Consider the following 88,489-nt stretch of genomic DNA (forward strand, 5'->3'; position numbering starts at 1 on the left):
TGAAATATTTGAGGGCGAATTAGATTTGATGCGGGTTGAGGGTTTGCCAGAGTAGCAAATAGAGACAAGGGGACAAAGAGAATAATTCATAACCAATGCCCTATGCCCCATGCCCCATGCCCAATTATGCTGGTTCGTGACAAACAGCTTCTATACGATATCCGTCAGGATCGATCGCAAAAGCGGCATAATAATTGGGGTGATAATTTAAACGCAATCCTGGTTTACCATCGTCTTTAGCTCCTGATGCGATCGCTTGTTCGTAAAAAGCATCAACAGCAGCACGATTATTAGCCACAAATGCCAAATGAAAACCCCTTGATACCTCATGGGTAAACTTTTGGCGGCTGACAAGCCAAAACCTTGGGAAACTATCACTGCCATAACCAGCAATGTCAGTCAAATTAAACAGCCGCTTGATGCCTAACGGCATAAGCACTGCATCATAGAAAGCTAGACTGCGTTCTAAATTACTGACGCCAAACGATAGATGGTCAAACATCAGCTTTGACTTTGAGATTAAGTACTTACAATATTTTTCAACAAAACGGTATCTCAGAACCAATTAAGTTATTTATCTAGCGGTTAATATGAAAACTGCTGGAGAATAGACTTCTTGCAGAAGTCGGGAAAAGGGGAAGGGCAAAGGGGGAAAGGTTTGGTATTTTCCCTTTCCCCTTTAACCTTTTCCCACAAAAGTGCGAAAAGCACTTTTGCAAGAGGTCTAATGTATTAAATGATTTGAGCATTCCGATTCGCTTTAATTTTGGTATAATGATTCGCTGAATGCTTTTAGTAATAGGATAGAGGATGTTGTAGTTTACCCAATAAGGTTAAACTTACAAACTAATTACTTGGATATTTGTCGATAAAAATTAGCAACTAAACCAGTTTTAACGATTACAGCAGTGCATTTATGAGTCCCATAATCTTTGATATCATTCCGGAAATATCAATTATTCTTTGTACTTACAACAGAGCCAAATATCTCAATCAGTGTATTGATAGTGTTATTAATCAGACTTTTCAGGATTGGGAACTAATTATAGTTGATGATGGTAGCCAAGACAATACTTTTGAAAGTGTTAATTCTTATATTGAAAAATATAATAAAATCCGCTATTTAAAACATCAAAACAAGAAGCAGTGTTATGCAAAAAACGCTGGAATTCAGGCATCTTTTGGTAGATATATTACATTCATCGACAGCGACGACACATACAAACCATATCATTTAGAGTCGCGTATTGAATACATGAAAGCTCATCCAGAAATTGACTTGATTGAAGGGGGATTCGCAACTGAAGAAGAGATTTGGCTAGCAGATTATTATAATCCCGGTCAAAAAATTAATCTCCGAGAATGTATTTTGGGCCCAACATTCTTTGGGCCAAGACATGTCTTTTTTGAGTTACAAGGATTTAAGCATTTTCTTTATGGAGAAGATACGGACTTTTGGGCACGTGCAGAAAAAATCTTCCGAACTCAGAAAATAACCGAACCAGAAACCTATCTTTATACAAGAGCAGAAACTAGCGTTACTAAGAATTTTTCAGAGTTGAACCAAGAGGTTGTTTGAAAAGTGTTTTGCTGTAATTTTAGGCACTTTTAGATCCCTCTTAAACTCCTGCCTTCTGCCTCCTAACTCCTGCCTTTCTTGGTAACTCTACCTTTAACCATGCATATTTGTCATATTATTCTGAATAATATTGGGGGGGCAGCGAGAACTGCTGATTCTCTAATATCCTCCCAAGTAAAGGCTGGTTATAAAGTTTCTACTGTGGTGCTGACATATTTAGATTCATTATGGACAGTAGACTTTAAAGCTGCCGAACAAGTAACGATTATGAGAGTTGCAGGCTCTCAATTTCATATTGGGGGAACGATACACCAAATATCAATAGCCAAACAACTCAGTAAAGTTATTACTAGCCACAAACCCGATTTGATTATTTGTCACACTGCATTTGTTACCAAACTGTATTATATTTCTAAATTCTTCCTTGGAAGTTTATCTATTCCATACATCAGCTACATTCACACTGATTACATTGCTGAATCACTGGTTAAAGTCAAAAAAGACTCCATTAAAGCAGCGATTCAAAATTTATCTATCAGTCTTGATAGTTGGGTTAATCTCAGTGCCATTAAGCAAGCTAGTGGACTGGTTTTTGTTTGCAAAACTCTTTATGAAAGATTTTTAAACATTGGATTGAATCATCCTCGAATAGCAATATCTTACAATCCAGCAATCCCCGATCTAAATAACCAGCCTCTGAATTCTACAGCTAAGTCTTGGTTAAACAATTCTCAGTTAATTACCTTTGTATGTGCGGCTAGATTTCATCATCAAAAAGACCATAAAACTTTAATCAAGGCATTTGCTAAAGCTAGTGAAACTTACTCAAATATCCGGCTGATTTTGCTAGGAGACGGTGATTTAGAGGCAGAAATTCAAGCTTTAGTAAATTCTTTAGGCATTGCTGATATTGTTCTGTTTGCAGGATCTGTCCCCAATCCTAGAGCTTACTTTTCACTGTCGAGAGCAGTTATACTTGCCTCTCATTATGAAGGATTTGGCATGGTGATTGTAGAAGCGGTAGCCAGTGGCGTAACTTTTATTGCCAGTGACTGTCCAGTTGGGCCTCGCGAGCTTTCTGAAGTACTTAAATGTGGAACCCTAGTACCACCAAAAGATGTAAATGCATTAGCAGCAGCAATTATTGACCATGCGAAAATTCCTCAGGAAAAAATCGATCGCTCTGAAAAAATTGAACGATTTTTTAGCGAATCTAGCTGTGCAAAAAATTTAGAACTTTTGATTCAGCAAATTATTTGTTAATTGTTATGCATCCCAGTTTGTTAACATCCCAAATCAGAAAATTTACTTGGCAAGTTTCACTTATAGGAATTGCTTTTGTTTTTTGTTTAATATTTTTATCTGGTTGTCAGGGAATAAGACAAAAAGATGACGGAGTAATTCATCTGACGCTTTGGCAAGCACTTAATCCCCCGGCACATCGAGAAATTTTTCAAAAGCTAGTAGATAGATTTAATCAGACTCATTCTGATATTCAGGTGGAATCTATCTTTCAGCCCGATCCTCAATTGCCAAAAATATTAACATCTGTTGTAGCTAATGTGCCTCCAGATATCTTATCAATGCAGCCGGAATATACAGGTCAATTTGTGGAACTAGGAGCAATTCAACCTTTAGAAGAATGGTTGGAAAAATCGCCACTGAAGTCAGATATTAGACCTAATCTTTTGGAAGGAATGGAGTTAAATGGTCATATTTGGTCAGTGCCAATGCAGACTAGTAATGTTGGCATTTTCTATCGTCCTAAGCTTTTTGAAGCTGCGGGAATCACAGAATTACCCAAGACTTGGGAACAATTGAGGCAAGTGGCTAAAAAATTAACTATAGACCGGAATGGCGATCGCCGCCCCGAACAGTATGGCATTTTACTGCCTTTAGGAAAAGGAGGATGGACTGTCTTTAGTTGGTTTCCCTTTTTATTTGGTGCTGAGGGAGAGATTGTTAGCAATAATCGCCCAAACTTAATGAATCCGGGAGCGATCGCTGCCTTACAATTATGGGAAGATCTACTCAAAGATGGTTCAGCAATGCTTTCTGCCCCAGAACGAGGTTATGAAGAGGACGCTTTTATTGCTGGTCGTGTTGCGATGCAGATTACAGGCCCTTGGACATTAATCATGAAATCTAACGTGGATCATCAAGTATTGCCAATACCAGCAGGTGTGAGACCTGCTACGGCCACCGGTACTGGAAATTTATATGTGATGAAAACCACACCAGCAAGAGAACAAGCAGCACTGAAATTTTTAGAGTACATTTTAAGTGAAGAATTCCAAACAGAATGGAGTATTAAAACGGGCTTTTTACCAGTTACTTTGACATCGGCTAAAAGCAAAGCTTATCAACAATTTATCAATCAAAAACCACAGTTAAAAGTATTTTTCGATCAAATGCCTGTAGCATACACTCAACCGGGTATTGCTGGATATAGTCGTCTGGCTGACAGTCTTGGTCGAGCTATTGAAGCCACATTGCTCGGTGAGTCTGCGAAAACAGCACTTGAAAAAGCCCAAGCAAACCTCGATTCAATTTGGGATTCCATACAACCTCAATGAAATCTAAAATCCTGCCAGCACCCTTAAAACCTGGTGATTTGCTTCGAGTCATTGCTCCTAGTGGTGCTTTACGAGAATTTGAGGCATTTGAGCGGAGTATCGAAATATGGCGATCGCGTGGCTACCAAGTTGAAATCAGCCCCAAGATAGATGACAAATGGGGATATTTAGCAAGTACCGATGAAAACCGCCGCAACCAGCTAGCAGCAGCATGGCAAGACCCAGATTGTCGCGGTATCCTCTGCGCCAGGGGTGGTTTCGGTAGCACCCGCATCTTAGAAAATTGGCATTGGCAACAAAAATCAGAACTTCCCAAGTGGTTGATTGGCTTTTCTGACATCACTGCGCTGTTGTGGAGCCTTTATAACGCAGGCATTTCCGGCGTTCACGGCCCTGTACTGACAACCCTTGGTGATGAGCCAGATTGGTCAATCGAGCGATTGTTTGATTTGGTGGAAGGTCGTTGTGTTGCTTCTATTAAAGGTTGTGGTTGGGGTGGTGGGATTGCAACTGGCGTTTTGTTACCAGGAAACTTGACAGTAGCAACTCATCTTTTAAGTACACCAATCCAGCCAAATTTTGATGGCGCGATCTTGGCACTGGAGGATGTTACAGAAGCGCCTTATCGTATCGACAGAATGCTTACGCAGTGGCGTTTAAGTGGTGCTTTAGCCAAACTTCGCGGCATTGCTTTGGGCAGTTTTACTCGTTGTGAAGCGCCGCCAAATGTGCCTAGTTTTAGCGTTGAAGAAGTATTGCGCGATCGCTTGAGCGATCTGGGGATTCCTGTAGTCTCTGATTTGCCTTTTGGTCACGGTAATCCCAATGCAGCCTTACCAGTGGGCGTGAAAGCAACTTTAGACGGAGATGCGGGGACATTGGCGATCGACGAGTGATAAATCCTAGAGCATAGCAATTTTTAATTAAAAAAATAAGGAGTTTATGGACAAAAATTTAATAATTGATGTTGGCGTTCACACAGGTCAAGATACAGAATTTTACTTGAAAAAAGGCTTTCGAGTTATTGGTATAGAAGCCGATCCTCAGATTTACAAATCAGTCAAAGAACGACTAAATTACTACATTGAAAATGGTCAACTTACCCTCCTAAATATTGCTGTATCAACCAAAGACGAATCAGTCACATTTTATACTAATTCAGACAGAACTTTTTGGGGTACAACTTCACTAGATAGAGTTAAAAAGACCGAACTTTCCTTTAATACGCCTTTCGTTGAGATGACTGTAGAAGGATGCCGATTTGAAAAAATCCTGGAACAGTTTGGCATTCCCTATTATCTCAAAGTCGATATTGAAGGTACTGAAATATTGTGTGTAGAAGCATTAAGGCAGTTTGAAAGTAAACCAAAATTTATATCTATAGAATCCACAAAAACTTCTTGGAATGCTTTGCTCAATGAGTTCGCAGTATTTAAAGAACTTGGTTATCAAAAATTCAAAGCCATCAATCAAGCAGAAGTACCAAAACAAGTCTGTCCTTCACCAGCACGAGAAGGACAGTATATCCCTTACGAATTTGAATATGGCGCTAGCGGACTTTTTGGAGAAGAAACACCAGGAAATTGGCTTTCACAGAAAGAAATAATCAACGTCTATAAAGGCATTTTTTTGAACTCTAGAATACTTGGAGTAAATGGGATTGTTTCCAAATTACTTGGAGGAAAAATGCTGCTAGATAAACTCAACATCAAGGAACCGTGGTATGATACTCATGCTAGTTTGTAGTTGAATAATTCAGAATTAATCCTGAATTTTATAAGGCATTAGCAGTGGTAAAATCCCCGACGTTTTAGAAATATTGGGGATTTCGCAGATCTTAAACAGGACTATGCAAAAGATAACGAAAGTAGCGGTAATACCCTGCGGGTTCGCTCTTAGCGTTCTCGCAGAGTAGCCGCTGTGCGTCTACATGAATTACCGCTACGCTTGAATAAGGTTTTCAGTCACATATTGCGTAAGTCCTGTTAAAGATTAATTAATGTAATAGATCGCTAGATTTATTTGTTTCCAGAGAAACAGAGAGAAATCTAATTGGTGTCTAGATTAATCAAATATTTGATTAGTTATTCTGAATTCGGAATTCTGACTTCTTCCAATAAAACTTATTGAGAAAGTTCAGTTTGGCGAGGTAAATTTCTCTTCAAAGTACACAAGCCAATTGCTGGTATAGCTCCGAGAATAATTGCTGTAAATCCTTGTCCGCTCCAATACAAGATAAAATTACGGTTTGCTTCTGGAATTAAATTTTGCACAAGAAAAAGTAACCAAATCAAAATAGTAATTAACAAAAAAGAGATTGAAGGTATAAAATTCCACCGCCAAGCACTTGCTGTATATTTTCTTAATACCAGCCATTGACAAATGCCTAGCCAAATACCAGAAATCACATAAGCGATCGCTCCTAGAAATCCCAAAAGAAAAGTTTGTTCGGGGGATAAAGCTTCATTGAACGATGAGGCAATGGATGAAATATAGTTAATCCAGGCTGTAGAAACGCCGTTGGCAATTAACCAACCAACACTAGTAGCAAATATCCATTGCCAACCAGACAAATATCGATAAATGACAAGAGCTTGATCGGCAGCAAAAATCAGCGCAAACACCACATTGCTCAGACATCTAACCACAATGCTCCACGTTTGCGAGTCTAGCGATACATTTTCGAGAATCAGTTTTTCTAAAGCGATGCTGGCAACGCCACCGACAACCCATCCGATGAGGGTCATTGAGGTAAACTGAAAAAAGAATTTCTGTCGCTGCGATCGCGGAATCAAAAATTTTCCTGGGTTAGGCTCGTTATTAGCAGATGTAAAGCGATCGGGACTGTTAGAGTCAGATTGCATAAGAGATTAGGGAGTAGGGAGTGGGGATTGGGGGATGGGGGATGGGGAGCAGGGGAGCAGGGGAGCAGAGGAGATGGGGAGCAGGGGAGCAGGGGAGAAGTGACAATAGTATTTCCCCTCTGCCCCTCTGCCCCTCCGCCCCTCCGCCTCTTCCCATGCCCAATGCCCAATGCCCAATTCCCAATTCAATATTGATTCCTGTTTTATCCTATTTCCCAGTTCCCAGTCCCTAGTCCCCAACCCCCAGTCCCTTTTATTCTGAAAAAGCGTAATCCCAGAGTGATAAGCTAAACAGTGGCATAAAAAAAGTGACTTAGGATGAAGTGATAAATGGGTGTTTCGTTAACAACTCCTCATCTCTTACGGGCTGCTCGTGGTGAAGTAGTAGATCGTCCCCCTGTATGGATGATGCGACAAGCGGGACGATATATGAAAGCATATCGAGACTTAAGAGATAAGTATCCTTCGTTTCGCGATCGCTCGGAAATTCCAGAAGTCGCAATTGAAGTTTCCTTGCAACCGTGGAAAGCTTTCCAGCCAGATGGAGTAATTTTATTTTCTGATATTGTCACCCCATTACCTGGTTTGGGCATTGATATGGATATTGCCGAAGGTAAAGGGCCAATCATTCATTCGCCTCTCCGCACTCAAGAACAAATTGATAACCTGCGTCCCCTAGAACCAGAAGCAGATCTACCATTCATCAAAACAATTTTGCAGGCGCTACGCTCGGAAGTAGGCGATAAATCAACGGTGTTGGGCTTTGTGGGTGCGCCGTGGACATTAGCTGCTTATGCGGTGGAAGGAAAAGGTTCTAAAACCTATTCCATTATCAAAAACATGGCATTTTCTGACGCAACGATATTGCATCAATTGTTAACAAAATTAGCAGATGCGATCGCCGTCTATGCCCGCTACCAAATTGACTCTGGCGCTCAAGTTGTGCAAATGTTCGATTCTTGGGCGGGTCAATTAAGCCCCCAAGATTATGACACCTTTGCTCTGCCTTATCAGCAGAGAGTTTTCCAGCAAATCAAACAAACCCACCCCGATACACCGTTGATTTTGCTAGTTAGCGGTAGTGCAGGCGTGTTGGAAAGAATGGGCAAATCTGGCGCAGATATCGTCACTGTAGACTGGGCAGTGGATATGGCAGATGCACGGGCAAGATTGGGCAAACAAATCAAAGTCCAAGGAAATCTTGACCCAGGCGTGCTATTTGGCTCGAAAGAATTTATCCGCGATCGCATTTATGATACCGTTCGCAAAGCCGGCAATTGGGGTCACATTCTCAATCTCGGCCACGGTGTCTTGCCAGAAACTCCAGAAGAAAATGTCGCTTTCTTCTTTGAAACCGCAAAGCAACTGAATTTGGCAGCAGTTACGGCTTAGGAGTTATGAGTTAGGAGTTAGGAGTTATAAGTTATAAGTTATAAACTATTAACTTATCAGTTGCGAGGTGTAAAGTTATTTTTTATTCTTAACTCCTCACTCTTCATTCCTAACTTTATTTTTAACTCCTAACTTCACTTTTGACTCTTGATTCGGAACTTTTAACTTTATTCTTAAATCTTGATTTTTAACTCCTAACTTTTTAGAAATTATTTTATGAGCCAGAAACGGATTTTAGTGACTGGTGCAAGTGGTTGTGTAGGTCATTATATAACAGAAGCCTTAATTCAAGAAACAGATTACGAACTGTTTCTGCTAGTTAGAAACCCTACTAAACTGCAAATTGATACTCAGGCACGTCCAGGAATAAATGTTTTGCAAGGCGATATGCAAAATATTAGCCAATTTGCTGATTTGCTATCAACAATTGATACGGCAGTACTCACTGCCACAGCTTGGGGTGGCGAGCAGACATTTGATATTAATGTCAACAAAACTATAGAGTTGATGAAGCTGTTAAATCCAAATAAATGCCAACAGTTAATTTATTTTTCCACAGCTAGCGTTTTGGATAACCACAATCAACCATTAAAAGAAGCTGGGGAAATCGGTACAGATTATATCCGTTCTAAATATGAATGCTTACATCAAAAAGAAAAATTAGAAATAGCACCCAAAATCACCACAGTTTTTCCAACTATAGTTTTGGGTGGTGATGCTAATAAACCCTATTCTGCTGTCACATCAGGTATTAAAGAAGTTACAAAATATATTAATTTGATTCGCTTTCTGAATGCAGATGGTAGTTTTCATTTTATCCACGGGCGAGATATTGCTACTGTAGTGCGATATTTAATCGAACATCCTCCTGGCAACAATCAACCACGTCAATTTGTTTTAGGTCAAGCGAAATTAACTGCTAACCAAGCAGTGGAACAAGTTTGTGCTTATTTTGGCAAAAAGATTTACTTTCGCATTCCCGTATCTATAGCCTTAGCAAATTTGATTATTGTTTTGTTTCGCATTCGCATGGCTGCTTGGGATAGGTTTTGCATGAATTATCGACATTTTACTTATGAAAATGCGGTTAATCCTAGTAGTTTTGGCTTGTCAAATTATTGTGCAACCATGAGTGATGTTTTGAAATTAAGTTGAAGCTAGGATAACAAAAGCCTCTATATAATGTCGTGATTTCTAAAGCCTTTATTCAGGAACAGGGCAATGGACGACTCCGGGAAGAAGAACAGCGGGTTGTTGAGGAGCTTAACCGACGTAGAATTCCAGTTACCTTTTACACAGAAAAGCGTATTCGTCGCAAGCAGCTTTGCCTTGATGATGAATCTTTAGTTGTTGGAGATATGCCCTGCATTTCTGGAGCATTAAAACAGCTTTCGATTCCCGAACCCGAACCGAATGATTATCCGGCTTCATTAAGTGAGTTTTTACATCGTCGCGTCTGGCGCTCGACGCTTGGAGAATTAGAATTAGGGCTACGAAATGGCAATTATCCAGCGACATTTGCCAAACCAGCCAAACGCCGCAAGCGTTTTACAGGATGCGTGTTTGAGTCTGAGTACGATCTGTCTCAGGTTTATGGCGTCTCACGCCAAGAAAAGTTGCTGTGTTCCGAGGTTGTCACTTGGCTTAGTGAGTACCGAGTTTATGTTGTCGATTCAGAAATTAGAAGTGTGGATTACTACGCTGGCAACATAGAGGTTCCGGTTGATATTGAAGAGATACGCCGAGGCATCCAAGCATTAGATAAAGCAGGTGAGTCGTATGCTGGTTATGCAATCGACTTTGGAGTGTTGGCTTCTGGTCAAACTGCTTTGGTAGAAATGAATGACGGCTTCGCGATCGGTGCTTACACTATTGATAGCACAAATTATACTGACATGATTTTGGCAAGATGGGAGGAACTTCTGGCACAGCGCAAAGGCTAATACTTCAGTTATTTGTTCAATACTAATTAGAGCTAATTCTAGAATTTCTAGAGCCTATAAATGTAGCGTTTGAGTTGATAGCCCAGTTTACCCAAGCTTATCGAGAAGTTGCTCCAGAGATTAGTAGAATTCTGACGAAAAAGTTGCCATTCTGGATTTACTATGCGATCGCTAACGAGCATTTAACTGTTTTTTAGCCGTAGCCTTGAAACTTGGCAAGAAAGTCTATGTCGCAAAACAGAAAATGTGCGATCGCGCTAGAGCGAGAAAAGTTGATAACATCAAGGTATAACTATAGTTATACCGACCTATGAAAACAGCGATTTCGATTCCTGACCCTCTTTTTGAGGCTGCTGAACAATTTGCAAAACGGATGGGTTTGTCTCGTAGTGAGCTTTACGCTGTAGCACTCCAAGAATATTTGCAAACGCATAAACGAGAGCAAGTCACCAAGCAGTTAGATGCTGTATACGCTGATGAAGATAGCAGTCTAGACCCGTTTTTTGTACAATTACAAGCCGATACATTGTCAGAGGAAACTTGGTGATGCAGCGAGGTGAAATCTGGTGGGCAAATCTGCCAACACCTGTTGCTTCCGAGCCAGGATATCGTAGACCCGTTTTGATCGTTCAGTCCGATGAGTTTAATCGCAGTCGAATTCGGACTGTAATTGCTGTTGTACTAACGACTAATCTTCGGTTGGCTGATGCTCCAGGCAATATTTTGGTAACAACGGATGAAACTGGTTTACCCCAAAATTCTGTTGTGAATGTTTCCCAAGTTATTACTGTGGACAAGTCATTTTTAACCGAGCAGGTCAGTCAAGTAAGCGATCGCACGATCTTGCTTGTTGATGAAGGTCTTCGTCTAGTTCTCGGACTATAGATCTATCGTTTCCTCGCTAATAAACAGAGATTATTTACGTGTTTCAAGAAGGATCTCACAAAGCAATTGTTGTGACATTATCTGAATTTTCATTAAATGGAAAAGTTGCCCTAGTAACGGGAGCAGGACGAGGGTTAGGGCTGGAAATTGCCAAACTACTTGCCAAAGCTGGCGCGTGCGTCATCGTTAATGGGCGAAACCTCGATCGCCTCAATCAAGCAGTTGCAATTATTGAATCAATCGGTGGTTCAGCCTCTTCATTATCGTTTGATGTGACCGATGAAGTTGCGGTTCAAAATGCATTTGCTGAAATTCAAGAAAAGCATGGCTGTTTGGATATTCTCGTCAATAACGTTGGAATGCGCGATCGCCGCAAGTTTTTCGAGTTTGAAATGGATGCAGTGCGTCGGTTGATTAACGCCGATTTGATTGCGCCGTTCAATTTGTCACGGGAAGCCGCGCGGTTGATGATTCCCAAAGGTGAGGGACGAATCATCAATATTACATCGATCGCGGGACAAATTGCAGATGCGGGAGATGCAGTCTATACGACAGCAAAAGGAGGGCTTGAAGCCCTAACGCGCACTCTCGCCGCGGAACTTGGGGCATTTGGCATCACTGTTAATGCAGTTGCTCCAGGTTTCTTTGCGACACAGAGTAATGCAGATGCAGTTACCAATCCAGAAGTTGCCCAATGGTTGAAAAATCGAACTTCTCTTGGTCGTTGGGGAAATCCACAAGAAATTGCGGGTGCAGTTGTGTTCCTCGCTTCTCCAGCTGCATCCTACATTACGGGTCAGGTTTTAGCAGTTGATGGTGGTTATCTTGCCCATTTTTGATGCTTTCGAGGTCTATCCTTTGCTAGGTTTGAGAGCAATTTTAGATAGCGATCTTTGATTTTAAAAGTATCACTATTAAGTGCAATAGTTTAGGCAGGTTACACCAATAAACAGAGATTTTTCTCTTCTTTTTGCCGCAGTGATAATTTTCAAAAGACGATATTTAGGACTAAATTTTAAACGCAAATTAACTTCATATTCATCTATCGTTAAACTAGCTTTAACCACTAGAAATTTAGCTTATTTAAGGTTGTGATTACAGCAGTTAAATATTCCTTGAATCAGAGGTAATATGATTTTTTCGGCCGCCATATTGAATCGTGTCGTTGCTACTTCATTGGTGACAACTTCTGTTGCACTAAGCCCAATGTTTGGTGCGATCGCACAAGCTCAAACCCTCAATGGTGCAGGAGCAACTTTTCCGGCTCCACTTTACGAACGGTATGCTCGTGAAGTTAAGAAGAAATATCCAGACTTGAAAATTAACTACCAAGCAATTGGTAGTGGCGGCGGTATTCGTCAAGTCACTGCTGGAACCGTTGACTTTGGTGGTAGTGATGCTGCAATGAAAGATGATGAAATCGCTAAAGTCAAGAACGGTGTAATCTTAGTACCCACAGCAGGCGGCGCCGTTTCTGTGGTTTATAACATTCCAGGTGTTAGCAATCTTAAATTATCTCGCGCTACACTCCCAGCTATTTTTGCAGGCCAAATTAGCAATTGGAATGATCCAAAAATTAAAGCTGATAATCCTGGTGTAAATCTTCCAAATCAACCAATTAAATTTGTTGTTCGCGCCGATGGTAGCGGCACAACTTTCATTTTTACTAACCATCTGAGTGCAATCAATGGTTATTTTAAAGGCAGAGTCGGAGCTAGTACTACACCAAAATGGACTCTACCAAACGTCCTCAAAGGCAAAGGCAATCCCGGCGTTGCAGCTTTGGTAGCTCGCACTCCTGGTTCTATTGGTTATGTTGAATATGCATACGCTCTCAAAAATAACCTGAAATCAGCACAAATTCAAAATAAGCAAGGAGAATTTGTTGCTCCTTCTTTGCAATCTGCAAATGCAGCTTTAGCTACTGTGAATTTTCCAAACAACTACCGCGTTTTTGTAGGAGATCCAGCACAAGGTTATCCGATTGTTGGTCTTACTTGGATAATGGTTTATAAACAGTATGCTGATGCTAGTAAATCTGATGCAATCAAGAAATGGGTAAATTGGGTTTTGAAAGACGGTCAACAGTATAATGATGACCTCAACTACACCAAGATTCCATCCGATGTTGCAAATCGCGTACTTCAGACAGTGAATAGCACTGTCAAACCTTAATCGCTAATCTCTCCTAAGAATTCAAAAGTCAGAATAGTTAAAAAATCAAGATAAAAATTAATGGATGAATCTACTCATCATAATATACTCTTGATAAATCATGACTTCTGACTTTCGTGAATCTTGTTAGTAAATCTCGTTTCCAGGTTTTACCTGGAAATGCTTTTTATTATAACTATGCAGGTTGAAAGAGAGTTTTAAAATTCATTGTGAAACAACATATTAAAACTTGATTTGGCCTAGTAAAATATTGTTGAAATAAATCTATTATGTGAAACGAACTACAAAAATAGACTTATTTCTATTGCCTATTGCCTTGTTTCACTCTACCCACATACAAAAATCTATTTTTTTATTTGTCATGGCAAATTCATCAGAACCAGCCGACAAAAATTCATCATATGAATCTAATTTAGATGATGAAAATATCGATTTGACAGCTATCAGTGGTAAAAATTTCTGGTTCGATCGAGGATTTACACGGCTAGTGTACTTTTTTGCAGCGGTTACTTTTGCTGTGTTATTTTTAATGAGTTGGGTAATTTACCAAGAAGCTCTACCAGCGATTAAACAGTTTGGAGTCGGGTTTTTATGGGGTCAAGATTGGGATACAGGCAATCAAATTTTTGGTGCATTACCTTATGTTTATGGAACTTTAGTAAGTAGTGCGATCGCTATTTTATTAGCTGTACCAGTGGGAATAGCAGTCGCCTTAGTAACAAGTGAAAATTTCTTACCCACATCAGTACGAACAACCTTAGCATTTGTTGTGGAATTAATCGCAGCAATTCCCAGTGTAATTATTGGTTTATGGGCTATTTTTAGCTTTATTCCAGTTTTAGAACCTTTTGAAAAATGGCTAGGTAGCACTTTAAAAGTGATACCGCTATTTAATACACAAGACCCTGTGGGCACAAATATGTTGACTGCTGGAATTATTCTAGCAATCATGATTTTGCCAACAATGGCAGCAATAACTCGTGATGTATTACTCTCTATACCTAAAGAATTACGTAGCGCATCTATGGCTTTAGGTGGTACTCGTTGGGAAACAATTTTTCGAGTATTGCTACCAGCTGGATTTTCAGGAATAGTTAGTGCCGCAATGCTCGCCTTAGGACGTGCTTTGGGTGAAACAATGGCTGTCACTATGGTAATTGGTAATTCTGCTCAAATTAGCGCATCTTTACTCGATCCAGCTTATACAATTCCCTCTGTATTAGCGAATGAATTTGCTGAAGCCGAGCCAGGATTACATATTGGTGCTTTAAGCTATTTGGGATTAATTTTATTTGGTTTAACTCTAGCGGTAAATATTGGCGCTGTATTATTAGTCAGGTGGTTTGGTAGAAAAAATAATTGAAGAAAAATTCAGAATTAATTGCGATGGGTAATTGGTAATTGCTATAAAGCAGGGATTTTGTTTATTGATTATAAATTGGGAAAAATATGAGCGATCGCATCGAGCTTGAAAATGATGAATCTATAACAAAAGAATTATGCAGTCCGCTACCAAAAGAGCGAGTTATATTTACCTATTTAATGAATGCGATCGCCTTTGGTTTCACAGGTCTAGCGCTGATTCCTTTATTATCAATTTTATGGGAAATTTTTATCCGAGGAATATCTGGAGTTAAAGGGGAAGTTTTCGTCAAAGCAGTAATTGATAATGGGTTCGGCAATGCCATTTGGGGAACCATAGTTATGGTAGCCATTGGCGCTTTTTTAAGCATTCCCACAGGCGTAATGACAGGAATTTTCTTGGCAGAATTTGGTCAAAATCCAATTGCTAATATCGTTCGTTTTATCGCTAATATTCTCACAGGTGTGCCTTCAATCGTTGTAGGAATATTTGCTTACGGTATCATCGTTTTGACAATTAAAGGATTTAGTGCGATCGCAGGTGGTTTTGCCTTAGCTGTAATTATGCTACCAGTGATTATATTAACAACAGAAGAATCTTTAAAACTTATTCCTACATCTCAACGTCTCGCCTCTGCTGCTTTAGGCGGAACTCGCTTTCAAACTACCTTTCGCATCGTTGTCACTGCGGCAATTCCTGGAATTACTACAGGCGTTTTATTAGCGGTAGCTCGTGCTGCTGGTGAAACAGCACCTTTACTTTTTACTGCATTATTTAGTCTAGATTGGTCAGAAGGTTTGTTAAGTCCAACAGCTTCCTTGCCAGTATTAATTTTTAACCTCTACAACGACCCCGATCCAGAAAAAAATCAATTAGTATGGACTACTTCGATAATTCTATTAGGCTTAATTTTATGTGTCAGTATTATTTCTCGCTTAGTTATTAGTCAGAGAAAAATCAAATAAACAGAATTCTATTTTGATAAATTTTTATTCCGCACGCGAGCAATTTATGAATAAACTAATTCCAGCTATTAAAGTAAAAAATATTAGTTTTTACTATGGCACATTCAAAGCGATCGAAAAGATATCAATAGATATTTATCGAAACCAAGTAACAGCAATTATCGGCCCTAGTGGTTGTGGCAAATCTACCTTCATCAAAATTCTGAATCGCATTAGTGAATTAGAAGGCCCTGTAAAAGTTGAAGGCGAGGTGGAATTTTTTGGACAAAATATTTATGCTCCTCGTGTCAACATCAATAGATTACGCCGCCAAATTGGTATGGTTTTCCAAAAACCAAATCCTTTTCCTATTAGCATTTATGAAAATGTTGCCTACGGAATGAGAATAGCAGGTAGGTATTCAAAAATAGAACTAGATGAAATTGTCGAGTCTGCCCTCAAAAGTGCTGCTCTTTGGGATGAAGTTAAAGATAAGCTAGATAAATCGGCTTTAGGGCTTTCTGGCGGTCAACAACAAAGATTATGTATTGCTCGTGCTTTAGCAGTCAAACCGAAAGTTCTGTTGATGGATGAGCCTTGTTCGGCTCTTGACCCCATCGCCACTATGAAAGTTGAAGAACTAATTCATAGTTTGCGGTCTCAGTTGACGATCGCGATCGTTACCCATAACATGCAGCAAGCTGCTCGCGTCTCTGATTTTACCGCTTTCTTCAGCACCGATGAAAGCCGGATTGGTCAAATGATTGAATTTGGCGCCACAGAGCAAATCTTTAACAACCCACTCGACCCCCGCACCCGCGACTACATTTCAGGACGTTTTGGATAAAAAGTCATTAGTCATTAGTCATTAATTATTAAAGTATTCTCCTTGTCCCCCTTGTCTCCCCACCCCCCCACCTCCCCATCTCCCCATCTCCCCATCTCCCTCATTTTCTCAACAATGATTTTTGCGACATAATTTAATATAAACATTTACTAACGGTATATTTGCTATATATCTACTATATACTTACGTATTTTCCATGAAGTTCTCCTTTTAGGAGTAACATAGTGAAACAGCACTGCTGATTTGTAATACCTTACTTAGTCAAGTATTGTTTCACACGTTTTGGGAATATGAGTAAACTAATTCCAGCCATCAGAGTCAAAAACTTCAGCTTCTATTACGAGACTCAAAAGATAGTTGAAGGCGTGTCAATGGATATTTACCAAAACCAAATCACGGCAATTATTGGTTCTAGTGGTTGTGGCAAGTCTACTTTTCTTAAATCGTTAAATCGGATGAATGAATTAGAAGCAGAAGTGAATGTTGAAGGGAGAGTAGAATTTTTTGGACAGAATATTTATGAGCGCCGTGTCAATTTAAGCAGATTGCGCCGCCAAATTAGTATGGTTTTTCCCAAGCCAAATCTTTTCCCCATGAGCGTTTATGACAATGTTGCCTATGGTGTGAAATTAGTTGGATGGCATCCGAAAGTAGAATTAGATGCAATTGTTGAATCTGCCATTAAAGCTGCCGAACTTTGGGACGAACTGAAAAATAAGCTGCACAAATCTGCTTTAGAACTTTCTGGCGGACAACAACAAAGACTATGTATTGCCCGCGCTTTAGCAGTTAAACCAAAAGTTTTACTGATGGATGAACCTTGTTCGGGACTCGATCCTATTGGTAGTATGCAAATTGAAAATCTGATTCAAAACTTGCGCTCAGAATTGACAATTGTGATTGTTAGTCATAACTTGCAGCAAGTTACTCGGCTATCTGATTTTACGGCTTTCTTTCACAGTAATGAAAATCGCATTACTCAAATGGTTGAATTTGCTACTACAAATAAAATTTTTACTAATCCCCTTGATTCTCGTACCCGCGATTACATTTTTGCCCGCATCGGTTAAAATCTTACTGAAATTTTGGCTCTTGAGAAAGCTGCGAGTATGAATTATATCACTCAGTACAAGTCAAAAAGTCTGACTCTTTACTCCCCAGCTAGGCAAATAAGTTATACCAATTTGAAAAAAGAATGCGACAGATGGGTAGGGGCATAACATTGTTGTGCCCTTACGGATAATTGATGTGTCGCAAATATTATTTGAATTGGTATTAAAAATCAAAATAGATGAGTGTAATTTAATTTGCAGAACCTTTGAGTTTTCTTGTGTTGGGCAATACGAATCTAAGTTGACACAATTTTTTATACTATAAACTTAAGAAGAGTATCTGCTTTAGACCACCTGAATAAAAAATGAAATGTCCCCGGTGCGAGTCTACTTCATATCGTAAAAATGGTCGTCGGAATGGCAAGCAGAATTACCTGTGCAAAAACTGTGGTAAACAATTTCTTGAGCCGACATCCCCGTTGCTGGAAACTGACTTAATTGCCAATAGCAACGGGTACAGTAAACAAACTATGGCTGAAGCTACAGATATTGCTTTAGCAAAAAAACTACCAGTAGAAGAATTTACTGAAATAAGTCTAAGCTCTTTTAGTTCTATCCTAGCTGAAGAACTACGAAAAATTTTATTATCGTCTGATTGGCTAGAATCTGATATTTTCAATCAATTTATTCAAAAAGTTCAGCAAAAACAGCGAATTCAAAATCAGTTAGAAACAAAAACTTCTCTTTTACTTTTAGATGCAGAAAATCTAAAATTAGATATTAATTGCGAATTATTTTTAGCAAGTGTATGTGAGTACCCTCTGCAAGTTAAATTAGCTTTTGCTAACTGGAGAAATCCCAGTACTGGTAAGCAGGATATTGAACTTTATAAGCGTGGCTATCAACTTATTCATGTACCCGGAGGTAAGGATAGTGCTGATGCCAAAATGATTGGATTTGGTGCTTCTGTATTACGGTCTTATCCCACAGTTAAAGAAATTTTAGTCTGTTCTGGCGATGGAATTTTAATCCACCTCTGCAACGAACTCCAAAATCAAGGATTGATTGTCTATTGGGTGCGTAGACAAGGACAAACTTTGCAGGTAGAAAACAGAAATACTGGTAACTTAACTCATTATTCCATAACAATGGACAGAGAAATTCCATCTTTGGAACGAGTAGTTGAAGAAATTCAAGATTTAATTAAAAATGAACAAAATTCAATCAATACTAAATTACAAAGTTTAGCGACTATTGCCACTTTATTTGAAGAAAGACGCAACCTCAATACCAATATTTATCAAAATCGCCCAGAAATCGAAGAAGGAGTTTCTCCTACAGATGAGTCATCTACACAATCTATTAAACAGGAAGAAAAAGAAAACTTTGTCCAAATTGGCGATCGCGAAACATTAGATAAATTTTTATTAAAAATAATTCGAGATTTTCAAATAAATTCTCCTCCAACTAAATTATCTGTATCTAAACTAGGTACAGAGATACAGAAAATAACCGGACAATCTCCTACTTCAATTGTCAAAAAATTAAAGTTAGGTTCGACTTTGACCAAATATTTAGAATCATCTCCCACATTTATATTAAAACTAAGCGGCAAGGAATATGAAGTAATGCCGCGATCGCTGGAGTAGATACTTTCTCAACATCTACCTATGACTTAAGTCCATAATTCAGTATTATGTAAAAAGATGTGAAGAAATGTAAATATAAAAATGCAGGATAAAGTTGTTGTTATTGTCGGTGCTACCGGCGGTATTGGTTCAGCCTTAACACGTAAACTTGTGCCTACCGGAGTGAAGTTTGTATTGGCGGCCAGAGATGCGGTGCGTTTAACCACACTAGCTGCTGATTTACCAGGAGAAGTTTTGACCGTTCCCACCGATATTACCGATCCTCAACAGGTAAAGACTTTGATCGAAAAAACTGTTGCTGAGTTTGGTCAACTCGATATTTTGGTGAATGCTGCTGGTGCTGGTATACTCAAGCCTTACAATAGCTTGGAACCCGATGATTTAGACAAGATGTTAGATGTCAACTTAAAAGGCAGCTTTTACACTACTCAGGCAGCTGCCGAAGAGATGCAAAAACGCAAGTCTGGTCACATTTGTAACGTGGTAGGAATTCTCGGCAAGCATTCGATGGGGATGGCAGCGGCTTATTCTGCTTCAAAGTTTGGTGTTGTCGGTTTCAGCAAGTGCATGGCAGAGGAACTCAAGCGCTTTGGTATCAAGTTCACGCTATTCTACTTTGGTGGGGTAGATTCTCCATTTTGGGATAACGTCAACTTAAAAGTAGACCGGAAAAAAATGCTCAGTGCTGAAACTGCGGCCAATGCGATTTTCTTTGCTCTTTCTGCCGAACCGCAAGCTGTACCAATGGAAATTAACATTCAACCTGATAGCCATTTGTTTTTTTAAGTCTGGGGACGTTGTAGTTCGCCTACATAATTCTTGCTTGGGAAAGACGTGAAAATTTAGCAAAAAAAGCAAAATTTAGAGATATATAAGCTGTTATGCTGGATTTTCGGTAACTATGAAAATTGATAGCGTTCATTTCTATGTAGAAAACGCCAAAACGTGGCGGGATTGGTTTGTACACCATCTTGGTTTTCAAGCAGTAGCCCGCACTAGTTCATTTCATACTTGCACAGAAGTAGTCAAAAGTGGTAGCGTCTGCTTTTTGCTATCTTCACCACTGTTACCCACAAGTCCGGTGGCTGAATTTCTGCGTCAATATCCCCCTGGTGTCGCCGATGTTGCCTTTGCTGTGGAAGATGTAGAAGCAGCGATCGCACATGCTAAAATGCACGGTGCCACAGTTTTACAACCCATTCAGGAACACAATGTAGGCGCAACATCCATCAAGTGCAGCAAAATTGCCGCTTGGGGTGGACTGACTCATACGTTGATAGAAAGGTCATCAGTCAGCAGTCATCCGTCATTGGTTTTTGACAAAGCGCAAAGTCTGAGTCAAGGCTTTCTTGGATCGGAACTTTGTAACAAAGGACAAATGACAGATGACAACATTTTTACTGCCATAGATCACATCGTACTCAACGTAGAAATTGGCGATTTAGAACGTGCTGTTGCTTGGTACGAAAATATTCTTGATTTTCAACCCCAGCAGGTATTTAAAATTAAAACCGATCGCTCTGCTTTACACAGTCAAGTGATGGTTTCGCATAATGGCGACGTACAATTGCCAATTAACGAACCAGCTACCAGCAATTCCCAAATTCAAGAATTTTTAGATGTCAATCGGGGGCCCGGAATTCAGCATATTGCTTTGCGGACAACAAATCTCGTGAGTGCGATCGCTAAATTTCGTGCCAGTGGTTTATCGTTACTCTCAGTTCCTCAAACCTATTACACGCAACTAAAACAGCGTTCGGGATTTCCATTATCAGATTTAGAAATTGAAGCGATCGCCAAGCAAGAAATTCTTGTAGACTGGCAAGAATATACTCCTTTAGAAGGACGAAATACTGCACCCTTATTACTACAAATTTTTACTCAGCCAATATTTGAACAGCCGACATTTTTCTTTGAATTTATTGAACGCCGTTTCCAAGCTCAAGGTTTTGGCGAAGGTAACTTTCGCGCCTTATTTGAAGCTATTGAAAGCGAACAAATCAAACGCGGTACTTTGCAATGATACCTGAGTACAAAATATCAATTGAAAGTCAGCCAGACTCAAAAGAAGTTGACTTTGTAGACAAGCAACTTCACGAATTTAATGTTAGCAAGATTGGCGATTATCAATATAGGTCGTTGTTTTTGGTGCTTCGTGATTCACAGCAAAAGGTAATGGGCGGCTTAGAGGGTTTTATCGGCTTGGGATGGTTCCACATCGGTACTCTCTGGGTTGCACAAGAGTTAAGAGGTGATGGATATGGAAAAGCACTACTTTTAGCCGCAGAACAAGAGGCTGTTAATCGTGGTTGCTTACACGCCTATGTTTTTACTTATAGCTTCCAAGCTCCTGAATTTTATCACCACTTGGGTTATGAAGTGTTTGGAGAGTTGGAAGATTTTCCTCCAGGTCATTGTCGATATTTTCTGAAAAAGTCTTTACAAAAAACACTTAGTTAAATTCAACCGTGCAGATTGGCGATCGCAAAACAGCCACACAACTGCGATAATTTTAATAAAAATTAACATTTTGCAGCGATGCTAAGACTAATTACTGACTTCGACGGCCCGATTATCGATGTTTCCGAACGGTACTACCAAGTTTATAAATTTTGCCTGGAAAAAACCCGCCGTCCAGGTCAACCAGTAAAAGAACTTCCCAAACCAGAATTTTGGGAGTTAAAGCGCAAGCGCGTTCCTGAAAAACAAATCGCCTTAAACTCTGGCTTAGATGAAGCTCAAGCACAAGAATTCGCTCAGTTGCGGCGAAAAACAGTACATACAGAACCTTACTTTGAGTATGACACCCTAGCACCGGGCGCTGTAGATGCACTATCAAAGATTCAACAAGCCGGAATTGATTTAGCTGTTATGACTATGCGCCGAGTCAGAGAACTAGATTATGCCTTCCAAAAATACGATTTAGGCAGATTTTTTCCCGAAAATCGTTGTTATTGCCTGAGTAACGACTATGTTAAAACTCGTGACATCGAAGATAAACCCTTGTTGATGGCTAGGGCTTTGAAAGAATTACCTCCCGTCGCTGATACCTGGATGGTGGGAGATACAGAAGCCGACATCACGGCTGCGAAAAATCACGGTGTAAAAGCGATCGCTGTGGAATGTGGCATTCGCGATCGTACTCAATTAGAACTTTACCATCCCGACTTAATCGTTAAAGACTTAAGCACTGCTGTAGATGTAATCTTAGAGCGTAAAAGTTTTATCTAGATTCGTCGCAATCGCTCAAAACCTGAGCGTGAAAACTGAATTAACTAAATATTTATATTGAGGCTTAAATGTATAAATTGAGTTAAGTTAGTCCGTTAATACCAAACTGACTCGGTGATTTTGTGTCCGCGAAAACCTCAGACAGTAAGTTTATAACTTTTAATATATCCTCTCAAGATAAGTCCCAACTTAGTCAAAATGTACTTAGCTTAACTAATGTTGCGCCTATAGGTAAAACTTGGGACAAGCACCGAGCCAATGCTGATAAAGTCTTTCACTATTACGCCAAAGCAGATGAACATTGCTTTCAGCAGTATGCTCGCCGAGTGAGAACATGTTCTGAGTTGCTGGAGTTTCAATTAGTGCCAGAGGAATCGGAAGGTATTCTCAGCTTAAAACTATCAGATGCCCAATTTTGTAGAGTTCGTCACTGTCCAGTTTGTCAGTGGCGGCGATCGCTGATGTGGAAAGCAAGGGCTTACAAAATTCTCCCACAGGTTGTTACTGACTACCCCAAGTACCGTTGGCTGTTTGTCACCTTGACTGTAAAGAATTGCCAAATTGAAGAACTTAGGGAAAACTTAGATTCGATAAATAAAGCTTTTAAGCGATTAACTGAATTAAAAGTATGGCCTGCGAAAGGTTGGGTGAAGTCCATAGAAGTGACTAAAGGTAAAAATGGAATATCGTCACATCCGCATTTACATATTTTGGCAATGGTATCGCCTTCGTATTTCAGTCATGGTTATTTATCTCATGCCAAATGGGTAGCGTTATGGCAGCAATGCTTACGGATTGATTACCAGCCAGTTATTCATATTAGCGCGATCGCTAAACATCATAACCCTTCACTACTCATTCCAGAAATTCTCAAGTATCAAGTCAAAGAGTCAGATTTGTTAGGTGATAGAGAATGGTTTTTAGAGTTAACCCGTCAGCTACATAAAACCAGAGCGATCGCTGTTGGGGGCACACTCAGACACTATATGCGCGAATTAGAGGAGAAAAACCAAGACCTCATTAATGAAAGTGAAGAGACAGATGAGGTGAACGGGGAAAGTTTATTTTTTAGATGGGAGCGCAAGTTACAAAGATTTAATATAGAGTGACATCAGCGATACAAGAACAGCCTCAGAATCCTGACATGAAAAGGACTATATAAGTTTATAACCGTAGAGACTGTGGCTTAATCTGGCGAAAGGACAAAGACCACCGATCAGATACAACCGGAAGTAGTTCATGGTGAAGATTAGAATAAAACTTGATAACTTGACCATGTTCAAGGTGATATTCGTTACTATACCCTTGAGTATCAATGCGGAAAGTAGCACGTCCAATATTGACTAATGCTACTAGAGGTTCAAAAACGCGGTGGTCACGGTGTCGTTTCATGCCAACACCTGGAGGATAATGGCAGAGTAAGGCAGAATTCCATCCTGGAAAAATGCGATCGCCAAGTCGATTAACCGTCTCATCCCAATGTCCTTTCTTAATTACGGCAGGGTGTACTAGTATTACCTCATCTCCAAACGGTTTGTGAGTTCGACCAAAAGCAATCTTACTAGAAGGCATTGACTTCATATTATTAGATTGATGTTTAGACAAGTCTTCAAGACTTTTAAGATCGAAACCATAGTCTTCAATAGTTTCAATTTTAGCTAAATCCATTATTAACTCCTGAAAATTTCAAATCTGCAAATCAAACTAATTACACCTACCCTCAGCGCGAAGCGTTCAGGAAAAAATATTTAAAGTCTATTTCACTCCACGACTATTGGAGTAAAACTCTTTATTTATTTTTTTCATATACTTTTAGGCATTCGCCTATTCTTTATTTCTTCAGCGCGAAGGGTTCAAGAAAAAAGATTTAAAGTCTATTCCACTCCACGACTATTGAAGTAAAACTCTTTAATTCTTTTCTCATTCCCTTTAGGTGTTAGCCTATTCTTTCTCTAACTCCAAAAGCACAAAAAATAAATACCAGTCATCCGAAAAACAGATTGCTGGTATTTATAAATCACCTTTACTTGAAACTAGGAAATAGCCTCGATGATAAAGATGAAGAGTAAAGTAATAAATTAGACTTTCCAAACATTGTCTTAAATGACAGCTTCCAAAATTAGGCAACAAAAAACCAGACAAACAACTAGTGAATGACTGGGATATAAAAATTAGTTTTTATCGAAATTAAGAAATAACTTAAATTGGGGTTTTTTAGAGTTATTAAAACAAATAATTAAATTTTAACTAGCCAGAGAAAAGCTTCTACAACCGCTTTTGGTAATTCAATCAATACGAAATAATTGCTAGGATATAAATAGTCTTCACCTGATTCATCAATAACTCTAATCATTCGGTGCTTAACAGCATCAGAATCAGGAACAGTCTGGTAAATTTTCCGAATTTCTAAAGAAGCAGGATAATCTTTGTTGCTAATGCAAACAACATATTGAGTTTCTGTGTTCGCTGACTGCATAACGACTCCTATAGAAAGCGTTTTATTTTGATTTATTTCTTACCAATTCCGTGGGCTTCATACCAGTGTAACTCAGCTTCATAAATGCTTCTGTCGTCTAAGCTAATGGTTGCAAAGCCTTTAAGTTTTCGCCATCGTCCTGAACCATAAGTTTTACGCAAGCGTTCTATTTCACGAATGGAGTTACCAACAGCAATTATTTCAATATTGGTGATGTCTCCGATAATTTCAAAATTCAAGTAAGCATTACTCCTAGTAAATATTGCAATAAAAAACTTTTAACCACAACCCGCTGCCAACCTTTGACTAACCAACTCAGCCGCTAAATCTATCGCCGCCTTCATACTCGTAGCATCAGCAATTCCCTTACCTGCAATATCAAACGCTGTTCCATGATCGGGTGAAGTCCGCACAAAAGGCAGACCAATAGAAGTATTAACTGCTCGATCGAATGCCATCAACTTGACAGGAATTAAGCCTTGGTCGTGGTAAAGTGCCAAGTAGGCATCAGCAGGATTTGAAAGGTGAGAATTTCCGTACCAAGCTTGACCGGGCTTAACCCACATCGTATCTGGCGGTATCGGCCCGTCTAATTGCAATTGCGGTCTATTTTGCCGTTCTTGCTCCAACCAGGGAATTAACCAATCTTGTTCTTCACGTCCCAATTGTCCCTGTTCGCCACTGTGGGGATTTAAACCTGCGATCGCAATTCTCGCTTTTTCTATCCCAAAGTCTTGCTTTAAACACTCCACCAATAAATCCAGTTTCTCTGTCAACAACTGCGGTGTCAATCTCTCAGGAACTTGACACAGAGGAATATGTGTGGTGGCTAGTAAAGCTCGGAGCGTCCAATTAGTATGAGGCGATCGCGCTACAAATAACATCCCAAACCGCTTCACATCAGACTTTTCTGCTAAAAGTTCCGTTTGTCCTGGGTAATTATACCCTGCGGCTTTCCAAGCAGATTTAGCGATCGGTCCGGTGACTATACCATCAAAATTACCAGCAAGCGTTTCGGCGATCGCATATTCCATATAAGCAAAACTAGCCGCACCGCTAGCCGCATTACCTATTCCTGGAATAATTTCATTTTTAACTTCCTCCTTTAACTGCACATTGATTACTGACAACAGATCTGGATTGAGCAAAGGTACTAAATTTTGAGTTAAATTGAGTTTTTCATAAGTCTGCGCCAGCAAATCTCGGTTACCCACCACATTAATGTCATATTTTTGACTTATTGCCGGATCTGCTAAAGCTTTCAAAATCACCTCTGGCCCAATTCCTGCGGGATCTCCCATCGTCAGCGCCAAACGTGGGCGATTCAATTTCCCAAAATTTTGTAAACTACCTTGATTATTCTGATACATAAGACTTCTTGATAATTAATGTCAGATTCTCTCTCGTCTTCCATTCTGCGGCAAGCTAAAGCTAAATCCCCCTAATCCCCTCTCTATAGTAGAGATTGCCTCCAAAACCAGTAGGGATTACCTGCTAAACTAGTTTAGAATTATTTACACAGGTCTAATACCGCAGCAACTATCAAAAAGCTTTTGGTAGACCTACTTTTTTACACAGAACAACTCACAGGCCAACTTATTATTAAGGAGAATCACACCAATGGGCGCCGAAATTTTGAATGCAGCTCTATTGTCCTTCGGTTTAATCTTCGTCGGCTGGGGCTTAGGCGCGTTGCTACTAAAAATACAAGGCGGAGAAGAATAGTTGACTGTTGACTGAGGAGTTAGGAGTACACGCGATTAACCCAAGTCTTGCCAAAAGTTAAGAATTATTCTCCTTGTCCACCTTGTCCCCTTGTCCCTTCATCTCTCCCACTCCCTTTTCCACCGCTATCCGAGAAAAAGCTTGTCCGCTAACCGGACAGCTATTTTCTCATAAGCCTCTTTTATTTAATTGATTTTCTGAAAAAGATGTAAATTTTTGTTTACATTAGGTTATTCTGATAACATTCTTTTCATAAAACATTAAGATATATTACAACCCTCATGACATTATTAATCGTCGGTGCCACTGGCACCTTAGGAAGACAAGTGGCTCGTCGTGCTATCGATGAGGGATATAAAGTACGCTGTCTAGTCCGCAGCAGTAAAAAAGCAGCTTTTCTTAAAGAATGGGGTGCAGAACTTGTATCGGGAAGTTTCCGTTACCCGGATACCCTAGCAGCAGCCTTAGAAGGAGTAACCCAAGTCATTGATGCCTCAACATCTCGCCCTACAGATTCACTAAGCATCAAACAAGTGGACTGGGACGGTAAAGTAGCATTAATTCAAGCTGCAAAGGCAGCGGGTGTAGAGCGTTTTATTTTCTTTTCGATTTTAGATGCCGATAAATACCCAGAAGTGCCGCTAATGGAAATTAAGCGGTGTACAGAACTCTTCTTGGCTGAGTCTGGTTTGAATTACACCATCTTGCGGCTAGCTGGCTTTATGCAAGGGTTAATCGGTCAATATGGGATTCCCATTTTGGAAGGACAACCAGTTTGGGTAACTGGTGAATCTTCTCCCATCGCCTACATGGATACCCAGGACGTTGCGAAATTTGCTATCCGCGCCTTGAGTGTGCCAGAAACAGAAAACCAAGCTTTTCCCGTAGTAGGTACTCGTGCATGGAGCGCAGAAGAAATCATTAGCTTGTGCGAACGCCTATCTGGAAAAGAAGCCAGGGTAACACGGATGCCCATAAATTTACTGCGTGCTGTGCGCGGTTTTCTGCGCTTCTTTCAGTGGGGATGGAACGTCGCAGACAGGCTGGCATTTACAGAAGTCTTGGCTAGTGGTAAACAGTTAAATGCTCCAATGGATGAAGTCTACAGAGTATTTGGCTTAGATCGAGAACAAACCACAACTCTAGAAAGTTATCTGCAAGAGTACTTCAGCAGAATTATGAAGAAGCTTAAAGAGTTAGACTACGAAAAAAATAAGACTAAAAAGCAGAAATCTAAAAAAACTCCTTTTAAACAATCTTCAAAAGCCAATAGCCAATAGCCATTAAGCTCCGGAATGTAGAAATTTAACCGCGAACTATCCAGCGCTGACCGCTTGTGGTAGAGCGCAGTCTTTTCCCGGATTTAGCTAAATTAATGACTACATGGTCAAAAATGTGTAACGATTACATAATACAGAGCATTGCCTAAACTTGGATATTTGAGTGTGCCGAAAGCAGGCATTATCTACAACGACGTTAAACCGATAGCGGGTCGTGTCGCTATCGAGTTAAAAGACAAGCTAACCGCAGCCGGTTGGGATGTGTGTGTCACATCGAGCATCGGTGGCATATTGGGCTACTCTAACCCTGAGAGTCCTGTATGCCATACCCCCTTAGACGGTCTAACCCCGCCTGGTTTTGACTCAGATATGAAATTTGCGGTGGTGTTAGGAGGAGATGGCACTGTTTTAGCAGCATCTCGCCAAGTAGCGCCCTGTGGTATTCCACTGTTAACAGTGAATACCGGTCATATGGGATTTTTGACGGAAACTTTCCTCAATCAATTACCCCAAGCACTAGAGCAGGCGATGGCGGGTGAGTATGAAATTGAAGAACGAGCCATGCTCAGCGTCAAAGTGTTTCGCTCGGATTCAGTACTGTGGGAAGCTCTCTGCTTGAATGAAATGGTGCTGCATCGCGAACCGTTAACCTCTATGTGCCATTTTGAAATTGCCATCGGGCGTCACGCGCCAGTAGATATTGCAGCCGATGGTGTGATTGTTTCTACGCCAACTGGTTCCACAGCTTACTCATTAAGTGCTGGCGGGCCAGTGGTGACTCCTGGCGTACCTGCCCTACAGTTAGTGCCCATTTGTCCACATTCCCTAGCTTCTAGAGCATTGGTATTTCCAGACACAGAATCGGTCAATATTTACCCAGTCAATATTCCTCGGCTGGTGATGGTGGTAGATGGGAATGGGGGGTGCTACGTACTACCAGAGGATCGAGTATATATAGAGCGATCGCAATATAGTGTCCGATTTATTCGCCTCCAACCACCAGAGTTTTTCCGAATTTTGCGAGAAAAATTAGGTTGGGGTTTGCCACATATCGCCAAACCAACTTCTGTAGAATTACCATAATCATGGGACATAGGGCATAGGGCATAGAGGAGATGGGGAGATAAGGGGATAGGGAGATGGGGGAAAGAACAATTACTTTTTCCCTCCAAAACCCTACCTCCCCACCTCCCTACCTCCCCATCTCCTCTATGCCCCATGCGCCATGCCCCTATCGTAAATTCTTATGACAGTTGCTCAAAGTCCGTGTGTTTTGGTGATTGAAACCGATGAAAACTTAGCAAATCAGCTTGCTTGTGATTTGCTAGAAGCAGGCTATGAATCAATTTTGGCTCATGATGCAACTAGTGGGTTGCAACACTGTCGCGATCGCCAGCCTGCTTTAATTGTTTTAGACCGGATGCTAGCAGGAGAATCAGGACTCTCATTGTGCAAAAATCTGAGAAGCATTGGTACGCGATCGCCTGTATTGATTTTAATGGCAAGGGATACAGTTGACGATCGCGTAGCTTGTCTAGAAGCTGGAGCTGATGATTACATCCTCAAGCCTTACCGTTCAGAAGACTTTTTGAAGTTAATTCGGCTCTACTTAAAACCCGATGTGGATACCACGGAGCAATTACGCTTTGGGGATTTAATTTTAGACATAGCAACTCGCCGTGCGATACACAACGGACGAACAATTGACTTGACAATGAAGGAATTTGAACTTTTAAAATTCTTAATGGAACATCCCCGCGAGGTGTTAACCCGCGAACAAATTCTCGAAAATGTTTGGGGTTACGACTTTCTGGGTGAATCGAATGTAATTGAAGTCTACATTCGCTACTTGCGCCTCAAAATTGAAGATGAAGGTCAAAAGCGGCTCATACAAACGGTGCGAGGCGTCGGCTACGTTTTAAGAGAATCGTAGTACTTACTTTTATGAGTGCTAATTCATGAGTCTGTACAGATGTTTCATCAAAACTCTCTAAAATATGCCCTAATAAAATCCAAATTGCTATAAATTCTGTAAAATTGAAATCTAAATTACAGAATCAAAAAACTATATGACTCGTTGGCTAAGCTTGCTCTCGATGTTGCTAGGTATTTTGCTGATGGGTTGTTCTGCGCCAACAACAGCTATACCTTCTACCCCCACATCTGGTTCTCCAACTCCAGCACCAGAGAGTTTAGGTCAAAAACTACCAATTTCTGCTAAAGCCACTGTTCCTAATGGCACAACTATTCAGCTAGAGGTGGCAAAGACGCCACAACAGCAAGCGATGGGCTTGATGTATCGACCAGCTTTGCCAGATGACCGAGGAATGCTATTTCCCTTCCCTTCAGCACAACCAGTCAGCTTTTGGATGAAGAATGTACCCGTGTCATTGGATATGGTATTTTTACATAAAGGTGTAGTTAAATATATACAGACTTCTGCACCTCCTTGTGCTAACGAGCCTTGCCCCACCTATGGCCCGAATACACTAATCGACAAAGTAATTGAACTTCGGTCTGGACGAGCTGCGGAATTAAATTTAAAAGTTGGCGATGTTATCAAAATTCAGTTTTGAGGCTCTGGCGCTTTCTTTTGAGCTAAAACTATCAAAATCTATGTTTTTTTTGTAAAAAATGTCACTTTATATGGTAAAACAGTCAGTTGTGAGGCTACTATTTAAAAACTGTGGTAATAATGTAAAATCCTACCGTCTTTAAGCTGAAATCGCAATTTTCAGGTTTGGTCGCAAAAATATTCCCTTAGGCGTAAGTGTAAATAGTCGTCAATAGGGGACTATAGGCTATGGAATCTTTGTTACTACATGTGTAATTAACTTAAAGCACACAGTAGACAAGATGGAGTCAATTTAACTAAGCAAAAATACTGCTTGAAATTCAAGCAGATGATTTGTAGAAAAACTTTTATTTTCCAGACCCTCTATGAGAAGCCTGTTTTAAGGTAGAGCAAGAAAATTGGGTCTAGATACATTGTCGATAGCGGCACAGTGACAGATCAAATATTGGCTACTAGCTAGCAAGTAATGGTGAACTCATATATGACAATACACTCTGCACAAGGAGGTGAGATACAAATGTCACCATCGAAATATTCTCGACTTATTCATTTTTTGCAAGAAGATTTGGCAATTTCTACAGCTTCACTAGCGGTGGCGCTTCGTCATCGAGAGCAAGACCCAGGCCCTTTGCCAATGATTCTTTGGCAGTATGGGTTGATTACTCTAGAACAACTAGAGCAAATTTATGATTGGCTAGAGACTGCATAATTAGGAAATTTAAAATTCAAAAGGAGGAAAGGCGATCGTGTTAACTTGCTGCTTATTAAATGGATGTCAATTAAAGTCAGGGTAGTTTATGAATAGCTTATTCAAAAGAATTGAGGCATATCATATCCACTCTAACTTATGCAAAGGTTAATATATGGAGAAATTGTCTCTAGCGGTTTTTACTCATTTGCATACAAATCAAAAGAGCGAGCTGATGATTCTACTCGCTCTTTTGATTTGTTATTAGTTATTAGTCATTAGTCATTAGTCATTAGTGATTTATTTAGACTGATGCCCAATACCTAATAATTATTCCGTAAACACTTTAGCTGCTGCTGCTACACCAGATCCTGGGGTGAAGTCTTCGTAACCAAGTTCTCTTAAGGTAACTTCTAAGGATGCTACACAGCTGAGGATATCGCGATCGCTCACAAAACCCAAGTGACCAATACGGAAAATTTTATTGCTCAGATGGTCTTGGCCGCCTGCTAAAGCAATATCAAAGCGCTTTTTCATAAAAGACCGAATCTTATCCGATTCAATTCCTTGTGGCGCTACAGCTGTAATTGCCGGACTAGCGTAACTATCTGCTGCAAATAAGGGCAAGTTCAGTCCTTTGATGGCGGCGCGGGTAGCATTTTTCAGGCGTTCGTGTCTACCAAATATTGACTCTAAACCTTCTTCTTTCATGATTCGTAACGTCGCGTGCAGCGCTACAATCATGTTCACAGGAGGAGTAAATGGGGTTGTATTTTTGGCTGCGGATTTCCGATATTTGCCTAAATCCAAATAATACTTCGGTAATTTCGCGGTTTTGTAAGCTTCCCAAGCTTTAGGGCTAACAGAGACAAAACCCAATCCTGGTGGAATCATATAACCTTTTTGGGAACCAGAGGCGACTATATCCAAGCCCCAAGCATCTACAGGTAAATTGAACGCACCCAAGCTAGTTACAGCATCAACGATAATTAAAGCTTCACCGTGTTCTTTGACATGGCGGTTGATGGTTTCTAAGTCATTTAGCACACCGGTTGAGGTTTCGCTGTGGGTAATGATGACAGCCTTGATTTCCTTTTGAGTATCTGCTTGGAGTTTTTGGGCAAAAACTTCTGGATCTAAAGGTTTTCCCCATTCAACCTTCACTTCTTCTACATTTAAACCGTAGGCTTGACCGATTTCTACCCAACGTTCGCCAAATTTACCATTAGAGCCAACTAAAATGCGATCGCCTGGAGAAAGAAAATTAATTATACCGGCTTCTACTGCACCCGTACCGCTGACATTCAGCATCAGCACATCGCTTTGAGTTTGGTGCAGCCACTTGAGGTTTTCCGTCACCTCTGCCAAGATGTTGCTAAATTCACTTGTGCGGTGTCCAATCGGATGCTTGGCTAATGCAAGTAAGGCAGCTTCTGGCACTGGGGTAGGGCCAGGAATCATCAGCATCAGCTTATCGTTCATGTGTCTATCCTAAAGTCAAATAAAAGTCAAAATTGAGGGAAGTTAGTTAAGCCTGGTAGCAAATTCTAGATATTTCTCTACAAAATACACTCAGTTCGTCACCAGTCTTGCTGTGTATTTTCCAAGTTTATAGTCAAACTATCGTCGCAGTTAATCAAGGGTCAGCTTAACCTTTGCAATTTCTTTGCAATTTATTTATACGAGACTTTAACTCAGATAATACCTCTGTTCCAGGAAATCAATCTTACCACATACTTAGAACGTCGATTCAGTATTCAAAAATTGTCTGTACTGGTTATTGGGATTGACTGTTGACTAAAAACCCTTTGTCTCTCCACACTTCCCACACCCCCATCCTAAGTAATGATTTCCTACCGATGGTTTAAACTACATTTTTTCCATAAGTTGAGGTAGTTTATTTGCACTCGGACTGAGGCGATCGCCAATAAACGATCGGGTTTTATAATATATTCATCAATTCGTTACATTATTAATCGGTATTTTTAGCTACTCTTCACAGTGAGTCGTTTTTAACTAGTGTCAGTTGAAAAACTGTCACTCATTAGAACCTTGCTTTGATTACAGAAGAGATATTCTTAGTTAGTGCAAGGAGTGATACCATTTCACCACATGTTTGTCACAAGTTATCCCCGCAATCCTCCTTCCTAAGGGGGTATTGCAGGTTACAGATGTTGCATCAAACTAGTGAGTTGGTACAAAGTTATACGGGGAAGCGCTTGGGCGAGGAAAACTCTCAAGTGCTTTTTCGTGTATAAATAGAATATTAGAATTAACCGTACAGTAATATAAAAGTTTTTCAGCACGTATATTTAGTAAGATAAGTTAATACTATAAAACTTTATTTGATTGCCTGAAAAAACTCGCCCCCAACTGTAAACTTAGTGGGGGCTTTTTACTAGAAAATTTATATTTGTTGATATTAGTAGCGATCGCAGTAGCCTAAATTGTATCTAGATCGAGATTTTACTACCAAAGTTTTGCTTTTTCAGCTTACATGTTGTGCTTTTTGTTCTAAGCATTCTAGCGTTTATTCTTACCATATTACTCAACTACTCCTGACTCTGGTTCTGGGACTACTAAATCAGACACTAAATCCGGCAAAAATGGTTGTTGCTCGTCTTTTGATGTCTGAATATTGTCTTCAGCAGCGGGTAACCAACTGATAAACGGTAGAGGTAACAGCCTACTGAGATTAGTAATTAGCACCAACAACCAAAGCAAATCGAAGTTTGTTGCTGTGATTCCCAACCAATGAGTGATTAATGCTCCAAATGCCTGGGAAAAGCTGCCTCCTAAATTCAACACAGACATTATCAAGGCAAATAATGTTGCTTCTACGCCAAAAGGACAAAGCCTTGCTGCTAGCACCATCACTTGCATAAAGGCAATTTTTCCCATCACAGAGAGAATAAGACTATCACCCAAACTAAACCAGCGATCGTCTATACCCAACAGCCGATTAGTATGAGTTACCAATAAAATCATTGTCATCCCCAAAATTGAGGAAAGGACAGCACTCCAAGCAAAAACTACACGAAAAGGTATGCCTTTAAGAAAACGTTGAAAAATCCAAACACCAGCCAAAGAAGCAAAACTTGTCACCAAATGCACCCGTCCCAAGAATTCTGGTTCAAAGTGTAGTTCGTTGGTGGTGAAGTAGAAAAAGGCTGAGTCAGCACTTGGGGTAGCTTGCCAGATGAAGATAAATGCTGTTGGTAGCCAAATGTTTTTTTGGCTGAGGACTTGCCGTAGCTGCTCCAGTTGCTCTTTGATTGTTAAGGAGTGAGTGCGATCGCTATCTTTACCTTCTTTGCTAATAGGAGACTCAGCAATCAACCAAGCTGCTGCGGAAACAATCAGAGGAAATAAGGCGGTAATCCAAAAGAGAGTATGGGTACTAAAGTATTGCAGCAGCAGGCCGCTCAAGTATGCTGTTATCAAACCTCCGATGGCAGAACTACCCCAACACAGTGATTGTAGCGAACCTGCTTTCGCTTGCGACTCGCCTCTGGCTCGTTCCACAACCAATGAGTCAACTATGACATCGCTCATGGCAACGGAGAGAGAACTAAGAGCGATCGCGATCGCCGCTGCCCAGCTAGTATGAACTATGGTTGCCATACTCACCCAGGAAACAGTCCCCAGTATCCCCGATAAAATCAAATAAGGACGCCTACGATAGCCAAATATCGGCAAGCCATCGGAGATAAAACCAAACACTGGCTTAATCATCCAAGGTAGAAAGGCAGCTCCCAATAAGGCCGACACCTGGACTGGACTTAATAGCAATTCATCTTTAAGGAAAAAGCTGACAGCTAAACGCGATAGCCCTAAGATTCCTTGGACAAAGTAAACTGCGAGAATTGCTATCAACTCGGCATTTGGTTGATTGCCCAAAAAGATTTTTTCTGTGACTGAATCTTTTACCTTGGACAAGCCAGATGATTGAATCAGCATTTGATAAATATTTTTGAAGTTTTATCTACTTTTCTATCATATCGACTTCTCCCCATGAAGCCGATCGCTTTTTCATAAAAACCACCAGATAAATAGCAAATAAAAGGTTGAAATCATCATAAAAGACAGATAATATCTGAATGCGATGAACATTTCAGCTTTCTATTCTCTTGGAGATGCTATCAGTGGCCTGAACACTAAGTAGAAGGACTAAATTAAACCTAACTTGAGATTACCGGGTTTCGACTTCGCGGAAGTTGAGCGTAGTCGAAACTCAACCCTCGTCTTCTCAAAGGTCGAGCATTGAGCGCAGCGATGCCCTGAGCTTGCCGTTGGCGAAGCCTCTCGTAGAGAAGGGTCGAAATGCGTCTTCTAAATAATTGTGTCCACTTACTTAGTAACTCTTAACTGTTAAACTACCGTTAATAATCTAAAACAGAATATTTGTCAATGCATCCGAATGAAAAAACTGCTATCTCTACTCGTGTTATTGGTTTAATTAGTGGCACATCTGTAGATGGCATAGACGCAGCGTTGGTAGAGATTTCCGGTCAAGAATTGGATCTCAAAATCGAGCTGCTAGCTGGAGAAACATACCCGTATCCGGCTGAACTTAGAGAAAGAATATTAGCCCTTTGTGCAGGTGCGGCCATATCAATGGCAGAATTGGCTCTAATAGATGATGCGATCGCCTTTAGCTTTGCCCAAGCTGCCCAAAATATTCAAAATGGTCACCAGGCGGCTAATTTGATTGGCTCCCACGGTCAGACCGTTTATCATCGACCACCGAAAAAGGACGCAGGCACGGGAGGATATGGAGAAAAAAATCTCCGCGTCTCCGACTCGCCACTGGGCTACAGCCTGCAACTAGGGCGCGGTGCCTTAATTGCCTATCTTACAGGCATTACAACTGTGAGTAATTTTCGTGTTGCTGATATCGCTATTGGCGGTCATGGTGCGCCTCTAGTTCCTAGAGTAGATGCTTATTTACTCAGCCATCCCGAAGAAGGACGTTGTATTCAAAACATAGGTGGTATTGGTAATGTTGCCTATATTCCACCTCGGTATGGGGACTGGCTCTCAAAAATTCGCGGTTGGGATACTGGCCCTGGAAATAGTCTGTTGGATTTGGCGGTGCAGCATTTAAGCGCTGGTGCTAAAACTTACGACGAAAATGGCAATTGGGCAGCGAGTGGTACTCCTTGCTATCCATTGGTAGAGCAATGGCTCAGGCAAGAATACTTTCATCTGCCGCCGCCTAAATCCACTGGTAGAGAGTTATTCGGTGTGACATATTTGGAACAGTGTTTAAAAGATGCCCAAGCCTACCAACTCAATTCTGCTGACATATTGGCAACTCTCACAGAACTGACAGCTGCTTCAATTGCTCATAGTTACCAAACTTTTTTACCAGAAATGCCACAACGGGTAATGTTATGCGGTGGCGGTAGCCGTAATCTTTATTTGAAGCAAAGATTACAGTTATTATTAGCATCAATACCAGTCTTAACTACAGATGAAGTCGGCTTAAGTGCAGATTTTAAAGAAGCGATCGCCTTTGCAGTTTTAGCCTACTGGCGACATTTGGGTATTCCTGGCAATCTACCTACTGCCACTGGGGCACCTGGTGAAGTTCTTTTAGGAGAAATTCATCAATGCTGAGTAGTGAGTAGGGAGTGGGGAGATAGGGAGGCAGGGGAAAAGGTTAAAGGGAAAAGGGAAAAGGAATAAATTTAATCTTTCCCCTTTTCCCCGGTTGGTGAGCTTGTCGAACCATACCCCTTTCCCTTTCCCAATGCCTAATGCCCCACTCAGCACTGCTATAACTGTAGTCTTGGCGACACTCGATCGAGACAGGAAATATAGAAGGTGGCTCATACTTTTTTATTGGAAGCAGGACGCTGGACAATACAAGGGAATTGGCTAGAACGAAATGGTATGCCAATCAGTGTCAAGGGTATGACCTTGGTAGCTTGGAATCGAGATAACTGGTTTACTATGGCCACAAAGCTGATATTCCCAGGCAGCGATCGCTCGGAAATTTCTCTACAATACAAAGGACGCTTGCACGAAGGAGAGCGTCAGTATACTTTTTTACTACAACATAATATTTTGGGGCAGATTGAAGGCGAGGGTTGGATTGGTTTAGATACCATTGTGCAGCGTTACTGGGTGCTGGGCGATCGTCAACGTCGTAGTGGCTTTGAAACCCTACACAGGATTTCGGAAAATACATACTACCTAACTAGCGGGATCTTGACTGGTCATTTTTTAACTAACACAATGGAAGCTAGCCTAGAACGCCAGGTAATTTAAGGTATTAAGAAGCTATTTATAGTATTTGAAACATATTTGTAGTACGCGGGATTGTAAAAACGCAACAGCAAGAGACTTTCTTTTTCTTTGCCTGTTGCCTGCTATATAAAGTGAAAATAAAATTTCTGTAGGGTGTGTTAAGCGCATATTTCGATGTGATTTGTTACAAAAAATCCGATTAAAACGCTTAACACTCCTTCAGCACAATAGCTTGAGCCTAACTCAGTAGCAGTTTTGAGCGGTGGCTTTTGCAGCAGATCTTGTCTTTCTACTTAAGATTTACTTTATAAATGGTCTCTAAGTAACTAGTTACAAACAAAACAAATTATATTAAATAATGTAAACTGCTGATTTTCTACATGAGTCACTACAAATCTCTGAGGCTGATATTACCTGCTGCAACCAAGGGAGGCTACTTGTGAGTTAGCTATTCTCCTCTACAAAAGGAAATAGGATGAATACTCAGTATAAAAACGGACAGCTTGACAACTCCTTTAGGTTTTCCACCTCGCTTACAGTTATGAAATGATAACAGTGTAGTAGCTAGAAATGTCCAAAATTCTAGGCTTGACCTGAAAAATTTACGTTTAATTTAATTAGCATATTGTAACGTGCATAGTAAAAAAGAAATAATTTAGTTATCCTCAGGACTTTAGTATTTTTACGTAACGGTGTCGTTAGGAGATAAATATTCGTGAATCCCAGAGTATCTGTCATTATTCCTGCTTACAATACTGAGGCTTATATTGAGAAAGCAATAAAGTCAGCCTTAGAGCAAACACTCAATGATATTGAAGTGATTGTCGTCGATGATGCTTCAAGCGATAAAACTGTAGAAGTCGCTAAAAGTTTTGTTGACGAACGTCTCAAAGTGATAGTTAATCAACAAAACCTTGGGGCTGCTGCTGCGCGTAATCGCGCTCTCAGAGCAGCCCAAGGCGAATGGATTGCTGTGCTAGATTCAGATGATTGGTATGCTCTTGAAAGATTAGAAAAGCTTGTATCGTTGGCAAATGAAAAAAATGCAGATATGATTGCTGACGATATTTATTTTATCAATGACAATGAAACATCTCCTTGGAGTACATTGATTCAAGAAAGCGGAGAAAGTATAGATAAAATTTTCCAAGTTGATATCGTTTATTTTGTGGAGACTGATATTTTTGGAGAACAAGGTTTGCATCTTGGCTTAAGTAAGCCTTTATTTAAGCGAGAATTTCTACTTCAGCACGGTATCGAGTACGATGAAGATATCAGGATGGGTCAAGATTATTGGCTTGATATGAAATGCCTAATCAAAGGCGCTCGCTTTTTTCTTGAGCCAAAACCCTATTATTTTTACCGCTCACGCCCTGGCTCGCTTGTACATCAAAGCAGATTACCACGTCTAAATCAAAGCTGCAAAGCTACTAATTCTTTCATGCAACAAGAAGCTGTGAAAAAAAATACAGCTTTAATGCGTGCTTTATCTCGTAATCTTGCAATCTATAAAAAAAATCTAGCTTACTTTCAAGTTGTAGAGCCTCTCAAGCAAGGTAAATGGTTAACAGCATTGACACAGATGGTCAAAAATCCTGATTTTTTTTCTCATTTTATTTCGCGGCTTAATAATATAATTGGACGCAGAATTCAATATTATATGACCGGAGATAAATCGGCTTTTCACATGTCCTATAACATAGATAAAAAACGAAAGATTACTAATTAATCCTTTGGTAAAACTAAATTAGTTATGATAAAAATATCCCTGGCTTTTCAAATAAGTCGGGGATATATATTTTTAAATTTTGATAAATCATACCATTTTAAATTTAAGATTTTAAATTTGGTGAAAAGTCTGTAGCCTACTTTACCAAGGTGCATTGGTTTCTTTTAGTCAAAACTAGACGCAAAGGCAAGGCAGCGCAAAAGAAGTTTCCCTTATGAGCCACTGCCCTGCACAGAAGATGGCGAAAGTAAGGACTTTTGCAAGAAATCTAATGAATAAAGCTCTCAGCCATCAGAATTAGGCAAAAGTTAAACGAGTGGTTAGACAATCTGGTCTTTAGGTTTCCCCAAAAGTTTGAATATCTGTTGATTTACGGTTGCCATATCCCCGTTCTTTAAGCTTGCTAGATGCGTTTCCCCAAAAAAGAGAAGTTCTATCTTAGGAACCTACAAGCTTCCATTTTTGCAATCACGGTTTTTGGCATATCTGAGAGTTATTTATTTACTCAAAATTGGGCAAACTAAAACTACATCATAATCAAAATCTGGAATAGTATAAAACGTCAGTATACATTTACCTTTTTTTTTGTTTGGTCTAGCATGTTACGCCAGTTGTAATAACTGTCTTAGTTGCCAACTTCCAGAATATAGTTTCAGCGCTATTTGAGAAGACTGAAAAAAGCTAGTCCACTGATGGACTTTAACTACTAGCCTGGAAAGTGATTTCTAGGCACAACAATCAGATACAGCAGTTTGTAACTGAGTCAGGTTGAGAATTTAGGTTTGACAGCCAGAAATGAAGGCTGTTTAACTTCTGAATTGTCTGTTCTGAGTTCAGCAATTCTGCTGTAGAAGTTTGAACGCACTTTTGAACCCACATACTTACAACTTGCTTTTAGAGTCGAATTTTCTATGTCAGACCCCAACATTGGTCGCTTACTCAGCAAACGCTACCAACTCCAAGAGTTAATCGGTACTGGAGCGATGGGTCGAGTTTATCGTGCTAAGGATATTTTGTTGGGTGGTGTACCTGTTGCTGTGAAGTTCCTCGCTTTATCAATCCAAAATGAAAAGATGCGACTGCAAGACCGTTTTGAGCGAGAAGCGAAAACTTGTGCTTTACTAGGGCAAAAAAGCATCCATATAGTCCGAGTCATGGACTATGGCGTAGATGACAATAATACTCCGTTCTACGTCATGGAATACTTACAAGGACAAAGTTTAAACAATATTATTCGCAAGCAACGCCTCCCTTTGCCAAGATTTCTGAGCATGGCGCGTCAACTCAGCTTGGGTTTACAGTGCGCTCATGATGGTATCCCAGTTGAGGGTACAATTTGCCCAATTATCCATCGTGATGTCAAGCCAAGCAATATGCTGGTGATTCAAGATCCGAGTTTCGGAGAATTGGTCAAGGTTTTGGATTTTGGGATTGCTAAGTTATTACAGTCAGACGGCGACCATACAAAATTTTATTTGGGAACATTGGCTTATTCTTCTCCCGAACAGATGGAGGGAAAGGAATTAGACAACCGTTCTGATATTTATAGTTTGGGCGTAATGATGTTTGAGATGCTCACAGGCAAAATGCCATTGGTAGCACCGACTCATTCTTTTGGAGCATGGTATAAAACACATCATTATCAAAAACCGCGTTCTTTTACTGAGGTTTCGCCGGGGTTAGAACTACCAAGAGAAATAGAAGATTTGGTGATGAGTTGTCTAGCTAAAGTACCACGCGATCGCCCCCAAAGTATCAGCGAAATTCTGAAAGTTTTAGCATCAGTAGAACAGCCAGACCACACGCGCAAAATTAAACAGAATAATTATGCCCTAGTTCCTACTACATTGACCGTTAGCGCTGAGGTTGAGCAAAAAACGAAAGCCGATTTGCGGATATCCTCGTCAAATGATGAAATTGCTAACACCATTTCCTGGCCTCAAAATAAACCGATTGCTGATATTGTCTTTCCTCAACCCGTACATACAAATGGAGAGGTTTTACCAGCGTTGTGGGTAATGCTACCCCAACTGGAAATTCAAAAGCGGTTAGTTTGTACGCGCTACAATCAATTTCTTTTCATCTCGGTTCCCCACCCGATGCTGTTGTGGATTACCGTCATTTACAACCGCAAACACGGTGCTAAATGGTTACATTACTACCTCGACCTCAAAACCAGTCTCGGTCAAGAAATTGCCCGCTTGCTACACCAAACAGGTTATTACCGTCTGTTATTTTTCGCACGAGAAACACCAAGTCGCTGTACTCATATCCTGCTTTCAAGTGTCGCCTCTGCCCAACGTCAACGACTGCAAGAGTGGGTCAAAATCAGCAATACGTTTACCTCTTCTGCCGATCCGCAAATTAGTAAAAATTTACTCAAAAGCGAATACGAAAAGATTAAGCCCCAAATCCTGGTAAAACTCGAAAGCATTGATACAGACTCTCCATACGATCTTTCCAACTAAAAATAATTTATTAATGTTACATCTTTACTGTGTAACAAAGAGTATCCAATCAAAAATTGTAAATTTTTATAAACAAAGTATATATAATGTTCTAACTTCTAGTTATATGTATAAATAGTGAAAGTACTAGCTGCAAAAGTTAGGCTGTTTAATTGCTCTGTAGGTATTTCTGTGTACATTATGTAGTTTGGTATAAATTTACGCAGGTGTGATTATCACACTATCTAAGATACGAGAAGAAGTTTGGCTAAAGTACACACTAGATTTGAATCAAAATCTGAACTTAACTTTAGAACCTAGCAACTCAGCCTTAAAATAGTTCGATCGTTGATTCTTGATTAATTTATTGAGTTTGTTTTTTGCTACAGCCTTGTAGAGTTTTTTATCGGAGTTGACGCCCCGGCATCCCCAGCTCTTTTCCTCCGTGGGAACCAAGCAAGAGAAGGAGGTCGCCCACTGCGACATCAGAAGGATTCTATGCCATAGTGGAACCCGAATCTAAGCCCCACTGGTGCTTCAGAAGTTCTTGATAGGTTGCTTCGCGCACTACCATTTGTTCGTACAGCTTGACCAAAAAGTCTTTAGCCTGTTCGTGGCTCATATGCTGCACCTGAGTGGCAAATGAGCAAATACTGAACTGCTGTTCTAAGGATAATTTCATTGGTTCGTTCATAAGTAACTCCGAAAAAACAACGCGTAAATGGTGATATGGTGATATCGTTTGCAGAAGTCCAAATGGGATAATACTTGGACTTGTATCTGTCCCGCATTTGTTCCTCCGTATTAAGAAAGATAACAAGTGTTTGACAGATTGCCCACATCCTAAGTGTAGAATTTTTCTGCTCTGATATCTTGCACCTAATCCCACTGATATACCACCCAAGTCGGCCGAGTCATATTCCAGAAAATATGCTCTGCTTTGTACTAGAAAAGTACATTGACCTTCTTTACTCCTTTCTCCTTGGATAATCTAGGCGTTATGCCTAATCATCGATAGTTTTCCTAGTTAAGAAAAACTTCAGATGGCTCTTCCCATGTATGGAAAAACTTTCCAAGCTGGGAAGTTGGAGGAGGTCGGGGAATAAATGGTAATAAGCGTGAATTATAGTCGCTTTACCTCATTACGTGCAAGATGTCAATTTACTAATTTATGGAAATTTAGCCTCTTTAGGTAACTTTGGAGGCTAAGAGTATTAGTATCAAATTGTTAAAAGCAAAAATGCTCAGGCTGAACAAATTGATGGGTATATTTACCGGATTTGTGATTGGTCATTAGTCATTAGTCATTGGGCAAACAGGGCATGGGGAAAGGGAAAGGGGTAAGGGGGAAAGATTAAATTTATTCCTTTTCCCTTTTCCCTTTAACCTTTCCCCTACTTCGCCTGCTCCCAATGCCCCATACCTCATGTCCAATGAATGATTAGGGATTATTTTCTTCGAGTGAGACGATGACAACAGTAATGTTATCGTGCCCTCCTTGCTCCTTGGCAGCCTCAACTAGAGAGATGGCGGCTTTATCTAGCCAAGGAGTGTCTTGGAGGCAGCTAGCAATCTTTTGCTCTACAAGTTCTTCTGTGAGACCATCACTACATAGAAGTAAGCGATCGCCAATTTTAACATCGAGTGGTTGCACGTCAATCTGATGCAGGTCTTCCCGCCCCAAACAGCGCGATAATACATGACGAAAAGGATGTAATCGTGCTTCATCTGGGGTGATGTCACCGATTTTGATTGCTCGTGCTACCCAAGTGTGGTCTTCAGTGACTTGTTCTAATTGTGATTCTCGGAGGCGATATAGCCGGGAATCGCCAACATGAGCGCACCAAGGCGGTTCTGGAGAGCGAAAAATTACCGCTACAACCGTTGTACCCATATCGGCGCGTTCGGGATGATTTTGCTGATCTTGCAAAATCGCTTGATTGGCATCCCATAAAGCTTGTTCTAGCAATTCTTGAGAAGACTTTGGAGATTCCCAATTTGCTATTAAATACCGTTGAATTTCCGTAGTGGCAATGCGACTTGCTTCTTCTCCTCCCGCATGACCACCCATACCATCAGCAACTACAAAAAATCGTCCTTGTGGATCGACATAGTAAGCATCCTGATTATTAGAACGAATAAGTCCCGGATCGCTAAGACCGGTGAAATTAATTTTCATAAATTTTTTCAACAATTAATACATACGGTCATAACGGTCGAGGCGTAGAAGTAGTCTGATCAGAATCACTGAAATTCCTGCTGCGATAAAAGTAGGCAGCAGTGCTAACCATACAAAATTCTTGACTACTAAAATAGTAGCTGAAAGCGTGAAACCACTGATTAACAGAGCATAGCTCATTGAAAGCTGAATATTACTCTGGCGCCGCAGCAAACGTTCTGTTTCTATAGACCGAACGCGCAGGCGCATGTCTCCCCGTTCTAACTTTTCTAGGGTATCCTCTAACCTACGTGGTAGACCTAACGCAGTACTACTTACTTGAGCTGCTTGACGACTCAATTCGTTAAGAAAGCTATTACCCTCAGAACCATTCATATCGGTCATAAGCTGCATTGCATAGGGTTTGGCAACTTCCATAAAGTTAAACTCTGGATCTAGACCCTTGCCTACCCCCTCTAGGGTAGAAAAGGCTCGCATCACAAAAGTGAAAGTTGCTGGAAATCTAAATGGTTGATTATAAGCTATTTCGTAAAGATCGTCGCTAATTGCGGCTACTGATTGGTTTTCAAAGGGTTTATCCATGAAATTGTCCAGCATATATTGGACAGAACGCCGCACTGGGCCCATGTCATCTACTGGGGCGATCGCACCTAAATCGATCAGAGATTGTACTACGCGATCGCCGTCTTTTTGGGCAATGCCAAACAGGGTTTGCATCAGTCCTTCACGAATGTTGGACTTTATTTGCCCCATCATCCCAAAATCGTAGAATATCAAAGCACCATCGGGACTGATGGCAATATTGCCTGGGTGGGGGTCGGCGTGGAAAAAGCCACTATTGAGTAACTGTAGCAAATAGGCTTGAGCGCCTTGACGAGCGATGGTTTTTCGATCTAAACCGGCTGCTTCCAAAGCTTCGTATTGGCTAATTTTAATTCCAGGGACATATTCCAATGTCAGCACGCGAGAAGTAGTGAAGCGCCAGTAAACTTTTGGAACTTTTACCCAATCGTAGCCGCGAAAGTTACGGCGAAAAGTATCAGCGTTACGACCTTCATTGAGATAATCAATTTCTTCCCAAAGAATGCGGCAACATTCTTCATAAATACCAAGCCAATCTCGTCCCTTCCCCCATTTGGGATGGTTTTGAAAGTAGCGGGTAATTCCTTTAAGAATTTGTAAATCTATTTCAAATAACTTTTTTAATCCCGGACGTTGCACCTTAACTACCACTGCTTCGCCACTGTGCAACACAGCTTTGTGTACTTGCCCCAAGCTAGCAGCGGCTAAAGGAATCGGTTCAAAATTTTGAAAAAGTTCAGGAATTTTCTTGCCTAGTTCTTGCTCAATAATCGATTCTACTTGTTCATAGCTAAATGCTGGTACTTTGTCTTGTAACTTTGCTAGTTCTTCTACATATTCAACAGGGAATATATCAGCACGAGTAGAAAACAATTGCCCAACTTTGATGAAGGTTGGGCCTAAGTCTAGCAGGGTATTACGAATCCAAACTGCTTGGGTTTTGCGTCTTGCAGTTTGCTTGGCTTCAGTCACACCACCTGGATAACTCCAAGATTTGTTGTATAGCCAAAGTCTGAACAATAAGGTCAATACAAAAGACCAAATGTCCACAAAACGCCGTCTGCTGGAGTATTTTTCCCTATTCCAACGGTATGCCTTATCTGAATAACCTTGTTCCATATACTCCATTTACCGTTGGTTTCCAACCGAATTATCTGCAAGAAAAGACACTCTGATTCCTAAACTGTTTTTATATGTCCTTTGTCATTTGTCCTTTGTCAGTTGTCCTTTGTCTTTTGGATAAAACTAATGACCGATGACTAATGACTAATGACCAAATTACGCAGAAGTTCTGCGATGATGTTGCAATTCTGTTCGCAATAGGGCAATTTCGGCTCGCAATTCATCAATCTCTGCTTGCACGTCTACTGGCCCTGAACCGGGTTGCCTAGTGGTTGTGCTACCTTGAGTAGTATTAGCGGCTTCGGCTGCTCGATTTGCCCGCTCTAGGACTTCTTCTGTAAATTGGCGCAACTGCTCTCTAGCTTCAGCATCAAATTTGCCCAGTTCGCTCAAAGCATCGGTCAAGGCGACCTCTAAACGCTCGTTCACTACTTCAGCTACCGCTCTGCCTACAAAAAAGGCTTGTACAAGGGGGTTACTCATAAATTTTTGTTACGTTCATCCGCAAAAGAATTATAACTTGACTGTATGCTTTGCGGCTTCTGTTCGAGAGTTAGAGATTTGCCGAACAGGCGATCGCTAGACTAGTTTGTTTGCGTAGCGATCGGAGTTCTAACAAGTTTCCGTCCCCTGGGTTATACCATTTCACCCTAAGATTGATACATTTAGGCAACCAGGGGAAGCTCTTGAGGCAATGTTATATTAACAGTCGAGTCGATTATTAGACTATATCCATCGAAGGCAATACTTTGCTCAAAGCTCTTGGGAAGTATTGCGATCGCCCTATTTTTTCTGTTCTCTAACTATCTCTGACATTCCAGTAACTCTTGATAATATTGCTCAAGTGTACTTGGTAAATAGGTTGTCATTTGTAAAACTTGTTCTTTCAATTTAAAACCTTGAGTAATATTAATCCGACTGAGAAAATCTAAATCGTGGGAAATTACCCAAATAGCTCCTTGATAGTCGTTGATACCTATTACCATTTGTTCGACGGTTTCAATATCCAAGTTATTAGTTGGTTCGTCGAGAATCAGTAGGTCAATTTCAGAGATACTAATCATAGCGATCGCCAATCTTGCCAGTTCGCCACCACTGAGTACAGATGCACTTTTATTAATATCATCGTATTTAAACAGAAAATGTCCGAGTTGTTGCCGTAAAAGCTGATAGCTGAGATTTGGATTGGCTGCTTGCATATTTTCCAGAATTGTGTATTGGTGATTGACCAATTGATATGTTTGATCGAGATATATAGCTTTCATCGTTGGTGCAAGCAAAACTTCGCCTGATTCCAAAACTGCAACTTGGTTTTCCATTCCCAAAATCGCCTTTACCAAACTTGATTTACCGGAACCATTGGCGCCGACAATGGCAAGGCGATCGCCAGAAGAAACATGCAACTGAATGTTGTGTAAAAGTACCCGTTCTGATACCCGCAGATTCGCGCCTTGAATATCAATTAAATTTTTACGCTTTTGGCTTTTCTCTTCTAGTTGGATACTGGTTACTTTTGTTGTTTTCACTTTCGTATCGACAACTTTTTGATTAGCTTTAGCTACTGCTGCTTCATGTTTTCTTTTGGCATTTCCGACTGATGTTTCCGCTTTAGTTTTAATCAGTCCGGCTGCCATTCTGTCGATACTACCATTGAGAAACTTACCACGACCGTTGCGCTGAGCTTGGGCTGCACGCTGTTGTTCCTGCATAGCCGAAGTCTGAGCGCGTTTGAGTTCCTTTCTGGCGACTTCGTGCGATCGCAATGCTGCTTCTAACTCAATTTCTTTCTGTTCTCGATAATGAGAAAAATTGCCTCCATACACTTTCAAACCAATAGGTGTAAGTTCCCAGGTAATATCTGTCACCTGGTCTAAGAAAAATGGCTTGTGGGAGACAATTACAAACGCGCCATTGAAATTACCAAGAAACTCTTTTAAACTTTCCAACGCTTGCAAATCCATGTGATTAGTTGGCTCGTCCAGCAATAACAAATTTGGTTCTTGAGCCAAACCAATTGCTAAAAATAATTTTGTCAATTCTCCACCACTCAAGTTATCTATAGGTAGATAAACGTCAAGATTTGTATTGAACTGTGCTTGCAAAATTTCCTCAATCTTCCACCATTCATCCGAGATATAAATCAAAAAACTTAGTACTGAATCTGACTTAATTTCTTGCCTAATAGTACTGATTTGGGGCAAATAATAAACAACGCCATGATGCCAAACTGAACCTGCGCTGGGTGTAATTTGACCTGCAATAATCTTGAGTAGGGTTGATTTACCTACACCATTGTTACCGACTAAAGCAATAGAATCGCCTGCCTCAATACTGACCTGAACTTTTTGAAACAAAGTTCTTTCTAAGCTGAGTTTATAGGTTAAATTCTCAGCTAATAATATTGATTTTTTCTGCATTCTTTTCAAACCTCAATTCCCAAACTTCTACCCGCGCATTCGCAAAGATTTCGGGTAGATGAGACATAAAACAAACTCAGCCGCAGAGACTTGCCCAGCGGTTTGATGTAGATAGTAGTGATGACAATATCTTTAGTGCATGACTATGTGAAGTAACCCTGTCAAACTAGTTGCCTTTATTCTTTGTTGACATTTGTTGCTTTGGCGCAACAGGTGTTTGGTACTACTTCATTTGTGCTATCTCGTTAGAGTTGTGATGAGGTTTGATATTGACTACAGTGTAGCATAAAGGAATTCCGCAAAAAGAGCGATCGCTTTTTTCTTCTCTGTGACCTCTGTGTCTCTGTGGTGAATAAAGATTTTGGCGTTGCTGATTGAAAATATGAATTTAGCTCACGCAGAGGAGCCACTGCGTTGGGCGGGTTCCCCGACTTGAAGCAAGTGGCATCGCGCAGAGAACGCAGAGAAAAGAGTTTTAGGAGACGTTAATTTAGTGCGATCGCTTTCACAAAATGATTGCTATGTATATAAATAAATATTAAGTTGAATCTATGTCTACCAAACAAATTACAGAGTATTTCAACTTCCTGTCTTCTGAAGACATTAGACTTAAAGATTCAAGAATTGGGATTGAAATAATTCTTTACTAGCCTCAAACTTTTACCAACTGTTGACTAAAATAAAGACGATATAATTCACACATGACAAAAGCTTGATTGCCATTTAGTAGCACTAAACCCATGCTTTCCAGTTTATAAGCAGCGATCGAATCTAATTCTACTTTCTCATTGCTGGCTATTACCTGTTGCATCGCAGACATTAATTCTGGTTCTTTTTGTAGCAAGTTCAACAATTCTCGCAAATGCTGGGTGTAAATTCCCATCGGTGTCGATGCTGTTTCTAATAATATTTCTAAGGTCATTTTTTCCCCAGATAAATGATATAGTGCAAGGCTTACCAAATAAGGATGTCCCCCCACCATTTCTTGTAGAGGTTCGAGGCGTTTCGACCCTTGGGAATCTCGCGCCCACTCTAACCCGTAACGCAATGCTAAATCCTGCACCTGGTTCTTCGTAAATGGTGGCAGAGTTATTGTAATTCCTACATTAAAAGGCGATTGGTTGAGCTTTAAAGGAACATAAATTTCTGTGGTGTGAACTACCACCATTCGGAGTTTTTGCCATGTTTGGTCTTGCTTTGCTTGTTCGTGCCAAAATCGCAGCATCGGCAAAAAGTCTTGGGCAATCTTTGGGTGTTCAAAAACTCGTTGAACTTCATTCAAAGCTAAAACCACAGGATTTTCAGCAATGTATTGTAATATATATGCTTCAAAATAAATTTTGCAGCTGACTTTGCTGCCCATGTCTGTATCCCAAAAATCATCTAGACACGGAAGCAGGTTTAACTGCCTGCTGACATAGATACAGAACCATCGTAAAAATTTATCCAAGGAAGAAAAAACTTCTTCGTCAGCTTCTCGAAAGTCCAAATAGACAATTTGATAATCCTGTTCTTTAGCATAAGCAATCATTCGGTTGAGTAAGGAACTTTTTCCCATTTTCTTGGGTGCTTTAATTCTGATTAAGCAACCAGGATGTATCAATTCGCTACAAATAAGCTCTTCTAATGGAGGGCGATTAATGTATAAAGGAGAACCTACTGGCAAAGGGCCGCTAGGAAATTCCATTTTGCCAGGTGAAAATAAGTTTGGATAAAGCTTTGTGAATCTGAATTTTTTGTTGACAGGTTCTTTTTGTGGTTGATTTTGCTGTTTAGTTATCCCTTGCAGGTATTTGCTCAACACTAGATGCAAATTTTTTTTTGTTATTCTCTCTCCAGATGCCTGGGACAAGTCTTGCCACAGCTGAGAGCCAACTTGCTTTATGTAGTTGCTACCATAACCTGTTCCCTCTGCCATCTCATCGTAAGTTTTACCCAACCACGACTGATACAGCACAAACCACTGAATGGAATCGAGAGGCCTGCTTTGTAGAATTCTTTCAACAGCGTCTAGCAATTCTTCCACGGTTATTAAAAGTTAAACATTTAGTAAAATTACAGATTTCCTTTGGCTTAGTAATAATATACAACCGAAAAAATACTTGAATAAAGAAAAATCTATGATTTTCATTATGTTATTAAAATCAACAGTATTAAAATACTTCTTAAGTATATTTGATTACATAGTATGATATATTGACTTGTGCGATCGCACTCTAATTATTACGATAGCCTCATGTTATCAGTGCCGTCACGAACTAGATAAGTATTTTTACTTTAAAAAGCATGTAAAATCTTGATTGCGAATACTTCTTTGGAGCAAAGTATATGTGTTACTTAGTAAGTTATGTAAGCTAACGCACTATCAATAGCTTAATGATGCGGTACTTTCGGCGATCGCACATCGTACAATTTAATCAATAAAACGTTTGTTGAGATAGCAATTACGAATTAGAAATTTATGCCAGAAAACCAAGAATTTTCATCCGAAAAAAGTTCTTCCATTAAAAACATTTTAATCTTAGGTGCAACCGGCTATATTGGCGGAGCGCTGTGCCGTAAGTTTTCCCAGACACCAGATTTCGCCGTATTTGCACTTGTGCGTCCAAGTAGTGATGTTGAGGCGATAAAGCCTTTCTGTAAGGAAATAATCCGTTCTCAAGAAGTAAACTTTTCTACCAACGATGTTACCCAAGCAATTCGCAAGCATAATATCACAACAGTAATTAATGTAGCTTGGCACATGCCCCCAGAACCAACTAAAGAAGCTCAATTTGCCAAAGACAGTATGGCATTAGAAGCCGCTTTACAGGGTGCTAAGGCAGTTTCACCAGATATTCATGTAATTACAACCAGTGGAAATTTCTCTTTGGTTACTGCCGATGGCGGACGAATCACCGAAACACCTCCACCAAAAGGTTATACACTGCCGGAATATTTAGTATGTATTGATTTATTAGTAGGTGTAAATGTGTTGAAAGATAGGCTAGTAGAAGAATATATCAGCAATGGAGGTAATGCTTCCATTTTGTATCCTTCATCAGTCTATGGTAGTGCCCCGACTCGTGGCAGTTTCTGGGATTTTGCAATTCAACAGTTCATTACAGGTAAACCACACCAAGGCTATCAACCATTTCCACCAGATTTTATGACGGCGTGGGTTCATGTCGATGATTTGGCAGACTGCTACATTGCGGCTGCGCGAAAAGGCACAAAAGGAGGACATTACCTAGCTGCGCCGGAAAATTTGAGTATTAGTCAGATGTCTACTTTGTTTGCTCAGGCTGCTGGGGTAGAATTCGTTGCACCAGTCTTTGAAAACAAAGACAAAGTTATATTTGATGATTCTTATACAAGAGAAGTACTTCAACTTCAATGGAAGTATAAAGTCGCTGATGAAGTCAAAGATTGGGTAGAGAGAATAAAAGAGTTAGGAACTTATTTTTTAGAGTAAACAGGCATTAGGCGCAAAAACTCAAGCAAAGACTAGATGGAAAATTTTGTTGTGCCGGTGGAAGTGTCAAAATATATATGTAAACTTTATTTACAAAATCAGTTATGCCGAAAGCAATTTGGAATGGTGCAGTTTTAGCCGAGAGCGATGATACCGTAGTTGTGGAAGGCAACCATTATTTTCCATCTGACACAATAAACAAAGAGTACTTCACTGAAAGTAACACTCACACTACTTGTCCTTGGAAAGGTGTTGCCAGCTACTATAGTATCGAAGTTGATGGACAAGTCAACAAAGATGCTGCTTGGTATTATCCCAGCGCCAAGGAGAAGGCTAAGAATATTGAAGGCTATGTCGCGTTCTGGAGAGGCGTAAAAGTCGAGGCTTAATAAAAGTTTCTGGAAATATTTTATTTCCGGAGAATTGATTGAGTATTTGCGGCAATCATCAAAGTAACTTTTCTTTTGTGGAGGTTGGCTTGTGTTAACCTCCACAATATTAAACTATTTAGCGATGGCTACGCCCGCCGCAGACATCGCAGCCAGTTTTTCAAATCCAACCACTCACCACAGAACAAGCGAATGAACGCTGACGATCTGACACTATGCTTTATTCATTGATAAGTTTTGCTTAATTTTTGGTGAAATTCACATAAGCTTTATCACAAATAGAGAAGCATTCTGAACCAAACAACTTGTGTTGGTAAGCAACAAACAAACTGTGGTGACGACAACAACTTTATTGTTAACGTCCGCTTCTGTATAGCTCTCTAGTCCGCACGGACAGGCGAGACGCCCATCCCACAAGAATAAAACTAATGCACTAAATTAGCTGTGTCAGTCCACTACGAAAATTTATGGCGTTGCTGATTGAAAATATGAATTTAGCTCACGCAGAGGCGCAGAGTCCCAGAGAGTAAGAGTTGAGAAGAGTTGATTTTTTAATTTCATATTCAAATTCAGCAACGCCAAATTTCTGAACGGTATTAGCCCATAATTGTCCCAGTCCCTAATCCCCAGTCCCCAGTCCCCGGCTCAATTAGATGCTGCCTTTTGTGCAACATTATGAATTATTTCTTCCAAAGTTTGGAGTAATTCTTGTTCGTTGTAAGGTTTAGAAAAGTAAGCTCTAGCACCTAATTGCATAGCCAATTGCCGATGTTTATTACTGCTACGAGAAGTTAGCATTGCCACTGGAATATTTTTTGTATCAACGTCCGAATTTACCTTACCTAAAAAGGCATAACCATCAAGACGAGGCATTTCAATATCACAAATTACTGCTTCAACTCTCAATCCATTTTGGAGTTTTTCTAAAGCGTCTTGACCGTCTTTGGCTTGCTCTACTTGATACCCTCCTTTTTCCAGGGTTAAAGCTAAGAAGCGGCGAACATTAATTGAGTCATCTACAATCAAAATTGTGCCTTTGAATTTATTAGATGCTGCTGAGATTTTTTCTTCATCAAATATCAGGAACGGTGTCTTTAATCTTGCTGATGGTAATTGAGTGCCTCTAGGAGTCCGCTGATTGCTAGCAATCCAATACAGCAATTCATTGATATTAACTAATGGTACTACTCGACCATCTCCAAGAATTGTACAGTTGGTAAAGCCTTGAGGTAGAGGTATATTTCCTTCGATTTGACGAATAGCAACTTCTTGTTCGCCCCAACAACGGTCTATTTGTATTGCTACTGGTTGATTGTTACCTTTAACTACTAACACGCTGTTAACATTAATTGCTGCTGGAGTTTCTAATTCTGCGCTATCGTAACGCAGGCAATTAAATTGTAAGTAGCGACTCAAGCGAATTAGTGGTAACATTGTTCCTTGCCAATTGAGAACTTCGCTACCCGCCATTTGGAAGACTCGCTCGTTTTGGAGTAGGGATATTTCGGAAATAACATCTGTGGGAAATGCCAATAGCATTTTGTTAATTTCTACTAGCAAAACTCGTCCTACAGAAAGTGTAAATGGCACTGACAGGGTAAAGGTGGTACCAACTCCCGGTTCGGTATCAACTTTGATATCTCCTCGAACCAATTTAAGGTTGTTGCGAACTACATCCATACCAACACCGCGACCAGATAATGTTGTCACTTGGTCGGAAGTGCTAAAACCTGGTTCAAAAATTAGTGATAACAGTTCTTCATCGCTAGCATTAGTAATAAGAGAAGCATCTAATCCCATAGCTAAGGCGCGGGTGCGAATTTTCTCTAGAGAAATGCCCCAACCATCATCACGTATACTAATATGTGTGCGATTGCTATGGTGAGATGCTTTAATTTCAATTAATCCTTGTTCTGGTTTACCAAGGAGGCGACGAGTAGCAGCATCTTCGATACCATGATCGAAGGCGTTTCTTAATAGGTGCATTAAAGGCTCGTTCAATGCTTCTAAAATGCTGCGTTCAATTAAAGTATTACCGCCTTCAATTTTTAGGTGTACATTCTTTCCATACTCTACATTTAAGTCGCGTAAAGCTCTTGGAAAACGCTCGACTAAATCCGACAGCGGTCGCATCCGGATATGATTGAGTTTTGTTTGTAATTGTTTTGATGTTTTGTTGAGTTTGCGAGCAATTTGATCTGTATCGTCTACACTTAATTGCACGTCAGTTGTGACTTCTTGCAGTTGAACAATGGTTTCCATAACTTCCTGCGATCGCAGGTTTAAATCGTTATGGCGATCCATCCCTAAATTGTCTGCGTCTGGTATATAATTTTCATTTTCCAGTGGCAATTGCCCACCACTAGCCACGGCGAATTGAGTTGAAACTTTCGCGTAAGCTGTACGTAATTCTTGGTTCTCTCTATCGAGAACTTGCACTCGCTGGTTGAGATTGCGGACGAGTTTGCGTAATCTTTCTAGTTGGGCATTTAAACCATTCCGCTGAACAATCAGTTCTCCAAATAAATCATTGATTTGTTCGAGTTGTTTGCTGGGAACTCGAACGTTATTTTCTTGAATTTCCCGTTCCTTACCAACAGTTAATTTGCCATCTGGAGCATGACTTTCTCTAGCAAATATTGTATTTTGCTCTGTAATATTTACAGCATTAACATCATCGGTAAATTCTGCATCTAAAAATGTAAAATTGGCAGCGACTGTTTCATCTTTATTCTCATTTTCTGTAGATGTTGACACGATTTCTGTCTCTAGGATATCTGTGTCAGTTGCATCTGTAGCAATAAACTGTGGTATTACTTCTGTTTTTAATATTGGCTGGGATTGCGTAGAATTCCCAAATTGAATCTCTGTAGGTAAATTATCTAATTGATTTGTCAGTACCAAAGCTTGCGATCGCCGCCATGCTTGCAATGCTAACTGAGCAATTTCATAAATGCTATCGCTGCTTGCAGTGGCCAATTGCTGGGTTACTGACTCACAAAGTTTGCTAAAAGCTGCCAGTTGCAGCATTTCTCCCAAGCCGCCTAATTCCGCTGCCATGACGGCGAATTCTTCTTGTAAATTAGACTGCTGGCTATTTGCCAACGCAGATTCTAAGCGCTGCAAACATTCCTCTACTTCTGTTTCAAATAGCAAAGGAATAACATCTTGCCCATCTTCTGGAGATAACATGGTTGTCGCATCTTCAGGGCTGGGGTCGCCCAAACGTTCGTGCAACTCATCAAAAATTGGGTAACAAAAAGTTGCTAACCACTGTTCTTCAACCAGATTTCCTTGTGCCAGCAAGTCAACAATTTGACGCAACCAATCAACACCAGAAAGCAATAAACTTTGTAACTGAGTATCAATTTCTAAAGAATTTTTGCGAGTTTTTAAAACTTTAAAAGAATCTTCTAAACGATGAGATAAATCGCTGAGGGATTTAAATCCCATCATCCCCGCGCCGCCTTTAATAGAATGAGCAGCGCGGAGTGCAGCATTAATTTTATCTAAATCGATGCGGTTACTAGTATCGATTTCCAGCAATACCCCTTCCAAGGTATTCAAGTAATCAGTTGCTTCTTCCAGAAACTGCATCTGGATTTCTAATTCTTTGTCATTTAGCATTATTTTTGTCCTTAGTCATTGGTCATTGGTCGTTAGTCATTAGTCATTGGTCATTAGTCATTAGTCATTGGTCATTAGTTATCGATCGTTGGTCATTAGTTTTATGCAAAGGACAAAGGAAAACTGACAAAAGACGAAGGACAACTGACAAAAGACAAATGACAAATGACCAATAACTAATGACCAATACTTAACTAACTTTGAAAGTTCCGACAGTCTCTTGCAATTGCTGGGAAATCTCCACAGTTTCTTGCAGAGATTGGGAAATTTGCACAGAAGAGTCGCTGGTGCGTTGTGATACGGCAGCGATGTCTTTCATCAATTGGCTGACACTTTGTGATGTTTCTACTTGAGATGCAGTTGCATTAGAAATTGACTGCACTAAGAAGTCAATTTGGCGCGATACATCCAAAATCTGACTTAGACTTTCTTTTGCCTCCTCTACAATTCGAGTACCTTCCGCCACTTGGGTAGTGCCGATTTCCATCGCCTGCACCACTTCGCTAGTTTCTCGTTGAATATTCCCGACAATTTCTTCAATTTCCTGGGTTGCAGCGGCACTCCGAATCGCTAGTTCGCCGACTTCTTCTGCAACTACAGCAAAACCCTGACCTTCTTCACCCGCGCGGGCTGCTTCAATACCAGCGTTAATGGCAAGCAAGTTAGTTTGAATAGCGATTTGATTAATTAACGAAACCACGCGAGAAATTTGTTGTGAAGATTCGCCAAGACGCTTAACTTTTTTGGCAGTTTCACCAACTGTTTCTCGCATAGACAAGATATTTTGTACTGTCAAATCCATCGCGTGCCCGCTCTGAGTGGCGTTGTGAGCAGCATGATTGGCAACAAAAGCTGCTTTTTGGGCACTTTCGGCTACGGCTTGCATAGATTGGGTCATTTGGTCAACAGCATCGAGAGTGCAGCTAATTTGAGAAGCTTGGGTGAGTGCTTGCTCTGCTAATTGGCGGATGGCTCCTTCGTTAGAGCCGATGGCAGTATTTACTTGAGTAGCGGCTTGTTTGACTTGGGTAACAATATCACGCAGACTTTCCACTATGGAGTTGAAAAAGTCGGCAACAGTACCTATTTCTCCAGCAGTCACGTCTGCACGCACTGTCAAGTCGCCTGTGGCTGCACCTTCGATGTCATCGAGTAGTTCTAAAAGTTGTTGTTGCAGTACTTCTTTTTCGTGCCTATCTTCATCAGAACCTTTGACTGCAACATTTTTGGCTTGTTCTATTTCCTCTAGTAACTTAGCTTCTTCTAATGCATAACCGATTTGAGTTGCTATGTGTTGAAACAAGTTAATTTCAGGCTGTTGCCAAACACGAGAAGTCTGGCAGTTATGAGCAATTAATAAGCCGAAAATTTGTTCTTGGATAATAATCGGTGTAATCAGATAACCTTTGACGGCAAATTTGTCTAATAGTTGAATATAACTATCAGCATTTTTCAAGTTTTGGTCTAGATAAATGTTGGCAACTGCTTGCACTCGGTTATCTTGATAATTTTCTATATGCTGTTCCCAAAAATAGCGATCGTCGATTCGCACTCCCATCGCTTCTGGCCAATTGCCAGTTAATGATTCAGCAACAACCACACCATCTTTAGTCTCTGGATTCAAACGATAAACAATTACCCTATCTGTTTTGATGGCTCGATGAACTTCTTTAACTGCTGCTTGATAAATATCTTCTGTTTTGAGAGTTCTGCGAATATTTAAGGTAATATCTGCTAGTAATTTTGACCCATCAACATCTAGTTCCTGTTCCTTCTGTTCCTTAGACAAGACTTCTAATTGTTCGGCCATCTGGTTAATATTTGCGCTCAATACCCCAAATTCATCTTCTCTTCCAGCGTCCAAACGGGTATTTAATTTACCTTGATTTAGCTTTGTTAATGCCGCAGTTGCATTGAGAATTGGCTGTGCAGTTAGTTTCGCTAACCAAGATGCGATCGCTGCGACAATCAAAGCTGTCAGTCCAGTACCAATGCCTATAATCCACAACAATTGTCGTTGCGGTTCAAATACAATTGCTGTGTCTGTAGATAAGAGTACTTGCCAATTTAAATCTGGCAGTTCAGCTAACTTAGCCGATGGTACGTAACTAACTAATTGTTGTTTTTTATAATTTTTGGGAACTTCAATAAAACTATCTACTTTTTTTGCTGTTAGCAGTTTAGCTAAACTTCGATATTCTGCCTTTGCTTGTTTACCCAAGAATTTTTGTTGCGGACTTAAAAAAATTGTCCCCGCAGCATCAAGTAAATGATATTTTTGCCCATTGGCTGCGTAGTTTTTAATGACTTCATCTAAAGATTTGCCAGGCATCCGCGCTCTAACTATGCCAATCGTTTGCCCTGTATATGTATTTTTAATCGGCGCAGCTATGTAAATATTCACTGCACCAGTATTTGCTACTGCTTCTGGATTACTAATAACAGGAGCATCTTTTTGCAGAACCTCTTGAAAATACTTCTGGTCTTTTTGGTTTTCCAGGACTTCGCCTGTAGATTGAACAATTAAGTTCCCAAGGCGATCGAAAATAGCAACACTATCATAAGCTTGGTAAGCTTCAACAACACGATTTAATACTGCTTGCTTTTCTTCACTACTTGTGCTGTTGCTAAGTTGAGAATTTGTTAAAAATGGCAAACTAGATATTACTTGGATATCTCCATAGCGTCCCAACATGAAACGGTTGATTTTATCGCTCAAACCAGTAGCTTGGGCTTGTTGAGACTGGGTAATTTGCTTAGTAATGGATTTGTTGGCAAAGCCAAAAGCGATCGCACCTATAGCCAAGACTGGTAGCGTACCAATGGCGATCGCCAAAATTGTCGCTTTCGTAACTAAACTCAGCTTTGTAAAATAGCCGAAAGCTTGATTTCCAGAAGAATTTCTAGCAGTTTCAGTAGTCGCCTTACTTGGCAGCATTACTACACTTCCAGTTACTTTTTGAGATGAAATTAACGATGCTCGATTTTGAGGACTACTACCATTGTTTGTGCCAGTTTTATTAAACATAAGATTATTTCTCCAATATGTGAATAAGTCAACTAAAAAATATTTTTATTAAAGAACTCTGAATTATAACTCCTGAATTTTGAATTCTGAATTCTATTTACCTAATCACTGCGGAGAATAGAGGATTGCACAATAGCTTGAGAATCTAACACTAGTAATATTTCTTTTTCTTGCACTACACATCCACATAAATAAGGAACTAAACTCGATGCTACTTGTCCTATAGGAGAATGAATTTCATCAGCAACAAACCTAATAGTACCTTTGATTTCTTGTACAACTAAGCCTAACAAAAGTGATTCGACTCGGATCACGATCGCACTATACTGCCGCACCCGATAATCAAGAGATTCTAAATTCAGCATTCTTGGCAAATCAACTACCCAAATTATCCGACTGCGCCAATTCATTAACCCTAATATGCAAGGAGGCATATTAGGCATTGAAGTAACAGACTCAACAGGCACAAGAATTGCTTCTTGAGTATGCTTCATTGACAAAACTGCACCAGTTTGTTGATTTAGCTGAAATTTTAAATAACCGTCTGCTAAGTTATTTTCGCCTGGTTTTGGGGAAAGTGTAATGTTTGTACTAGTCATTGATTCAAATTACCACTGATTTAATAGTGCGTAAGAGATGTTCGCGGGTGTAAGGTTTAGTTATATAAGCATCTGCACCTTGTCTCATCGCCCACAAACGATCGATTTCTTGATTTTTAGAACTACAAATTATAATCGGCACTTTTGCAGTAATTGGATTTCTTCTGAGGGAACGGCACAACTCAAATCCACTCATTTCCGGCATCACAACATCAGTAACAATTACATCTAGTTTTTCTAACACAGCTTTTTCTAAATCTAAAGCTTCTTTTGCACCAGTAGTTTTAATTACGTTGTAACCACTTTCTTTAAGATAATGGCTCATTAATTCCAATTCACTGGGAGAATCTTCTACAATTAGAATTGTGCCAAGTAAAGTTAGGCTCACTATAAATCTCCTAAAAATAAATTAACAGGAGTCAAGAGTCAGAATTTTTAATTCTAAATTAATCCAGATATTTAAAAACCATTTTTAGCAATTCTGACTGGGTAAAAGGCTTAGTCAAATATCCCGATGACCTCACCATTTTAGCCTTTGCCCTATCAATAAACCCTGTTCTGCCAGTCACCATAATGATAGGTATATTTTTAAAAGCTGAATGTTTCCTTAACAAAGAACATAGCTCATAGCCATCTAAAGAAGGCATTTCAACATCTAGCAAAATCAGATCGGGCTTACACCGAAGAATTTGCATTAAAGCTTTCACTGGATCGTTAATCATTACCACTGAAAATGTGTTTTCATCCAAAAAGTGCTTAATGGAATTCAACACTGTTTGACTATCATCAATGCAGGCAATTGTATATGTATTTTTGGCAACAGGTAACTGAGTCGTTAGATTATTATTCTCAGAAATATCAAAATTGATTTGTCTGGGAGATTTTTGCCCAAGTTTGATTTGCAAATTTGGCAAAACTTGAGAACTAGCACCAGCAGGAATTGATGATTGGATATTTTGCCGATTTCTTAACTGCTTTTGACAATGTTCTACAAGTAATCGCAAATCCAGACGACAGAACTTTGGTAGCTCATCTAAAGAGTTCTCTGGACTAAATTCATAGCTACCTTCTTTCAAGCACAGAAATGATTCCAGTACTTCTTTTGCTAATTCGTCTATCAGAGTTCCTGCTTGCACAGGAGTAATTAAATCTTGATTTACTAACCAGCAAATAGCTTGATAATCTGCGTTTGGTATTGATTGATGTTCATTTTTCGTCTCAAACATCAGCCGCATCTGGATGCGAGTCGCGCTGTTGAGAGCAGGAATTTGCTGACTCAAGCGCCGCAAGTGACTATCAAGTCGCTCAAACAGTTTATCTGAATAGGAGGCATAAGTAAGTTTACCGTCCTCTAGATAAATTGACCAATAAACTATCCCAGTAAATACGCTTAAGCAACCTGTAGCACGCCGACTAGTTAATTGTGCCAACAGAGATAGCGGATGTAGTTTTTGGAACAATCTGTAGCTACCTATAGGAGTTGTGCTCATTTTGCTTTTACTCAGCTAAATTCAGTAGGTGTAAGCTAAATTCGTACAGAGTTCTTCCACAATTCAAATTCAGTAAAAGGCTGCAAAAGTTTGTATTTTAAAGTACACAAATTTGTCCTCTAGGATTTGTGGTGAAACTCAACGAAAGCGGCGTTATTCTCAAATGCTCAAATCTCAGTAAATTCGTAAATTTTGATTAATTTACTTCCTGTTACTGAGATATATAGACATTCTTGAAAAGTAAGACATAGAAATGTCAAGACTAGATGAAGCCACTTTCCATTGAGTAACCCCATTCTGACCACAGAAATAATACTGATTTTATTAAAATAATATCTTTGAACTCCTGTATTTACACTTAAGGAAAATCAAACTTTTAAATATATCAGTACTAAATAAAGCTACTTTTGATTAAGTAGTACCGTTGTGGCAACAGAGATAATACTGATTTGTTTTGAAAAAAAAATACGATTCAGAAGTCAGAATCCAGGAGTCAAAATAATATAATAAGTAAAATTTTATATTTTAAAAAATAGTTTACTGATTTGGGAGATCTGGTTGTCCAAAAAATTTGTCCGATGGCACGGAGTATCCGCCAATGGCGATCGCCGTAAATCCAGCCCAGTAGTAGGGATTTGCAAAAGGTAGGGGTTGACGTTGCTTAATTAGTTTCAAAGATTCTTGAAATCTGATGCGTTGTCCTACTCTTAGTTGAGCAAGGACTTTATCAATCTGGGGTTTGTGTTCTTCCAAAAATGTGTCTAATTCCTCAATAGTCAGATTTCAGTGATATTGCCTAGTTCCAGGCAAGTTTCTACAATACTAAGATAAAGTCGGTATAACAGAAAATTGCTGCTTCTATATTTTCAGCTTTTTCTCCACGGATGCGGTTACTGTAGGCATTACCAAGATTAAGTTGAGTTGCTGCCCAATCTTGAGGGAAACGCTCACGAGTGCATTCTTTTAACGATTCTTGATAACAGTAAATTGCTGTTTCTAAACTGTCGGCTCGTTCTCCAAAGATGCGATCGCTGTAGGCAGCACCCATATCCTTAAGTATCACACTCCATTCATAGGGATTGGCATTGCGAGTATATTCTTGTAATGCTTCTTGAAAACAAAAAATGGCTGTTTCTATACTCTCAGATCTTTCCCCACGGATGCGATGGTAATAAGTATTACCGAGATGATATTGCGATCGAGCCCATATTTGGGGAAAACGTTCGCGAGTAGATTCTGTCAGTGCTTCCTGAGAATAGGCAATCGCTCATCCTCCTACATCTACATTCAGCAAAAAAACTAGCTATTGAAACTTTTAAGATTATCCCTAAATTGAGGTAACACAAGGATGCAATCAATGGCAGTTTCAGGTAACGCGAGGATGCGATCGCTACATAATTACGAATGACGAAATAGAAAATCCTTTATAATACTGTACTATGCCAGCAAGGGACATCTTTCACAACGCAGTCAAAAAAGGACTAGAAAAAGAAGGGTGGAAAATTACCCACGATCCTTTACCTGTCAGTTTCGAGTTAGGGGATATGTATATAGACTTAGGTGCCGAAAGAATTCTAGCAGCAGAAAGAGAGGGTGAAAAAATTGCTGTGGAAATTAAAAGCTTTTTTAAAACATCTGCAATTTCTGAATTTCACACAGCTTTAGGACAGTTTATTAACTATCGACTAGCATTATTTGAACAAGAACCAGATCGTACTCTCTATTTAGCGGTTCCCATCGATACATATACTTCCTTCTTTACTATCAGACTTACAGGACTTACGCAACTGGCACAGGCGATCGCTAAATTTTAGTACGGATGTATTAAATAACGACGCCACTAGCACAGGGCGATCGCCAATAAATAGTACTTTAGTGCTATAAAAATGCAGATGAAATGAACTAGAGTACAAATGTAAAATGTCCCTTTTTACGCCAAACTTTTGGGCTGCGGCTCAGGCTACTGTAACGAATACTTTTGAATATGAAGTTTACTAAATTAGATTATTGCCAGTATCTACTTAGTAGCCAAATTAATTATACGATGACTAATTTGGCAGAGCATTTAGAGAGTATTAGCCATGATGCAATTAACTACTATTTGAAGAGAGAAAAGTTAACACCGCGGTTACTCTGGGATAATGTGAAAGAGGTAGTAGAACCTGATGACAATGGTTACATAATCTTTGATGATAGCGTTTTAGACAAAAAGTATTCTGAAGAAATAGAAATAGTCAGGAGACAATATAGTGGTAATGAGCATGGTGTAGTCAAAGGAATTGGTGTAGTCATCTGTGTATACGTAAACCCTAAAGTGCAAAAATTTTGGGTAATAGATTACCGCATTTTTCATCCTGATGCTGATGGTAAAACGAAGATAGACCATGTGAAAGATATGCTGCAAAACCTTGTATATCATAAGTTTTTATCATTTGATACTGTTTTGATGGATACATGGTATGCAGTACACAGTTTAATGCTTTATATTGATAGCCTAGACAAAATATATTATTGTCCTTTAAAAAATAACCGTTTAGTTGATGATACATTTAGTAAGGAAAAATATAAACGGATTGAATTATTATCATGGAGCAAAGAAGAGTTAGAATGTGGGAAAATTATAAAAATTAAAGGGTTCCCAGCTGATAAAAAAGTGAAACTATTCCGGGTTATTGTTTCTACCAACAGAACGGATTACGTCGCCACTAACGATTTATCTCAAAGTTCCACGGATGTTGTACAACAGGTGTGTAAAATTCGTTGGAAAATAGAGGAGTTTCACAGGGAGATTAAACAATTAACTGGCATTGAATCTTGTCAATGCCGTAAAGCTAGGCTCCAAAGAAATCATGAAAGCTTCGTGCAATGTTAGTTTGGGTTAGGTTAAAGAATTTAGCCTATACTAGTGGTCAAACTATTTATCAAATCAAGTATAACTTGCTTTCTAATTATTTAATTGGGCAACTAAAACGCCCAAGTATTCTTATGTGCTTGGTTTGATTGAAATTGTCCTGTGGCAGGGCTGCGCCCTGCCCGCTATTTGTGCCAGTTGCGTAAGTCCTGACTTATACAAAACGTTATCAAAACATATCAACTTAAATTGATTACTTATCAGCCTGTAACTGAGGATATTGTCGAATGGATAAACTAAAAAAATATCAACAAATAATTCAGCAACTTCTCCAAGAGTATGCTGCAATTTCTAGTCAAGATCCAGAAATTGAAACCCAATTAATTTTTGACACAGAACATCACCACTATCAACTTGTAAATGTCGGCTGGAAAAATCAACGTCGTGTTTATGGTTGTTTTTTACATCTAGACATCAAAAATGGTAAAGTTTGGCTGCAACACAATGGCACAGAAAATGAAGTAGGAGAAGATTTAGCAAATTTAGGTATCCCCAAGCAGGATATCGTCATCGGCTTTCATTCGCCATTTAAGCGCCAATTTACAGATTATGCTGTGGGTTGAAGAATTCAGAATTCAGGATCCCCTACGTTAAGCAAGCTACAGGAGTCAGAATCATATCAAGCACCTTGTCACAGAATTGAGTTTGCGTTGCCAATTAACTCGTAGCCGCAGAAATTCCTCAAGATGAATTGTTTTAGTTTTTCATCCACAGGGTGTTGAAAAATACACTTATCTTGCAGTTGCTTGATTTTCAAAAAGATGCGTTGGCGTAGCCCAATCCAGACATCGGCCAGCGGCAGTTTCAGTAACAGTTTTTAATAAACTTTTTGCATGAGCCAAGAGGCTTATGCAGTTTTCGGCAATTAAATTAAAAATGCGGATGAAAGGACTTGAACCTTCACTCCTTTCGGAACTAGAACCTAAATCTAGCGCGTCTGCCAATTCCGCCACATCCGCATAGGTTCTTATCTTACCATAAGAAATTATTTTTGGGAATAGCGAGTGGGGGAAATGGGGAGATGGGGAGAAAGAATAAGTAATCCTCAATGCCCCATGCCCCATGCCCCATGCCCAATGCCCCCTTCCTAATTACATAACCGCAACACGAGGCAGACGATGTTTGAAGCCGCAGAGAATTTCCCAAGAAATCGTATTTAATTGTTCTGCCCAATCGTGTGCGGAAATTTTTTCGTTTCCCTGTTCTCCAAGTAAGGTAACTACTTCTCCTTCTTGGATATCGGGTATAGCACTCACATCCAACATCAACTGATCCATTGTAATTGTCCCGATTTGCGGCACTCGCTGACCGCGAATTAACACCTGGATTTTGTTGGAAAGATTACGAGGAACGCCGTCAGCATAGCCAATTCCTACCACGGCTAGGCGAAGTTCGCGGGGGGCAATAAATTTATAGCCGTAGCTGACAGCGGTTCCTGGGGCGATTGTTTTGACTTGGGTAACTCGCGCCTTAAGTTGTAAAACGGGTTTGAGGTCGATCGCATTCTCTAAATGCGGTGCTGGGTAAAGTCCGTAAACTGCTAAACCTACTCGCACAATATCGTAGTGTAATCCTCGGTCTGTAAGTGTAGCCGCTGAGTTTGCCAAGTGCAAGCAAGGTGGTTGGATTCCTATTGCTTTGATTTGAGCGATCGCTTCCTCAAATCGTCTATGCTGTTCCTTCATCGCGGTAGTGTCAGGATCGTCTGCCGTTGCCAAATGAGAATAAATGCTGGCAATCGAAAGATGTGGTAACCGCTGTACCAATTGCACAAATTCAGCAGCTTGCTGCCAATTAGTTCCTAACCTAGACATTCCCGTGTCTAATTTGATGTGTACGGGTACGGGAGAACCATGATTCATGGATTCTAAAGTATCAGAAAATACTAAAGCTTGTTTCGGGCTGCATAGTGTCGGCTGGAGTTGCCATTGAGCGATCGCATTAATCTGCTCTGGTGTATGAGTCGCCCCTAAAATCAAAATCGGGGCTTGAATCCCGCCTTCTCGCAATTGAATCGCCTCTGGAACCGTAGCGACTCCCAGCCAACTAGCTCCCGATTGAATTGCAGTTTGAGCCACCGTTACCGCTCCATGTCCATAGGCATCAGCTTTCACCACTGCCATCAATTGAGTACGCGGCGATAAAAACTGCACTATTTGTTGTATATTATGCGACAACGCCTCTAAATCAATTTCTACCCAAGCTCGTTGCGAAAACCACGCGTAGGTATCGCACTCCTCATTAGGAACTACACCGGGAATTTCCTTGCGACTTAACATTTGTACTGACTCCTATCCACCGTAGCTCAACTTCCAGACTATCTATACACGCTCCTAAAAGCGATATCAGATTAAACACGAAGTTTAACTCTCACTTGGAATTGATACAAGATGCTGGGGATCGAGTGGAGAGTGTGAGGAGATGGAAAGACAAGTGGAATAACTCCTAACTTTTCAGTCAATACTCTAATGACTAATAACTAATAACTAACTTAATTTCCGAATTATTCCGGAAAGTATAATTTCTTATCATCTCCCTAGAAGAGTATATTTGTGTTAATATATGTAAAACTAATACCCTAAACGCAGATCAATGGGGAAGGTTTTAGTCTTAAACGCCTCTTACGAACCTCTCAATATAACGAGTTGGCGTCGCGCTGCGGTTCTGTTAATCAAGGGCAAGGCAGAACGCGTGGAACACAACGGTAAATTCCTTTATTCGGATTTCCCGCTGCCAACCGTAATTAGGTTGCGTCATTATGTCCGCGTTCCTTATAAAGAAATTCCTCTCACTCGCCGAAATATATTGCATCGTGACGGTCATGCCTGTCAATACTGTGGTTACACAGGAGACGAATTGACCTTAGACCATGTAATACCGCGATCGCGCGGCGGAGGGGATACGTGGGAGAACATTGTCACAGCTTGTGTCCGTTGCAATGTTAAAAAAGGCAGTCGCACTCCCCACGAAGCTCATATGCCTTTGCGCCATCTTCCTCGCCAACCTTATAGCAGCCTTTATTTTGAGGTCAGTAAACATCTCAAAAGTGGACTGCACGCAGAGTGGCAAAAATATGTTATAGGACTTTGATATGACATAGCCCAGTAGCCTGAAAACCATACAACAATACTCACAGGTTTGCCTTTGTACTCGGTTTTGAAATAAGGCTAAAGCCGACGCGCACGCATTTGCCTTTGACAAATTGCGTGTTGAATTAGTTATGTCCGCTGATTGTGAGGGACATTGTTCGGCAAAAGCTAACATAGGACTTTGACGAAATCTAGCCAAAAAAGACAACAGCTTCTTACTATATCGCATAAAAGCTCGAATAGCTAGAGTGCGTTGAAAAATATAGCAAGGAACGGGCAACAGGCTTGAAACGCCCTTTGTGTCTGAGTTTTAACGTCAGCTTGTGTCCTCAACTAGGCATCAACCGCTATATTCAAATTTTGAACTGACGGCATTGTCAAAGAATCCTTACTTGCCTGAGTTTTCTAGCATTCCTTGAGATTACTAGAGTAATTGCTACGGGGCAAAGAAGCGGGTTAACTGCTGAGTTAGGAATTTTCCCTTCTGCCCCTTTGCCCGCTGCCTCCGATTCTCCAGTTTTGAATCCCTAGTCCTTTTTACACAAAAAACAAAACATGCCCTATTGCTTGAAGATATAACCATTAATTGCTCAATAGTCAAAATAATGAGACTATTGAACATAAGATGGTTTTAAATATTAAAGACTAACTCTAAGGTATTAGGTGGAAATTATACCCTAAGTAAGAAAAATTTTAAAGTTCGGTTATCAACCTTGAATAAAAATCCTTACCGTTCAAATTACAGAGAAGGAAAAAGGCATAAAAGACGTTTATGCTCCAACATAAAGCCAGATATAGAAAACTTACTTTTTTCCAGTACCTACATACATAGGATCTAATGAATAGTTAATTGCTGAGCGTTGTTACTGACAAAAAATATACTTAGGTATATAGTGCAATGTCTTGATATTTTTGCGAAGATCGAAATAATGTGCCTAAATTTAGAAAATCGCTGATTGTAGTGTTTCTGAATTAATGGAGCCTCACACTTTAAAAAAAGTTCCCTATGTACTTAAATTCTCCCGTTAATGAGTTTGAGAGTTTGTCATTGACCGCAGAGCCAAACCCAGAGGAAGCTGAAATAGAGAAAGACCCAGTGGAAGTTGCACTTAAAAGTCCATCATTACAACCATCGCTAAGTGAAGGAGCTATCTTTCTTAGCCAGCGTGGTAATTCCCTGACACAACAAAAGTCAGAAGAACTGCAAAAAACTCTGCTAGCACACCGACACGATCGCCAACTAGTAATTTTGCAAGATTTTCCCGATCCAGACGCTCTTTCTTGTGCCTGGACTTATCAATTAATTGCCCAGCAATACGATATTAAATGTGAAATAATTTATGCTGGCGCTCTGAGTCATCAAGAAAATATTGCCTTGGTTAGACTCACTAATTTACCTATCCAACGCTGGACGCAGCAAACCTTGAAAACCAAAGATTTGTCATGTTATCAAGGTTTCGTATTAATTGATAACCAAGGAACTACTTCACAGCTAATATCAGCGGTTCAGCAAGCAGGAATTCCCTTAGTTGCGCTGATTGACCATCACAGTTTACAAGGCGAACTCGAATCAGAGTTTGTCGATGTTCGTCCTTATGTACGAGCGACGGCGACAATTTTTACTCAATATCTGCAAGCGGGATTACTAGCATTAGATAGCAGCATCAATCAACACGTAAAATGTGCTACTGCCTTGATGCATGGCTTACGTTCCGATACAAATCGCCTGATGCAAGCGCAAGAAGAAGATTTCATGGCAGCTGCATATTTAAGCCGATTTTATGACGCGCAACTGCTGAATGCCATTTTACAGGCGAATCGTTCCAAGCGGGTGATGGATGTGATTGAGCGATCGCTAAAAAACCGCATCGTTCAAAATAACTTTTCCATTGCTGGTGTCGGTTACCTCCGCTATGACGACCGCGACGCCATCCCCCAAGCAGCTGATTTTCTCGTCACCGAAGAAAACGTCCATACTGCCGTAGTTTACGGCATTGTTCACGATGAAGACGAAGAGTTAGAAATAGTGATTGGTTCCTTGAGAACCACCAAACTCACCCTCGACCCCGATGAATTTATCAAAGAAGCCTTTGGTCAAGATAGTACAGGCCGCTTTTTTGGTGGTGGAAGAACAAGCGCAGGCGGCTTTGAAATTCCGATGGGTTTCTTATCTGGCAGTAACGAAAATTCCGCCTATGCGAAAATGAAATGGGAAGTCTTCGACGCTCAAATTAAGCAAAAACTACTGAGGTTAGTTAACCCCAAAGATAACCCGATTCAGTCGGAGTAAAAGAAGGAGAAGGAGATGGGGAGAACTCCTAACTCATGTACTAACCAAAGCGTTTTTTTATTACATAACATCCCTTCCCGACTTTTAAAAAAAGTCGGGAATTTAGTTTTTATTAATGAATTGGGAATCTAGTTCGTGTCTAATCTTAAGTAAGCCAATATAAATAAAGTTAACTCCTGCTTACTTATTTATTTCCCAAAAAGGAGCGCCATGAAGTCTATAGAACTTCAAATGTTAAAAAATTTGTATGAGCAAGACTTTTATGCTTGGGTAGAGCAGACCGCAGAACTTTTACAATCGCATCAGTGGGACACGTTGGATTTAGAACACTTAATTGAGGAAGTGGTGGACTTGGGTAAGAGCCAACAGCGAGCGTTGCAAAGTGCATTGCGGTTAGTCTTGTCCCATTTGTTGAAGTGGAAATATCAATCTCAACGTCGCAGTCAAAGTTGGCAAATCACTATTACTCGCGAACGACTGAATATAGATGAATTGCTGCAAGAAAGTCCCAGCTTGCGCCGTTTTTTAAACGATGCGGAATGGATAAATACTACTTATCAAAGAGCGCGGCGAGAGGCAATGGTGGAAACAGGTTTGTTGGAAGAAAATTTTGCGATCGCCTGTCCATTTTCTGTTAATGAAATTTTAGACTTAGACTTTTATCCTAACGCTGACGAATAATGTAGAATTTTTGTATAAGTTATGTAAGAATCAGTGAATTTCAATCATTGGAAAAATACTTATGATTAACAATACTAAAGATCTATATGATTAGGATAGATGAATAGACAACAAGCGTAACGAAATAAATCAGCATAGGGTATGCTAATAAAATTCAAAATATGGAACTGTATCTATTTCGTCATGGCATCGCCCAAGATAAAGATTTAGGCATTAAAGATGAGGAGCGCAGTCTTACCAAAGAAGGAAGGCAAAAAACTGAAAAAGTTGCCCAAAAACTTGTCAAATTGGATTTAAGCTTTGATTTGATTCTCACCAGCCCCTTAGTACGTGCCCGCCAAACGGCTGAAATCCTGATAGAAACAGGATTAAGTTCCCAGCTAGAAGAATCTAGCCACTTGGCTCATGGAGGTGAAATTTCTAGTTGGCTGGTAGATTGGTTAGAGCCAAGAAATTATTCCCAAAATACCCAACTGGCCTTGGTTGGACACGAACCTGGTTTAACCAATTGGGCAGAAATTCTCCTTTGGGGGGAAGTCAAAGCCAGCCTAGTCTTGAAAAAAGCAGGTATGATTGGGATAAAACTACCAGAAACTGGTTCTCCTCTGGGTCGTAGTCAGATGTTTTGGTTGACACCACCCAAGTATTTGCTATAGCAGTTTGTCAACATTTTCCATTGTTGTTAGAAGGGCTACTGTTATGGCGACAATAAATTTCTGGTAAGTTAACTCGATCGGATATTTCAAAAAGTAAATGGTGTTGCCATGATGGTGTGCGAATACAAGCCTGGTCTAGAAGGCATTCCCGCCGCCCAATCAAGTATCAGCTATGTTGATGGGCAAAAGGGAATACTAGAATATCGTGGCATCCGGATTGAGGAACTAGCAGAAAAAAGTACATTCCTAGAAACTGCTTATCTCTTAATCTGGGGTGAATTGCCCAGTAAACAAGAACTCCAAGCATTTGAACATGAAGTTCGTCACCACAGGCGGATAAAATACCGCATTCGTGACATGATGAAATGCTTTCCAGAAAGCGGTCACCCAATGGATGCCCTACAAGCCTCTGCTGCTGCTTTAGGGTTGTTTTATTCGCTCCGGGATTTACATAATCCAGCCTACATTCGAGATTCTGTTGTGCGCTTGATAGCAACCATTCCCACAATGGTGGCGGCGTTCCAACTGATGCGAAAAGGCAATGACCCCGTGCGTCCCCGCGATGACTTAGACTACTCTGCCAATTTCTTATACATGCTCAATGAGCAAGAACCAGACCCATTGGCAGCGAGAATTTTCGATATCTGCTTGATATTACATGTCGAGCATACAATGAATGCTTCTACTTTCAGTGCCAGGGTGACAGCTTCTACCTTGACAGATCCTTACGCTGTGGTTGCTAGTGCCGTGGGAACCTTGGGAGGCCCTTTGCATGGTGGAGCCAATGAAGAAGTTATTCAGATGTTAGAAGACATTGGTTCTGTGGAAAATGTCCGTCCGTACATCGAAGACTGTCTGCAACGTAAATCTAAGATTATGGGTTTTGGACATCGCGTTTATAAAGTCAAAGACCCACGAGCCACGATTTTACAAAAGTTAGCCGAACAGTTGTTTGAGAAGTTTGGGTATGACAAGTACTATGACATTGCCCAAGAAATGGAACGAGTGGTAGAGGAAAAACTCGCAGCCAAAGGGATTTATCCCAATGTTGACTTTTATTCTGGTTTGGTGTATAGGAAAATGGGAATTCCCACTGACTTGTTTACACCAATATTTGCGATCGCCCGCGTCGCCGGTTGGCTAGCCCACTGGAAAGAACAGCTAGCAGAAAACCGGATTTTCCGTCCTACCCAAGTTTACAACGGTCATCACGAAGTTCCTTATCTCCCCATTGACCAACGTTAACTGGTATTGGGCATGGGGCATGGGGCTTTCCAGGAAGTGTGGGAGGTGTGGGAGGATGGGGAAGAAATCTTTCCCCCCACACTCCCCACGCTCCCCCATCTCCTCATCTCCCTTATCCCTTTACCCTTTAACCTTTTCCCCTACCTCTTCATCTTCCTCATCCCCCCGCCCCCATTCCCCATTTTCCACTCCCTCCACTCAATAGCCAGCGTCAATGCCAACCATAAGTAGAAGTTCTTATCTCGCTTCAGGGTGGTAAAACCATCCAACGATATACTAAACATGGGAATTGGCAACAAATCTTCAATCAGACTCATCTGGGCAAAACTTATCAAACAGTGAATTTACAGGTATTACTAGAGTAATATTTGTAACTTACTTTGACTTATGTCTTAAAGAGCGGAAACATGAATTCAGGAATTGACCTCCAAGGAACTTTTATTGAATCCCTCACGGATTTAGGTGTACCAGCAGGAACAGCCAAAGCAATTTGGATGCCACTGCCAATGGTACTAATGCTGATTGGGGCAACAGTGGGTGTATTAGTCGCCACTTGGCTAGAACGAAAAATTTCCGCCGCCGCACAGCAACGAATTGGCCCAGAATACCAAGGGCCTTTTGGGTTACTGGTGCCTGTAGCGGATGGTTTGAAGCTGGTGTTTAAAGAAGATATTGTGCCAGCCAAATCTGACCGCTGGCTGTTTACCCTCGGCCCAATTATTGTTGTGATTCCGGTGTTTCTGTCGTTCTTGATTGTGCCCTTTGGGCAGAACATCGTGATTAGCAATGTCGGTATGGGCGTATTTTTATGGATTGCTTTGTCAAGCATTCAGCCCATTGGCTTGTTGATGGCTGGCTACGCATCTAATAACAAATACTCCCTTTTAGGCGGCTTGCGGGCAGCAGCGCAATCTATCAGTTATGAAATTCCATTGGCGCTGGCAGTGTTAGCGATCGCTATGATGTCTAATAGCCTCAGCACCATTGACATTGTGAATCAACAATCTGGTTACGGCATCCTGGGCTGGAACATTTGGCGTCAACCAGTCGGTTTCATAATTTTTTGGATAGCCGCCTTAGCTGAGTGCGAAAGATTGCCCTTTGACTTACCCGAAGCAGAAGAAGAATTAGTAGCAGGTTATCAGACTGAATACGCAGGCATGAAATTCGGTCTGTTTTACCTGGGTTCCTACGTTAACTTAATACTTTCTTCCCTACTAGTAGCAATTCTCTACCTGGGCGGTTGGGACTTTCCCATTCCTCTCAACCTCATAGCTAATTGGCTAGGAATCAGTGAAGCCGATCCCGTATTGCAGATAGTAACTGCTGCTTTGGGTATCACCATGACTGTGTTCAAAGCCTATTTACTAGTGTTTGTCGCCATTTTGTTGCGCTGGACAGTGCCACGGGTACGGATTGACCAATTGTTAGATTTAGGATGGAAGTTTTTGTTGCCAGTTGGTTTGGTTAACCTGCTATTAACCGCCGCCCTGAAACTAGCCTTTCCTTTCGCCTTTGGCGGTTAGTCATTAGTCATTAGTCATTGGTCATTAGTTATTAGTCATTTGCAAAAGATAAAGCGCAAAGTCTGAGCGGAGGTTCCCGACCATCGGAACTTTGTAAGAGAGGACGAATGACTAAGCACAAAGGACGAATGACTAAGGACAAATAACGCTGATAGCTTAAACAGAGAGAGTGAAACACAATGCTAAAGTTCCTGAAACAAGTTGGTGATTACGCCAAAGAAACAGTACAAGCTGCGCGTTACATTGGTCAGGGACTTTCTGTTACCTTCGACCACATGCGGCGGCGTCCGATTACCGTCCAGTACCCTTACGAAAAACTGATTCCTGGCGAACGGTTTCGCGGTAGAATTCACTTTGAGTTTGATAAGTGTATCGCCTGCGAAGTTTGTGTTCGCGTTTGTCCGATAAATCTGCCTGTAGTAGATTGGGAATTCGACAAAGCAAGCAAAAAGAAAAAACTCAAGCACTACAGTATTGATTTTGGAGTTTGTATCTTTTGCGGTAATTGTGTGGAATTTTGCCCCACTAACTGTCTATCCATGACAGAAGAGTACGAACTTTCCACTTACGATCGCCATGAATTGAACTTTGACAACGTAGCGTTAGGTCGTCTGCCCTATAAGGTAACAAATGACCCAATGGTGACACCACTACGCGAACTAGTTTACCTACCCAAGGGCGTCCTCGAACCCCACGGACTGCCTGCCGATGCGCCGCCTGCGGGTGCGCGTCCAGAAGACCTTGTGGAACAAACCGAAAAATAAATGTCATTTGTCATTTGTTATTCGTCCTTTGTCCTTTGTGATTTGTCCAAAGCAAATGACCAATGACCAATGACCAATGACCAATGACTAATGACCAATGAAAATTGACTAAGGACAAAAAACAGTGAATCTAGCGGAAGGAGTACAGATTGTATCCCTTAGCGTACTGGCTGTGATGATGATTGGGGCAGCCCTTGGCGTGGTACTGTCACCTAGCATCGTCTATTCTGCCTTTATGCTGGGGGGCGTGTTCATCAGCATGGCGGGACTTTACCTGTTGCTGAATGGTGATTTTGTTGCAGCTGCACAAGTGCTGATTTATGTTGGGGCGGTTAACGTGCTGATTTTGTTTGCCATTATGTTGGTGAACAAACGGCAGAATTTTGTCCCATTTCCCAACTCTTGGGTGCGGAAGGCACTAACAGGTGTAGTTAGTCTCGGATTGTTTGGCCTTTTGAGTACGATGGTGCTGGCAACTCCTTGGGCTTACTCCACTACTCCAGCAAGTACTCAAGGTTCTATAGTTTTAATCGGCGAACATTTCTTCACTGACTTTTTACTACCCTTTGAACTAGCTTCGATTTTGCTGCTGATGGCGATGGTAGGAGCGATTATTTTGGCACGTCGCGAGTATTTGCCAGACCTGACACCATCTGAACTACCACAAACTGTTTTGACTTTGCCAGAACGCCCCAGAGAACTGGTATCAAGCAGCAGCGAAACAAGAGAGTAAAGAATTCAGAATTCAGAATTCAGAATCACTCTTGGAGGATTGGGACTCACTACTTGGAAGCACTATCAAATGAAAAAATCTCAAGACCGCGCTGCCTCAAAAGTGGAACTGTAATTCATTCAAAATTCTGGCTCCTGACTCCTGAATTCTGAATTCTGAATTCTGACTCCTGACTCCTGAATTCTGTTTTCATAGAAAGTGGTGTTTTTTCAGAAGGAATACTCAGATTCATGCAACTCCAGTACTTTTTATTATTAGCAGCTGCTTTATTCTGCATCGGCATTTACGGTTTAATTACCAGCCGTAACGCTGTGCGGGTGCTGATGTCGATTGAGTTGCTGCTCAATGCTGTTAATCTGAATTTAATGGCATTTTCCAACTTCCTCGACTCAACATTAATTAAGGGTCAGGTTTTCACCGTGTTTGTGATTACCGTGGCCGCAGCCGAGGCGGCGGTGGGTTTAGCGATCGTGCTTGCCATTTATCGCAACCGTGATACCGTCGATATGGAGCAGTTTAATCTCCTGAAGTGGTAACTGTGCGTGCAACTCAAGCAGGTAATCATTGCTTATAAAGCGCGAGATGCCCGTAGTAAAGAATGGGCAGAAATGTGCGCTAAACAACTCGAAAATCGCCAGTGCCAGGTGTTGATGGGTCCTAGCGGGCCGAAAGACAACCCCTATCCAGTCTTTTTGGCTTCAGCAGGTCAACCAATAGATCTCGCTTTGGTACTCGGCGGTGATGGCACTGTTTTGACTGGTGCTAGACATTTAGCCCCAGCTGGCATCCCAATTCTGGGAGTGAATGTGGGAGGTCATCTGGGGTTTTTAACTGAATCAGTGGAAGAGTTTCAGGATACCGAGAAAGTTTGGGATCGACTGTTTGAGGATCGCTATGCTATCCAACGGCGGATGATGTTACAAGCTGCGGTGTATGAGGGTCATGGGTCTAATTTGCAGGCAGTTAGCGAACGTTATCTGGCTTTGAATGAATTTTGCGTCAAACCGGCTTCCGCTGACCGCATGATTACCTCGATTCTGGAAATGGAAATTGATGGCGAGGTAGTCGATCAATACGTTGGAGACGGGTTGATTATTTCCACTCCCACAGGTTCTACTGGTTATACCGTTTCTGCTAATGGGCCAATTATGCACGACGGTATGGAGGCGATTACCGTTACTCCGATTTGTGCAATGAGTCTTTCTAGTCGTCCCCTCGTTTTACCCCCTGGTTCTGTGGTAAGTATCTGGCCTTTGGGGGATTACGATTTAAGTACCAAGCTGTGGACTGATGGAGTGTTGGGGACTTCGATTTGGCCTGGACACCGTGTTGATGTGCGGATAGCAGATTGTCGAGCTAAGTTTATCATTTTGCGCGAGAACAACTCTTACTATCAAACACTGCGGGAGAAGTTGCTGTGGGCCGGTACAAGGGTTCGTTACAGCAATAATCACCGTAATTGATAAAGTATTTGAGAGCGCTTTTTTCAAATGGCGTTCGCTACGCCGAACCCCCAGCCCCTAGATGAATCTAGGGGCTTTTTACCATAACCAATTTATCTGTTGCAAAGATTTTTGCAAATAGTATTACTTGCATTTATACCCTATATTAAAGGAAAATTTTGTATCTTATTGCCAGATTTTTCTGGCATTAATGTCGATAATAAAAACACTATATTACTAATCACAGAGATGAAGAAAGCTATCTAGGGAATTTTTTATCGAAAACTGTCTCAATGACACTTCGAGGCATTAATGCATAATGCTTAAATTCTAGTAGGATATTTTCGCAAAATCCAAAATGTTATCAGTAGGAAGACAGATGGAAATTCCTGGACGCAACATCAATTACCCACTGAATCCTCCTTCTCTTCAAGATTTTCCTATCGTTCAAACTAAAAAATATATCCTACGGCTTGCCTCAACTGAAGAAGAATTAAAATCAATTTTTCGATTGCGTTTTGAAGTTTTTAATCTGGAACTAGGCTTGGGATTATCTACTTCTAGTTTTACTCAGAGGGATGAAGATCGGTTTGATGAGGTTTGCCATCATTTAATTCTTATCTGTAAACAGACAGGTAAAACCATTGGAACTTATCGGATGCAAACTTATAAAATGGCTTCTCAAAGACTAGGCTTTGATGCTGCCGATATATTTAATCTGAATGCAATTCCTGATTCTGTACTTCAAGCATCAGTAGAAGTTGGGCGTGCATGTATAGCTAAAGAATACCGCAGCGGTCAAACACTATTGCTACTCTGGGAAGGCCTAGCAAATTATCTCATCTGGACTAAAAATCAGTATTTCTTTGGCTGTGCATCATTACTAACGCAATCTCCTTGGCAAGCTACTTGCGTTTATAATTATTTTCACCAGAATAACTTGATGCATCCAAGTATTTTAGTTTATCCAAATTCAGAATATTATCTAGAATTACCTCAAAATTGTTCGGATTTATGTAATGTTGAAATTCCGAAAATTTTGCAGGCTTACTTGAATATTGGTGCTAAAATATGTAGTCTTCCAGCTATCGATCGCCAGTTTAAAACTATTGATTTTTTAACTATATCTAATAGCAAAGATTTTGTTAGATGGGGTTATCAAATTTTTTAAAAATTATACATATTTTCTTTTGGCGACAGTCAGTCGTGGCTACGCCGACAAAAAAATGAATGTTGACTCAAGCCAGTTTTGCTGGATTTGATACAACCTTACCCAATTCTTTTCACAGTTAATAGAGGAGGGTGTTTATTACCAATCTGGCAAATTAAGCGATTCTCAATTAGGTTGGCGATATCTGACAAGCAGTTACCCTTGAGAGCGAGTTTAATAAACCTCCTTACCTTCAGCCTCCCCGTGCTAGTAGGATACTGCTCGTTATTCAGGCATGTTACCCCTCACACCACCATTGATTTTTTAGGCTTAAATCTAGCTTATCCGAAAGGTTATTTCATAAGAAAATGAGAGATGTACCAAATGAGGGGTGTGACCCCCTAACCTCTCGCTGTATCCTACCACGAGAGGATTTTAAGGCTCTCCCCTGGGAGAGGTTTGAAGAAGGAAAAGTTTGAGCGGAGGTTTCATTCATGAGAGCTTTTTGAGAGAGGTCAAATCAACCTGCTCGAACTCACATCAGTTGATGTCTCGGTAGTGTCTACGATGGCTACCCCTGGATACCTCATCCAGTGGAGTAAACTGGATTATTTTAGAAAACTTTTTGGGAAATGTAACTTATGCACCATCTCAAATTTGCGCCGAGTTGGTTGCGAATTTTGATTATTTTTTTGTTGACAATGAGTATATTGTTTCGCTTTTTTAACCTTGATGGCAAGGTTTACTCTCATGATGAAACTTATACCTCATTGCGGATTTCTGGCTATACCATAAATGAAGTCAAAAAGGAAGTTTTTAACAATCGTGTCATTGCTAAAGAAAGTTTGGCGAAATTTCAAGGTGCAAATCCTTCAAAAAGCTTAAATGACACAATTATGGCTTTGGCAAAAGAAGATTCTCAGCATCCACCGTTGTATTACATAATCGCTAGATTGTGGACGGAAATCTTTGGTAATTCGGTGACAGCAATCAGAAGTTTATCTGCGTTGATTAGCTTGCTAGTTTTTCCCTGTGTTTATCGGTTATGTCGAGAATTATTTGATGTACCATTACCGATTCCTGGTGTAGCGATCGCACTTATGACGATCTCTCCAATTCACTTAGTATATGCCCAAGAAGCGCAAGAATATATTCTCTGGTCGATCGCTATCTTGCTATCTAGCGCTTCACTGTTGCGAGCAGTGCATTTAGAATTACAAGATAAAGATGAACTAACAAAACAACCACCAGATCTTTTTAGTACCTGGAGTGTTTATGCAATAACTTTGACCATTAGCCTTTATACATTTCTTTGGAGTGGATTTGTCGCACTTGCTCACGGAATTTATGTGATTGGCGTAGCCAGATTTCAGTTGACTGAAACTGTGAGAAATTATCTGATAGCATCACTGGTAAGTTTCTTAGCTTTTATGCCTTGGATGACAGTTGCGATCGGAGAATTTTTTCAATTTCTAATTTCCGGAGAAAAAACAACAACACAATCATATTTAATACCTGTATTTCCATTTCTATTAATGCAGAGTAGTCGGATTTTTTTTGATATAAATTTAACATTAGACAATCCTCTAATGTATTTAATTACACCATTTTTTTTAATTTTTATAGTATATGCAATTTCTTTTCTTTGCGTTACTACCAGTTACAAAGTTTGGTTGTTTATTATTACATTAATTGTAGTGCCAACACTGCCTTTAATACTACCAGCTTTGAGTGCTGGGGGGATACAATCTTTTACTGAACCATATTTAATCCCATTTTATTTAGGAATTCAACTAACTGTTGCTTATCTAGTGGCTACACAACTATATAATAAGAGCTTGCCACGTCGAACAATTTGGCACATAATCATGGGGTTGTTGATTATTTGCGGTCTAATTTCTTCTAGGGTCAATTGCCAAGCAGTAACTTGGTGGAATAAAGGCATCAATGATAGCAATTTGCAATTTGCCCAAATTATTAATCAGAGTACTAGCCCACTTTTAATTAGTAATTCTTTAGATAATAATTATGAAAATGTATTTTCTTTGAGTTACCTGTTAGAACCAAAAGTACGATTTTTGTTAGTCAACAATCAAAAAATTCCCAAAATTACTAATGAGTTTACTGATATATTTTTACTCAATCCTTCAGACAGTTGGCGCAAATTAATAGAACAAAAGTATAACGTTAAGACAAATATTCTTTACCGCGATCGTTATTATTCTGTTTGGAAATTAACTAAAACTCGTAATTCACGCCGACGTAATATGCCATTCAATAATCAATTATCTACTGGTTGGTAAGATGTTATTTAGCTCGCGTAGAGAGGAAGAGTAAGTAATTAGTTAAACATTATTGATTGTGAAATTTAGCTATGCTGCATCTCAAACTCGCTCAAAATAAGTTACGGTTTTTTATTGCCGTTTTGTTAATGGCGGGTATTTTTTTTCGTTTTTTTAACCTTGATGGTAAAGTCTATTGGCATGATGAAACTTTTACTTCGTTACGGATTTCTGGATATACGGCAAATGAAGTAAAAGAGCAAATCTTTACTGGTCATGTAATTAATAAAGAAAGCTTTCTTAAATTTCAGAGTTTGAATGGGGAAAAAAGCTTAATTAATACAATCAAGTCTTTAGAAGTGGAAGATCCACAGCATCCTCCGCTATATTATATAATCGCTCGGTTGTGGGTGGGGATTTTTGGTAATTCGGTGACGGCGATTAGAAGTTTATCTGCATTGATTAGTTTGTTAATTTTTCCCAGTATTTATTGGCTATGCCGAGAATTATTTAGAACAGAATTATGGGTATCAGAAATTGCGATCGCAATTATGGCAATCTCTCCTATTCATCTAGTATACGCCCAAGAAGCACGAGAATATATTCTCTGGGTAGTGACAATTTTATTATGCAATGCGTCATTTTTACGAGCATTAAGATTGGAATCAACACCGCAAGCACCACGCATATTAAACTGGGGAATTTATGCAGTAACTTTAACAATTAGTCTTTATACATTTTTATTAAGTGGATTTGTAGCACTAGCTCATGGAATTTATGTAATTATCACTGCTAGATTTAGATTAACTCGAACAGTAAGAACTTATTTGCTAGCATCTATAGTAGGATTTTTAGGCTTCACCCATTGGATATTAGTTGTAATAACTAACTTTTTGCAATTTAATAGTTCAACCGCATGGACAAAGATAAAATTTCCCCTAGAAACTTTAATTAAATCTTGGTTATTACAGTTGAGCCGAATTTTTATCGATTTAAACTTTGGTTTTGAAAACCCGCTTAGCTATCTAACCACAATAATTTTTTTCACCTTGATTGCATACTCAATTTATTTTATTTATCGGACAACTAACTACAAAGTTTGGTTGTTTATTGTAATGTTAATTATGGTTCCTGCACTACCCTTAATGCTACCAGATTTAATTTTTGGTGGTATACGTTCGCTTTCAGAACGTTATTTATTACCTTCTTATTTGGGAATTCAATTATCTATTACCTATTTATTAGCTATCCAGATAAGGAACAAGAGTTTTGTATCTCGAAGAATCTGGCAAACAATTTTGGTACTAGTAATTATTTGTGGACTAATTTCTTATGCAGTGAGTTCTCAAGCAGAAACATGGTGGAGTAAGGTTATTAGCTATGATAATCCACAAGTTGCTAGAATTATTAATCAGGCTAATCGCCCACTTTTGATTAGTGATGCTTCTGGGATAAATTATGGAAATGTCTTTTCCCTCAGCTATCTTTTAGAGCCAAAAGTAAAGTTTCAATTGCTAAAAGAGCAAAGTATTCCGAATATTCCTGATGTATTCAATGAGATTTTTTTACTAAATCCTTCAGATATCTGGCGTCAAAAAATAGAAACCATTTACAAATCTAAAACAGAGGTTGTATATAGCGACAATTATTATTCAGTTTGGAAATTACTCAAAATTAAAAACTAAAATTAACATCGCGATCGATAAGTTTAGTTGCCAATCTTAACTCCGACCGATCGCCGATCGTTAAAATGTCTCTGCGTCTTGGTGTCAGCTTATAATGATAAGTCTTTAACCGGGCATGATATGAAACTCGCAATTCAATTACTTTGGTGGTAGTGTTACTGCTATCAGCCAAAAATCTTTTATCAACTGTATAACTTGAATAAACTGGTAGACATCAATAGGTTTTGTAACATAGCAATTAGCACTAAGATTATAAGAACGTAGTATATCTTGCTCATCATTGGAAGTAGTAATGACAACCACAGGAATGGATTTAAGATTTGGGTCTGATTTGATTTCTGTTAACAGTTCGCGTCCATCCATTCCTGGAAGATTTAGGTCAAGAAGGATTATGTCTGGACGGATAGCATCAGCAAACTCTCCTTGGGAGAGCAAGTAGTTCATAGCACTTTCACCATCTTCAACCCAGTGCAAGTTGTTGGCGATTCTGGCATTTAAGAAGCCTTTGATGGTGAGGTTTGCATCGCTAGGAGAGTCTTCAACTAGCAAAATTTCAATAGGTGGGGATGCCCGCTCGTCAACCATGTAGTTACTAAAAAGCTATTAATTTTAGTATGGAGTATATGTATTATAAAGATACCTTAATTTGTATTAATGGTAAAATAAAATACAGTTCCCACACCTGGCACAGACTCAGCCCAAATGCAGCCTCCATGCCGCTCGACGATTTTTTTGCAGATAGCCAAACCAATGCCTGTGCCAGGAAATTCTCGACGAGTATGAAGGCGTCGGAAAACTTCAAAAATCCTCTCAAGATATTGAGACTTAATACCGATGCCATTATCCTGTACCCAAATGAGCCATTGGAAGTGGGGAATAGGGAGTGGGGAGTTAGGAGTGAGAAATTCTCCCTGTGGTTCGCCATCTCTTCTGAGGGCGCCAATATGAATCTGAGGTGGCTCTTTTCGGCAAAACTTGATGGCATTGCTGACTAGATTTTGGAATAGTTGCACAATTTGGGTTTTGTCTGCGAGTAACTTTGGCAAATTATCGTGAGTGATGATGGCTTTACTTTCGGCGATCGCTACATGTAAATTACTCAGAGCTAGACTCAGTGCAACATTACAATCAACGAGCACAAATTCCTGTCCGCGAGTCCCCACACGAGAATAAGCTAGCAAGTCTTGAATCAACTGCTGCATTCGCTTTGCCCCATCTACAATGTAAATCAAGTATTCTTTAGCAGAATCATTTAGACAGTCTTGATATTCTCTCTCTAATAATTGGGTATAACTTGTCACAGATCGCAATGGTTCTTGTAAATCGTGGGAAGCCACATAAGCAAACTGCTCTAACTCTTGATTAGAACGTTTTAGATCTTCATTCAGCTTTTGTAATTCTGCTGTTCGTTCCTGAACTTTGATTTCTAGTTCATCATTCATTTGTTGTAGTGCCTGTTGTGCAAGTTTGCGTTCTGTGATGTCCGTGTAAGTGCCTATCCATTCTTGAATTTCATTGTTGGCATCTAAGACAGGAACTCCACGGGCGGCAAAAAATCGATAGCTGCCATCCGCAACCTGCACGCGATACTCACTAAAGTAAAGATTTTTGGTTTTTAGGGCCTCAGTCCACAACAACTGTGTCAACTCTCGATCCTCAGGATGAATTGCATTGAGCCATCCCCCTTCCTTGACTTGGGCATCAGTTTGCCCAGTCAAAGCCATCCAAGATGAATACTCTTTTGGCATCCCATTACTATCAGCTATCCAGACAGCTTGAGAAGTAGCAATCACTAGTGAGCGATAGCGTCTTTCACTCTCTTCTAAAGCAATTTCCGCCAATTTCCGCCGAGTCACATCTTGAAAAAGAATTGATATTCCTTCCGCCGAGGGGTACATAAAATATTCAACCCAGCGGTCGAACGGTGCATAATATTCTTCCATATACATGACTCGCTGTTCTGCCGCAGCCTGATGGTAAATTTGATAAAATTTATATTCGACAGTTTCAGGGAATACTTCCCAGATGTTTTTACCAATCAAATCTGCCGAACGGCGATTGAATATTTGTTCGGCTCTGTGATTGATGTAGGTATAGCATGAGTCGCGATCGAGGGCAACAAAAGAATCTGTAATAGTTTCTAAAATATCTGCTAGTTTTGCTTTTGCAGCTTGCTGTTCCAAACGAATAGCTTCCTGTGATAAAGCCTTGTTCACCTGAATTTGCTTTTGCAGCACTAAGTAGACCAAAATTAGCAAAACCACACTCAAAATATATCCCAGGCTTACGACAATAACGATTTCTTGAAAAAGATCTTCAGTGGCTGCTGTTTGTTCTTTTGATAAGGTTCTTTCGTCATTTTCGGTTGCTTGGCTGATTGCTTGAATTTGTTTGCTTATCTCTAAGCTGCGACCAACAATAGCTATTTGAGTTGGCTTATGTAAATTTTTTTGCTCAAACAAGTCAATGGACTCCTCAAGCAAAGAAAATTTCTCTGCAATCAGAGGTTCGAGTGTATCAAGTCGCCTTTCTTGATTAGAGTTATCACTACTTAGCCATCGGACGGCTTTAAGCAGTTGGTATACCTTCTGCTTCTGCTGTTTATAAGTTTCTCGATAAACTGTATTTTCTGTGAAAATATAGTTACTTTGTGCGCTCTCAGCATTACCGAGGTGAATACGTATGCGATCTATCGATTCTATAACTTGTTGAGTATGAACTACCCATCGCTTTTCTGCGGTTAACCTTTGAATACTTAAATAGGAAGCTGTTACAACAGCAGACATTAGTAGTAATGCCAAGCTAAAACCACCAACAACAAATTTTTCTGATAGTTTGTTCATAGAATACTCGCACAACTATAGCTAATAACTAAATAAGTTTTAGCTCTCACGGCAGGCACTGATGACTGTTGAATAAAATAATACTAGTATAATTAGCGAGATTTTTTGAGATAATTATACGAATTAAGTTATTTATTTTAGCTGTTGAGAAGCTTGTAGCTAACTAAAAGCGATCGCGTCCTATTCAAGCTGAATTCTTGTAAATTTGGTTTTTCCAGCGTTCATCTCAATCTGAAATTTCTTTACCATATTCAAATCTGCGTTAGCGTACTCTTAGAAGCAAGCTAGCAAGAGCGTCTTGTAGAGAAGGTATCGCTCTATTCTAGATTGTGAATGCCGAGCATAAAAAATGAGTGGATAATTGTGGGAATCATACCACATATCCACTCTTAAATTACTGGATTGAACTCATTAAAAACCGCCACAAAATAATTAAAACTTGGGAAGGTTTAAATTAATTAACGTGACTCAGTTCCCTGATTTGGGCTGCCTTGTACGGTATCATTTTCTGGTGCTTCTGGAGTAGCAGAAGTTTTACCATCACTTTTTTCAGCATCGCCAGTTTGGCGGGTAGCTTCATCAATGGGAGTTTGGTAGCCGCCAGAAGAGGTAGGTGTAGTATCTTGATTACTAGATTTTTGTTGTTCAGACATTATTAGATTCCTAATCATTTACTCTTAGAACTATCTTAAGAAGATTACGTCTGTGTTTTCATCTATCTAGAATAGAGTTATTGCTGATTTGGCCCTCTATCAAAAGTACTAATTATTAAAAATAATCTCTGCTTATGAAAATTTATAAATATATAATTAGTCATTAATGAATCTAAAAAAGTAACCAGGTATTAAGGAAAAACTAAGAACGGATTTACTATCCAAAATACTTTTGAAATTGCTTGATTAATTATTACCAAAAAATGCATAGTGGGTCACTGACTCAGGAATGTGGCGCGATAATTGTGATATAAGCTACCCAAGCATAATTAATGAACCAAAGTAACGTATCCTTACCACCTGGATGTATGCTTCGCAAAGCAACCTCTGGCGATCGTTGGCCGATTCGATCGCTGGTGTTTTCAGCGAAACTCGACCCAACGCAATTAAATTGGCAGCAATTTTGGGTAATTGAATGCGATGCCTACGGCGGACAAAGGCGACGCCATTTAGTAGCCTGCGGACAGCTACGTAATTTCTCAGGGGCACAAGAACTTGGTAGTTTAGTAGTTGCACCACCTTGGAGAGGTCGTGGTTTGGGTACTTTACTGACCCAACATTTGATTAACACAAGCCAGCAACCACTTTATCTTGAATGTTTGGGTGAGAGATTGGCAGAGTTTTACAGTCGCTTTGGTTTTGTGCCAATATCTTTTGCAGAACTGCCAGAACTCCCCAAGACAAAATTCTCGCCTGCACTCAAGGATAAATTTAGATTCTCAGAACTAGCTAAAAAGCTCCTCAGAGTTCCTGTGGTGTTTATGGAGTATCGCCCCAACTCTTGATTAAGGTATGCACAACAAAGTTTAATATTAGCTCTTTCCAATCCTCCTCTATTCCCCACTCCCTATTTTCAAATCTCAGGTTTAGCAAAAATCGTTAGCAACACAGGCCCTAATAAATAATGGTGGCTCAAACACAATAGCCCAGCAGAGGAAGCCAGAACCTGACGTTGATTGGGGCTGTAGAATCGAATTCCACGGGGAGAAATTGGCAATAATTGAGGTTCTGCCTGTTTTTTGGAAGTAAAGTCAACCAAATAAAAGCATCCACCGGGAGAAAGTACCCGTGCTATTTCACTAATCACCTGTTGAGGTTCCAAATAATGCAAAAAGCTGATAGTGGTGAAAACAGCTTCAAACTGACCATCAGCAAAAGGAAGAGACTCAGCTTTACCCTCAACAAAAATCAAGCGTGGATGGTGGCGGTTGGTCAGTCTTGACATCCGCAACATATTACTAGATAAATCTAATCCCGTACCCCGCAGATCTGGGAACTTAGTTGCAAGGCGTCCAAGTAAGCGTCCAGTACCGCACCCAATATCGAGTATGTTAGCTCGATCTGGTAAATTGACGTACTCTAGCAAGCGTTTGTGGATGGCTCGATAAAACACCGAAGGAAACAGCCAATCGTAGCTTGGCGCCCAGCGATCGAAAAGGAACTTTTTGTTATTCACAAAGTCATAGGTCATTAGTTTCCGCAGTTCACCTAAAGCTTGATGCTTTTTTAGGGTAAGTAGCTGCGCCTCCTTTGAAGTTGGTTAACTATAGCTTTGCAGCCCAGCAATATCTAGCCTAACCTTTGGCAAAATACTTATGCTCACCTCGGCTAATTATCTGGAATTTTGGCAGTTGAATGTGTAGTTACAAGTGTTCCTAGAGAGTTTAGCTATCTCTATGGAAAACTAAAAAACGAGCGATCGCTGCATAAAACTATTAAACCCAACCGTATATGTTCATAGAGGTTCAAATAAAATAAACCCAATCTATTTTAAAAATATCAAGGAGAGTAATTATGTCAAGCTTTATTCAAATCCGCTTACACAAAGATATATTGCACCCAGTCCGCGACTGGTTGGAAACTTTAGAAGTTCATAACTCTAAATTGGCTCATTTCCTCTGCAAAGCTATCCCCGCTCAGTGTCCATTTGAACGAGACATCACTGTGTTTGGTCGCAAGCTATTTCACATTCCACCAATGTGTAAATTAAATCCTCTGTACGAAGAAGTTGTGGGATTGCGTTTTAGAGCACTCTGTTATCTTGCCGATGAATGCGGTGAAGATGTCACAGCTTATTGTTAATGGTTAGTCGTATCGTTGTTCGATCTAGCAGCCATCGGTAATTGCAGATTTACGGTTGTTACTCACTCAGATTTATACTAAGCTAGCGTACACCTAATTAGATGTCTGGCTATTTAGTAGCTGACACCTCGAAGACAGTGTTTCCAAACCGGATTGTTGCTTACCGTACCCTGCTGAAATCATTAACATCATCATGACGCACATCTTACTGATTGAAGATGAAGTCAAACTAGCACGATTTATTGAATCCGAGTTGAATTATGAAGGCTATCAAGTTAGCATCGCCTACGATGGATTAACTGGACTGACCGCAGCACGGGAGTTGCATCTAGATTTAGTGATTTTAGATTTAATGCTGCCTGGTTTTTCAGGGTTGGAAATTTGCCATCGTCTGCGAAGTATTAGTAATGAAGTGCCAATAATCTTACTAACCATCAAAGATGAAGTGAGCGATCGCATTACAGGCTGCTTAGATGCTGGTGCTGATGATTACGTAGTTAAACCCTTCAGCATTGATGAATTATTAGCCAGAGTCCGCACTCACTTGCGAAGAAGAGATCGAGTAGACACCGCAGATATTTTAGAATTTGAAGACCTGAGTTTAAATCGTCGCACGCGCCAGGTGTACCGATGTCAGCGGTTAATTGAGTTAACGGCTAAGGAATTTGATTTACTGGAATATTTTCTTATCCATCCGCGACAAGTAATTACATGCGATCGCATTTTAGAAGAAGTCTGGGGCTACGACTTCATGGGCGGTACCAACCTCATCGACCCATATATTAGGTACCTGCGGCTGAAACTTGAAGCTAATAACGAAAAGTGCCTTATTCAAACCGTCACTGGTGTCGGCTACAAATTATGTGGTTAACGGGCATTGGACATTTGTCACCCATACTTCCTCTGTCCCCCATCTCCCCACTCCCAATCTTAAATAATTTAAAAACCCAAATTTTTCTATCTTAGGAGAATTTGGGCTTTTTGGCAATCTCAGCAACAACTCATGCAACTCGGAATTAATTATATTAGGATGCACAATGTCATGATTCAAAATCTCAAGTGGTATGACCTATTTAGAAACAGCAGCGCAATTTTACCGCGAAGTCGCCCAAACTCCAGAAGTCGGACTTTGTTGTGTGCAAAGTACATCTCTGCAACTACCAGGATTGAAAATTCCTTTGCCAATGCAGGAAATAAATTATGGTTGTGGTACTACTGTTCGCTCGACTGAACTAGCAAACCAAATGTAAAATTTTAATATTTGACTAATAAGATTCTGGATTATGACTACTTATTTATAAATATTAAAATGTTGTTAATTAGTTTATTTTTAGCTACGCTTTTTTTAGCATATTCTAATGGTACAAATGATAATTTTAAAGGTGTAGCAACGCTATTTGGTAGCCAAATATGCAGTTATCAAACAGCAATTTTGTGGTCAACTTTTACAACTTTTACTGGTGCCGTAGCTGCAACTTTTTTAGCCAGTACATCAATTAAACTTTTTTCAGGAAAAGGATTAGTACCAAATGCAATCGCCAATGCACCAGAGTTTCATTTAGCAGTGGCGATCGCCGCTGGTTTAACTGTACTCATTGCCACTTTCATAGGGTTTCCTATTTCCACAACTCACAGTTTAATAGGTGCTATTGTTGGTGCTGCATTAGTAGCGATCGGACTCAAAGTTAATTTTACGGCTTTGGTAGCTTCTTTTGTTTTGCCTTTATTATTCAGTCCAATTATTGCTATTTTGTTGGGAGCACTAATTTACAGTTTATCAAGCTATATCAACTACAAATATAACCTAATAATTAACCAGAAAATTATTGATACTT

Annotated in this window: 81 protein-coding genes, 1 tRNA gene and 2 pseudogenes (2 of these 84 cut by a window edge); 57 read left to right on the plus strand and 27 right to left on the minus strand. The window is 40.1% G+C overall.

Features of this window, described 5'->3' with window-relative positions; translation table 11 throughout:
- Window positions 1-55, plus strand: the 3' portion of a protein-coding gene (locus NSTC745_RS30080) for a DNA polymerase III subunit alpha (RefSeq protein ID WP_445634279.1). It extends 2,576 nt beyond the left edge of the window; only the last 55 of its 2,631 coding nucleotides appear in the window; its start codon lies off the left edge, out of view; its stop codon occupies window positions 53-55.
- A gap of 69 nt (window positions 56-124) precedes the next feature.
- Here the strand turns inward: NSTC745_RS30080 and NSTC745_RS30085 are convergent, their stop codons facing one another.
- Window positions 125-502: a VOC family protein gene (locus NSTC745_RS30085; RefSeq protein ID WP_445634280.1), complete on the minus strand. Its 378-nt coding sequence runs from the start codon at window positions 500-502 to the stop codon at window positions 125-127.
- A 414-nt stretch (window positions 503-916) separates the two neighbouring features.
- Here NSTC745_RS30085 and NSTC745_RS30090 point away from each other — a divergent pair, with 414 nt between their 5' ends.
- From NSTC745_RS30090 to NSTC745_RS30110, 5 genes are all read left to right on the plus strand, one after another.
- A complete protein-coding gene (locus NSTC745_RS30090) occupies window positions 917-1,579 on the plus strand; it encodes a glycosyltransferase family 2 protein (RefSeq protein ID WP_445634281.1) in 663 nt (220 codons plus the stop codon).
- 99 nt (window positions 1,580-1,678) lie between these two features.
- On the plus strand, window positions 1,679-2,842 hold the full coding sequence (locus NSTC745_RS30095) for a glycosyltransferase (protein WP_445634282.1): 1,164 nt from the start codon (window positions 1,679-1,681) through the stop codon (window positions 2,840-2,842).
- A 5-nt stretch (window positions 2,843-2,847) separates the two neighbouring features.
- On the plus strand, window positions 2,848-4,155 hold the full coding sequence (locus tag NSTC745_RS30100; RefSeq protein WP_445638721.1) for an ABC transporter substrate-binding protein: 1,308 nt from the start codon (window positions 2,848-2,850) through the stop codon (window positions 4,153-4,155).
- On the plus strand, window positions 4,152-5,051 hold the full coding sequence (locus NSTC745_RS30105; protein WP_445634283.1) for a S66 peptidase family protein: 900 nt from the start codon (window positions 4,152-4,154) through the stop codon (window positions 5,049-5,051). Before NSTC745_RS30100 ends, NSTC745_RS30105 begins: the two co-directional genes overlap by 4 nt.
- Before the next feature lie 46 nt (window positions 5,052-5,097).
- Complete coding sequence (locus NSTC745_RS30110; protein ID WP_445634284.1) at window positions 5,098-5,901, plus strand: FkbM family methyltransferase; 804 nt, start codon at window positions 5,098-5,100, stop codon at window positions 5,899-5,901.
- Between the two features lie 377 nt (window positions 5,902-6,278).
- Here the strand turns inward: NSTC745_RS30110 and NSTC745_RS30115 are convergent, their stop codons facing one another.
- Window positions 6,279-7,019 (minus strand): hypothetical protein, encoded by a 741-nt coding sequence (locus NSTC745_RS30115; RefSeq protein ID WP_445634285.1) that lies wholly within the window; start codon window positions 7,017-7,019, stop codon window positions 6,279-6,281.
- Between the two features lie 330 nt (window positions 7,020-7,349).
- On the opposite strand from NSTC745_RS30115, the gene hemE reads away from it, so the two are divergent.
- From hemE to NSTC745_RS30205, 18 genes are all read left to right on the plus strand, one after another.
- Window positions 7,350-8,411, plus strand: a complete 1,062-nt coding sequence (gene hemE / locus NSTC745_RS30120) for a uroporphyrinogen decarboxylase (RefSeq protein ID WP_096537952.1) — start codon at window positions 7,350-7,352, stop codon at window positions 8,409-8,411.
- Between the two features lie 216 nt (window positions 8,412-8,627).
- Window positions 8,628-9,566, plus strand: coding sequence for an NAD-dependent epimerase/dehydratase family protein (locus tag NSTC745_RS30125; protein ID WP_445634286.1), 939 nt, complete (start codon window positions 8,628-8,630; stop codon window positions 9,564-9,566).
- Between the two features lie 32 nt (window positions 9,567-9,598).
- Complete coding sequence (locus tag NSTC745_RS30130) at window positions 9,599-10,354, plus strand: ATP-grasp domain-containing protein (RefSeq protein ID WP_445634287.1); 756 nt, start codon at window positions 9,599-9,601, stop codon at window positions 10,352-10,354.
- Window positions 10,355-10,428: 74 nt separating this feature from the next.
- Entirely contained in the window at window positions 10,429-10,551 is a 123-nt protein-coding gene (locus NSTC745_RS30135) for a hypothetical protein (protein WP_445634288.1), read from the plus strand.
- 113 nt (window positions 10,552-10,664) lie between these two features.
- Entirely contained in the window at window positions 10,665-10,901 is a 237-nt protein-coding gene (locus NSTC745_RS30140; RefSeq protein ID WP_445634289.1) for a CopG family ribbon-helix-helix protein, read from the plus strand.
- Window positions 10,901-11,239, plus strand: coding sequence for a type II toxin-antitoxin system PemK/MazF family toxin (locus NSTC745_RS30145; protein WP_445634290.1), 339 nt, complete (start codon window positions 10,901-10,903; stop codon window positions 11,237-11,239). The genes NSTC745_RS30140 and NSTC745_RS30145 overlap by 1 nt, the downstream gene beginning before the upstream one ends.
- Window positions 11,240-11,277: 38 nt before the next feature.
- Complete coding sequence (locus NSTC745_RS30150; protein ID WP_445634291.1) at window positions 11,278-12,078, plus strand: SDR family oxidoreductase; 801 nt, start codon at window positions 11,278-11,280, stop codon at window positions 12,076-12,078.
- Window positions 12,079-12,370: 292 nt separating this feature from the next.
- Entirely contained in the window at window positions 12,371-13,414 is a 1,044-nt protein-coding gene (pstS, locus tag NSTC745_RS30155; protein ID WP_445634292.1) for a phosphate ABC transporter substrate-binding protein PstS, read from the plus strand.
- Between the two features lie 361 nt (window positions 13,415-13,775).
- Window positions 13,776-14,777: a phosphate ABC transporter permease subunit PstC gene (gene pstC, locus NSTC745_RS30160; RefSeq protein WP_445638722.1), complete on the plus strand. Its 1,002-nt coding sequence runs from the start codon at window positions 13,776-13,778 to the stop codon at window positions 14,775-14,777.
- A gap of 86 nt (window positions 14,778-14,863) precedes the next feature.
- Complete coding sequence (gene pstA / locus NSTC745_RS30165) at window positions 14,864-15,742, plus strand: phosphate ABC transporter permease PstA (protein WP_445634293.1); 879 nt, start codon at window positions 14,864-14,866, stop codon at window positions 15,740-15,742.
- Between the two features lie 46 nt (window positions 15,743-15,788).
- The gene (gene pstB / locus NSTC745_RS30170; RefSeq protein WP_445634294.1) at window positions 15,789-16,568 is read left to right on the plus strand and encodes a phosphate ABC transporter ATP-binding protein PstB; all 780 of its coding nucleotides are present in this window, start codon (window positions 15,789-15,791) and stop codon (window positions 16,566-16,568) included.
- A 290-nt stretch (window positions 16,569-16,858) separates the two neighbouring features.
- Window positions 16,859-17,638: a phosphate ABC transporter ATP-binding protein gene (locus tag NSTC745_RS30175; protein WP_445634295.1), complete on the plus strand. Its 780-nt coding sequence runs from the start codon at window positions 16,859-16,861 to the stop codon at window positions 17,636-17,638.
- A 347-nt stretch (window positions 17,639-17,985) separates the two neighbouring features.
- Window positions 17,986-19,269, plus strand: coding sequence for an IS1/IS1595 family N-terminal zinc-binding domain-containing protein (locus tag NSTC745_RS30180; protein WP_445634296.1), 1,284 nt, complete (start codon window positions 17,986-17,988; stop codon window positions 19,267-19,269).
- 81 nt (window positions 19,270-19,350) lie between these two features.
- Window positions 19,351-20,055, plus strand: a complete 705-nt coding sequence (locus NSTC745_RS30185; RefSeq protein ID WP_445634297.1) for an SDR family oxidoreductase — start codon at window positions 19,351-19,353, stop codon at window positions 20,053-20,055.
- 115 nt (window positions 20,056-20,170) lie between these two features.
- Window positions 20,171-21,292, plus strand: a complete 1,122-nt coding sequence (gene hppD / locus NSTC745_RS30190) for a 4-hydroxyphenylpyruvate dioxygenase (protein ID WP_445634298.1) — start codon at window positions 20,171-20,173, stop codon at window positions 21,290-21,292.
- Entirely contained in the window at window positions 21,289-21,729 is a 441-nt protein-coding gene (locus NSTC745_RS30195; protein WP_445634299.1) for a GNAT family N-acetyltransferase, read from the plus strand. The genes hppD and NSTC745_RS30195 overlap by 4 nt, the downstream gene beginning before the upstream one ends.
- A 78-nt stretch (window positions 21,730-21,807) precedes the next feature.
- The gene (locus tag NSTC745_RS30200) at window positions 21,808-22,500 is read left to right on the plus strand and encodes an HAD family hydrolase (protein ID WP_445634300.1); all 693 of its coding nucleotides are present in this window, start codon (window positions 21,808-21,810) and stop codon (window positions 22,498-22,500) included.
- Between the two features lie 122 nt (window positions 22,501-22,622).
- The gene (locus tag NSTC745_RS30205) at window positions 22,623-23,609 is read left to right on the plus strand and encodes a protein rep (protein WP_445634301.1); all 987 of its coding nucleotides are present in this window, start codon (window positions 22,623-22,625) and stop codon (window positions 23,607-23,609) included.
- Between the two features lie 55 nt (window positions 23,610-23,664).
- Here the strand turns inward: NSTC745_RS30205 and NSTC745_RS30210 are convergent, their stop codons facing one another.
- The 4 genes from NSTC745_RS30210 to pdxA all read right to left on the minus strand — a co-directional run bounded on the left by NSTC745_RS30210 (window position 23,665) and on the right by pdxA (window position 26,346).
- Entirely contained in the window at window positions 23,665-24,072 is a 408-nt protein-coding gene (locus tag NSTC745_RS30210; RefSeq protein WP_445634302.1) for a hypothetical protein, read from the minus strand.
- A gap of 664 nt (window positions 24,073-24,736) precedes the next feature.
- A complete protein-coding gene (locus NSTC745_RS30215) occupies window positions 24,737-24,976 on the minus strand; it encodes a hypothetical protein (protein WP_445634303.1) in 240 nt (79 codons plus the stop codon).
- 32 nt (window positions 24,977-25,008) lie between these two features.
- On the minus strand, window positions 25,009-25,215 hold the full coding sequence (locus NSTC745_RS30220) for a hypothetical protein (RefSeq protein ID WP_445634304.1): 207 nt from the start codon (window positions 25,213-25,215) through the stop codon (window positions 25,009-25,011).
- A 39-nt stretch (window positions 25,216-25,254) separates the two neighbouring features.
- Window positions 25,255-26,346 (minus strand): 4-hydroxythreonine-4-phosphate dehydrogenase PdxA, encoded by a 1,092-nt coding sequence (gene pdxA, locus NSTC745_RS30225; protein WP_445634305.1) that lies wholly within the window; start codon window positions 26,344-26,346, stop codon window positions 25,255-25,257.
- A gap of 250 nt (window positions 26,347-26,596) precedes the next feature.
- On the opposite strand from pdxA, the gene petM reads away from it, so the two are divergent.
- The 6 genes from petM (at window position 26,597) to NSTC745_RS30255 (ending at window position 31,265) form a co-directional block, all read left to right on the plus strand.
- A complete protein-coding gene (petM, locus tag NSTC745_RS30230) occupies window positions 26,597-26,701 on the plus strand; it encodes a cytochrome b6-f complex subunit PetM (protein ID WP_096537968.1) in 105 nt (34 codons plus the stop codon).
- 281 nt (window positions 26,702-26,982) lie between these two features.
- Window positions 26,983-27,981: an SDR family oxidoreductase gene (locus NSTC745_RS30235; RefSeq protein ID WP_096537969.1), complete on the plus strand. Its 999-nt coding sequence runs from the start codon at window positions 26,983-26,985 to the stop codon at window positions 27,979-27,981.
- A 165-nt stretch (window positions 27,982-28,146) separates the two neighbouring features.
- The gene (locus NSTC745_RS30240; RefSeq protein WP_445634306.1) at window positions 28,147-29,064 is read left to right on the plus strand and encodes an NAD(+) kinase; all 918 of its coding nucleotides are present in this window, start codon (window positions 28,147-28,149) and stop codon (window positions 29,062-29,064) included.
- Window positions 29,065-29,227: 163 nt separating this feature from the next.
- Entirely contained in the window at window positions 29,228-29,914 is a 687-nt protein-coding gene (nblR, locus tag NSTC745_RS30245; protein WP_096537971.1) for a response regulator transcription factor NblR, read from the plus strand.
- Window positions 29,915-30,050: 136 nt separating this feature from the next.
- Window positions 30,051-30,557 carry a DUF192 domain-containing protein gene (locus tag NSTC745_RS30250; protein ID WP_445634307.1) on the plus strand — a complete coding sequence of 169 codons (507 nt, stop codon included), beginning with the start codon at window positions 30,051-30,053 and terminating at the stop codon, window positions 30,555-30,557.
- Window positions 30,558-31,037: 480 nt separating this feature from the next.
- The gene (locus NSTC745_RS30255; protein ID WP_073640658.1) at window positions 31,038-31,265 is read left to right on the plus strand and encodes a DUF2949 domain-containing protein; all 228 of its coding nucleotides are present in this window, start codon (window positions 31,038-31,040) and stop codon (window positions 31,263-31,265) included.
- A 309-nt stretch (window positions 31,266-31,574) separates the two neighbouring features.
- On the opposite strand, the gene NSTC745_RS30260 is transcribed toward NSTC745_RS30255, so the two are convergent.
- On the minus strand, window positions 31,575-32,726 hold the full coding sequence (locus tag NSTC745_RS30260) for a pyridoxal-phosphate-dependent aminotransferase family protein (RefSeq protein ID WP_445634308.1): 1,152 nt from the start codon (window positions 32,724-32,726) through the stop codon (window positions 31,575-31,577).
- A gap of 1,062 nt (window positions 32,727-33,788) precedes the next feature.
- Window positions 33,789-35,204 (minus strand): folate/biopterin family MFS transporter, encoded by a 1,416-nt coding sequence (locus tag NSTC745_RS30265; RefSeq protein ID WP_445634309.1) that lies wholly within the window; start codon window positions 35,202-35,204, stop codon window positions 33,789-33,791.
- 450 nt (window positions 35,205-35,654) lie between these two features.
- Between NSTC745_RS30265 and NSTC745_RS30270 the strand changes: the two genes are divergently transcribed.
- From NSTC745_RS30270 to NSTC745_RS30285, 4 genes are all read left to right on the plus strand, one after another.
- On the plus strand, window positions 35,655-36,866 hold the full coding sequence (locus tag NSTC745_RS30270) for an anhydro-N-acetylmuramic acid kinase (RefSeq protein ID WP_445634310.1): 1,212 nt from the start codon (window positions 35,655-35,657) through the stop codon (window positions 36,864-36,866).
- A 207-nt stretch (window positions 36,867-37,073) separates the two neighbouring features.
- A complete protein-coding gene (locus NSTC745_RS30275; protein ID WP_445634311.1) occupies window positions 37,074-37,520 on the plus strand; it encodes a hypothetical protein in 447 nt (148 codons plus the stop codon).
- Window positions 37,521-38,214: 694 nt separating this feature from the next.
- Entirely contained in the window at window positions 38,215-39,228 is a 1,014-nt protein-coding gene (locus tag NSTC745_RS30280) for a glycosyltransferase family 2 protein (RefSeq protein ID WP_445634312.1), read from the plus strand.
- 911 nt (window positions 39,229-40,139) lie between these two features.
- A complete protein-coding gene (locus NSTC745_RS30285) occupies window positions 40,140-41,696 on the plus strand; it encodes a serine/threonine protein kinase (protein WP_445634313.1) in 1,557 nt (518 codons plus the stop codon).
- Between the two features lie 475 nt (window positions 41,697-42,171).
- Here the strand turns inward: NSTC745_RS30285 and NSTC745_RS30290 are convergent, their stop codons facing one another.
- From NSTC745_RS30290 to NSTC745_RS30315, 6 genes are all read right to left on the minus strand, one after another.
- Window positions 42,172-42,369: an NblA/ycf18 family protein gene (locus NSTC745_RS30290; RefSeq protein WP_096537979.1), complete on the minus strand. Its 198-nt coding sequence runs from the start codon at window positions 42,367-42,369 to the stop codon at window positions 42,172-42,174.
- A 747-nt stretch (window positions 42,370-43,116) separates the two neighbouring features.
- A complete protein-coding gene (locus NSTC745_RS30295) occupies window positions 43,117-43,854 on the minus strand; it encodes a Stp1/IreP family PP2C-type Ser/Thr phosphatase (RefSeq protein WP_445634314.1) in 738 nt (245 codons plus the stop codon).
- Between the two features lie 15 nt (window positions 43,855-43,869).
- Window positions 43,870-45,555: an ABC1 kinase family protein gene (locus NSTC745_RS30300; protein ID WP_445634315.1), complete on the minus strand. Its 1,686-nt coding sequence runs from the start codon at window positions 45,553-45,555 to the stop codon at window positions 43,870-43,872.
- A gap of 159 nt (window positions 45,556-45,714) precedes the next feature.
- Window positions 45,715-46,041: a DUF6825 family protein gene (locus NSTC745_RS30305; protein WP_096537982.1), complete on the minus strand. Its 327-nt coding sequence runs from the start codon at window positions 46,039-46,041 to the stop codon at window positions 45,715-45,717.
- 320 nt (window positions 46,042-46,361) lie between these two features.
- On the minus strand, window positions 46,362-47,975 hold the full coding sequence (gene abc-f, locus NSTC745_RS30310) for a ribosomal protection-like ABC-F family protein (protein ID WP_445634316.1): 1,614 nt from the start codon (window positions 47,973-47,975) through the stop codon (window positions 46,362-46,364).
- 652 nt (window positions 47,976-48,627) lie between these two features.
- On the minus strand, window positions 48,628-50,007 hold the full coding sequence (locus NSTC745_RS30315; protein ID WP_445638723.1) for an AAA-like domain-containing protein: 1,380 nt from the start codon (window positions 50,005-50,007) through the stop codon (window positions 48,628-48,630).
- 429 nt (window positions 50,008-50,436) lie between these two features.
- On the opposite strand from NSTC745_RS30315, the gene NSTC745_RS30320 reads away from it, so the two are divergent.
- Both NSTC745_RS30320 and NSTC745_RS30325 read left to right on the plus strand, forming a co-directional pair.
- Entirely contained in the window at window positions 50,437-51,429 is a 993-nt protein-coding gene (locus tag NSTC745_RS30320) for an NAD-dependent epimerase/dehydratase family protein (protein WP_445634317.1), read from the plus strand.
- Window positions 51,430-51,533: 104 nt separating this feature from the next.
- The gene (locus NSTC745_RS30325; protein ID WP_445634318.1) at window positions 51,534-51,818 is read left to right on the plus strand and encodes a DUF427 domain-containing protein; all 285 of its coding nucleotides are present in this window, start codon (window positions 51,534-51,536) and stop codon (window positions 51,816-51,818) included.
- Window positions 51,819-52,463: 645 nt separating this feature from the next.
- Here NSTC745_RS30325 and NSTC745_RS30330 read toward each other — a convergent pair.
- The 7 genes from NSTC745_RS30330 to NSTC745_RS30360 all read right to left on the minus strand — a co-directional run bounded on the left by NSTC745_RS30330 (window position 52,464) and on the right by NSTC745_RS30360 (window position 61,625).
- Window positions 52,464-55,445, minus strand: coding sequence for a hybrid sensor histidine kinase/response regulator (locus tag NSTC745_RS30330; protein WP_445634319.1), 2,982 nt, complete (start codon window positions 55,443-55,445; stop codon window positions 52,464-52,466).
- Window positions 55,446-55,635: 190 nt separating this feature from the next.
- Window positions 55,636-58,473: a methyl-accepting chemotaxis protein gene (locus tag NSTC745_RS30335; RefSeq protein WP_445634320.1), complete on the minus strand. Its 2,838-nt coding sequence runs from the start codon at window positions 58,471-58,473 to the stop codon at window positions 55,636-55,638.
- 101 nt (window positions 58,474-58,574) lie between these two features.
- Complete coding sequence (locus NSTC745_RS30340; RefSeq protein WP_096537990.1) at window positions 58,575-59,072, minus strand: chemotaxis protein CheW; 498 nt, start codon at window positions 59,070-59,072, stop codon at window positions 58,575-58,577.
- Window positions 59,073-59,076: 4 nt separating this feature from the next.
- Window positions 59,077-59,460 (minus strand): response regulator, encoded by a 384-nt coding sequence (locus NSTC745_RS30345; protein WP_096537991.1) that lies wholly within the window; start codon window positions 59,458-59,460, stop codon window positions 59,077-59,079.
- Window positions 59,461-59,518: 58 nt separating this feature from the next.
- Window positions 59,519-60,562 (minus strand): response regulator, encoded by a 1,044-nt coding sequence (locus NSTC745_RS30350; RefSeq protein WP_445634321.1) that lies wholly within the window; start codon window positions 60,560-60,562, stop codon window positions 59,519-59,521.
- A gap of 537 nt (window positions 60,563-61,099) precedes the next feature.
- Entirely contained in the window at window positions 61,100-61,315 is a 216-nt protein-coding gene (locus tag NSTC745_RS30355) for a hypothetical protein (protein WP_445634322.1), read from the minus strand.
- A gap of 61 nt (window positions 61,316-61,376) precedes the next feature.
- Window positions 61,377-61,625, minus strand: coding sequence for a hypothetical protein (locus tag NSTC745_RS30360; protein WP_445634323.1), 249 nt, complete (start codon window positions 61,623-61,625; stop codon window positions 61,377-61,379).
- 376 nt (window positions 61,626-62,001) lie between these two features.
- On the opposite strand from NSTC745_RS30360, the gene NSTC745_RS30365 reads away from it, so the two are divergent.
- The 3 genes and pseudogenes from NSTC745_RS30365 to NSTC745_RS30375 all read left to right on the plus strand — a co-directional run bounded on the left by NSTC745_RS30365 (window position 62,002) and on the right by NSTC745_RS30375 (window position 64,036).
- Window positions 62,002-62,376, plus strand: coding sequence for a XisH family protein (locus tag NSTC745_RS30365; RefSeq protein WP_445634324.1), 375 nt, complete (start codon window positions 62,002-62,004; stop codon window positions 62,374-62,376).
- 170 nt (window positions 62,377-62,546) lie between these two features.
- Window positions 62,547-63,562: pseudogene (locus tag NSTC745_RS30370) on the plus strand (IS701 family transposase).
- Between the two features lie 138 nt (window positions 63,563-63,700).
- On the plus strand, window positions 63,701-64,036 hold the full coding sequence (locus NSTC745_RS30375; protein WP_414570245.1) for a XisI protein: 336 nt from the start codon (window positions 63,701-63,703) through the stop codon (window positions 64,034-64,036).
- A 314-nt stretch (window positions 64,037-64,350) separates the two neighbouring features.
- On the opposite strand, the gene NSTC745_RS30380 is transcribed toward NSTC745_RS30375, so the two are convergent.
- Together NSTC745_RS30380 and alr are read right to left on the minus strand one after the other, a co-directional pair.
- Window positions 64,351-64,432 (minus strand) — tRNA-Leu (locus NSTC745_RS30380).
- A 132-nt stretch (window positions 64,433-64,564) separates the two neighbouring features.
- Window positions 64,565-65,752 carry an alanine racemase gene (gene alr / locus NSTC745_RS30385; RefSeq protein WP_445634325.1) on the minus strand — a complete coding sequence of 396 codons (1,188 nt, stop codon included), beginning with the start codon at window positions 65,750-65,752 and terminating at the stop codon, window positions 64,565-64,567.
- Window positions 65,753-66,065: 313 nt separating this feature from the next.
- On the opposite strand from alr, the gene NSTC745_RS30390 reads away from it, so the two are divergent.
- The 13 genes from NSTC745_RS30390 (at window position 66,066) to NSTC745_RS30450 (ending at window position 81,016) form a co-directional block, all read left to right on the plus strand.
- Window positions 66,066-66,563, plus strand: coding sequence for an HNH endonuclease (locus tag NSTC745_RS30390; RefSeq protein WP_096537994.1), 498 nt, complete (start codon window positions 66,066-66,068; stop codon window positions 66,561-66,563).
- Window positions 66,564-67,568: 1,005 nt separating this feature from the next.
- The gene (locus NSTC745_RS30395; RefSeq protein ID WP_445634326.1) at window positions 67,569-68,852 is read left to right on the plus strand and encodes a DHH family phosphoesterase; all 1,284 of its coding nucleotides are present in this window, start codon (window positions 67,569-67,571) and stop codon (window positions 68,850-68,852) included.
- Between the two features lie 210 nt (window positions 68,853-69,062).
- Complete coding sequence (locus NSTC745_RS30400) at window positions 69,063-69,533, plus strand: DUF29 domain-containing protein (protein ID WP_445634327.1); 471 nt, start codon at window positions 69,063-69,065, stop codon at window positions 69,531-69,533.
- Window positions 69,534-69,694: 161 nt separating this feature from the next.
- The gene (gene sixA, locus NSTC745_RS30405; RefSeq protein WP_445634328.1) at window positions 69,695-70,189 is read left to right on the plus strand and encodes a phosphohistidine phosphatase SixA; all 495 of its coding nucleotides are present in this window, start codon (window positions 69,695-69,697) and stop codon (window positions 70,187-70,189) included.
- A gap of 108 nt (window positions 70,190-70,297) precedes the next feature.
- The gene (locus tag NSTC745_RS30410) at window positions 70,298-71,434 is read left to right on the plus strand and encodes a citrate synthase (protein WP_445634329.1); all 1,137 of its coding nucleotides are present in this window, start codon (window positions 70,298-70,300) and stop codon (window positions 71,432-71,434) included.
- Between the two features lie 407 nt (window positions 71,435-71,841).
- On the plus strand, window positions 71,842-72,960 hold the full coding sequence (nuoH, locus tag NSTC745_RS30415) for a photosynthetic/respiratory NAD(P)H-quinone oxidoreductase subunit A (RefSeq protein WP_445634330.1): 1,119 nt from the start codon (window positions 71,842-71,844) through the stop codon (window positions 72,958-72,960).
- A 179-nt stretch (window positions 72,961-73,139) separates the two neighbouring features.
- Window positions 73,140-73,724: a photosynthetic/respiratory NAD(P)H-quinone oxidoreductase subunit I gene (ndhI, locus tag NSTC745_RS30420; protein WP_445634331.1), complete on the plus strand. Its 585-nt coding sequence runs from the start codon at window positions 73,140-73,142 to the stop codon at window positions 73,722-73,724.
- A 124-nt stretch (window positions 73,725-73,848) separates the two neighbouring features.
- Window positions 73,849-74,457, plus strand: coding sequence for an NADH-quinone oxidoreductase subunit J (locus NSTC745_RS30425; protein ID WP_445634332.1), 609 nt, complete (start codon window positions 73,849-73,851; stop codon window positions 74,455-74,457).
- A 230-nt stretch (window positions 74,458-74,687) separates the two neighbouring features.
- A complete protein-coding gene (gene nuoK, locus NSTC745_RS30430) occupies window positions 74,688-74,993 on the plus strand; it encodes an NADH-quinone oxidoreductase subunit NuoK (protein WP_006199065.1) in 306 nt (101 codons plus the stop codon).
- A gap of 6 nt (window positions 74,994-74,999) precedes the next feature.
- Window positions 75,000-75,920, plus strand: a complete 921-nt coding sequence (locus NSTC745_RS30435) for an NAD(+) kinase (RefSeq protein WP_445634333.1) — start codon at window positions 75,000-75,002, stop codon at window positions 75,918-75,920.
- Window positions 75,921-76,278: 358 nt separating this feature from the next.
- The gene (locus NSTC745_RS30440) at window positions 76,279-77,070 is read left to right on the plus strand and encodes a GNAT family N-acetyltransferase (protein ID WP_445638724.1); all 792 of its coding nucleotides are present in this window, start codon (window positions 76,279-76,281) and stop codon (window positions 77,068-77,070) included.
- Window positions 77,071-77,690: 620 nt separating this feature from the next.
- The gene (locus NSTC745_RS30445) at window positions 77,691-79,352 is read left to right on the plus strand and encodes a glycosyltransferase family 39 protein (RefSeq protein WP_445634334.1); all 1,662 of its coding nucleotides are present in this window, start codon (window positions 77,691-77,693) and stop codon (window positions 79,350-79,352) included.
- A gap of 71 nt (window positions 79,353-79,423) precedes the next feature.
- Window positions 79,424-81,016 (plus strand): glycosyltransferase family 39 protein, encoded by a 1,593-nt coding sequence (locus NSTC745_RS30450; RefSeq protein ID WP_445634335.1) that lies wholly within the window; start codon window positions 79,424-79,426, stop codon window positions 81,014-81,016.
- A 138-nt stretch (window positions 81,017-81,154) separates the two neighbouring features.
- On the opposite strand, the gene NSTC745_RS30455 is transcribed toward NSTC745_RS30450, so the two are convergent.
- The 3 genes from NSTC745_RS30455 to NSTC745_RS30465 all read right to left on the minus strand — a co-directional run bounded on the left by NSTC745_RS30455 (window position 81,155) and on the right by NSTC745_RS30465 (window position 84,512).
- A complete protein-coding gene (locus NSTC745_RS30455) occupies window positions 81,155-81,601 on the minus strand; it encodes a response regulator (protein WP_445634336.1) in 447 nt (148 codons plus the stop codon).
- 56 nt (window positions 81,602-81,657) lie between these two features.
- Window positions 81,658-83,859 (minus strand): PAS domain S-box protein, encoded by a 2,202-nt coding sequence (locus NSTC745_RS30460; protein WP_445634337.1) that lies wholly within the window; start codon window positions 83,857-83,859, stop codon window positions 81,658-81,660.
- Between the two features lie 458 nt (window positions 83,860-84,317).
- A complete protein-coding gene (locus NSTC745_RS30465; protein WP_445634338.1) occupies window positions 84,318-84,512 on the minus strand; it encodes a hypothetical protein in 195 nt (64 codons plus the stop codon).
- A gap of 332 nt (window positions 84,513-84,844) precedes the next feature.
- Between NSTC745_RS30465 and NSTC745_RS30470 the strand changes: the two genes are divergently transcribed.
- Entirely contained in the window at window positions 84,845-85,357 is a 513-nt protein-coding gene (locus tag NSTC745_RS30470) for a GNAT family N-acetyltransferase (protein WP_445634339.1), read from the plus strand.
- A gap of 68 nt (window positions 85,358-85,425) precedes the next feature.
- Here NSTC745_RS30470 and NSTC745_RS30475 read toward each other — a convergent pair whose 3' ends face one another.
- Window positions 85,426-86,043: a class I SAM-dependent methyltransferase gene (locus NSTC745_RS30475; protein ID WP_445634340.1), complete on the minus strand. Its 618-nt coding sequence runs from the start codon at window positions 86,041-86,043 to the stop codon at window positions 85,426-85,428.
- 323 nt (window positions 86,044-86,366) lie between these two features.
- Between NSTC745_RS30475 and NSTC745_RS30480 the strand changes: the two genes are divergently transcribed.
- The 4 genes and pseudogenes from NSTC745_RS30480 to NSTC745_RS30495 all read left to right on the plus strand — a co-directional run.
- Window positions 86,367-86,654: a Mo-dependent nitrogenase C-terminal domain-containing protein gene (locus tag NSTC745_RS30480; protein WP_445634341.1), complete on the plus strand. Its 288-nt coding sequence runs from the start codon at window positions 86,367-86,369 to the stop codon at window positions 86,652-86,654.
- 193 nt (window positions 86,655-86,847) lie between these two features.
- The gene (locus NSTC745_RS30485; protein WP_445634342.1) at window positions 86,848-87,525 is read left to right on the plus strand and encodes a response regulator transcription factor; all 678 of its coding nucleotides are present in this window, start codon (window positions 86,848-86,850) and stop codon (window positions 87,523-87,525) included.
- Between the two features lie 193 nt (window positions 87,526-87,718).
- Window positions 87,719-87,898 (plus strand): annotated as a pseudogene (locus tag NSTC745_RS30490) (arsenosugar biosynthesis arsenite methyltransferase ArsM); the annotation flags it as partial.
- Between the two features lie 65 nt (window positions 87,899-87,963).
- A protein-coding gene (locus NSTC745_RS30495; protein WP_445634343.1) for an anion permease crosses the window boundary here: on the plus strand, window positions 87,964-88,489 show its 5' portion. It continues 434 nt past the right edge of the window; the window shows 526 of its 960 coding nt (coding positions 1-526); its start codon is at window positions 87,964-87,966; its stop codon lies beyond the right edge, outside the window.

The sequence above is a fragment of the Nostoc sp. DSM 114161 genome (genome assembly GCF_052692665.1).

Excerpts from the sequence above, each read along its gene's own strand:
- NSTC745_RS30085 (WP_445634280.1), bottom strand. The coding sequence starts at position 502 with ATGTTTGACCATCTATCGTTTGGCGTCAGTAATTTAGAACGCAGTCTA.
- NSTC745_RS30090 (WP_445634281.1), top strand. The coding sequence starts at position 917 with ATGAGTCCCATAATCTTTGATATCATTCCGGAAATATCAATTATTCTT.
- NSTC745_RS30095 (WP_445634282.1), top strand. The coding sequence starts at position 1,679 with ATGCATATTTGTCATATTATTCTGAATAATATTGGGGGGGCAGCGAGA.
- NSTC745_RS30100 (WP_445638721.1), top strand. The coding sequence starts at position 2,848 with ATGCATCCCAGTTTGTTAACATCCCAAATCAGAAAATTTACTTGGCAA.
- NSTC745_RS30105 (WP_445634283.1), top strand. The coding sequence starts at position 4,152 with ATGAAATCTAAAATCCTGCCAGCACCCTTAAAACCTGGTGATTTGCTT.
- NSTC745_RS30110 (WP_445634284.1), top strand. The coding sequence starts at position 5,098 with ATGGACAAAAATTTAATAATTGATGTTGGCGTTCACACAGGTCAAGAT.
- NSTC745_RS30115 (WP_445634285.1), bottom strand. The coding sequence starts at position 7,019 with ATGCAATCTGACTCTAACAGTCCCGATCGCTTTACATCTGCTAATAAC.
- hemE (WP_096537952.1), top strand. The coding sequence starts at position 7,350 with ATGGGTGTTTCGTTAACAACTCCTCATCTCTTACGGGCTGCTCGTGGT.
- NSTC745_RS30125 (WP_445634286.1), top strand. The coding sequence starts at position 8,628 with ATGAGCCAGAAACGGATTTTAGTGACTGGTGCAAGTGGTTGTGTAGGT.
- NSTC745_RS30140 (WP_445634289.1), top strand. The coding sequence starts at position 10,665 with ATGAAAACAGCGATTTCGATTCCTGACCCTCTTTTTGAGGCTGCTGAA.
- NSTC745_RS30145 (WP_445634290.1), top strand. The coding sequence starts at position 10,901 with ATGCAGCGAGGTGAAATCTGGTGGGCAAATCTGCCAACACCTGTTGCT.
- pstS (WP_445634292.1), top strand. The coding sequence starts at position 12,371 with ATGATTTTTTCGGCCGCCATATTGAATCGTGTCGTTGCTACTTCATTG.
- pstC (WP_445638722.1), top strand. The coding sequence starts at position 13,776 with ATGGCAAATTCATCAGAACCAGCCGACAAAAATTCATCATATGAATCT.
- pstA (WP_445634293.1), top strand. The coding sequence starts at position 14,864 with ATGAGCGATCGCATCGAGCTTGAAAATGATGAATCTATAACAAAAGAA.
- pstB (WP_445634294.1), top strand. The coding sequence starts at position 15,789 with ATGAATAAACTAATTCCAGCTATTAAAGTAAAAAATATTAGTTTTTAC.
- NSTC745_RS30175 (WP_445634295.1), top strand. The coding sequence starts at position 16,859 with ATGAGTAAACTAATTCCAGCCATCAGAGTCAAAAACTTCAGCTTCTAT.
- NSTC745_RS30180 (WP_445634296.1), top strand. The coding sequence starts at position 17,986 with ATGAAATGTCCCCGGTGCGAGTCTACTTCATATCGTAAAAATGGTCGT.
- NSTC745_RS30185 (WP_445634297.1), top strand. The coding sequence starts at position 19,351 with ATGCAGGATAAAGTTGTTGTTATTGTCGGTGCTACCGGCGGTATTGGT.
- hppD (WP_445634298.1), top strand. The coding sequence starts at position 20,171 with ATGAAAATTGATAGCGTTCATTTCTATGTAGAAAACGCCAAAACGTGG.
- NSTC745_RS30195 (WP_445634299.1), top strand. The coding sequence starts at position 21,289 with ATGATACCTGAGTACAAAATATCAATTGAAAGTCAGCCAGACTCAAAA.
- NSTC745_RS30200 (WP_445634300.1), top strand. The coding sequence starts at position 21,808 with ATGCTAAGACTAATTACTGACTTCGACGGCCCGATTATCGATGTTTCC.
- NSTC745_RS30210 (WP_445634302.1), bottom strand. The coding sequence starts at position 24,072 with ATGCCTTCTAGTAAGATTGCTTTTGGTCGAACTCACAAACCGTTTGGA.
- NSTC745_RS30215 (WP_445634303.1), bottom strand. The coding sequence starts at position 24,976 with ATGCAGTCAGCGAACACAGAAACTCAATATGTTGTTTGCATTAGCAAC.
- pdxA (WP_445634305.1), bottom strand. The coding sequence starts at position 26,346 with ATGTATCAGAATAATCAAGGTAGTTTACAAAATTTTGGGAAATTGAAT.
- petM (WP_096537968.1), top strand. The coding sequence starts at position 26,597 with ATGGGCGCCGAAATTTTGAATGCAGCTCTATTGTCCTTCGGTTTAATC.
- NSTC745_RS30235 (WP_096537969.1), top strand. The coding sequence starts at position 26,983 with ATGACATTATTAATCGTCGGTGCCACTGGCACCTTAGGAAGACAAGTG.
- nblR (WP_096537971.1), top strand. The coding sequence starts at position 29,228 with ATGACAGTTGCTCAAAGTCCGTGTGTTTTGGTGATTGAAACCGATGAA.
- NSTC745_RS30250 (WP_445634307.1), top strand. The coding sequence starts at position 30,051 with ATGACTCGTTGGCTAAGCTTGCTCTCGATGTTGCTAGGTATTTTGCTG.
- NSTC745_RS30255 (WP_073640658.1), top strand. The coding sequence starts at position 31,038 with ATGACAATACACTCTGCACAAGGAGGTGAGATACAAATGTCACCATCG.
- NSTC745_RS30260 (WP_445634308.1), bottom strand. The coding sequence starts at position 32,726 with ATGAACGATAAGCTGATGCTGATGATTCCTGGCCCTACCCCAGTGCCA.
- NSTC745_RS30265 (WP_445634309.1), bottom strand. The coding sequence starts at position 35,204 with ATGCTGATTCAATCATCTGGCTTGTCCAAGGTAAAAGATTCAGTCACA.
- NSTC745_RS30270 (WP_445634310.1), top strand. The coding sequence starts at position 35,655 with ATGCATCCGAATGAAAAAACTGCTATCTCTACTCGTGTTATTGGTTTA.
- NSTC745_RS30285 (WP_445634313.1), top strand. The coding sequence starts at position 40,140 with ATGTCAGACCCCAACATTGGTCGCTTACTCAGCAAACGCTACCAACTC.
- NSTC745_RS30290 (WP_096537979.1), bottom strand. The coding sequence starts at position 42,369 with ATGAACGAACCAATGAAATTATCCTTAGAACAGCAGTTCAGTATTTGC.
- NSTC745_RS30295 (WP_445634314.1), bottom strand. The coding sequence starts at position 43,854 with ATGAAAATTAATTTCACCGGTCTTAGCGATCCGGGACTTATTCGTTCT.
- NSTC745_RS30300 (WP_445634315.1), bottom strand. The coding sequence starts at position 45,555 with ATGGAACAAGGTTATTCAGATAAGGCATACCGTTGGAATAGGGAAAAA.
- NSTC745_RS30305 (WP_096537982.1), bottom strand. The coding sequence starts at position 46,041 with ATGAGTAACCCCCTTGTACAAGCCTTTTTTGTAGGCAGAGCGGTAGCT.
- abc-f (WP_445634316.1), bottom strand. The coding sequence starts at position 47,975 with ATGCAGAAAAAATCAATATTATTAGCTGAGAATTTAACCTATAAACTC.
- NSTC745_RS30320 (WP_445634317.1), top strand. The coding sequence starts at position 50,437 with ATGCCAGAAAACCAAGAATTTTCATCCGAAAAAAGTTCTTCCATTAAA.
- NSTC745_RS30325 (WP_445634318.1), top strand. The coding sequence starts at position 51,534 with ATGCCGAAAGCAATTTGGAATGGTGCAGTTTTAGCCGAGAGCGATGAT.
- NSTC745_RS30330 (WP_445634319.1), bottom strand. The coding sequence starts at position 55,445 with ATGCTAAATGACAAAGAATTAGAAATCCAGATGCAGTTTCTGGAAGAA.
- NSTC745_RS30335 (WP_445634320.1), bottom strand. The coding sequence starts at position 58,473 with ATGTTTAATAAAACTGGCACAAACAATGGTAGTAGTCCTCAAAATCGA.
- NSTC745_RS30340 (WP_096537990.1), bottom strand. The coding sequence starts at position 59,072 with ATGACTAGTACAAACATTACACTTTCCCCAAAACCAGGCGAAAATAAC.
- NSTC745_RS30350 (WP_445634321.1), bottom strand. The coding sequence starts at position 60,562 with ATGAGCACAACTCCTATAGGTAGCTACAGATTGTTCCAAAAACTACAT.
- NSTC745_RS30365 (WP_445634324.1), top strand. The coding sequence starts at position 62,002 with ATGCCAGCAAGGGACATCTTTCACAACGCAGTCAAAAAAGGACTAGAA.
- NSTC745_RS30375 (WP_414570245.1), top strand. The coding sequence starts at position 63,701 with ATGGATAAACTAAAAAAATATCAACAAATAATTCAGCAACTTCTCCAA.
- alr (WP_445634325.1), bottom strand. The coding sequence starts at position 65,752 with ATGTTAAGTCGCAAGGAAATTCCCGGTGTAGTTCCTAATGAGGAGTGC.
- NSTC745_RS30390 (WP_096537994.1), top strand. The coding sequence starts at position 66,066 with ATGGGGAAGGTTTTAGTCTTAAACGCCTCTTACGAACCTCTCAATATA.
- NSTC745_RS30395 (WP_445634326.1), top strand. The coding sequence starts at position 67,569 with ATGTACTTAAATTCTCCCGTTAATGAGTTTGAGAGTTTGTCATTGACC.
- NSTC745_RS30400 (WP_445634327.1), top strand. The coding sequence starts at position 69,063 with ATGAAGTCTATAGAACTTCAAATGTTAAAAAATTTGTATGAGCAAGAC.
- sixA (WP_445634328.1), top strand. The coding sequence starts at position 69,695 with ATGGAACTGTATCTATTTCGTCATGGCATCGCCCAAGATAAAGATTTA.
- NSTC745_RS30410 (WP_445634329.1), top strand. The coding sequence starts at position 70,298 with ATGATGGTGTGCGAATACAAGCCTGGTCTAGAAGGCATTCCCGCCGCC.
- nuoH (WP_445634330.1), top strand. The coding sequence starts at position 71,842 with ATGAATTCAGGAATTGACCTCCAAGGAACTTTTATTGAATCCCTCACG.
- ndhI (WP_445634331.1), top strand. The coding sequence starts at position 73,140 with ATGCTAAAGTTCCTGAAACAAGTTGGTGATTACGCCAAAGAAACAGTA.
- nuoK (WP_006199065.1), top strand. The coding sequence starts at position 74,688 with ATGCAACTCCAGTACTTTTTATTATTAGCAGCTGCTTTATTCTGCATC.
- NSTC745_RS30440 (WP_445638724.1), top strand. The coding sequence starts at position 76,279 with ATGGAAATTCCTGGACGCAACATCAATTACCCACTGAATCCTCCTTCT.
- NSTC745_RS30445 (WP_445634334.1), top strand. The coding sequence starts at position 77,691 with ATGCACCATCTCAAATTTGCGCCGAGTTGGTTGCGAATTTTGATTATT.
- NSTC745_RS30450 (WP_445634335.1), top strand. The coding sequence starts at position 79,424 with ATGCTGCATCTCAAACTCGCTCAAAATAAGTTACGGTTTTTTATTGCC.
- NSTC745_RS30455 (WP_445634336.1), bottom strand. The coding sequence starts at position 81,601 with ATGGTTGACGAGCGGGCATCCCCACCTATTGAAATTTTGCTAGTTGAA.
- NSTC745_RS30460 (WP_445634337.1), bottom strand. The coding sequence starts at position 83,859 with ATGAACAAACTATCAGAAAAATTTGTTGTTGGTGGTTTTAGCTTGGCA.
- NSTC745_RS30465 (WP_445634338.1), bottom strand. The coding sequence starts at position 84,512 with ATGTCTGAACAACAAAAATCTAGTAATCAAGATACTACACCTACCTCT.
- NSTC745_RS30470 (WP_445634339.1), top strand. The coding sequence starts at position 84,845 with ATGAACCAAAGTAACGTATCCTTACCACCTGGATGTATGCTTCGCAAA.
- NSTC745_RS30475 (WP_445634340.1), bottom strand. The coding sequence starts at position 86,043 with ATGACCTATGACTTTGTGAATAACAAAAAGTTCCTTTTCGATCGCTGG.
- NSTC745_RS30480 (WP_445634341.1), top strand. The coding sequence starts at position 86,367 with ATGTCAAGCTTTATTCAAATCCGCTTACACAAAGATATATTGCACCCA.
- NSTC745_RS30485 (WP_445634342.1), top strand. The coding sequence starts at position 86,848 with ATGACGCACATCTTACTGATTGAAGATGAAGTCAAACTAGCACGATTT.